The following is a 111,449-nucleotide window of genomic DNA, read 5'->3' as shown; positions in this document are numbered from 1 at the left end:
CGACGAGCACCTGCAGCCGGTGCCGCTGGGCGCGCCCGGCGAGATCGTGTTCTCCGGCGTGTGCGTGGGCCGCGGGTACGTGAACGACCTCGCGCGCACCCGCGCGGCGTTCCTGCCCGATCCGCACCGGGCGGGCGAGCGGCTCTACCGCAGCGGGGACCGTGGCCGCTGGCTGCCCGGGGGCCGGCTGGAGTTCCTGGGCCGCCGCGACAGCCAGGTGAAGATCTCCGGCTTCCGGATCGAGATCGGCGAGGTCGAGAACGCGCTGCTGCGCGTGCCCGGGGTCGGCGACGGCGCCGTGGTGGTCGCCGAGCGGGACGGCCAGGGCAAGCACCTGGTGGCGTTCTATTCCGCCGCCGAGGCGCTGCCCGACGAGACGCTGCGCGCCGAGCTGAGCCGCTCGCTGCCCGCTTACATGGTCCCGTCGGCGCTCCACCGGCGAGAGCAGCTTCCCTTGACCGCCAACGGCAAGATCGACAAGTTGGTGCTGACCGCGTTGGCGACGGAGCTCGAAGGGGCCGAAGAAGACCACGACGTTCCGGCGACACCCGCCGAGCAGCGGCTGGCGGCCGCGTGGGCCGGCGTGCTCGGCCTCGCGCCGGAGAAGATCGGCCGGCGCGACCACTTCTTCGACCGGGGCGGCACATCGCTTTCGGCGGTGAAGCTGGCCGTTGCGCTGGACCGCGCGGTGTCGCTCGCCGAGATCACCCGGCACCCGGTGCTCGCCGACCAGGCCGCGCTGCTCGAAGACCGGGCCGGCGACGAGGCCGGTGGGCTGCTGCAGCCGCTCACCGACCCGGTCGGAGCGCCGGACGCCGTGCTCGTCTGTTTCCCGCACGCCGGGGGCAACTCGGTGAACTTCCGGCCGCTGGCGTCGGCGCTGCGGGACAGCGGGCTCGCGGTGTACGCCGTGGAGCTGCCCGGACACGACCTGGCCGCCGACCGCGAGGCGTTCGCGCCGATGGTGCGGGTCATCGACCAGGTCGTGGCGGAAATCGAGCACCTCGCCCCGAAGCGTGTGCTGCTGTGGGGCCATTCCTCGGGGGCCGCGTTCGCCTTCGAGACGGCCCGGCGGCTCGCCGGGCGCGGGGTGGACGTGCGGCGGCTGTTCCTGGGCGCGCAGCTGCTCGGCGACGCCGACGAACGGCGCGCCTCGATCAGCGAGCTGGGCCGGTTGAGCGACTCCGCGATCGCCGCGGAGCTGGCCGCGGACAGCGGCGACCCCGCGCTCGGCGGGCTCGACGCGCAGCGGGCCGAGCAGGTCGGCGCGGCGTTCCGGCACGACTGCGTGTCCGCGCACAGCTACCTCGCCTCCGCGCTGGCGAACCCGCCGGCGGCGAAGCTGACCACGCCGGTCACCGTCGTCGCCGCGGACGACGACCCGATCACCGTGGACTTCCGCGACCGCCACCGCGAATGGCGGCTGCTGGCCGAGCACGTCGAGGTGCGGGCGATCGCCGGCGGCGGCCACTACTTCCCCCGCACCAACCCGGCCGAGACCGCGCGGATCGTGCTGCGCGCCGTCGAGCCGGTGCCTGTCACGTGACTTCAAGCCGAAAGGACAAGAGATGGTTTCCTCAACGTCGGCATCGCTCGCCGAAGTGCGGCTGAGCCCGGGTGGCGTGCCGTTGCTGCCGGCCGAACCGGGTGCCGGTGCGCCGGCCTGGGCGAGTGAACACCGCGACCCGCTGCGCGCTGCTGTCGCCGAACACGGCTGCGTGCTCGTGCGCGGCCTCGGGCTGAGCGGCCCCGCCGATGTCGCCGTCGTGTTCGAGCGGCTCGCCGGCGCCCTCATGAAGGATCGCGAGGCCTTCGCGGCGCGCGAGGTCTACCCGGCCGGGGTGTACTCGTCGTCGGCGTGGCCGGCGAACCAGCCGATGTGCATGCACCACGAGCTGAGCTACCGGCTCGAGTTCCCCGGCCTGCTGCTGTTCGCCTGCCTCGGCGCGCCCACCGAAGGCGGCGCCACGGCCGTGTCCGACTCGCCGACCGTGCTCGACGCGCTGCCCGCGGACCTCGTCCGCCGGTTCGAGCAGGAGGGCTGGCTGCTCACCCGCAGCTACAACAACGAGATCGGCGCGACGGTCGCCGAGTCGTTCGGCACCGACGACCGGGCGGAGATCGAGAACTACTGCCGCGCCCACGCGATCGAGTTCGAGTGGCAGCCCGACGGCGGTTTGCGGACCCGGCAGCGGCGCAGCGCGATCGTGCCCCACCCGGTCACCGGCCGGCGCTGCTGGTTCAACCAGGTCGCGTTCCTCAACGAGTGGACCATGGATCCCGAGATCCGCGAGTACCTGGTCGACGTCTACGGCGCCGACGCGCTGCCGTTCAACACCCGCTTCGGGGGCGGCGACCCGATCGGCGAGGACGTGGTGGCGCTGCTCAACCGTGTCTACGAGGCCAACACCGCGCGCGAGCCGTGGCAGGCCGGGGACCTGATGCTGGTGGACAACATCCGGACCGCGCACAGCCGCGAGCCCTTCGAAGGGCCCCGCGAGGTGCTCGTGGGGCTGGCCGATCCGGTGCGGCTTGCCGACCTGGTGCCGAGCGCGGACGCAGGTGCGAGATGACGGCGATCCGACCCACCCCGGCCCGCGCCGAAGCCGACGGGCCGGCCGCGGTGCCCCCGTTCGCCGTGATCGGCGGCGGTCAGGTCCGGCACACGCTCGCGGGGCGCGAGCAGGAGATCGTGGACCTGGTCGAGGCCACCTACCGGCTGCACAGCGCGGGCGACACGGTGAACCCGCCGTCGTACTTCCTGCGATTCCCCGACCGTCCGGCGTCCCGGATCATCGCGCTGCCGGCCTCGATCGGCGGACAGGTGCGCGTGGACGGTCTCAAGTGGATCTCGAGCTTCCCGGAGAACGTCGCTTCCGGCCTTCCCCGGGCGTCCGCGGTCCTGATCCTCAACGACCACGACACCGGATACCCGTTCGCGTGCCTGGAAAGCTCGATCATCAGCGCCACGCGCACCGCCGCGCTGGCCGCGTGCGCCGCGGCGGCGCTCAGCCGGGGCCGGGCGCGGCCGACCCGTGTCGGGTTCGTCGGGACCGGGCTCATCGCCCGCTACATCCACACCTTCCTGGCCGGCACCGGCTGGGAGTTCGCCGAAATCGGCGTGCACGACTTGTCGCCCGAGAGCGGCGCGGGGTTCCGCGGGTACCTCGAGCGGACGGGAACGGGCGGGCGGATCACGGTCCACGAGTCGGCGGAGTCGCTGATCTCCTCGAGCGACCTGGTCGTGTTCGCCACCGTCGCGGGCCGGCCGCACGTGTCCGAACGGTCGTGGTTCGACCACGATCCGGTGGTGCTGCACGTTTCCCTGCGCGACCTCGCGCCGGAGCTGCTGCTGAGCACGGCCAACTTCGTCGACGACGTCGAGCACTGCCTGAAGGCCGGCACGTCGCCGCACCTGGCCGAGCAGCTCACCGGCGGGCGCGAGTTCCTCGACGGCACGCTGGACGACGTCCTGGCCGGACGGGTCCCAGTGCCGACCGACCGGCCCGTGGTGTTCTCGCCGTTCGGGCTCGGGGTCCTCGACCTCGCGGTGGGCAAGTACGTCTACGACGAGGTGGTCCGGGCCGGCGAGCTGACCGTCATCCCGGACTTCTTCCACGAACTGCGCCGCTACGGCTGACGAGAAACCAGGGAGGGGGTCATCGTGACCGTGATATCCGATCCCACGGACTTCAACGAGGAAGAGCTCTACGTCGACCTCGAGTCGATCTTCGGGCACTCGCTGTTCCTCAAGTGCGAGGGGTTCAACTTCGCCGGGTCGATCAAGCTCAAGGCCGCGACCGAGATGGTCGAGGCCGCCGAGTGGCAGGGACTCCTGACGCGGGACTCGATCTTGGTCGAATCGTCGTCGGGCAACCTCGGGGTGGCGCTCAGCATGGTCGCCGCCAGCAAGGGCTACCGGTTCCTCTGCGTCACGGACTCGCGCTGCAACCTGGCCAGCAGGCGCCTGATGGAGGCGCTGGGCAGCCGGGTGCACATCATCGCGGAGCCCGCCGCCGACGGCGGTTTCCTGGGCGCGCGGCTCGCGCTGGTGCGTGAGCTGTGCGCCACCGACGAGCGTTACGTCTGGCTCAACCAGTACGCGAATCCGGGCAACTGGAAGGCGCACTACCGGACCACGGCGCCGGAGATCGCCCGCCAGTTCCCGAAACTCGACGTGCTGTTCGTCGGCGCAGGCACCACGGGCACGCTCATGGGTTGCGCCCGCTTCTTCCGCGAGTGGCCCAGGCCGGTCCACATCGTCGCGGTGGACAGCGCCGGCTCCGTGACCTTCGGCGGCGCGCCGCGCCGCCGGATGATCCCCGGCCTCGGCACGAGTGTCCGGCCGGCGCTGCTCGACGAGTCCTATGTCGACGAGGTGATCCTCGTCGAGGAGGCCGACACCATCCGCAGCTGCCACCGCCTGGCCCGCAGGGGGTTCCTCTTCGGCGGCTCCACCGGCACCGTCGTCAGCGGTGCCATGCGCTGGCTCCCCGAGCACGACGGGCACGACCTCACCGCCGTCGCCATCGCGCCGGACCTCGGCGAGCGCTACCTCGACACGATCTACCAGACGAACTGGCTCCAGGACCTCTACGGCGACGACGTGCTCGCCCACGACGATCTGATCGCGGGCTTCCTGCCGGACTGATCTTTCGCGGGGCCCGGCTTCCGGTGCGGGGGTGTGCGACAGTGACCGCATGCCCATCAGCGGAGCCCACGTGATCGTCTCCAGTCACGACGCCGAAGCGGACCGCGCCTTCCTCCGCGACGTGCTCGCCTTCCCCCACGTCGACGCCGGCGGCGGCTGGCTGATCTTCGCACTCCCGCCCGCCGAACTCGCCGTCCACCCTGCCGACGGCCCGCCATCCCACGAGCTGTACCTCATGTGTGACGACCTGGACGCGACGCTGGCCGAGCTGACCGCCGCCGACGTCGCGTGCGCGCCGGTCGAAGAAGAGCGGTGGGGCCGGTTGAGCGGCTTCCGGCTCCCGGGCGGCAGCCGGGTGGGGATCTACGAACCGCATCACCCGCGGGCCATCGACCGCTAGGCCCGGCCGCGCGCGAGCTTGTTCTGGGCGAGGATCACCGTTTCCCGCGTGGTGCGGTAGCCGAGGGCGAGGTTCACGTTGACCATGTACGGGTTCGCCGCCGCGGTCGAGGTGATGACCTCCTCGACTTCGGGGCGCTCGGCGACAAGTCGGCGCAGCATGGCCGCCTTCACGCAGAAGCCCAGTCCGCGCCCGCGGTGCGCGGCCAGCACCGCGGTGTCGCCCTGGTAGCCGAGGTCGTGGCGATGCGGGTACAGCTGCAGTTCCGTGAAGCCCACGACCCGCCCCGAATCCCGCTGTACGACCGCGACCACCCGGTGGTCGATCCCGCGCCGGCGGCGGTCGGCCTCGGACTCGCGGACGCGATCGGCGGTCCACCTCGGAAAGCGGTACGCCGAGCGGCCGAACGGGCTGTCCGCGATCGCGCGGCGCGCCTGGGCGTAGGAGGCCACCAGCTCCTCCGGGGCGCTGTCCTGCCAGGTGCGCAAGCGATATCCGGCCGCCGGCGAGACTTTCCACGCGGAGCGGTCGGCGGCACCGATCGACAACGCCTGGAACACCGTCTCGTCGACCACCTCGAAGCCGAGCGCCGTGCCGAAAGCGGCGCCGGCGCCGCCCTTGGTGACGTTCCAGCACTCCAGCACCGTGCGCTCATGCAGTTCCGGCGTGAGCGCACGCAGGACGGCGGTGCCGACGCGGTCACGACGGGCATCGGGGTGGACGGTCAGCTCCAGGATTGCGAGATGGCTGTTCTCGGCTTCCGGAAAATACAGCGCGGCCAGCCCGACGACGCGCCCGTCCCGGCGTGCCACCCAGCGCAGGACGCGGCCGAGGCTCGGCTGCGGGTTCTCGAGCCGGCCGATGGCCGTCTCGAACGTCACCGGTGGGGCGCCCGGCTTGTCGAGCCGGTCGGCGGCCGAGACGACCTCGTGGACGCCCTCGAGAACCGAGCGGCCGGCCGACGCCGGGTCGAGCGGTTCGATCTCCACGCGCGAGCCCTTCGTCAGTAGCTCGGCGGCGTCACACTCACCATGAACCGCGCGCTCGTCCGGCCCTGGTTGCGGAAGCGGTGGGGGATGTTCGAGTCGAAGTGGCAGCTGTCGCCCGTTTTCAGCTCGTGCACCTGGTCCCCGACCTCGACGGTCAGGCGGCCGGTGAGCACGACGACGCACTCTTCCGACGGGTGCGAGCGCAGCGTGTCCGCCGAGACCGAGCCCGGCTCCAGCAGGCCTTCGAGCACCTCGAGCTTCGCGCCGCCGGGGGAGGCGCGGGTGTAGGTGATCGCGTGGTGCGGCGAGGAGATGCGGTAGCGATTCTCGCGCCGGATGACGGCGACGGTATCGTGCTCGCCGTCCTGGAAGAGGCTGAACAGCGGCACCTCGAGCACCTCGGCGATCCGCCGCATGGTCTCCAGGCTCGGGTCGGTGACGCCGCGTTCGACCTGGCTGATCAGCCCGGTGGACACCGAGGCCCGGTCCGCCAGCTCGCGGACGGTCAAGCCCCGGAGGGTGCGGAACTCACGAATCCGAGTCATGGTCATCCGGCCATTATCGTCTGCCGGCCGGCCGGGCCGCGGTGTGTCCGGCCCCGGGCGTGTGCCCGGGGCCGGAAGGTGTCCGGAGCGTTCATCAGTGCAGCGCGGCCTCACCGACGGGCTCCCGGTCCTCGGCCGGAGCGCTGTCCCCGGTCCCGGCGTCGATCGCCGCCGCGGCCGGCGGTCGCGTCACCAGGCTGACCAGCACGGTCACGACGAGGTTTGGGCCGAGCACCAGGGAGATCTGCGGCACGACGCCGGACAGCCGCACGTTGCGCCGGAAGATCCCGCCGTAGAGCGCCTGCGCGACCACACCCTCCTGGATGCGCCCGCCCGCGCTGTCGTTGATCCCGATCACGGGCGCGCCCGCTTCGGCGGCCCAGTCCATCAGCCGCACGACCTTCTCGCAGACCGCCTCCCCGAGCGTCCCGCCGAACACCGGGAAGTCCTGCGCGAACACGCACACCTCACGCCCGTCGACGGTGCCGTGACCGGTGACCACCGCGTCACCCCAGGGCCGGTCCCCACCGACGCGTTGGCGCAGGAGTGAGCCGACTTCGGTGAAGGACCCCGGATCGAGCAGGGGGTGCACGCGCTCGCGGGCCGAGCGCTTGCCGGCCTGGTGCTGCTTGGTGGCGCCGTGCGGCTCGCGGGCCGCTTTCTCGGCCTGCCGGCGATGCAGCTCGCTCATGGACTCGGCGAACCACAGAGCGGTGTCCTTTTGGCGCGCACGGATTGCCTCTTCGTGCACTGTCACGTGATTTCTCCGGGTTGTCGGTCGACTGTTCTGCCGCAGAAGGAAAATCGCGGTGCCAATGCACGTAATGCGCGCCACGTGATGGTACCGCGCGAAAACCGGCCTGCCAGTATGGGTGAACGTGATGTAGGTCAAGCCGGTGCCGGAAATAAGTCTCGGTGCTGGTGAAATGCCGAAACTGTCTGGGCGAAGGCGGCTCAATGGGCTCGTGAGGTCATCAGTTGCACCACAAGACGGTCCCGGAAGGGTCGATCGGGCACTGTGGGAACCCTTTGCGACACGTTTGGCGAAATGAGTAGTCCGTCCTGGGTTCGCGACAGGATGGCCGATGCGTACGAGCTCACCCGTTCGACGATGTCAGCGAAGGATGCGAAACGCCATGTGGGAGCGACTCAATTTTCGCCGGAATCGATTCACTGGCGGCCCGTGAATCTGCTGTCGCGGCAATCTCGTGATCACGGCCACATTTGCGAAGTCGCCCTGACTGCGGGCTTCAGGCCGGCGCCGGAGATCGCGAGCGTGATCGACCGCGCGGCGATCGAGGCGATGAGCGTCGTCGAGACGGCGAGGACGATCCACGTGGTCGCGCCGCCGACGTGGGTGACGGTGAGCCAGTGGATGCCGTAGGTGCCGCCGGCCGCGATGGTGAAGGTCAGCGCCCAGAACCCGTGGGTGAACGGCAGCCGGGCGTAGCGGGGGAGCAACGTCAGCTGGGACAGGAAGAACAGCGCGAACACGCCGAGCAGCGCGTGTTCGAGCAGGTCGGGGACACCGCCGTTGAGGGTGAACCACGCGTTGCCCGCGACGGCCGGCGGGGCGGCGAAGATCGCGAGCGTGGGGACCAGCGCGTCGGGCAGCGGCGGCCGGAACGCGAGGCGCGCGAGGATCGCGGCGCCAAGGAGCACCCACATCAGCATGCCGACGGCGAAGGCCGCGAGGGCGGCGTCGTGGAGGCCGACGGTGGCGAGTGACTGGCCGCCGATCAGTCCGGCGGCGACGGTGGGGAGCAGGTGGCCGGCGTGCATGCTGTCGAGATCGTAACGGCCGGTCAGCGCTCTGGTCAGGTACCGGACGCCGATCGTGGTGGCGGCGGTGAACATGGCGAGCACCATCACGCGTCCGGCTTGCGGCGCGAACCGGGAAAGCTGGCTGCCGAGCAGCATTCCCGTGATGGGCACGAGCGCGGCGAAGGGGCCCAGTACGGGGTGGGCGTGGTCGTCGAGCATCCGACGCGCGGTCCGGGCGGCGAGGCCGTAGCGCAGCGCGCTGCCCAGCCAGACCGCGGCCGCGACCAGCCACCAGGCGGTGGTGATCGCGGCCGTGGTGCCGGCGGCGGCCGTCCAGGTTCCGGCCAGGCCCGACAGTCCGAAGGCGACACCGAACAGGTTGAGGGGAAAGGGTTTCCGCACCTCGCCGAGCGGATCGGACATCGGTTTCGACACCAGGCCTTCCTCGGAGCGACGCGGAGCGGGATCGTCTACATCGGACGGGTCAGAACGGCTTGGTCGGCAGGTACTTGCCGTTGAGCGTGATCACGGCCCGCTCGCCGCCCTCGGGGTCGGCTTCCTTGCGCACGTCGAGCTTGAAGTTGATCGCGCTGATGATGCCGTCGCCGAACTGTTCGTGGACGAGGGCTTTGAGGGTGGTGCCGTAGACCTGGATCATCTCGTAGAAGCGGTAGATCGTCGGGTCGGTGGGCACGCCGCCGGGGATCGAGCCGCGGGTGGGCACGGCTTGCAGGAGAGTCACGGCGTCGGCGTCGAGGTCCAGCAGTTCGGCGACCGCCCGGGCCGACGGCTCGGGCAGGGGGTGCTGGCCGAGCACGGCGGCAGTGACGAAGGCGACCGAAAGCCCGGCGGCGTCGGCGATCTGCTGCCAGGACAGGTCCTTGCGGGTCTTGGCCTCGACCGCGGCGACGGCGAGGGCTTCGCGGGCGGTCGGGTCGAGCTGGGTGTGCAGCATGGGACGGGTTTCCTTTCCGTGGTGGGGTTTCAGGCCGCGTCGAGGACGTCGACGCGGCCGGTGGCGATGTCGAAGACCCAGCCGTGGAGACTGAGCGTCCGCGTGGCGAGGCCGCGGGCGACCGAGGGGTGGGTCGCCAGCGTGGCCAGCTGGGCGAGCACGTTCTGGCGCACCAGTTCCGCTACGTCGCCCGGGGTTTTCACCCGGGCCTGGGAGGCATCGGCCTGTTCGAGCCAGCCGGCGACGGCGGGGGTGGCCGAGAGGTCGTGGTTCTCGGCCAGGGCCGTCATCGCCCCGCAGGCGCTGTGCCCGCAGACGATGACGTCGGTGACGCCCAGGGCGGCGACGGCGTACTCGATGCTGGCGGTGACCGGGTCCGCGCCGGGGTGGTAGGCGGGGACCAGGTTGCCGGCGGTGCGGATCACGAACAGCTCACCGGGCTCGCTGCTGGTGATGAGCTCCGGCACGACCCGCGCGTCGGAACAGCCGATGAACAGCGTGCCCGGCTCGTGGTGGGTGGCCAGGTGCTCGAACAATCGCGCTTTGCGCGGGTAGACGTCCTGCTGAAAGTGCCGGACGCCTTCGGTCGTGTCCTGCATTCGAATCACCTCCGTGGTGGGCTGCTTCGCTCCTTTCACGATGCCTGACGTGGCTGTATAGGCGCCAAGTCGCAGATCCGATGAGTCCTATTGCTCGCACCTATACTCGGTTTCATGGCACCGGAACTGCGTCACCTGCGCTACCTGCTCGCCGTGGTCGAGTGCGGCAGTTTCACCCGCGCCGCCGAGGAGCTGCACGTCTCGCAGCCGACGTTGTCGCAGCAGATCAAGCAGCTCGAACGTACGCTGGGGGTGCAGCTGCTGGACCGCACCGGCCGCGCGGTGCGGCCCACCGACGCCGGCGAGGCCTACGTGCGCCACGTCCGGGCGGCGTTGCGCGACCTGGACTCCGGCGAACGCGCCGTGCACGACGTGCAGGACCTCTCCCGCGGCCACCTGCGCCTGGCGACGACGCCGACGTTCACCAGCTACCTCGTCGGCCCGCTGGCGGCCGAGCTGCGCACGCGTCACCCGGGCGTGACCCTCACGATCGAAGAGCGCGCGCAGGACGAGATCGAGGCCCGCGTGCTCGCCGACGACCTCGACGCAGGCATCGGGTTCGGCGACAGCGCGACCCCGGGCATCGGTGCCACCGCGCTGTTCGAGGAGACGCTGAGCCTGGTTCGCGGCCGCGCGGTCACGGCCGCCGCGGTCGAAGACCGGGAACTCGCGCTGCTCACCCGCGACTTCGTCACCCGCACCCACATCGACGCGTACTTCGCGCAGCACGGCATCAATCCGCGGATCACCGTGGAAGCCCACTCGATCCAGGCACTGCTGGAAATCGTGCGGCGGACCCCGGTCGCGACGGTTCTGCCCGACGTCCTGGCCCACGACCACCCCGACCTCACGACAATCCCGCTCGACCCCGGCTTTCCCGCGCGGACCGTCGTCCTGCTCCGCCGCGCCGGCGCCTACGAGAGCGCGGCGGTGCGCGCGTTCCTCCGCCTGCTGCCCGACGTCGTCGCGAATCTGCTGTGACGGAGGACAACCCGCCTTTTCTTGGCTGGATCAAATTTAGGCGCGAGGCTGAAGGCACCTCACCACGGGAGTGAACCTCCGCCCCCTGCCCTCGGATGTCGAGACCGGCCGGGCCGCCCCGTGGCACCACTCTGGACCGGAGAAACCGCTGTGATCTGTATCGACTGCACCGAAAACGACGCGACCGCCCCGGCGATCGGCTGCTGTGTCCACTGTGGAGGCGCCACGTGCCGGTCCCACGCGGTGGTCGAGGAGTTCGAGGCTTCGGCGCCTGGCGTCCTGGTCGCCAGCCGGGCTCGGCGCGCGGTGATGTGCGCCCGATGCGGTGCGGCGCAGGTGGTTGCTTCGGGGCGGAAGCTCGCCCAAGTCTGATCTCGGCCCTCGGAGGGGGAGCGGGATGCGAGCTGCCCGGCACTCCGGAATGGACGACGGGAAGCAGTGGCGCATCGAGCCGCCGGCGACCCCGGGATGAGGGCACTGGCGTCGTTCGGGCTCGTGGTTATTGCGGCAGGCCTGCTCGATGGGTGCGGGCCGTCAACACCGAAACGAGTTCTCTTCCAGCCGCCGGCTGCGGCGCAAACCGGTGCGCCACTGCCGCTCGCCCAGGTCGACCGACCAGTCGACCTGGCCGGGTTCGACTCGGACCCGTGCAGCCTCCTCGGCAAGGATCAGGCTGCCGCTGTCGTGGCCGACCCGCCCAACGCCATCCGCGCGAACAGGCGAATCCATCGCAAAATAGTGTCAAGATTGTCGGACCGAGGGGTCAAGGAGATACCAGAGGACCCTTACGCACTCCTGGACCACGTCGCCGAGAGCGCACCGGCTGCTCACCGCCCCTCCGGCAGCCGAGCCGACGGCCACCGGCCACTGTGGACAGCCGCCCGCACCTGCTCCATCAGCTCCCGCGCGACCACCTCCACCGCCGCTGACGTGCGCCCGCTGCGCGGCACGCCCAGCACGACCGACCGCCACACCTCGGGCGTGCACAGCGGCGCCGCACTCAGCGTTCCCGCGTCCAGATCGCCGGCGATGCCGACGGCGGGCAGGATCGTCCAGCCGTGCCCGGCCCGCACGAGCTGCTTCTGCAGCGGCATCGAATTCGTCTGGATCGCGACGTCGAGCTCGACCTCCGCCCGCGACGCCGTGGTCGTGATCAGCGTGTGCAGACCGTGCCCGGGCGCCGGCATGACGAGTGGGTGCTCGGCCGCGACGGCGAGCGGCACGGGCCGGTCCGGGCGGAGCCCGGCTGCGGCCGGCGCCACGGCCCACAGCTGCTCGCGGGCCACCGGGGTGACGTTCAACGACGGCGTGCTGGTCAGGTTGTACAACAGGCTCAGGTCGAGGTCACCGTCGTCGAGCCACTGCTGCAGGTGCCCGGAGTAGGCGGCCAGCACGCGCAGCTCGATGCCCGGGTGCTCGCGCAGCACCGTCGACACCAAGGGCTCCGCCAGCAGCTCCGCGGCGCTCTCGAGCAGGCCCACCGTGACGATGCCGGTCACGGTCCCGCCCGCCGGCGCCAGTTCCGCGCGCGCCCGGTCGAGCTCGGTGAGCGCCCGCCGGGCCCGCTCGACGAGGCGCGCTCCGGCCTCGGTGGGCCGCATGCCCTGGCGCGTGCGCTCGAACAGCGTGGTGCCGAGCTCGTGTTCCAGCGTCCGGATCTGCCGGGTCACGGCCGGCTGGACCAGGTGCAGCAGCTCCGCGGCCCGCGTCACGCTGCCGACCTCGGCCACGGTGACGAGGGCTTTGAGCTGCTTGAGGTCCACGGCGCTCCCCGGGCATGCCGGCCACAGATGGTGGCATCACGAACTGCTATTTCCGTCCTGCGGATATTCTGTTCGATGATAGTCCGATGGACGGGCTGGCAGAGGACGAAGCCGCGATCGTCGCGGTGGTGGCGGAGTTCGTCCACAACGAGGTCCGGCCCGTCGCCCAGGAGCTGGAGCACGCCGACACCTACCCCGAGCGGCTCATCGAGCAGATGAAGGCGATGGGCGTGTTCGGCCTCGCGATCCCCGAGCCTTGGGGCGAGGCGCAGGTCTCCGCCCGGTGCTACGCGGCGATCACCGAAGAGCTGGCCCGCGGCTGGATGAGCCTCGCGGGCGCGATGGGCGGCCACACCGTGGTGGCGAAGCTGCTCGTCGCCTACGGCACGCGCGAGCAGCAGGACGCCTACCTGCCCCGGATGGCCACCGGCGAGCTGCGCGCCACCATGGCGCTCACCGAACCCGGCGGCGGCTCCGACCTGCAGGCTCTGCGCACGACTGCGCGCCGCGCCGGCGACGAGTACGTCGTCAACGGCTCGAAGACGTGGATCACCAACGCGCGCAAGTCCGGCCTTGTCGCGTTGCTGTGCAAAACCGACCCCGCCGCCGAGCCGGCGCACCGCGGCATCAGTATCCTGCTGGCCGAGCCCGGTGCCGGGTTCCACGTGTCGCGTGATCTGCCCAAGCTCGGTTACAAGGGTGTGGAGAGCTGCGAGCTGACGTTCGACGACTTCCGCGTGCCGGCGTCCCGGCTGCTGGGCGGCACCGAAGGCGCCGGTTTCTCGCAGATGATGCGAGGGCTGGAGATCGGCCGCATCCAGGTCGCCTGCCGGGCGCTCGGCGTCGGCCGCGCGGCGCTGGAGGATTCGCTGCGGTACGCGCAGGAGCGCGAAACCTTCGGCCGGCCGATCTGGCAGCACCAATCCATCGGCAACTACCTCGCCGACATGGCCACCAAGCTGGAAGCGGCGCGCCAGCTCGTGCACTTCGCCGCCCGCCGCTACGACTCGGGGGAGCGCGCCGACCTGGAAGCGGGGATGGCGAAGCTGTTCGCGTCGGAGACGGCCATGGAGGTCGCGCTCAACGCCGTGCGCATCCACGGCGGCTACGGTTACTCGACGGAGTTCGACGTCGAGCGCTACTTCCGTGACGCGCCGCTGATGATCGTCGGCGAAGGTACCAACGAGATCCAGCGGACGGTGATCGCCCGCCAGCTCGTCGCGCGGCACCGGATCCAGTCGAGGTGAGATGACCGAGCGAACCGAACTCCTGGTGCCCGGGCCGGCCGAGGCCCTGGGCGCGCTGCTGGACGTCCCCGTGCCCGATCTGGCCGGCGGCGCGGGACTTCCCTTCCTGTGGCACTGGCTCTACCTGCTGGACCACCCGGCCCAGGCTGATCTGGGGCTCGATGGGCACCCGGTCCGCAACACGGTCGTCGCCCCACCGGCCCCGGGCCGGCGCCGCATGTGGGCGGGCGGCCGCGTCCGCACGCGGGGCGTGTTGCGCTGCGGCGAGCCCGCGACCCGGCGCTCTTCCGTAGTGTCCACACAGGACAAGCGGGGGCGGTCCGGCCCGTTGACGTTCGTCGTCGTGGGCCACCAGATCGTGCAGGGCGGCCAGGTCGTGGTCGACGAGGAACAGGACATCGTCTACCGGCCGCTCGGCGGTCCGACGACGACCGCGGACGGCCCGGTCGTGCCGGCCGCGCAGGACGAGTGGTCGATCGACGTCACGCCGACCTTGCTGTTCCGCTTCTCGGCCTTGACGTTCAATGCCCACCGCATCCACTACGACCGCGACTACGCCCGCGACGTCGAGGGCTATCCCGGCCTGCTGACGCACGGGCCACTGCAGGTGCTCGCCATGGCCGAGGCGGCCCGGGCGCGCGGCGGCCACGGCGACGCGGTCTTCGACTACCGGCTGGTCGCCCCGCTGTTCGACCACCAGGGCCTGATCGTCCGGGCGGACTCCGGGGCCACGTCCGTGCGGGACGTGTTCGGCCGGCAGACCGCGACCGGCACGTTGCGGACCTCGCCGTGAACGAGCGCCTCGCGACCGCGCGGTCGTTCCTGTTCGTGCCGGGGCACCGCCCGGACCGCTTCGCCAAGGCCGAGGCCAGTGGCGCCGACGTCGTGGTGCTGGACCTGGAGGACGCCGTCGGCGCCGGCCACAAGGCCACGGCCCGGGGCCACGTGCGCGACTGGCTGGCGGCCGGTCACCCGGCCGTCGTGCGGATCAACGCGCCGGGCACGCCGTGGTTCGAAGCCGACATCGCCGCGGTCGGTGCGGCGGCCGTGATGGTCCCCAAAGCCGAGGACGCCCCCGGGCTCACCGAGGTCGCGCGCTCGCTCCCAGCGGGCACCGCGCTGATCCCGCTGCTCGAATCGGCGGCCGGGATCGTCGGCGCGGCGGCGGTCTGCGCCGTGCCCGGTGTGGTCCGGGCCGCCTTCGGCAGCGTCGACCTCGCCGCGCAGCTTGGCGTCGACCACGCCTCGCACACCGCGCTGCGCTACGCCCGCTCCGCGGTGGTCCTGGCCGCCGCGGCTACTGGCTGCCCGGCCCCGATCGACGGGGTGACGACCGCGCTCGACGACAGTGCGATCCTCGACGCGGATCTGGCGGAGGCGGTGACCCTCGGGTTCTCCGCGAAGCTGTGCCTGCACCCGCGTCAGATCGCCGCGGTGCACCAGGGTTTCTCTCCGTCCGAAGAGGACGTTCGCTGGGCCCGGGCGATCCTCGCCGCCGCGGGCGACGGTTCCGTGTCCGTCCACGAGGGACAGATGATCGACCGGCCGGTGGTCCTGCGCGCCCAGCGCCTCCTCGCGCGGGCGGGGGAGCACCAGCCGATCAGCGACGGAGACTGAGTGGCGGCACCGTCGCTCCGCGCAGGGTCGGCTCGTCGATCGTCTCCGGGCGGTACGGCAGGTTCGCCCAGCGGCGCACCATGGTGTCCACGGGCGCGTCGAGCCCGGTGCCGAAGAGGAACGCCCACTCGTGTTCGTCCGAGCCGAAGTAGACCGGTGCGGCGAAGGTCTCCGTGAACCGCTGCCAGCACTTCACGAGCGTCGAGTTGCGCCACAGCGTCGGGCAGCCACCCTGGTACGCCACCACCCCGCCGGGGGTGAGCAGATTCCGGCACAGCCGCAGGAAATCCGTGCCGTACAACCGGTTGTGCTGCGCGTCGGTGCCGTCCTGCTCGTCGGGCAGGTCGACCACCACGATGTCGTACTTCTCGGTCGCGGAGCGGATGAACTCCCAGCCGTCGGCGTAGTGCACTCGGATCGCGCCGTCGCCACGCTCGGCGGCGGCCAGTTCCTTGGCCGAGTAGCCGTAGGGCAGGTGGTGGGCGCACAGCCGCACCGCTTGGGCGTCGATGTCCACGTGGTCGACGACCGACGCCCCCGCCTGCACCGCGAGCTGACTCGCCACGCCTTCGCTCGACCCGACGACCAGCACGCGGTTCACCTCGGCGGCCAGCAGCAGCGCGGGCACGAGCAGGGCCTCGTGGTAGACGAGCTGGCTCAGCTCGGTGCTCTGCCGCTCGTCGTCGCAGAACAACGAGATGCCCTGCGCGGTCTTGCCGATCACCAAGTGCTGGTACTCGGTGCGGGTGTCGACGAGCACGTCCGAGACCTGCCAGACCCGCGTCAGGCCGGCGCCGACCGGTTCCGTGATGTTCACCGTGTGTCCTGTCCTCTGTGGATGGTGCTGGTCCGGGCCGCCGTCGCGCCGAGCATGTCCTGCAGCAGCTGCACGGCCAGTTCGGGGTCCGCGCGGCGCCCGCAGGTGAACACGTCGACGAACACCGACCCGCGCTCGGGGTAGGAGTGGATCGACGCGTGCGACTCCGACAGCAACGCGACCACGGTCACCCCCTGCGGGTCGAATCGCGTCGACGTCACCTCGCGCACGGTCGCACCGGCCTTGCGCAACGCGCGTTCCAAGCTCTCGCACAGGAATTCGACGTCGTCGAGCAGCTCGGCCGCCACGCCCGAGAACTCCGCGAGCACGTGCCGGCCGGCGAACTCGCCGATCTCCTCGGGCTCTCCGCCGACGAAGTACGTCTTCAACGGCGGGAACCCGTTGAACGACACCGACGAGTAGCTCTGCGTGTAGGCGCCGGCGCTCAGGATGTCGACGTGGTCACCGGCCGTCAACCCGAGTGGCAGGCGGTACGGCGTGCGTTGGTAGAGCACGTCGTCGCCGTCGCACGTGGGGCCGGCGACGATGACCGGGCCGTCGGGAGTTCCGTCGTACGCGGTCTCCAGGCGGTAGGCGATGGCCTCGTTCTCCGTCTCGGCCAGCCCGCCGTACCGGCCGATGTCCAGGTACACCCAGCGCTTCTCGTCGGTCGCGGACTTGCGCGACACCAGCACGACCTCGCTGCGGATCAGCCCGGCGTCGGCCACCACCGCCCGGCCGGGCTCGAACGCGAGGTCTGGCGCCACGGAGAAGTGCCGGGCGATCGACGCGCGGATGGCCGCCGCATAGTCGGCGAGCGGCGGGGGAGTGGTCGTGTACCGGCTCGGCAGCCCGCCGCCGATGTTCAAGCCGCGCAACGTGATACCGCGCGCCGCCACCTCACGCGTGACCCCCGCGGCGGTGGCGATCCCGGCCTCCCACGCCCGCGGGTCGAGGTGCTGGGAGCCGACGTGGAACGCGACGCCTTCCGGGTCCAGCCCGAGGGCGGCGGCGTGCGTGAGCAGGTCCACTGCCATCTCCGGGGCACAGCCGAACTTCTGGCCGAACGGGGTCTGCGAGCCGGAGCTGTCCACGAGCACCCGGCACGACACCGTCGACCCGGGTGCGTGCTCGGCGAGGTTGGCGAGGTCCTCGGCGCTGTCGAAGGTGAACCGGCGAACCCCGGCCCGGAACGCGAACGCGATGTCGCGCGCCTTTTTCACGGTGTTGCCGTACGAGATCAGCTCGGGGCGAGCGCCCTGGGCCAGGCAGAGCTCGATCTCCTCGCGGCCGGCGACGTCGAAGCCCGCGTCGGCCCGGACGAGCAATCGCACGATCTCCGGTGCTGGGTTCGCCTTCACCGCGTAGTACATCCGCGCTTCGGGCAGCGCCTCGCGCAGCCGGTCGTGGCTTTCCCGCACCGCGTCGAGGTCGATCACGAGGCAGGGCGTCGGGGGTCTCCGGTCGTCCAGGAACGCCCGAGCTCGTTCCGGCGCCGGGGTTCGGACGTCGATCACAGGCGCCGAGTATAGGGGTGTTTCCGCTGGTGCCGGACCGGATTCGGGGCGTCTCACAGGTGTTCGGCCGGCGGGTCGGGTTCGGTGGTCAGCACGGGGTCGGCGAACCCGGCGGCCAGGGCTTTCAGCGCGGCATCCAGGTACACCGTGAGGTCGGCGTCGGCGCGCGCGGACCAGCGCTCGTAGGCGGCACGGCAGGTGGCGAGCACCGAGCGGCCGACGGTGAGCGGGTAGAGCGAGTCCGTGGGCTGGCCCGTGCGCCGGGCGACGAAATCGGCGACGGCGCGTTCCCAGGCGTCGTAGTGGATGGTGGCGCTGGCGGCGAGGTCGGGGACGGTGCTGATCAGGCTCATGCGCTTGCGCAGCTCCGGCACGTCCTCGGCGCTGTAGTGGTTGGCCTGGAGCACGGCGCGGCGCACGGCCGCCATCACGGGCAGGTCTTCGGGCACCGCGGCGAGCAGCGAGCGGATCGTGGCCACCTCGTGGTCGAACTCGTTCCACAGCACGTCGGCTTTGGTGTCGTAGTAGCGGAAGAACGTGCGCTTGGTGACGCCGGCCGCGGACGCGATCTCCTCGACCGTGGTCCCGTGGAAACCCTGCTCGGTGAACAGCTTGAGGGCGATCACCTCCAGCTCGCGGGCGCTCGTGCCCGGCGGCCGGCCGCGACGGGAGGCGCGAGGGGCGGGGGCATCAGTGCTCATCGGGTGACCGTTCGTCGGGAGACTTGTCTTTCGTCACGCGGTGACGTTACTCTCCCCGATATTCGTCGCGAGGTGACGAAAATCGAAGGAGGCCCTGATGGACGACACCACCACCGAGGTGGAGGCCACGGACGTGGCCGAGGACCTGCTGGTCGAAGAGGTCTCGATCGACGGAATGTGCGGTGTCTACTGATCCCGCGCCGTTCGAGCTGGACGGCGCCTGGGAGCTCGACGCCCAGGTGTCCGTCCGGCCCGAGCGGTTCGGCGCGCTGCTGTACCACTTCGGCACGCGCCGCCTGTCCTTCCTGAAGAACCCGACGCTGCTGGCCGTCGTGCGAGCGCTGCCGGCCCACGCGACCGCCCGCGCGGCCTGCGCGGAAGCCGGCGTGGCCCCGGCCGAGCTGTCCCGTTACCGCGGTGCGCTGGCCACGCTGGCCGCGTCGCGGATGATCCGCCCGAGGAGTGTGTGATGTCGCTGGTGGAGGAGTTCCAATACGGGCTCGACGCGCCGATCTGCCTGACGTGGGAGCTCACCTACGCGTGCAACCTGTCGTGCGTGCACTGCCTGTCCTCGTCCGGGCGACGGGACCCGCGCGAGCTGACGACCGCCGAGTGCAAGGCGCTGATCGACGAGTTCGAGCGGATGCAGGTGTTCTACGTGAACATCGGCGGCGGCGAGCCGACGGTGCGCCCGGACTTCTGGGAGCTCGTCGACTACGCGACCGAGCACCACGTGGGCGTGAAGTTCTCCACCAACGGCATCAAGATCACCGACGAGGTGGCGGCCAAGCTCGCCGCGAGCGACTACGTCGACGTGCAGATCTCCCTCGACGGTGCCACCGAGGAAGTGAACGACGCCGTCCGCGGCCCCGGCTCGTACCGCACCGCGGTCCGGGCCATGGAACGCTTGCGGGACGCGGGTTTCGCGGACTTCAAGGTGTCCGTGGTGGTCACCCGGCAGAACGCCGGGCAGCTCGACGCGTTCAAGGCCATCGCCGATCGGTACGGCGCCCAGCTGCGCCTGACCCGGCTGCGTCCTTCGGGCCGTGGCGCGGACGTCTGGGACGAGCTGCACCCGACGGCCGCCCAGCAGCGCGAGCTCTACGACTGGCTCGTCGCGAACGGCGACAACGTGCTCACCGGCGACTCGTTCTTCCACCTCGCCGGTTACGGCGACGGCGGCCTGCCGGGGCTGAACCTGTGCGGCGCCGGGCGCGTGGTGTGCCTGGTCGACCCGGTCGGCGACGTCTACGCATGCCCGTTCGCCATCCACGACACGTTCCTCGCCGGCAACATCCGCTCCGACGGCGGGTTCGCCCCCGTGTGGCGGGATTCGGAGCTGTTCACCGAGCTGCGCAGCCCCCAGACCGGAGGCGCGTGCACGTCGTGCTCCGCGTACGACTCCTGCCGCGGCGGCTGCATGGCGGCGAAGTTCTTCACCGGCCTGCCGCTCGACGGCCCCGACCCGGAATGCGTGCGGGGGCAGGGGGAGCTGGCACTGGCCGGGGTCGCGCCGGGCAGCGCGCCGAAGCCGTCGCTGGATCACTCGCACCGCGGCGCCCCGGCTCCGCGCCGGAGCGGTCCGGTGCCCGTCACGATCGGCCTGCGCCGCCCGCCCGAGCGGGCCTGCGACGAGAGCCCGCTGGCCGGGTTCGGGCACTGAGATGCACCTGTCCGACTTGCCGTTCCCGGAGGTCGCGCGGCGGGCCGCGGCGGGCGCCGTCCTCGCGGTGCCGGTCGGTGCGACCGAGCAGCACGGTCCGCACCTGCCGCTGTCCACGGACACCGACATCGCACTCGCCCTGTGCGACGCGCTGGCGACTGCTTGGCCGGACGTGCTGGTCGCGCCCGCCGTTCCCTACGGTTCCAGCGGCGAACACGCCGGTTTCGCCGGCACGCTGTCCATCGGGCAGGCCGCGACCGAGCTGCTCCTGGTCGAACTGGGCCGCTCGGCCACGGGCACGTTCGGCCGGGTGCTGTTCGTGTCCGCGCACGGCGGTAACGCGGAACCGGTCGCCCGCGCCGTCGCCACACTGAGGTCGGAATCCCGCGAAGTCTCCGTCTTCCAGCCGCGCTGGAACGGCGAACCCCACGCGGGCGCGCCGGAGACCGCTCTGCAGCTCGTGTTGCGGCCGGCCGCGGTGCACATGGAGCGGGCGGTCGTGGGGGACCGGCGTCCGTTGCGCGAAGTGCTGCCACTGCTGCGATCCGGGGGCGTGCGGGCCGTGACCGACACCGGCGTCCTCGGCGACCCGACCGGCGCCACGGCGGCCGAAGGCCACACGCTGCTGGCTTCGCTGACCGCCCAGCTCCTCGCACACGTCTCGGCCTGGCTCCCGGCGGTGGCGCTGTGAGCCCCCGTGTCGCCCTCGTCACCGGCGCCGCACGCGGCATCGGCGCCGCGACCACTCGGAGGCTGGCCGACCTGGGGTGGGCGGTGCTGGCCGTCGACCTCGCCGCCGACGACCCGGCCCTGCCCTACGGGATGGGCACCCTCGCCGAACTGTCCACTGTGGCCGACCACCCGAACGTCGTCGCGCGCGTCCTGGACGTTCGGGACCGGGCCGCGCTGGCCTCCGCCGTCACCGAAGCCGAGGACCGCTGGGGCGGCCTCGACGCGGCCATCGCGGCGGCCGGGGTCATCGCCGGTGGCGTTCCGCTGTGGGAAGTGCCGGAGGCCCAGGAAGATGCCGTGCTCGACACCGACCTGCGCGGCGTCGTCAACCTCGCCCGCGCGGCGATCCCCGCGCTGCTCCGACGCCCCGCGCCCCGTTCCGGCCGATTCCTCGCCGTGGCCTCCGCCGCGGCGACGCGCGGGTTGCCCATGCTCGCCGCGTACTGCGCCGCCAAAGCCGGCGTCGCCGGCCTCGTGCGCGCGCTCGGCGTCGAACTGGGCGACTCCGGGGTGACCGCCAACGCCGTCAGCCCGGGCTCCACGGACACGCCGATCCTGGCCGAAAGCGCCCGGCTCTACGACCTGCCCGCGGCCGCCGCGTTCGCCCCGCAGCAACCGATGGCCCGGCTGCTGGACCCGACCGAGGTCGCCGCGGTCCTGGCGTTCCTCGCCGGCCCGGACAGCAGCGGGATGACGGGCTCGGTCGTGCCGGTGGACGGAGGTTTGGCCCTGTGACCATTGCGCTGCACGGCTTCCGCGCCACGCTCGACCCGGACACCAAACAACCCGCCGATTTCCGGCGGTTCGGTGGCTCCCCGGTTGCGGATGGAGGTTTGGCCCTGTGACCAAGCCTTTGCCACACGGCTTTCGTGTCGCCCTCGACCCCGGTACCAAGCAGCTCACCGACTCCCTCTGGTTCGGCGGCTCCCCAGCCCGGGTACTGCGCCTGACCGCCGCCGGCCAGAGAGCCTGGCGCACCCTCGAAAACGGGCCCGTCGACTCACCCGCGTCCGGTGCGCTCGCGCGCCGGTTCACCGATGCCGGCCTCGCCCATCCCGTGCCGCCGCCGGTGAGTGAGCCGGCGGATCTCACCGTCGTCGTCCCGGTGCACGACCGTGCTGCCGAGCTCGCGAGGTGCCTGGCCGGGCTCGACGGCGCCCACCCCGTGCTGGTCGTCGACGACGCTTCCGCCGACGCGGCCGCGATCGCCGCCGTGGCAGCCGCGCACGGCGCGAAGCTGGTGCGCCGCGACGTCAACGGTGGTCCCGCCGCCGCGCGCAACACCGCGCTCGGTCACGTCGCCACCGAGCTCGTCGCCTTCCTCGACAGCGACTGCGTTCCCGGTCCCGAATGGACAGACCGGCTCGCCGCCCACTTCGCGGACCCGCTGCTCGCCGCGGTGGCACCGCGGATCCGCCCGCTCGCGCCCGATACCACGGCCGGCCGCTACACCCGCGCCGCCGGCAGTCTCGATCTCGGCGAACAGCAAGCCCGCGTCGCGCCCGGGACTCGTGTGTCCTACGTTCCGACCGCCGCCCTCGTGGCCCGCCGCGCCGCCCTGGAGGCGGTGGCCCGGGGTGGAGCGGTGTTCGACCCGGCCATGCGGGTCGGGGAGGACGTCGACCTCGTCTGGCGGCTGCACGCGGCCGGCCTGCGGGTGCGCTACGACCCGTCCGTCCACATCGAGCACGAGGAACCCACCACCTGGCGCGGGCTGCTGTCCCGCCGCTTCCGCTACGGCACTTCCGCCGCGCCGTTGACCCAGCGGCATCCGGACGCGATGGCACCGCTGGTCCTGCACCCCTGGCCCACGCTCACCGTCGCGGGCCTGCTCGCCAGGAAACCACTCCTCGCCGCCGCCGGGTTCGCCGGAGCGGTGCTGAGCATGCGCAAAACCCTGCGGCAGGGCGACATTCCCGCCGATGGCGTCACCCGCGCCATGGCCACCGCCGTCCACCAGACCTGGCTCGGCGCCGGCCGCTACACCACGCAGTACGCCGCACCGGCCCTGGCGGCCGTGTTGCTCGCCGGCGGCCGGCATCGCCTCGCCGCCGCGTCGCTGCTCCTCGGCCCGCCGGTGGCGGGCTGGCTCACCCGCCGCCCCGACCTCGACCCGGTGCGCTACAGCGCCGCCGCGGTCGCCGACGACCTCGCCTACGGTGCCGGCGTCTGGGCCGGCTGCCTCACCCACCGCACGGCCGCGCCCCTGCGTCCCCGCGTCGCGTGGCGTCCGCTCCGCATCGACCGCAAGGAAAACCGATGAGCAACACGTGGTTCGAATCCGTCGCCGAAGCCCAGCGCAGGGCCAAAAAACGCCTGCCCGGTTCCGTCTACTCGGCCCTCATCGCCGGGTCCGAGAAGGGCCTCACCCTCCAGGACAACCTCGGCGCGTTCGACGAGCTGCGGTTCGCCCCGCGCACCGCCGGCCACTTCGCGCAGCGGGAGCTCGCCACGACCGTGCTCGGCCGGGAAGTGTCGCTGCCCGTGCTCATCTCCCCGACCGGTGTGCAGGCCGTGCACCCCGACGGTGAGGTCGCGGTGGCCCGCGCCGCGGCCGCGCGGGGGACGTCGGTGGGCCTGTCGTCGTTCGGCAGCAAGCCGATCGAGGAGGTTGTCGCCGCCAACCCGAACACCTACTTCCAGGTCTACTGGACCGGGACCCGCGACGACATCCTCCAGCGCCTCGACCGCGCCCGCACCGCCGGAGCCGTCGGCATCATCCTCACCCTCGACTGGTCCTTCTCCCACAGCCGCGACTGGGGCAGCCCGCACATCCCCGACAAGCTCACCCCGCGCGAGCTGCTCCGGTTCGCGCCGGAGAGCCTCAGGCACCCGCGCTGGCTCTACCGCTATGCCCGCACCCGCCGCCTGCCCGACCTGTCCGTGCCCAACATGACCCCGCCCGGCGGCATCGCGCCCACCTTCTTCGGCGCGTACGGCCAATGGATGCAGACCACGCCGCCCACGTGGGATGACGTGCGCTGGCTGCGCGAGCAGTGGGACGGGCCGTTCCTGCTCAAGGGCGTGATCCGCGTCGACGAGGCCCGCCGCGCCGTCGACGCCGGGGTCAGCGCCATCTCCGTGTCCAACCACGGCGGCAACAACCTCGACGGCACCCCCGCCACCATCCGCGCCCTGCCCGCGATCGCCGACGCCGTCGGTTCCGACGTGGAAGTCCTGCTCGACGGCGGCATCCGCCGCGGCAGCGACGTCGTCAAGGCGCTGGCGTTGGGCGCCCGCGCCGTGCTCATCGGCCGCGCCTACCTCTGGGGCCTCGCCGCCGGCGGCCAGGCCGGCGTTGAGAACGTCCTCGACGTCCTGCGCAACGGCATCGACTCCACCCTGCTCGCTCTCGGCCACCGTTCGGTCCACGACCTCAGCCGTGAGGACGTCGTGGTGCCGGAGGGGTTCGGCCACGCTCTGGGTTCCGATGTCCGCGTCACCGCTCGCTGACCGCGCGCCGGCGATCCGGCTGGGCAGGCACGAGTTCACGGGCGAGGAGTTCCTCACCATGGCGATCGTCAACCGCACCCCGGACTCCTTCTACGACAAGGGCGCCACCTGGGACGAGCAGGCCGCCTACGACCGGGTGCGGCAGGTCGTGGCCGAGGGCGCGGAGATCGTCGACATCGGCGGGGTGAAGGCGGCTCCCGGCGAAGAGGTCACCGTCGCCGAGGAGATCCGCCGGATCGTCGACTTCGTCGGCAACGTGCGCGCCGAGCACCCCGGCGTCGTGATCAGCGTGGACACCTGGCGCGCCGAGGTCGCACGTGAAGCCTGTGCTGCCGGGGCGGACCTCATCAACGACGCCTGGGGCGGCTACGACCCGGACTTGGCCGCGGTGGCTGCGCAGGCCGGCGTCGGCCTGGTCTGCACCCACACCGGCGGCGCCCGCCCCCGGACCCGCCCGCACCGCGTCGACTACCCGGACGTGATGGCCGACGTCGTCGAGTACACGACCGCGCTGGCCGACCGCGCGGAAAGACTCGGCGTCGACCCGGCGGGCATCCTGCTGGACCCCGCCCACGACTTCGGCAAGAACACCTGGCACTCGCTCGAAATCACCCGACGGCTCGGCGAACTGGCCGCGGTGGGCCGCCCGGTGCTGGTGTCGCTGTCCAACAAGGACTTCGTCGGCGAGACCCTCGACCTGCCCGTGGGGGAGCGCCTCACCGGCACCCTCGCCGCCACCGCCCTCTGCGCCTGGCTCGGCGCTCGCGTCTTCCGCGTCCACGAGGTCCCGGAAACCCGCGCGGTCCTCGACATGGTCGCGACGATCATGGGCCTGCGCGCCCCGAGCCGCACGGTGCGGGGGTTGGCGTGATGGGCACTTCGCTGGGCGTGGTCGCGGCGATCATGTCCCCGCCCAGCCGCACCGAGCGGGGGCCGGCCCGGTGAACACCTTCCTCGGCGCCGTCCTCTGCCCCCACCCGCCGCTGTTGCTGCGCGAGCTCTCCGGCCAGCAGGACCCGATCCCCGACCTGCGCGCCGCCTGCCACCAGGCCCTCGACACCCTCCTGTCTTGGCGCCCCGACCACCTCCACGTTGTCGGTCGCGGTGATCCGGCCGAGGAGGACCCGCCCTGGAGCCTTCGCGTCGCCCGGCGTCTCCTGGCCGAAGCCGGCCGGCGCGGCGACTTCGACTGGCACCCCGTCGCCGGCACCGCGACCGCCGCCGACTGCGACCGCCTCGCCGACGACCTCGCCCACCCCCGAAAACGCACCGCGCTGCTCGTCCTGGCCGACGGCAGCGCCAGCCGCACCCCCAAGGCTCCGGGTTACCTGGACGAGCGCGCCGTCCCCTTCGACGTCGCCATCACACACGCCCTCGAAACGAACGACCCCACCGCCCTGACCCACCTGGACCCCACCCTCTCCGACGCCCTGCGAGCCCAGGGCCGCCCCGCCCTCCACACCCTCGGCGCGGTCATGCAGCGCTTCCCGAACCGCGCGACCCCGCACCTGCACTACATCGACGACCCCTTCGGCGTCCTCTACCTCGTCGCGACCTGGCCATGCACGACCGACACACCGGGCTCGGCGACGCCCGGCCGCGCCGAGGTGCGATCATCCCTGGCGTTGAACCACCCGGCCCCCGCGGAGGACGTCGATGACCACCCCGACCCGTGACGCCCTCGCGGCGGTCGCCACCCTGCTGGCGCCGAGCGCTCCGCAAGTGACCGAGCGAGCGCTGGCCGCCCACGACGACCCCGAGGCCTACCTGCGGGACCACGCCGATCGCCTCGACGAGCGCGGCATCGACGAACCCTTCGCAGGCCTGCCGTGGATCGCCCTGGTCGACGCCCTCACCGACCACGGCCGGCTCGCCGAGGTCGACTGGAAGGAAGCGCCCGACGAGATCTCCGGCCGGTTGCTCGCACTGCGCTCCGCGCCGGCGGCCGACGAGCTCTGGAAGTCCCTCGCCGAGATCGACCTGCCCACCTACGAATTCCTCGAAACGGCCGGAAAGCAGCTGCTCACCACCGGCACGGCCCTGGCGGTCCTCGACATCGAGTCGGACTGCTACCCCCTCGTCCTCCTGCCCGCCACCCAAGCCGACGACCTCGTCACGCTCGCGGCAAAGGCCGGCTTCACCGCCGCGGTGTACGGGCGCTAGCCGAGCTGACACGGCCGGACCCGTGTGTAGCGATCTTGTAGCACGACCCACCAGGCTGCCCCCATCCGCAACGGACGGGGAGAAAGCTTGAACCGATCACCCTTACCACCGGTGCCCGTCGAACGGCAGGAGATCGACCTCGACGTCGACGTGCTGTTCGGCGTGGTGCCGAGCCGCCGCCTCGACGCGTCGCTGGAGGCGGTGGCCGAGCTCCACAAGAGACACCGGATCCGGCGCGGCCTGGTCTGTTCGTTGCGGAGCGCTTTGTTCGACGCCTGCACCGGCAACGACGAGATGCGCAAGGCCCGGGAACGAGCGGGGTTCGTCCCGGTCGGCGCCGTCGACGTGCGGGACGCGCTGACCGCGGAGGCGGAGATCGAGCGGCTTGTCGCGTCGGGGGTGCGGCTGCTGCGGCTCTTCCCGCCCGAGCAGTGGGTCGAGGCGGATTCGCCGGGGCTGGCGCACCTCGTGGACGTCGCGGTCGGCCACGGGATGGTGCTGCTCACGAGCGGGGACCTCAGCAGCTTCTGGCGGCCGTTCGCCGGCCGGGGCGCGCGGGTGTGTTTCCTCGACGTGCACGCCTATCGGGTGGCGGATTTCGTGGTGCTCGCGCGCCGTGAGCCGGGGTTCGTGGCCTCGACGCGGATGCTGTGCGGCCCCGACTCCATCGAGCGGATCGCGGGGGAGGTGGGCGCGCACCACCTGGCCTACGGGTCGCGTGCTCCGCTGCACGACGTCCTGCCTTCGGCCCTGCGACTGCGCACGGCCGGGCTCGACGACCGGGAATGGCGGCAGGTGGCCGGCGGCACCGCGGCGGCGTGGCTGGCGGACCCGGCATGATCATCGATGTCCACGGTCACGCCGGGCCCTGGTTCTTCAGCACGGAAGTGGGGAGCGTCGAGCTGAACCTCGCGTTGATGGACCGCTACGGCATCGACCGGCAGATCGTCTCGGCCTCGGAGGCGGTCACCTACGACATGGTCTCCGGCAACAGCTGGCTGGCGGAGGTCCTCGAAACGCAGCCGCGCCTGCTCGGCTACGTCGTGGTGAACCCCAACGACCTCGCCGCCGCGGCGCGAGAGCTCGAGAAGTACCGGGCCACGGGCCGGTTCGTCGGGGTCAAGGTGCACACGACCTACCCGGGCCAGCCGCTGATGTCGGCGGCGGTCCGCGACGCGCTGGGGCTGGCCGCCGAGGCGGGACTGCCGGTGCTGGTCCACACGTGGGACGAGACCGTGCTGGGACTGGTGGACGTGCTGGAGCGCTACCCGGACCTGCGCGTGATCGCCGGGCACATGGGCGGCCCGGCGTGGCGCACGGCCGTCGAGGCGGCCCGCCGCAGTGACCGGCTCTACCTCGAACCGTGCTGCTCGATCACCGACCGCGGCCGGTTCCGCTACGCGCTGGACCGCGTTCCGCTCGCGCAGATGCTGTTCGGCACCGACAGCACGTTGGTCGATCCCGCCGTCGCGATGGGCGTGGTGCTGGAGGCCGACCTCACCGACGACGAGTACGACCACGTGATGGGGCGCAACGCCGCTGGTCTCTTCGGCCTCGAAGCCGAGACGGACCCGACCGCATGAGACCCGGCCCCACGAAGGCGGCGGCGGTACTGGTGCTGACCGCCGCTTCCCTTGTGGCGTGCGGGAAAGGCAGCGGCGACGCGGTGACGTTGTGGATGTACCCGGTCATCGAGGACCAGGCGCAGAGCCGGGCTTTCTGGCAGAAGGTCGAGACCGGCTTCGAACGCGACTACGGCGTCGACCTCGACATCGAGCTGCAGCCCTGGGCAGGCCGGGAGGAGAAGCTCGGCGCCGCGCTCATGGCGGGCGACGGCCCGGACGTCGTCCTGCTGCAATCGGACATGATTCCCCAGTACGTCGCCGAAAAGGCGCTGCAACCGGTCGACGACGTACTCGTCGGCGGCGCATCCGCGTACTCGCCTCAGGCGCTCGACGCGCTTCGCGTGGACGGGCAGTCCTACGGTGTGCCGCTGTACCGGACCGTGACGACCACCGTGTACAACCGGAAGCTCTTCGCCGACGCCGGAATCACCGAGCTTCCGCGGACGTGGGACGAGGTCGAGGCGGACGCGCCGAAGCTCGCCGCGCGGGGCGTCCCGATCGTCGACTACTCAGGTTCCACCGAGGAGCCGCTCAACCTCACCTTCTACCCGCTGCTGTGGCAGGCCGGCGGCCACGTGTTCACCGCCGACGGCACGAAAAGCGCGTTCGCGGGTGCGGAAGGCGTGTCGGCACTGAAGTTCCTGGTCGGCCTCGAAGCCGTCCACGGCCTGCCGGACGACGTGGCGACCAAGCGCAGCGGGATGGCCGACGACGCCGTGGCCACGGGCCGGGCCGCGATGTCGCCCGCCATGACCGAGGCCGCGGCCCGCAACGTCATCGCCGCGATCGGTGCCCGGAACACCGCGATCGGCGCACCGCTGCGGAACCGGAGCCGGGTGACGTTCGGGACGCCCGGCGCGTTGTCGTTGCTGCGGGGCACGAAGAAGCCGGCCGAAGCACGGGAACTGCTCGCCTACCTGACGTCTCCGGCATTGGTGGGCGAACTCTGTGCCGGCTCCGGCTTCTTCACGCCCTGGCCCGACCCAGCGCCACCCGCGAGCGACAACGTGCACCAGAGCTTCGCCCAGGCACTGCCGTTCACTTCGGCCGGCGACGCCCATCCGCAGGCCCGCAAGGTGATGGGCCTGCTCGCACCCCACCTGCAGGCCGCGTTGCTCGGCGAGAAGACCCCGGAGGCGGCGCTCGCCGACGCCGCCGAGGAGGTCGACGCGTTGCTCGGCAGCAGCTGATGGCGCGGCGGCGGGAGTCGTTGACGGTGCTCGTCTTCCTGCTCCCCGTGCTGGTGCTGTTCGCCCTGTTCCGGTTCCTGCCGATGCTGGGCGCGGTGGGCCTGAGCGTGTCCGACTACCACCCCGGCGGCGGCTCACGGTTCGTGGGCGCGGCGAACTTCCGGAGCCTCGCCCACGACGAGATCTTCCTGAGCAGCCTGAGCACCACGCTCGGCTACGTCGCCGTCTACGTGCCGCTCACGGTCGCGGTGGCGCTGAGCACCGCGGTGCTGCTGCACGCGGTGCCCTGGGGCCGCGGCCTGTTCCGCGCGGCGTTGTTCGCGCCGTACGCCACCAGCCTGGTGTTGAGCGGCGTCGTCTGGCGCTGGGTGCTCGAACCCACCGGGTTCCTGCAGCACCCGTCGCTGGTGCTGCCGACATTGGCCGTGGTCGGCGTCTGGAAAGGCTTCGGCTACGCGATGCTGGTTCTGTTCGCGGGCATCAGGAACGTCCCCGCCGACTGCCTGGAGGCGGCGAAGGTGGACGGCGCGAGCGCGTGGCAACGCTTCCGCCACGTGCTGCTGCCCGCGCTGCGCCCGGCGGTGTTCTTCGTCGTCGTGGTGGAGACCATGGCCGCCTTCCAGGTCTTCGACACCGTGTACGTGATGACGGGCGGCGGCCCGGTGCGAGCCAGCTACACGCTGGCGTACGCGGTGTACGACTACGGTTTCCGATACTTCGACGTCGGTGGCGCCGCCGCGATCGGGGTGGCGCTGTGGGCCATCGTGCTGCTGGTGTCGCTCACTCAGCGCCGGGCGTTCGAGCGGAACCCGTGATGCGCCGCGGTGCCTGGCCGGCCGTCCTGCTGACCTTGTCCTCGCTCGTGGCGATCGGCCCGTTCGTGGTGATGCTGGTCGTCGCCCTTTCCCCGGGCAACGCGCCGACGATCCCGTACCGGCTGCCCACCTCGCTCACCCTGGACAACCTCGCCGAGGTGCTTTCGACCGGGAGCTTCCTGCGCTGGACGGCCAATACGGTGATCTACTCGGTGGTGTCCGTGGTGGCCGTGCTGCTCTCGTCGTCGATGGCCGCGTACGTCTTGGCCAGGAAACGGTTCGCCGGCCGCGAGGTGCTGCTGTGGTCGATGCTGTCCACGATGATGGTGCCGTTCCAGGCCCTGCTGATGCCGTCGCTGGTGGTGATCGCCTACCTCGGCTGGTCCGACACCTACTGGGGCCTGATCGTCCCGACACTGGCCAACGCCCAGGCCGTGCTGTTGCTGCGGCAGTTCATCCGCGCTCTGCCCGACGAGGTCTTCGACGCCGCGCGGGTCGACGGCGCGGGGGACTGGCGGGTGTACCTGAGCATCGTGCTGCCGCTGTGCCGTCCGGTGCTGGCCACGCTCGCCGTGTTCGTGTTCCTGTGGCACTGGAACGACTTCCTGTGGCCGCTGGTGGTCGGGCACTCCGACTCGATGCGTACCCTGACGGTCGGACTGTCCACTTTGGAGTCCGGGAACCTGACCGCCGCCGAGCTGATGTCCGCCGCCACGATCACCGGCCTGCCGTGCCTGCTCGTCTTCGTGGTGCTGCAGCGGCACCTGACGAAGACGATCAGCTTCACCGGCGCGGGAGGCTGAGCCCAAGGTCGTTCAGCGCGGAGAGGGCCCGGGCGTTGTGCAGCGGCATGCGGAGCCGTTCGAACAGCCGGGAGGCCTCGTCGAAACAGGCGGCGGCCTCGTCAAGGCGCTGGTTGCGGTGCGCCACCCAGCCGAGGCTGTAGAGCGCACAGGCCTTGCCGACGCTCTCGTCCTCGGGGGAGAAGACCGTCAGCGACTGGGCCATGAGCTGCGACGCCCGATCCGCGTCGCCGTGCGCGGCGCAGGTGGCGGCCAGCACGTGCAGCGCCAGCGCTTCGTCCCGCGGGCAGGAGGCCGCGCGGAACAGCTCGACGGCTTCGACCAGCGCGCGCTCGGTCGCCTCGCGGTCGCCGCGGGCCTGGTGGTGCAGACCGAGGCTGAACAACGCACAGGCCTGGCCGTAGCGGCTGCCCAGGCCGCGGAAGGTCGTCAGCGCGCGGTCGAGGCACCCCGCGGCCTCCTCGAGGTTTCCGCGGTTGCGGTGGACGATGCTCAGCGCCTGCAAGGCGAAGGCCTCGCCGCTGGCGTCCGCGCACCGGTCGAAGGCGGCTCGCGCCTGTCCCAGCTCGGCCGCCGCCTCGCCGTGTTTGCCGAGGTAGAGGTGCACGCTGCCGAGGCCGAGGTTCGAGTAGGCGTGGCCCCGGATCTCGCCGATCTCGGCGAAGATTCCCTGTGCCTGCTCGAAGTGCTCGCTCGCCTCGCCGTAGCGATCCCGGTAGAACGCCAGTGCGCCGAGGCCTTGGTGCAGGATCGCCCGGCTGCGCCGCGCCCCGGTGGCGACGGCCGCCGTCAGCGCGAGCTCGTGGGTGTGCCGCCACAGGTCGTAGTGGCTGCGCAGGTCGAACAAGGTGGTCAGCGCGCAGGCGAGGTCGCACCCCAGCGCCGTCAGCTCCAGCGCGAGGGCTTGCCCGACCACGGCGACGAGCGCGTCCCGCTCGGCGTCCAGCCAGGTGAGGGGATCGGCCGGCAGCTCCTCGGCGGCGGCCGGTCGCCCGGCGGTGAGCCGCACCTTGAGAAACCGGCACGGCAGACCCGCCTCCGCGCGCACGGCCCGCTCCAGCCAGGCGCCGAACGCACGGCGAAGCGCCGCGGTCCGGTCGGCGGGCGAGTCGACGGCATTCGCGCGTTCGCGGGCGAACACCCGCAGCAGATCGTGGAAGCGGTAGCGGCCCTGTCCGGCCGGGTCGGTGCCGGCGAGCTCCACCAGGTGCACGTCAGCGAGGCTGTCGACGATGTCCTCGGCCGCCGCCAGGTCCACCTCCAGCAGCGCGGCGACCACCCAGGCGGGGAAGTCGGGCACCTCGAGCAGGCCCAGCAACCGGAACGCCCGCTGCTGCACCTCGTCCAGCCCCTCGTAGCTCCACGCCAGGCTGGCGCGCGCTTCGAGATCGTCGATGCGCAGCTCGTTGAGCCGGGTGCCCTCGTCGGCCAGCCGGTCCGCCAGCCGTCCGACGGTCCACTGGCCGCGGCGGGCCAGGCGCGACGCGGCGATGCGCAGGGCCAGCGGGAGGTTGCCGCAGTAGCGGGCGACCGCGGCGGCGGCGTCCGGCTCCGCGGTCATCCGCGCCGGGCCGGCGATCGACGACAGCAGCCGCACCGAGTCGTCCGGGCCGAGCACGTCGAGGTGCACTGTCCGCGCGCCCACCAGCTGCACGCGGCTCGTGACGAGCACGGCGGACCCGGCCGAACCCGGCAGCAGCGGGCGGACCTGGGCCATGCTCGTGACGTCGTCGAGCACGATCAGCACCTGCCGGGCGGCCAGCTGGGACCGGAACAGCGCGGCGCGGGCCTCGAAGTCCTCCGGCACCGCGTGCGGGTGCACGCCGAACGCCACGAGCAGGTTCGCGAGCACGGTCGCCGGTTCCTGCGGCGACGATCCGGCACCGCCCAGCCGGACGTAGAGCTGACCGCCGGCGAAGTGCTCGCCGACCTCGTGCGCCACCCGGATCGCCAGCGCCGTCTTGCCGACTCCCGCCTTGCCGGTGATGGCGGCGACCACCGACCTCGACGGCCGGGTCAGCAGGCCGCGCAGCTCGGCCGTTTCGACCGCCCGCCCGGTGAAATCGTCGATGTCGGGTGGCAGCTGCATGGGCCGCACGGTGCGGTCGGCCTCGGCCGGCTCGCCGCTGAGGATCACCTGGTGCAGCTCCTGCACCGGGCCGCACGGCTCGACGCCGAGCGCTTCGACGAGCACTCCGCGCAGCGCGTGATACGTCTCCAGGGCTTCGGCACGCCGGCCCGCCCGGTGCTGGGCGAGCATCAACCGCTGCCACAAGCCCTCCCGCAACGGCAGCTGCCGCACCAGCGCCGCCAGCTCGGGGATGAGCGTGCTGTACTGGCCGGCCGCCAGGCGAGCGTCGGCGAAGTCCTCGCGGGCCGCCGCGGCCGTCTGCTCGAGCCGTACCTTCTCGGCTTCCAGCCACCCGGCGCAGGGGACGTCCTCCAGCGGGTCGCCGCGCCACGCCGTCCACGCGTCCTCCCACACGGCCACTGCCTTGACGGTGTCGCCGGAGGCCAGCGCCGTGCGCGCTTCCTCGGCCGCGGTCTGGAACAGGTGGCTGTCCAGCTGATCGGGTTCGACGAGCAGCCGGTACCCGCCACCGTCGGTGACCAGCAGGTCCCGGAGACCGATCTCGGCGAGGTCGCGCCGCAGCCGGCTCACGTAGGTGTGCACGTTCGCGACGGCCGAGTTCGGCGGACACTCGCCCCACATCGCCTCGACGAGACCGGTGAGACCGACCGGTTGACGGGTACGCACCAGCAGCGCGGCGAGCAGTGCCCGCTGCCGCGGCCCCGCGGACTTCAACGGCCGGCCGGCGTTCGTCACGCGCAGCGGGCCCAAGATCCCGAACCTCGCGGTGTCCCCCACAGCTCCCCGCCCAAGCTGAGCAAACGACAACGCAGCGTAGCAGAAAATGCACCGGCAGCGCTCGTCCTCGCGGGCCGCGCTGTAGGTGACGTGTAGGGACTGTGTAGGGGCGGCTGCCTAGATTCTTCCGGGCTCACGAACGCGGCCAATTCGCGTCGGCCGTTCGTGACCCAGTGGTTCCGGTGCGGGTGGTGGGCCGTCGACGAGGGGGACGGTCCGCCGCCCGGCCGCGTCGAGCAACCGGGAAGGCCACGGCCTTGGCCTCGGAGGAACACATGAGAAACCGCGCACAGCGGGCCCGGTACGCCGCCGCTGTCCTGGCCGTGGCCCTGACCGGGCTCGGTGCCGCCCCGGCGGTCGCCGCTCCGGCCGCGACCAGCCAGGACTTCGGCCCGACCGTCATCACCGGCGTGCCCCACGCGCCCGACCTGCAAGCGACCCCGCCCGAGAAGCCGACCCAGAAGGTCGTGCCGCTGGCCACCATCAGCACGCAGATCGACGCCGGCGCGACCGCCTACGTGTACTCGGAGCTGCGCGCCTGGAACGCCGACCAGGCGAACCTCATCGACAACGAGATCCGCTGCTCCGGCGCGGGCGCGTCGAACGTCGTGATGGGGGAGAACGTCCTCCCGTCCACCAACCCCAACCCGGCGCTGCGCGACATCACGATCGTCAACCGGTTCCTCGTCACCGCTTCGAAGACCGGCGCGCTGAACTGCACGCTGTACCTGCGGACAGCCTCGACTTCGCCGTCGGTGGCCCAGGAGACCGTGGCGGGGACCCTGCGGTTCGCCTCGACCGCGGTCGGCGGCGACGTGAACGGCACGGCCATGCAACGGTCACTGCCGGTGGGGAACCTGCCCGTCACCACGAGCACCGTCGCCCCGATCGTCAACGCGACGATGCCCGCGGGCTACAAGAACCTCGCCGTGATCGCGGACGTCGAGTACCACCGCGGCCCCGAAGCGAGCCCGGACAGCACGATCCACTACTCCACCGCCCGCTTCACGCTCACCGTCACCACCTCCGGCGGCCCGAACTGCGCGAGCGCACCCGTGGCCCAGACCGAGGAAACCGTGGTGCGGGGCGTCAACCACGCCGCCATCCCGCTGTACACCAAGGTGCCCGTCAACCCCGGCTGCACGCAGCTCAGCGCCAAGGTGACGACCACCCACCTGGGCGGCAACCCCGGCACCGTCGGCGGCGCGGCCCCGGGCCTCACCGACGAAACCGGTGTGAACGGATCGCTGCCCAACCACACCTCGGCGATGACCCACCTGTTCGTGGTGCCGAGCTGACCCGAGCCGGAAGGCCTGTGGGGCCCGAGGGTTTCCTCGGGCCCCACAGTCGTTTTCGTGCATTTCTTGGGGAAATTGCCCTGTAGAACGTGTGTAGTGGGTTTGTAGAACGGCTCGATAAATTGCTTTTGAGGCCGGAAAACAAAACTCGACACGGCAAGGGGAGTTACCATGGAATTCAGGGGAAACCGCACGCGAATCGCCGCCGCGGGTGCCGCCGTCGCCTTCGGCTCCGCCCTCCTGGTCGCCGGGGCGACCTCCGCCCAGGCCGCGGGCAACTACCAGGTGATCAACGGAAACAGCAGCAACTCCTGCCTGCAGGTGAACATCTCCGGCGGCAAGGGCAACCTCGTCCTCGGCACCTGCGACCGCAGCGCGAAACAGGTGTGGCGCATCGCCGGCGGAATCTTCACCAACCCGGCCTCGGGCCAGTGCCTCGACGGAAACGGCACCGACGTCTACACCTACCCGTGCAACGGTGGCGCCTACCAGAAATGGACCACCACCGGCAGCAGCCCGACCTCCATCCGGCACACGCAAAGCGGCAAATACCTGGACGCCAGCGGAAAGGTCGGCGCACAGGTCGTTTTCCAGTCCACCATCGGTTTGGCGTCCCGCTGGGTGATCGACGCGGTGTGACGCCTGACTGACCCCGGCCCTGCGACCCACCGGTCGCGGGGCCGGACCTTTTCGGGACAGGCGAAGGGCATGCGGAAACGGGAATGCACTCCGTTGCACCCCAAGAAGGTGGGTGGCCCAGCTAGAGTTCGACGCTCTCCGCGACGCGGACCAGTTCGCTCACCGGGAGCGCGGTCTGGGTCAGCGTGTTGCCGGCCTCGGAATACACCGCGAACTCGAACCCGCCGGCCGTCCACGCCAGCCCGACCGCGGACCCGCCGCGTCGCACCTGGGCGCCCATACGCCCGACCCCGCTCGTCCCGTCCGCGGGCCAGTCGAGAACTCCGCTGCCGGGCAGGGCTTGGGTCACGACCAGGTCGCCGACACCGTCGTGGGTGTAGACGCGGCTCCACGCAACGGGGGTTTGCGGGCCCATGGGCGCCGCGGAGCTTTGCGTGTCGAACTGGTCGCGGTCGAATCGGAAACCCGCGAGAAGGTAGGCGATCGCCGCGAGCGCGGCGCCGTCGAAGTACTGGATCGGCGCTCCCGTCGAGCGATCCGTCAACGCGCGGCCGTCGAGCGGCCGCGTGAGCGTCGCGGTCTCGGTGACCGCGGCCAAGATCTGAGCGCAGGGCAGCGCCGCGCTGTCGCGGTTCTTGGCCGCGCTCAACGACACCGTGTCCTTGTTTTCCTGCGCCTCCAGGCGAATCGACCCGCAACCTCCGCCGGCGAGGCTCGCCATGACCACGACGGCACCCCCGAGCAGCGGCGCGACACGACCCCTGCGGACACCGTTACGCATCGAGAACCTCCGCGAGAATCGGGCCGGCCACTGCGTTTCCGGTGTCGACCGGGCGCGGTCACTCTAACTCGGCGGCACGTGGTCATTTTCGGCAAACCGCACAGATCTGTCGCGGCTTCTGGTTACCCTGGCGCGGACACAATCCGCAGGGGGAGAGGGATATGACGAAAACACTGTCGGTGAAGCTCGGAGTCGCGGTCCTGGCGACCGGGACGCTCTGTGTGGCCGGTGCGACGGCGGCCTCGGCGGCGCCGGCGTCCGCGGCCGCTCCGCGGACGGCGTTGAGCTGTGAGTTCTATCTGGCGGGGGCCGGATACATCGTCGGCCCGAAGTCGACGAGCGCCTGCAACACCGCTGCCCACGGTTTCCCGACCGTCTGCGAAGTCGGCCTGGAAGTCCTCGGGGTGTCCGCCACCGACGCGCGGCATGCTTGCGCTCTGGGCGCGCAGTGAACCGAGTCGTGCGGCCGGGAACCCACCGTTCCCGGCCGCACGACTGCGAATTCCTCGCCGCTGTCCCGGTGGCCACCGGTACACGACGTGCACCGCCTTGGTTTCGGTGAAGCTCAGCAGTTCTTCCACGCATTCCTCGGGCCGATGCCGGAGGACTTGAACCCGCCGAACGGGGTGCCGACGTAGTGGCGGGAGGAGCCGTTGATCCAGACGGCGGCGGTCAGGCCGTATTCGACGCCGTTGGCGATCGCCACGGCCTCGTCCTCGGTGTCGAACTCGAGGACGGACAGCAGCGGACCGAAGACCGCGGAGCCGCCCACGTCGTCGAGACGACAGGTGTGGTGCCGGTGCGGGACGAACGCCTCGGGGCCCTCGCTGTCGGCGGCTGCTGCGCCGTCGTCGGCGCACCCCGAACCGGCAGCCGCGGCAGCTTCGACGTCCCGAGGCTGCTGCCGGGACGGACGATCCGCGGCGTGACCCTCGGCGACAGCGAGCCGGAGACGTTCGTCTCCTTCCTCGTGGACGCCTACCGCCGCGGCGCGCTGCCACTGGAGCGCATCCAGGGCCGCTACCGTTTCGAGGAGATCAACCAGGCCGCCGCCGACGCCGCGTCCGGGAAGACGGTCAAACCGGTTCTGGTGTTCTGACCGTGCGGCCGCGGGGTCACCTGGTCCGCTGTGCGAAATGGGCCTTTTCGCCCGCTCCGGCCGGATAGGGTGTGGCCATGACTGAGTCGAGACGGGCCGGCGAGACGGCGGAAGAGCTGGCCCGCACGTTGCGCGCCCGCGTTAGGAACGCCGCGGTCGCCGTGTTGCGTGAAGGGCTGGAAGAGGTCGACGAGCGGTACGGCCGGGGCGTCGCCGACGAGGTCGCCGGGCTGATCGACGCCGCCGAGGTGTTCGCCGGTCTCGCCGACCGCGAGGTTCCGGCGCGGGGGAGCCGCGAAGGCCGTGTGAGTCGTGAAGGTCGGGGGAGGCGCGAAGACGACGACGAGCCGTGGGAGTTCAAGCCGCTGACCTCGTTGTGACCCCGCGGTTCACTTCTGCCAGTCGTAGCTGAGCACGGGCGGGTGGTCGGACACCTTCGTGACGCTGAGGTTCTCTTCGGGGTGCGCGGCGGCGTAGCGCGTCATCTCGTTGTAGATCCGGTCGCGCATGTCGGTGTCGCGCACCTCGATGGTGGCTCGCTGGCCCAGCTGGTCGGGGTGCACGCCCGGCTCGGAGCGGATCGCCAGGTTCCAGAAGTGCCGCTTGTCGGTGCCGTCGGCGCCCTGGCCGTCGTTGGTGAAGTAGACCTTGCCGCTCTGCTTGTCGTAGATCTGCTGGGTCACCTTGATCTGGTCGTCGCCCTGGGCGGCGGAGAAGTAGCCGGACGGATCCTGGGACCCCGAGTCGCGGGTGTAGAACCCGACTTCGCCGCCGAACGCGCCGCCGAACCCGTAGCTGCCCTTCCACAGTTCCAGCCGGTACTGCTTCCCGGTCTTGGGGTCGGTGAACTCCATGTTGTCGCCCTGGGCGCTGGTGCGGTCGAGGTCCGCGCCGATGAGCTTCTCCATCTTGTCGTAGATGTCGTGCCAGCCGAGGTAGCTCTGCACCGAGTGCTCGCCGGTGGTGTAGAAGTCGCCGCTTTCGACGTACTTGAAGCCGAAGTAGTCGTAGATCTTCTGCGCGACCTCGGGGTCGCGCATGATCGTGTCCCAATCTCCTTTGAGCAGCGCGAGATCGAGCTTCGGGTTCTTCGCGACGAGGGCGGCGAGGCCGGGGATCTCCCGCAGGATGATCGCCGCGATCTCGGCCGGGTTCCGTTTCTCGGAGCCGGCGAGCTCCCACACCTGGCCCGTTCTGTTGCGGAGCTTGAATCCTTCGGCGAGCAGGACCGCGTCGTAGGTGGTGACCACCCGCTGCAGATCGGCGAGCAGGACGAGGGCCTCGGCCTTGATGAACTTGTCCTGAGCCCAGGCCAACACGATGTTGCCCTTGCCGTGGGAGAGGTCGTTCCACACGTTGTCGAGCTTCGCCTGCAGTTTCTCGGCGTCCTCGCGGTGGCTCCTCGCGTCGGACTGCGCCTTGGCCAGCGCGTCGCGCGCGACTTCGAACGACTTCGCCGACTCCTCGAGGTCCTCGACCTGGTCCTCGCGGTTCTTCTTGAAGGCGTCCAGCGACGAAAGGGCCGACTCTCCGGCCCCGCCGTGCCAGCTCTCGCTCAGCTGGGTGCGGACGCTCTCCAGCAGCGCCTTGGCGTCCTTCACCGATTCCTTGGTGGCTCTGCACGCGCGGGCCCGATCGTCCAGCTCGGTCGTGCTGCCCTTTTCCACTTTGCCAGCGAGCTCACGGATCTTGTCGAACACCGCCGTCACCGGTCGATCCGTTCGAAACCGCTGTCCAGTGCCTTCAGGAAGACGCCGCGTGCTTCGTCGTCGCTGCTGTCATAACTCTTCGCCGCGTTGCCGATGGTTTCGACGAGACTTTCGACCTGCTGGCGCGCCGCGTCCAGATCTTCCTGCCGGGTCAGCAGCCAGACCTCGTAGTCGCCCGCGAAGCCACCGGCCCGATCGGTGCCGCCCACGTTCGGTGACCCCGGCGCGGAGAGCGCCGGTGGCGTCCCCTGGCCGAGCTTGGCCGCGGCGTTGCTGATGTTCTCGACATCGACCTCGAACCCCACAGAGCTTCCTTCCGCGCAGTCCCGCTCGCCAGGCGGAGGTCACCGGCGAGGCCGAGTGACATTCCGTGCCGGTAATGTAACACTCGTCCGGTCTGAGACGTCGGGATTCCGTTGTCGGTTCCCTGAGGGGCCAGGCGATACGGCTCACTCGATCACCAGGCGCCCCTCGTGGACCCGCGTGCTCGACTGCTTGAGCCGGCGCAGCACCGGCACCACCTCGACCTGCCGCACGGCCGGGAGCACGCCGACCTTGGTCGTCACGAAGGTGTAGAGCGCCTCACCGTCGCGGCACGTGACGGTGATCAGCAGGTTGGCCGCGCCGGTGACGGCGGCGGAGAACGTCGTTTCCGGGTGCAGCGACAACGCGCGGCCGGTGGCCTCGAGGTCGCCGGGGGTGACGGTGAGACACAGGTGGGCCGTGGCGTGGAAACCGAACAGCGGCGGCGCGAGATCGACCGCGACGTGCACCGCGCCGGACGTCAGCAGCTCCGCCAGCCGCGCCGACACCCGTGACTGCGGCCAGGCGGTCGCCCGCGCCCTCGTCGCCGATCGGCGCGCCCGGCCGATCGCACGCGGCGGGGTCCAGCACCGCGAGCCGGCCGGGGGTGAGCGGATCGTCGTAGGCCAGCCATTCGGCGTCGCTGCCGACATACATGTGCATCACCGCGAACGTGACGAAGCTCAGCACCTGGCTGTTCTCGCGGTCCGCGGCGGCGTCGCGCTGGGCGAACCGGCGGTGGGCGAAGTTGTCCATTGGCCTGCCCGCGTCCGGCAGGAGGCCGCCAGGCTCTTGGCGTCTTGCGCACCCGAAGCTAACCGGTATATTGGTAAGTCCATTAGTCAGCGGCTAGGAGTGGACATGCCGAAGGTCGTGTACGTCGACGACGCCGGCGAGGAGCGGGCGGTCGACGCCTCCGTGGGGGAGAGCGTCATGAGCGCGGCCGTGCGCGCGGGGGTGCCGGGGATCATCGGCGAGTGCGGGGGCTGCCTTTCGTGTGGCACCTGCCATGTGTGGGTGCGGGAGGAGTACCGGGATCAGGTCGGCGAAGTCGGCGACATGGAGGACGACCTCCTTGATCTCGCGGTCGGCGACCGGCGGGCCGGGAGCCGCCTCTCGTGTCAGATCGAGGTGACGCCGCAGCTCGACGGGCTCACCGTGGACGTGCCCGGGGAGCAGGTCGTCTGACCTCGGCGCGGGGAACTCGTCATTGCCAGTGGTTCAATGGTCTGATATTCAATCCTATAACGGCTTCGCGATCGCCGGCGTGAAAGGACTTCAGCGTGCTCCGAACAGAGATCAACGAACTGCTGACGCAAACCGGGCCGGGCACCAAGATGGGCGCTCTGTTCCGGCGCTTCTGGCAGCCTGTTCTGCTGGCCGAGGAGCTGCCCGCCAACGATTGCCCGCCGGTGCGGGTCAAGATCCTCTCGGAGCGGCTGATCGCCTTCCGCGATTCGGAGGGCCGGTACGGTCTGATGGACGAGTTCTGCGCGCACCGCGGCGTCTCGCTCTGGTTCGGCCGCAACGAGGCCGGCGGCCTGCGCTGCCCGTACCACGGCTGGAAGTACGACTACACCGGCCAGGCGATCGAGGTCCCGAGCGAGCCCGAGACCAGCAACTTCTGCGCCAACGTCAAGCTCAAGTCCTATCCGATGATCAAGCGCGGCGACGTGCTGTGGGCCTACTTCGGTGACCCCGAGGCGCAGCCGCCGCTGCCGGAGTGGGAGTTCGTGACCGTTCCGGAGGGGCAGGCGTTCACGTCGAAGCGCTTCCAGGAGTGCAACTGGCTGCAGGCACTCGAAGGCGGCATCGACTCCAGCCACGTCACCTTCCTGCACTCGGGCAGCCTCGACAGCGACCCGCTGTTCAAGGGCTCGAGGGGCAACGCCTACAACCGCGCGGACCTGAAGCCGTTCTTCGAGGTCGTCGACTACGAGGGCGGCTTGCTCATCGGCGCCCGCCGCAGCGCGGAGGAGGGGCACTACTACTGGCGGGTGACGCCGTGGGTGCTGCCGAACTTCACCATGGTCCCGCCGCGTGCCGACCACCCGATGCACGGCCACTTCTGGGTGCCGATCGACGACGAGAACTGCTGGGCCTGGAGCTTCGACTACCACCCGACCCGCCAGCTCGACAGCGAAGAGGTCGCGGCCATGCGGGCCGGCCTGGGCGTGCACAGCGCGAACGACGAGAACTACCGGCCGCTCGCGAACAAGGACAACGACTACCTCATGGACCGCGACGCGCAGCGGCGCGGCGAGACCTACTCCGGCATCAAGGGCATCGCGCTGCAGGACTCGTCGCTGCAGGAGTCGATGGGGCCGATCGTCGACCGGACCAAGGAGCGTCTCGTTGCCACCGACGCGGGCATCATCAAGGCGCGCCAGAAGCTCCGCAAGGCGGCGCTCGCGCTGGCCGAGGACGGGGTCGAGCCGGCGGGCAACCGGGCCCGGCACCAGAAGGTGCGCTCGGTCGCCGTCGTGCTGCCGGCCGACCAGTCCTTTGTGGACGGGATCGGTGAGGCGATGGTCGCCAAGCCGGGCGTGCGGCAGACCACGGTCTGAGACGGCGAGGAACGCGGTGTTGTCACGTGGTTTGGTCAGCAGTTGTGCCCGCGCGGCGACGGCCGAGGAAGCGGGATTCCGGATCGATTACCCGTTGTCAGCCGCCCGCAACACGCGGGTGGTGGCGCTCGACGACGCGGCGAAAGACATCGTCGAGCGAACCGCCGCCGAGGAGTGGGCGCAGGCGCGGTTCTACTCGGTTTCCGGCACCGGCGACGAGCTGGTCACCATGACCGGCGACCGGGTGGCGCTCGCCGATGAGCTCAGGGACAGCAACACGGTCGTGCTGGTGTCGACCACCGGCGAGAACGCCGAGGCGGCGGCCACCATCGGTGCGGCCTGCACGGTGCGCGGGATCATGACGGCCGGCCTGGTCGTGACCTCGGACGGGGTTGCGAACGAGGCGCTGTTCTCGCTGCGCCCGCACGCCCGGATCCTCTTGGTGCCCGCCGAGGAGGACGACCTGTTCGAACTGCTGAAAGCGACGCGCGCATGAGTCCACAGAGCGATCCGGCCGGCAAGGTCACCATCCCGGCTCTGCAGGCGATGAAGACGCGCGGCGAGAAGAGCGTCTGCATCGTCGCCTGGGACTACCAGATGGCGCGCATCGCCGACCGGGTCGGCGTGGACATCGTCTCGGTCGGCGACACCGTCGGGGTCAACCTCTGGGGGCAGCCGCATCCGCTCGAGATCACCTTCGACGAGGTGCTCGTGGTCGCGAAGGCGGCCCGGCGGGGAGTCCGGCGAGCGCTGCTCAGCTGCGACTTCCCGTTCGGCCCGCTGCAGCAGGGCACGGCCAGCGCCGTCGACGCGGCGATCAGGCTGGTCAAGAAGGCGGGCGTCGACCTGGTGAAACTCGACGGGGCCGCGGACTTCCCGGACGCGGTCGAGGCAGTCACCAGGGCGGGCATCCCGGTCTTCGCGCAGTTCGGGATCACGCCGCAGACCGCCCTGAAGTACGGCATCGAGTACTCCGCGGCCAGCGTCGCCCAGGTGCCCGACGAGATGCTGGACGAGCTGGTGGCGGAAGCCAAGCTGCTCGAATCGGCCGGCGCGGTCGCGCTCAACTTCACCAACTCCGGCCCGATGGTGGGGCCGGCGGTGGTCGACGCCGTGTCGATCCCGGTGCTCGGCGGGTTCGGGGGCGGTCCGTGGCTCGACGGGCGGATCCGCATGGCGACCGCGGCCATCGGCTACAACGCGGCCAACGTGGACAAGGACGTCGACACCTACGCCAACGTCGCGCGGATCGCGTTCGACGCGCTGACCGACTGCGCCGCGGACATCCGCGGGGGCAGGCAGATCCGTGGTGGCATCAAGGTGCCGCAGAGCTGAGGAGAAGTTCGCATGCCCGTGGTCGTGCTGGACGGGATCGCCACGCGTTACGAGACCGTCGGTGCCGGCCCGCCGCTGCTGATGTTCAGCCCGGGCGGCTTCGATTCCACTTTGGACAACTGGAGCGGCTTCGGGCGTTACCGCGATCTCGGCTTCCTCGACGCCTTCGCCGCCGACTACACCTGCGTGGTCTTCGACCGGCGTGAATCGGGGCGCTCGGGTGGCCGGGTCGAGCGGCTGGAGTGGCCGGCGTACACGCGCCAAGCACTGGGCCTGCTCGATCACCTCGGCATCGACGCGGCGCACACCATGGGCGGCTGCGTCGGCTGCTCGAGCGCGGCGGCGCTCGCCGTCGCGGCACCGGAGCGGGTGCGCAGCATGGTGCTGTTCTCGCCGGCCGGCGGGCCTCGCTACCGGATGGCGCAGCACCGCCGGTTCGTGCGCCACCTCGCCTACGTCGCCGAGCACGGGCTGCCCGCCGTCGTCGGCCTGGCCCGCTCGACGACCGCCGGCTTCAGCGCCGACCCGCGGGTGGGTCCGTGGGCCGCGCCGCTGCGCAGCGACGAGACCTTCGCGAAGGCCTACGCGGCCTTCGACCCGGCTCGCTACGACCTGCTCGTGACCGCCTCCGTGCGCGGCCTCTTCGATCGCGACACCGTCCCGGGCGTGGAGCCCGAGGACCTGATGACCTGCGACGTGCCCGCGTTGATCGTGCCCGGGCAGGACAGCTCGCACGCCCCTTCGGCCGCTCGTTACCTCCAGGAGTGCCTGCCGGTGCACGAATACTGGGATGTTCCGGTGGCCGAGCAGACCGCGAACACCGCGCCGGCGCGAGTCCTGGAATTCCTCCGCGGGCACGAGCGGTGACCTCGCTCGTCCTGCTTCGCCACGGTGAGAGCACCGCCAACGCCGGGGACCTGTTCGCCGGGCACCTCGACGTCCCGCTGACGCCGGCCGGTGTCGTCGAAGCGGGTGCCGCGGCGGAAGAACTCGCCGGCTGGTGTCCGGACGTCGTCCACTCCTCGCCGTTGGTCCGTGCCGCCGAAACCGCCGCGATCGTCGGGAGCCGGCTCACGCCGGACGTCGTGGTGGAGTACCAGGCGGCGCTCGTCGAGCGGCATTACGGTGCACTGCAAGGACTTCGGCGGGCCGACGCGCGGGCGCGGTTCGGCGCCGAGGCGGTGGAACGCTGGCGGCGCTCGCCGGCCGGGGTGCCGCCCGGCGGCGAGAGCCTGGAGATGCTGCACGAGCGGTTGCGGCCGTATTGGCGGGAGGTGTTGCTGCCACTGCTGGAATCGGGCCGTCGGGTGCTTGTGGTCGCGCACGGCAACTCGCTGCGCATGCTGCTGGCCCACGTGAGCGGCCTGGAGATACGGGAGGCGATCGGCGCCGAGGTGCCGACCGCCGTCCCGCTCCGCCCGGCGGTCAGGCTTCCAGCGCGGTGATCTGGTCGATGCGGTCCTGGTGCCGGCCGCCCTTGAACGGAGTCGACAACCACAACGCCAGCAGCCTTTCCGCTTCGTCGTCCGTGATGACCTTCGTGCCGATCACGAGCACGTTGGCGTTGTTGTTGCCGCGCGAGATCTCCACCATGAACGTGCTGTGCCCGAGTCCCGCGCGCACGCCCCGGATCTTGTTGCAGGCGATGACTTCGCCCTGCCCGCTGCCGCCGAGTACGAGCCCGGCGTCCGCGCGGCCGTCGGCGACCCGCCGGCTCACGTCGGCGCACAGCGGCGGGTAGTCGACGGTGTCCGTCGCGCTGTGCGAGCCGCGGTCGGACACCTCGTGACCGTGGGCGGTGAGCCAGGCGGTGAGGCGCTGCTTGAGGTTCACGCCGTGGTGGTCGGCGGCGATCGCGATCCGCACGGCCTCAGCCCACCAGTTGACGGGTCGCGGGCGCGAACATCGAGTCGACATCCACCGGTTTCGTCAGGATGTGTTGCGCCGCAGCCTGTTCGACGAGGAGGTCGAGGATCGCGCGGTTGGGTTCGATGCCGTAGGGGAGGGGGTCGGTGGTGGCGGTCTCGGCCATCACCCGGGCGTACATCCGGTCGTCGGCGGTGTCGACGACCCCGGTGCGCAACTGCTCGACGTAGCGGCGCTTGGACTCGGCGAACGCGTCGAACACGGCCTTCGCGGCGCCCGGGTGGGCGTCGAGTACCTCGTCCTTGACGACGACGAGGTGGTTGATCGGGTAGAAACCGCGTTCGCGCAGCGCGGCGAACCCTGCCTCGACGGGTTCGGCGATGAGGGGCACGACCTCGGGTGAGTCCACTTTGGCGTTGACGACCGCGTCCAGCTCGCCCGCCAGCAACAGGTCCCCGAGCTTCTTGCCGGAGCCGGCCGGCTCGACGTTCGCGGGCGGGCGGTAGGACTCCACGTGCTCGTCGCCGCTCAGGACCCAGGTGACCGAATCGAGGTCGAGGCCGTGCTCAAGCGCCATGATCGCGCGGGCCCAGACCCCGGTCGTGACCGTGTAGCCACGGTTCACGCCGACCCGCTTCCCCGCGAGGTGGCCCGGCTCGGTGATGCCGGAGTCCTTCCGCACGAGGATCGCACCGTGGTGGAACCCGCGGACCAGGAAGACGGGCAGCGCCGTGAAGCGCACGCCGTGCTCGCGCGCGGTGAGGTAGGTCGTGAGCGCCATCTCGCAGACGTCGTAGGCGAGCTCGCGGACCATCCGCCGGAACCCGTCGACGAGGACCGGTTCTTCCTTGAACGCCAAGGGAAATCCGGCCGGAACGACTTCTCCGGACGTCAGCGCGCGGTTGTTGCCCTGGGTGCGGGTCACGGTCAGCAGGTGCTCGGCCATCGGTCCTCGCCTCGTCATCGTGGAGTTACACCGTGGAGTGCGGTCTCGATGGTATATTGGGCTGTCCATTCTGCCAAAGAGGGAGATTCGATGGTCCAGACTGTGCAGGCGGCCGTCCGCGTCGCGCCGGGCACGACGGAGATGCAGGAGTTCGAACTTCCGTCGATCGACGACGACTCCGCTCTGCTGCAGGTGGAGGTCGCGGGGATCTGCGGGACGGACGTGAAGATGTACGCCGATCCGCCCGCGGTGATCCAGGGCCGGGTGATCATGGGCCACGAGAACGTCGGTGTCATCGCGCAGGCCGGGCCGCGGTTCAAGCGACGCCACGGGCTCGCCGAGGGCGATCGGGTTTTCGTCGAGCACTACGTCGGCTGCTTCAACTGCGAGTGGTGCCGGCTCGGCGAGTACCGGCACTGCGAGGCGACGGACTGGCGGACCAACCCCGACGGGCGGCGGTTCGGCTACACCTCCGCGGAAAACCCGGGCACGCTGTGGGGCGGGTTCTCCGAATACATGTACCTGCCGTGGAACTCCGTGCTGCACAAGATCCCCGACACGGTCACGCCCGAGCTCGCCGGCATGGTCATGCCGCTGTCCAACGGCATCGAGTGGGCGCTGCTCACCGCCGGGGTCGGATACGCCGACACCGTGCTGATCCAGGGTCCGGGCCAGCAGGGCCTGGCGCAGCTGGTCGCGGCCAAGACCGCGGGTGCCGCCAAGATCCTGGTTTCCGGGACCACGCGCGACAAGCACCGCTTCGACCTCGCGAAGGAACTCGGTGCCGACGAGGTCATCGACGTGCTCACCGAGGACCCGCGCGAGAAGGTCATGGACCTCACCGGCGGCCGCGGCGTCGACATCGTGCTCGACTGCACTTCACGCGCCGGCACGGCGCCGGTGCTGCTCGGCGTCGACGTGCTCAAGCGCCGTGAAGGCACGCTCCTCATGCAGGGTGAGCTGGCCGCGTTCCCGGACTTCCCGGTCAAGAAGGTCACCGAGAAGGCGATCACGATCAAGTCCGCGCGCGGGCACTCGTTCCGCGCCTGTGAGCTCGCCGTGGACCAGCTCGCCTCGCGCCGTTTCCCGCTGGAGAAGCTGGCGACCCACCGTTACGGCATCGACCAGGTCGACCACGCCATCCGCGTGCTCGCCGGCGAGACCGACGAGGACGCGATCCACATTTCCCTGATGCCCTCGCTGGTCGGCCAGGCCGGTGGGGCGGTCGTGCGATGAGCGGGGTCGTCGTCACGAATCCGCCCCGGACCGGTCCGGAGACGCGCGACGGCCTGGGTCGGTTCGGGGTCGCCACTCTGCACGAGGCGCAGGGCCGCACCGGGCTGATGGCGTCGTCGCTGAACCCGATCTGCCCGGGTGCGCACGTGTCGGGCACGGCCGTGACGGTGAGCGTGGCGCCGGGCGACAACTGGATGATCCACGTGGCCGTGGAGCAGTGTCAGGCCGGCGACGTGGTGGTGGTCGCGCCGACGTCGCCGTCGGACGCGGGCTACTTCGGTGAGCTGCTGGCGACCTCGCTCAAGGCGCGGGGCGTCCGGGGCCTGGTCATCGACGCCGGCTGCCGCGACATCGCCGAGCTGCGCGCGCTGCCGTTCCCCGTCTGGTCCCGGGCCGTGTCGGCCGAGGGCACGGTCAAGGAAACCCTCGGCTCGGTGAACACCCCCGTCGTCTGCGGCGGCCGGCTGGTCGAGCCGGGTGACGTGATCGTCGCCGACGACGACGGGGTGGTCGTCGTGCGCCGGGCCGACGCGGACGAGGTCCTCGCGGCCGCCACGGCGCGGGAGGACAAGGAAGCGCGCCTGCGGGCCCGCTACGCCGAGGGCGAGCTCGGCCTGGACGTCAACTCGATGCGCGAGCGACTCGCGCGCAAAGGCCTGCGGTACGTGGAGCACGACGAGTACCTCAGGCAGGTGCGCGCGAAGTGATCATCGACATCCACGGCCACTACACGACCGCTCCGCCGGCGTTGAAAAGGTTCCGTGACGCCCAGCTGGACGGTGAGCGGGCGGCACTGGCGCCGGTGTCCGACGACGAGCTGCGCGAAAGCGTCGAGGGTCACCAGCTCCGGGTTCTGCGGGACCGCGGTGGCGACCTGATGCTGTTCTCTCCCAAGGCATCCGGCATGGAGCACCACGTGCCCGACGTCGGCGTGGCGAACGCCTGGGCCCGCGCGTCCAACGACCTCGTGCACCGCGTCGCGGAGCTGTACCCCGAGCACTTCGCCCCGGTCGCGCAGCTTCCGCAGACCCCGGAGGGCAACCTCGGCGGCGTCACGGCCGAGATCCGCCGCACCGTGGAAGAACTCGGTTTCGTGGGTGTCAATCTCAACCCGGACCCGTCCGGCACCTGGGCGGGCAAACCGCTGACCGACGAGTCGTGGTTCCCGGTGTACGAGGTCCTGGCCGAGCTCGACGTGCCGGCCATGGTGCACGTCTCGACGGCGTGCAACCCGAACCACCACACCCTCGGCGCGCACTACCTCAACGCCGACACCAGCGTGTTCATGCAGCTGCTGCAGTCGAAGCTGTTCGACCGCTTTCCCGGTCTGCGACTGGTGATCCCCCACGGTGGGGGAGCGGTGCCCTACCACTGGGGCCGCTACCGGGGCCTGGCGATACGCAACGGCTGGCCCGACCCGGCCGAGCTGCTGCGCAACGTCTTCTTCGACACCTGCGTGTACCACCAGCCCGGGGTCGATCTCCTGCTGAAGGTGCTGCCCACGCCGAACCTGCTCTTCGCCTCGGAGATGCTCGGCGCGGTCCGCGGCGCCGACCCCGAAACCGGCATCGAATGGGATGACACGAAGCAGTACGTCGACCGCGCCGGCCTTACCGCCGAGGACTTGGCGGCCGTGTACGAAGACAACGCCCGCCGGGTCTACCCCCGGCTCGACCGGCGGCTCGCCGCCGCAGGAAGGTGATCCGATGAGCCGGCTGAACCTCACGTTCGCCTGCGGCGACTACGACCGCACGCGCGCCCTCGAGGACGGGTCGATCCGGCCCGACGGCATCGACCTGACGTACCTGCGGCTCCCGGTCGAGGAGACGTTCTTCCGCATGCTGCGCCACGGCGAGTTCGACGCGTCGGAGATGTCGCTGTCGACCTACGTCGCCTCGCTCGACCGCGACCCGGCGCCGTTCGTCGCGCTGCCGGTGTTCACGTCACGGATGTTCCGCCACGGCGGTATTTTCATCAACACCGCGGCGGGCATCGAGAAACCGGCCGACCTCGTCGGCAAGCGCATCGGCACGCCCGAGTTCCAGCTGACCGCGGGTGTCTGGATCCGCGGCATCCTCGCCGACGCGTACGACGTTCCGCTCGACTCGGTCACCTACCTCACCGGTGGCCAGGAAACTCCCGGGCGGATCGAAAAGGGTGCGGTCTCGACGCGCTTCGACGTCCAGCCGATCCCAGCGGACCGGACGTTGTCGGACCTGCTGGCCACCGGCGAGATCGACGCGCTGCAGAGCCCGCGGATCCCGAGCTCGTACGTCGCGGGCGACGGTCGCGTCGCCCGGCTCTTCCCCGACACCGTCGCGGCGGAGAAGGAGTACTACGCGGAGACCGGGATCTTCCCGATCATGCACGTGGTAGCCCTGCGGCGCGAGGTCTACGAGCGGCACCCGTGGGTCGCGCAGTCACTGACAAAAGCGTTCACGGCGGCCAAGAAGGAGGCGTACGCCCGGATCTACGACGCCTCGGCGCTGCGGTTCATGGAGCCGTGGCTCAACCAGCACCTGGAGGACGCGCGGAGCCTGCTCGGCCCCGACTACTGGTCCTACGGGCTGAACGCCAACCGGCACGTGCTCGACGTGTTCCTCCGCTACCACCACGAGCAGGGTCTCTCGGCTCGCCTGCGCACGGCGGAAGAACTGTTCGCGCCCGAGTCGACGGAGTCCTTCGTCATCTGACTTCAGGCCGCGCGCAGGAGCTCCTTCAGCGCCACCTCGGTGTCGGCCGCGACGTGGGGCGGGACGGTGCGGCCGGCCTCGAGCAGCTTGCGCACCGCCATGTAGTCGCGGGGCGCGTTGACGGCGTCGATCGCGACGAGCCGGCCGCCGCGGTAGTAGAAGAGCGAGAACCGTTCGGTGCCGGGGTCGCCCCGCAGCACGGTCTCGTCGTAGCCGCTGCTGATCCCGGCGATCTGGAGTTTCAGATCGGCCTGGTCGGACCAGAACCACGGGATGCCGGTCGCGGGAGCGGCCAGGCCGAGCAGGCTCGCGGCCGCCGTCTTCGCCTGCGCGATGGCGTTGGGTACGGACTCGAGGCGGAGGGTGCCGTGGTCGGGGTGCGCGACGATCGTGCAGTCGCCCGCGGCGACCACGCTGGGGGTGCTGGTGCGGGCGGACTCGTCGACCAGGATCCCGCCGGCGCACGCGAGCCCGAGCTGTTCCGCGAGCTCGGTGTGGGGGACCAGGCCGATCCCGACGACCACGACGTCGGCGGGGAGGGTGCGGCCGTCGGAGAGCCCGACGCCGGTCACTCGGTCGTGGCCGAGGAGCTCGGTCACCCCGGTGGACAGCACGACTTCGGTGCCGCGGCGCCGGTGGGCGGCGAGGTAGAAGCCCGACATCTGCGGCGCGACAGCGCGGGCGAGCAACCGGTCGGCCGCCTCGACCACGGTGACGTTGCGGCCGGCGGCGGTGGCGGCCGCGGCGGCTTCGAGTCCCACGAAGCCCCCGCCGACGACAACGACGTCGCGGGCCGACGCGAGGTCGTGCCGCAGCGCCATCGCGTCGTCGACATCGCGCAGGTAGTGGACGCCGGCGAGCTCACTCCCCGGGATCCGCAGGCGGCGTGGGGTGCCCCCGGTGGCCAGGGCGAGCCGATCGAAATCCACCGTCCGCCCGGACCGTGTGGCCGCGAAGCCGCCACCGAGCTCGGGATCGGTGAGGGTGATCGCGTCGATCCACTCACCTCGGACGAGCTCGATCCGCTGCGCCTCGTAGAAGTCCGGGCCCCGCAGCGCCAGCCGCTCCTCGGGCAGTTCGCCCTTGAGAAATGCCTTGGAGAGCGGAGGCCGCTGGTAGGGCAGCCGGTTTTCCCCGCCGAGCAAGGTGATCGGTCCCGAAGCACCCAGCTTGCGCAGCGAGGCGGCCAGCTCCACGCCCGCCTGGCTCGCGCCCACCACCAGGGTGCTGCTTCCCTTCACCGCCATGCCTTCACCACCCTGACCTCTGTTGGCTAGTCCATTAGACCTTAGCGGAAGGCAGCGTTCAGTGCGAGAGGCGTTCGGCGACGGTGGTGCGGGGTTTCCCGGTGCTACTCGACCTCGTGCGACACGCGTTGCGCGGTCCGGGCGATGTGTTCGCTCATGACCCGCTGGGCGGCCGCGAGATCACGGCTGCGGATGGCCTCGGCGAGCTCGCGGTGTTCGCCGGTCCCGCGCTTCCCCATGATGGGGGCCTGTTCGCGGGCCTCCCGCAGGGACATCAGGAGCGGGCCGTGGAAGCTCTGGATCAGCATCGTCAGCGCGGTGTTGTGGGCGCATTCGGCGAGCCGGATGTGGAACCGGGCCGAGATGTCCACTGTGTACTCGCCCTCGTCGACGGCGTGCTGCCCCTCCTCGACGAGCTTGAACAGTGCGTCGATGTCCTCTTCGGTCGCCCGCTCGACGATCAGGGGGAGGGCCCCGATCTCGACGATCTTGCGCGCCTCGGTCACCTCGCCGGCCGTGAGCACCGACATCGACAGGAGATCGGCGAGGCCCTCGCCGACGCGGTCCGTGCTCGGCGCGGTCAGGAAGGCGCCGCCGTGGGCGCCGACCCGGATGGTGACGAGTCCGGTGGCCTCCAGTACGCGAAGCGCCTCACGCACGGTCACCCGGCTCACGCCGAAGCGCTGGCACAGATCGCGCTCGCTCGGCAGTCGGTCGCCGGGGGTGAGGGAACCGTCGCGGATGAGTACCTTGATCTGGTCCACGATGACCTGGGACACCCGCGAGGTGCTCACGCGGCTGAAGAGGTCGTCCTTCTCGCCGCGCCCTGTTGCAGCCATGTCTCCACCTCGTCATGGTCGATGCCGGAAATGCACCGTAGTTTAACAGTTAATGGTCTGACCTTACGGTACCCGGCCTGGTCAGGGGCGGCCGCGCCGCTCCGGCCGGTCACGACCTGGCCAGAAAACTCAGTTGGACCATTGCTTTGGACTGACAATTAGTCCTACGCTCCCCTCCATGCTGAGCCGAGACAAGCCGGCACTGTCCAGAACGGCAGGCCGTGATGCTGCGCACATCGATGTGGGGGCCACGGGCAGGATCGCACACCTCGAGGCCCGAGGTGTCGCCATCGACTACGCCAAGCCTGGGTCGAAAGAGGTGACGACGGCCGTCGAGCAGTGTGACCTGAGCCTGGAACGGGGCGATTTCGTCTGCCTCGTGGGGCCTTCCGGCTGCGGCAAGACCACGTTGCTCAACGCGGTCGCCGGGTTCGTCGAGCTCGCCGAGGGCGATCTGGAGCTCGACGGGCGGCCGATCCCCGGTCCGGGACCCGACCGGGCGATGGTGTTCCAGCACGCCAACCTGCTGCCGTGGCGGACCGTCCAGGCGAACGTCAGCTACGGCCTCGAGCTCACGAAAAAGGTCAAGAAGCCGGCGGCCAAACAGCGCGCCGACGAGCTGCTGGAGCTGGTCGGACTGGCCGGCGTGGGGCAGCAGTACCCGGCGCAGCTCTCCGGTGGCATGCAGGCCAGGGTCAACCTCGCCCGCGCGCTCGCGGTCGAGCCGGAGATCCTCCTGCTCGACGAGCCGTTCGCCGCGATCGACGCGCAGACCCGTGAGGTACTCCAGGTCGAACTGCTCCGGGTGTGCGCCGCCCGCGACGTGACGGCTCTGTTCGTCACCCACGACATCACCGAAGCCGCGTTCCTCGCGGACCGGGTGTGCGTGTTCAGCCCGCGCCCCGGTCGCATCGTCAAGGAGATCACGGTCCCGTGGCCGCGTCCGCGTTCGCACGAGATCCGGCGGACGCGGGAGTTCTCGCAGCTGCGGGACGAGATCGCCGATGTGCTCTACGGCGCCAAAGCCGGCGCCGGGGAGGGAACCCGATGAGCGTCACCTCTTCGCCAAGGCCGACCTCGCGGACCGAATCCCGCCCGGCCCGGAGCCCTCGCGCGGGCCAGGCGGCCCGCCGCCGGCTGCCGTCCTGGCTCAGCGAGCAGCGCTTGTTCGGCATCGGCGCCGTCGTCGTCGTGCTGGTCGCGTGGGAGGTCGTCGCGCTGCTGCGGATCCAGCCGCAGCTGATCCTGCCCGGGCCGGTCGACGTCATCAACGCCTTCGGGGCGATGATCCAAGGCGGCCAGATCTGGATCGACCTGTGGACCAGCGCTCAGGAACTGCTCGCCGGCCTCGCGCTGGCGGTGGTGATCGGGCTGCCGGTGGGGCTGTTGATCGGCTGGTACAAGCGCATCGCCTGGGCGCTCAACCCCTTCGTCAACTTTCTCTACGCCACGCCGCGCATCGCGCTGACGCCCCTGCTGATCATCTGGCTCGGCATCGGTAGTTCCTCGAAGATCGCGATCGTCTTCCTGATGGCGCTGTTCCCGGTGCTCATCAACACCGCGCAGGGCGTCCAGTCGCTCGAACAGGGCACCGTGCGCGTCGCGCGGTGTTTCGGGGCGAGCGACCTCCAGCTGTTCCGCACCGTCGCCCTGCCCGGCACCGTCCCCTTCATCGCCAGCGGGATGCGGCTCGCGGTGGGCCAGGCGCTGATCGGTGTTTTCGTGGCCGAGCTCAGCGGCGCGCAGCACGGTGTCGGGATGACGATGAACACCGCCGGCCAGCAGTTCCAGACCGCCACGGTCTTCGCCGGCCTGGTCATCTTCGCCGCGGCCGGAGTGATTCTCACGGCCCTGCTGCGCCGGGTGGAGAACCACTACGCGGCCTGGCGCCTGAGCGACTGACGTTTCCCGTCCCCGCCCATTCCCAGAAGGACAGAACAATGAAGTTCAAGTCTGGCGCCTTCGGCGTCGCCCTTTCCGTGGCGCTCGCGGCCTCGACGCTGACCGCCTGCGGTGGTTCGTCGGACGCCGGAGCCGGTGGTGTCATCACGGTCAGCTACAGCGAAGAGGTCGCCGACGAGCTGCCCCTGTGGATCGCTTCGGAAGCCGGCTACTTCAAAGAGCAAGGGCTCGACGTCAAGCTCATCAAGCTCGACAGCAACCAGGGGTACCCGGCGCTCATCGCCGGCCAGACGCAGCTCGCCTCGATGGGCGGTTCCCAGATCGTGGCCGGCACCGCGGCGGGCGGTGACGTGAAGGTGCTGGCCGCGCTCACCCCGGTGCTCCCGTACCAGATCTACGCCAACGTGCCGACCGCCGCTCAGCTCAGGGGCAAGAAGATCGGCTACACCACGAAGAGCGGATCCCAGTACATCGGCACCCTGCAGGCGCTGAAGAGGCTGGGCATCAACCCCGGTGACGTGAACCTGGTGCCGCTGGGCTCGGTGACGAACGTCAACAACGCGCTGCTGGCCAAGACCATCGACGCCTCCGCGACGCACCCGCCGGCCAGCCTCAAGTTCGAAGACGCCGGTCTGCACATGGTGATCGACATGGCCAAGGAGAAGATCCCCAACATCAACGTGGGCATCTCCAGCACGTCCGAGTACCTCAAGGACCACCCGGACGTCGTGGGGAAGTTCATGGCCGGCCTCAAGAAGGGGTTCGACCGCGAGCGCTCCGACGAGGCGTATTCGACGAAGATCCTGGGCGCCCACCTCGGGGTCACCGACCAGCGCGCGCTCGACGCGACCTGGAAGTACTACGCGGGCGAGGTCCTCACCGACCCGCCGGTGGCGACGGTGGACCAGCTCAAGTCCTCCCAGCAGTCCCTGGAGGGCTCGGTGAACGGGGTCGACAACGTCGATCTCGCGTCGCTCATCGACTCGTCCTTTGTGGACAAGGCGTTCGGGACCAAGTAGGCCGTGGAAACGCGCGGTGCCGGGTCGATCGCCGACCCGGCACCGCGCGTCCGTCGTTGGGCCTCAGCCGTCGAATTGCGACGCGCGGCGCAGGTCGTCGGCCGTGAGCCGCTCGGGGTCCAGGGCGACCTCGGTGCGCAGCGTCAGCGCCGCGAGGATCGACTTGCGGACCCGCCGGCCGTCGAGGCCCCGCAGGCCTTTGGCCAGCTCCGCGCGGAGATCGGCGTCGCGGGCAAGCGGCGCCAGGCCGGGCCACTGCTCGGCCAGCTCGGTCAGGGAGGACGCGACGATCCGCTCGATGACCTCGTCGTCGGGCAGCGTGGTGTTCATGACCAGGTCGGCCCGCGAGAGCACGGCCTCGTCGACCGCGTCGACGAAGTTGGTCGTAGCCACGACAACCAGGTGCGGGCATTGCGCGCGAAGCTGGTCGAGACCGGACAGCACGGCGTCCGTCGCGCGGTGCACGTCGACCGGGTTGGTCTCGAACGACGCCGAACTCCGGCGCACGGCGAGCGCTTCGACCTCGTCGATCACCACCACGGTGTGCGGCCGCCGCGCGGCGATCTCGGGCAGGGTGTCGAGGAACAGGCGTGAGACGGCCCGCTGGCTTTCGCCGAGCATGTCGCTCGGGAACGCGTGCGGGTCGACCTCGACCAGCGTGGTGGCGCCGCGCGGGGCCATTTTCCGCGCGGCGGCCTGCGCGAGCCCCTGCGCGAGGGTCGTCTTGCCCGTACCCGGGGGACCGGCCAGCACGATCAGGCCGTGCGGCGCGCCGGAGAGCCCGCTCAGCAACCGGCCTTGCCGCAGGACGAGCAGCGCGGTGCCGAGCAGCCGCTCCTTGGTGCCCGCCGGCACGATCATCGAGTCCCACGGCCCGTCGTGGTGGTCCGAGGGGAGCGCGTGCAGTCCGACGACTCCGGGCGGGAGCGTCCGCTCGCTCACGGCCAGGACGGCCGGTCGAGGGCGGGCCACACGATCGTGGTGACGTCGCCGGCCTGGGCGTCGCGGATGTGGTCCGGCGGCTCTTCGAAGAGCACCGCGGGATCCATCAGCGCCCGCATCGTCTCGAGCAGGCTGTCGAACATGTGGATGCGGACGACTCGCGCGGTGTTTTCCTTCGAGTCGTTGAAGTGCTGGTGCCACAGGAAGTGGTCGACCACGATCAGGTCGCCCTTCTTCCACGGGTGGTTCTCCCCGCCCTCCGGCTCGGTGCCGAGGTAGGAGTGACCGTCGCCTTCGACCACGTACAGCCAGGCCTCGCCGGCGTGGCGGTGCATCGACTGCTGCCGGCCCTGGCCGATCTCGAACATCGCCATCGTGATGCCGGAAGCCTGGTAGCCGATGGCGCGGTCGAGGAGGAAGGTCGTGCGGGTGCCGCGCGGGGTGTTGAGCATTTCGAGTTCGTCCCAGTCGGTGTGGAGCCGGCCGCTGCGGCGCTTCTGCTGCTCCTTGCCGAGGCGGCGCAGGCGACGGGCGTATGCGTCGTCACCCTGCACGTCGGGCGCGCTGAACTCGGGCCGGCCGGGGAGGTTCTCGACCGGCTCGTGCCCGCGGTCGTCGAGGATCGACATGCCCATGGTGGCGAGCAGCGGTTCGCTGGAGAACGTGAGGTAGCGGAACGTCTCGTCCTGGTCGTTGCCCGAGCGGTGCCACGCCCACGCGGGGATGTGGGCCGAGTCTCCGGGGGCGACGTGCACCCGCTCGCCGTCGATCTCGAGCCAGCCCCGGCCGCCGACGCCGAGCACCATCGCGTCCCAGGAGTGCCGGTGGATCGTGGTGACGACGCCGTGGTCGACCTCGTGCACGAGGGCGTCGATGGAGCGGGTCGGGTTGTCGCCGTCCTCACCCATGTAGACGCCGGTGCGCATGCCCCGCGCGGTCTGCTCCACTTTGACGTCGTCGCCGCGGATGACCGTGCGGTGGTTGTCGCGCCAGTCCTCCAGGAACTTCGCCCGCCGGGCTTTCTGCTGGTGGTAGTGGGTGGTCTTCGTCGTGGTCTTCGTCGACACCGAGCCTCCTGATTGGGCGGACCATTTTACCTTTCGCATTGTGGTCCGCCGGGCGCCCGGCGGCAAGCATGGACTTTTGGTCATACCATCAGGCAATATGACGACCATGAAGGTCGCCGAGGTCCTGCGCAACCGCGACTTCGACTTCTACTGGGGCGGCGTCGTCCTCTCGCAGATCGGCAGCCGGGGCACGATCGCGGCCAACCTCTACCAGGTCTACGAGCTCTCCGGTTCGGTGGCGCAGACCGGGCTGGTGGGAGCCGCGCAGGTCGTGGCGCTGGTGGTGCTCAGTCCGTTGGCCGGCGTCTACGCGGACCGGGTGGACCGGCGCAAGCTCCTCCAGTGGTCGCAAGCCGTGGCCATGGTCGTGGCGCTCGCGCTCGCGGCGACGAGCTTCACCGGTCACGTCGACGTCGTGCAGGTGGTCGGCTCGGTCGTACTCACCACCGCGGCGGCCAGTTTCGACCAGCCCGCCCGCCAAGCCCTGATCCCCGCCCTGGTCCCGCGTGCCCAACTGCCGCAGGCCTTCGCGTTGCTCAACCCATCTCGGGAGCTCGCCGTGCTCCTCGGCCCCGCGCTCTCCGGTGTGCTCATCGCCGTCAGCGGGCCGGGCCTGATGTACGCCGTCGACGCGGTGACCTACCTCCTGCTGATGCTCACCTTGGCGCTCCTGCGGATTCCGCACCTGCCCGGGGCGGGCGAGCACATCACGCTGCGGGAGCAGCTCGCGGAGGGGGTCCGGTTCGTCCTGGGGAGACGGATCGTGTGGCAGATGGTGCTGCTCGACCTGGTGGCGACCGTCTTCGCGGGCTACCGGGTCCTCCTGCCCTCCCTGGCGATCGACCGGTTCCACCTCGGCGCCACGGCCTACGGGCTGCTCTCGGCGGCACCGTCAGCAGGCGCTCTCGTCGCGACGTACACGGTCTTCCGGGTGGTCGACCGCAGCAAACGGCTCGGCAAGGTCCTCCTCGCTTCGACGATCGCGTACGGCCTGAGTGCCGTCCTGCTCGCCTGGGCCGCCGGGCTCCTGATCGCGCTGGTCGCGTGCCTGTTGCTCGGTGCGTTCGACGCGATGGCCACGACGATCCGGCAGGCGGCGGTGCAGCTCGAGACGCCGGATTCGCTGCGCGGGCGGGTTTCCGCGATCTACCAGATGGCCTCGCGCGGCGGCCCCGCCCTGGGCGACACCGTGATCGGTGGCGTCGCCGCGGCGATCGGTCCGGTGCTCGCGCTGATGATCGGCGGGCTCGCGACCGCCGCCTTCGCCGTGGGCCACTTCGGCCGGGCGAACCCGGTGCGCAAGTACGCCGCGGCGCGGGCCGAGGAGCCGACGCAGGCCTGATCACCGGCCGCGGCTTCGAGCGCGGCGCCCCACAAGTGTGACGACTTCGCACAAAATGCCACATTCCGGTAGTGCGGATCCCCCGGCCGTGGTCTGATGTCCTCCGCGATTCGCGCGGGCGGGGGGAAGGTCGTGACCGTGAGGGGAAACGGGCGGGGATGAGCGACACCTGGCGTGTGCCCGGGTTCACCGAGGTGGACGTGCTCGGCATCGGCGGCTTCGGCCGGGTCGTGCTGGCCAAGCACGAGGCCTCGGGGCGGATGGCGGCGATCAAGTACCTGCGGGCGGAGTACCTCGCCGACGCGGGGATCGCGGACGGGTTCCGGCGCGAGGCGTGGCTGTTGTCCGGCGTCCGGAGCCCGCACGTCGTCCGGCTCTTCGACTTCGTGGAGACGCCGGACGGCGCCGCGCTGGTCATGGAGGCGGTGCCCGGGGTGTCGCTGCGCGCGCTGCTGGCGGCCGAGAACGTGCTCGTCCCCGAATCGGCCCTGGCCATTCTGAAGGGCTCGCTGCTCGGCCTCGCCGACGCCCACGCGGCCGGGGTGGTCCACCGGGACTACAAACCGGGAAACGTGCTGGTGTCCCGGGAAGGCGAGTCGAAGCTGGTCGACTTCGGACTCGCCACTTTGGACGGTCACAATGGGCTGACGGCCGGTTCACCGTCGTACATGGCGCCGGAGCAGTGGTCCGGGCAGCCCGGGGTGCCCGCCACCGACGTGTACGCGGCGACCTGCGTGTTCTACCAGTGCGTCACGGGGCAGATGCCGTTCCGGGCGGACACGACCGAAGGGCTGCGCTCGCTGCACCAAGCGGCGCCGGTGCCCGTGGACGCGGTGCCCGAGGCGTTGCGCCCCTTGATCGCGCGAGGGATGGCGAAGGACCCGGCGTGGCGACCGGCCACCGCGGACGCTTTCGTGACCGAGCTGGAAGCCGTCGCCCGCAAGGCCTACGGGAAGAACTGGGAGAAGCGCGGCTGGAAGCGGCTGGCCACCTCGGCCGCCGCGCTGACGGCGCTGACGCCCTTGGCGCTCCTGGCCACCGCCGGGACGGCGGCCGCCCCGATCGGCGCCGGCGCCGGTGCTGTGGCCGGCGGGGTCGGGGGCGGGGTGCCGGCCACGGGCACCGGGGCGGGCGCGACCGCGGTGATCGCCGGCAAGATCGCCGCCGCGGTGCTGATCGTCGGCGCGCTCGTCGCCGGGGGAATGGCGATCTTCGGCAACCACGACGATCCGCCCGCGCAAGCGGCGGCGCTCACCGTCAGCCTGCAGACCACGTCCGGACGGGACCAGGCGCTGCCGGTCACCTACGACCTTCAGTTCCCGCAGGTGTCCGGCGGACCGGATCCCGCGGTCCGGCAACGGATCAACGACGCGTTGCGGGCACCGGTCGACAAGCGGCTCAAGGCGATCCGCGACGGGGTGTCCGACTATCGCGACCGGTTCCAGGAAGCGGGCGACACGGCCGCGGCGCACACGACGGCCCGGATCCTGCTGCAGACGCCGAGGCTGCTTTCCGTGCGGTACCAACACGATCTCGACTCGTCCGTGCTGTCGCACCCGACCTGGCGGTTCCCCGAAACGACGACCGTCGACCTCGGCACCGGGCAGACCCTCGGACCCCGCGAGGTTTTCCGGCCCGAAGTGCTGACCGCGGCCGGGATGCAGACGCTCACCCAACGGCTCGAACCGCACACGAAGTACGGGTTCCGCCGCGAGCCGGCGGTCGGCGAGGAAGGCCGCAAGGTGGACATCGACGCCGCGAACAGCACCGCGGGCGGCGACCACGTGCCGGGCGCCGACTTCGGGTTCACCGAGACCGGAGTCCAGTTCGAGATCCTGTGGTACGAGCTCGGCGCCACCACGGCGGACGGGCAGGAGACCGTGACCGTGCCGTACGGCGAAGTCGGCGATCTGATCCAGCCGAAGTTCCTGGCGACGCTCGGCAAGGCGGCGCCGGCCTCGCCGCCGCCTTCGACTTCGCTCTCCCCGACACCGTCGACGCCCACTGCGACCTCTACGCCCTCTGTGCCCTCTACAGGACAGTCCGCGGAGGGGCCCACGTACACGAACCCCCGGTTCGGTTTCACCGCGCTGATTTCCGAGAGTTACCTGGCGACCCCGTACACCCCGCCGAACGGGGACGGGATGACGTTCACCAACTCCGATGCCGACGCGACGCTGACGGTGTGGGGCGCCAACTCGAACCAGTCCGCGGCCCAGGCACTGGCCGGTGCGGTCGCCGCGGTGGAAGCGGGCGGCGGGCGAGTGACGTATCAGAAGGTCGAGGGCGACCGGTACTCGGTTTCCGGCTACGAGGACGACGGCAAGATCTTCTACGAACGCGGGTTCACGGGATCCGCGTCGATGGCCGCGTTGCGCTGGGTCTACCCGCGTGAGGACAAGGACCAGTTCGACGGGCTCGTCAGCTCGACGCTTGAAGGCTTCCGGCCCGGCGACCTCTCACGGCCGCACTGAGTCCGGGCTCTGCGTCGCGGGCCACGCCCGCCGGGCGGTGACGTACAGCCGGGCGAGAGCCACCGGCAGGTCACGGGGATCGGCGATCACGTGGTAGGTGTCCGGGTCGCACATCGTCCGCAGGTAATCGCCGCCCGCCGGGTCGACGGTGATGAGGTAGGGGCGGACACCGGCGCGCCGGGCTTCGGCGAGCGCGCGGGTGGTGTCGGCGAGCGCGTAGTCCAGCACGGCGTCCTCGCCGTACTGCTGTCCGTAGTCGAGGTCGAACGGACGACCGTCGGAAACCAGCACGAGCAGCTTCGAGGGCGCGCCGTGCGTGGCGAGCCGGCGGGTGAGGTGGCGGATGGCCGGGCCCATCCGGGTCGTGTGCTGCGGCACGAGCCCGTCGAGCCGCCGCAGGGTCGCCGGGGTGCGCCGCTCGTCGAGGGACTTCACGACCGAAACCACGACGTCCTCGCGGCCGGTGCCGGAGAAGCCGTAGATGCCGTAGCTGTCGCCGACCCGCTCCACCGCTTCGAGGAGCAACGCGACCGACTCCCGTTCCAGGTCGAGGATCCGGCGGATCCCGTCGTCGCGCTCGGGCAGGCGTTCGGCCGTCGACGAGCTCAGGTCCAGCGCGAACGCCACGGCCACCTCGCGGGCCACCGGTTCGAGCGCGCTGTACACGGCTTCCCCCGGCGTCCGTCCGGTCCGCAGGTCGGCCATGGCCTCCACGCAGGCATCGAGGTCGAGGTCGTCGCCGTGGCGTAGCCGCGTGCGCCGGCGGCGACCGAGCGGAGCCATGCGTTCCAGCTGCGCGGTCAGCGCGGGCAGCAGCGCGCGGTTGCGCCCGAGTGCGTCGCGGTGCGCGCGGCCGCTGCGCCCCGACCGGGGCCGCTTCTCCCGGACCAGGCACCAGTCGGCCAGGTACCGGCCGGCGCGGTGGTCCCACTCGGGGTAGGCGAACTCGTGCCGTCCGTTCGCCTGCACGGGCCCGGTTTCCCCGTGGTGGTGGTTTTCCAGGTCCGGGCCGTGGTCGTGCGGCAGTGGCTCGGGCGGGCGCTCGACCGTCGTGACGTCGACCTGCCCGCTCTCGGCCGCCAGCGAGCGTTCGGTGAACTCGTCGGCCGCCTGCGCTTCCTCGCCGGTCATCCGCAGGATCGCTTCGGTGAGCGGCATGCCGGAGGCCGACAAGCCGAGGTACCGGGGACCGGGCACGTCGCGGTAGCGCACGGGCGCGAACCGGACGTCGAACACCTCGTCCCCTTCGAGCCGGAACTCGCTCCCCGGCAGCGTGAACCCGTCGTCCACCTCGGATTCTGTGAAGGCGACCTCTTCGCCCACGCCGGCCGCCGGGGCGAGGTTGGGCAGCCGCGCCAATATGCCGTAGCACCGGAGCGTTGCCTCGGCCGTCGATTCCACAGTGGACTCCCGGTCGGTGAGGACCCGGGCCACGGCGGCCATCCGGGCGAGCGCCGGATGCAGTGCCGGCGGCAGCCGGATCGAGGTGGCGCCGAGGCTCAGCCGGACGAGCGCCTCGGCCGCCGCGGAGCGGGCCGGCAGCTCGGCGAGATCCGGCCTCGTCGCCAGCTCGTCGGCGCGCACCCGCTCGTAGACCGGGGCCAGACCGGGGAACAGCCGCAGCGCCGCGGTGTCCACGCGCAGGTCTTCGAGCACGGTGAACACCTCGACCGCGAGCGCCGTGCGGCCGAACAGGCCGGCGAAGCGGTCGAGCCTGCCGCTGAGGCCGGCCGGGCGCAGCCGCCGGAAGAAGGGCTCCGGCCGCTCGAGGTCGAGGTCGAACGTGCCGAGTTCGTGGTGCAGCGCCCGGTGCGTCAGCGCCACCTGGTACCACGACGGTCCCGCGTGCACGTGCGGCGGGAGCCGCACGGTCGTCGCGGTGTCGGGCCGCTGGCGAAGTTCGGCCTCGTCGTCGTAGGGCACCAGTTCGCAGCCCCGCCCGCACAACGCCCGGTAGTACAGCGAGAGCGAGCCGGTCAGCTCGTCCAGGTGCGCGGGCCCCGGTGTCGTCATGCCGCGAACACGGCGTGCGCCACCTGCCGGACGGCGTCCTGCACGTCCCGGTCGTCGCTGGTGGCCAGCACGAGCGCGAGATCGCACGCCCGCCGCGGCGCGACCCCGCGGCCGATGAGCGCGCCGGCGTGGACGAGCAGCCGCGTGCTCGGGCCGTCGAGGAGATCGGCGGCGTCGAGGTTGCGGATGCGGGCGCCGAGCGCGGCCAGTGCCTCGGCCACGTCCGCGGGCACGCCCGCTTCGTGCGCGATGATCTCGGCCTCCAGCTCGGGGTCCGGGTAGCCGAACTCGATGGCGAGGAAGCGCTGCCGGGTGCTCGGCTTGAGATCCTTGCTGGTGACCTGATACCCCGGGTTGTACGACACGACGAGCAGGAAGTCCGGGTGCGCCGCCACGGTGGTGCCGAGCCGTTCCAGCGGCAACGTCCGCCGGTGATCGGTCAGCGAGTGCAGCACCACGGTGGTGTCCTTGCGGGCCTCGACCACCTCGTCGAGGTAGCAGATCGCGCCCGTGCGCGCGGCTCGCGTCAGCGGCCCGTCGAGCCAGGTCGTGCCCTCGGCCGAGAGCAGATACCGGCCGACGAGGTCGGCCGCGGTGAGGTCGTCGTGACAGGTGATCGTCACCAGTGGCTCGTCCGGCGGCGTCCCGGTGCGCTGTTTCGCGATCTCCCATGCCATGTACTCGACGAACCGGGTCTTGCCGCACCCGGTGGGTCCCTTGAGCAGCACCGGGATGCGCTGGTCGTAGGCCGCGCGGAAGAGGTCGACCTCGTCGCCGGCCGGCAGGTAGAAGGGCGCGGTCACCGGGCGAACTCCCCGTTCTGCTCGCGGCGGATCCACGACACCGGGTCGGGCGCGTAGTCCCGGTGGTAGTCCCCGGGGTAGTTGATGCCCGGCACCGCGGGAATCCAGTCGTACTCCAGGTGGTGCGTGCCGCCGAGGCTGCTGGCGAGCCGCACCACGCGCTTGGAGTCGAGCGCCGTGATCCGGCCCTTGTCGATCAGCTTGACCCACTCGCCGGTGCTGCGGCGGCGGATCTCGTAGGTGGCGAACAGGTTGTGCACGTGCGGGAAGTGCATCGTCGGCAACTTGTTCTCCTTGGCGTAGGAGAGGAACGTCTGGTCCCAGTGCTCGGCGCCGAAGCCGAAGTGGATCACGCCGGCCTGCGCGCGTTCGGGCAGGTTCGTCCAGGAGTCGTTGTAGTTCCACAGGGTCTCGATCTGGCGGTAGCTCTTGGGATTGGTGCCGATCGACGCGTCGTTGAAGTACGCCCAGCCGGGATAGGGGAAGCCGGGGTAGTGCGTGTCCCGGTAGCGTTCCACGACCTCGCGCCACAGCTCGCCGTAGCGGCCGCCGCCCTCGATCTTCGTGATCATCCCCGACTCGATGGTCACCGACGCGTGCGGGAAGTACCCGGTGTGGTTGCTCGTCCCGCCGATCACGCCGTTGAGGGTGGGCATCAACGTCTTCGCTTCGCGCAGGAACGTCTCCGCCGGGTGGCCGAACCGGATGCCCTGGATCGTCGAGCCGAGGATGTGCCCCGAGATGTAGGCGCCCTTGGGCCACAGTTCCGCCTGCTGCGGCGTCACCTGCCAGCCGAGGTCCGTCCCTTCCGGACTCGTGATGCGGACCTCGGCGGCGTCGCGGAACGCGTCGACCACCATGAGGTCCACCGTCCGCCAGATCTCGTCGGGGATCCCGTTGGCGCGGGAGATGAAGTCCTCGTAGGTCGAGTACACCCAGTTGTTCCGGATCCGCTTGCCGGCGGCGCGTTTCCAGTGCGAGCGACCGGCTTCGCCCGCGTAGACGCCGGTGTAGCCGGGGCGGTCGTCGAGGAACCGCTTCAGCGCCGCCGCGGCGACGTTGAACTCGATGCCCTCTTCGATCATCGGCGGCAGCCGGTCGGTGATCTCCCGCCAGCCCTCGGCCGCGCTGTAGGACTTCACCTCCATGCCGAGGTCGGTCACGTCGATGCGGTCGACCTTCGCGACGCCGATCTCCAGCAGGGCCTGGCGGATGGCCTGGAACACGAGCTCGTGCTGGTGCGGGAACGTGACGATCAGCAGCTCGTCGCCGGGCCGCACGTCGCCGAGCGCGGATCGGCCGTAGCGGCGCCGCACGTGCGCCCGCGCGAGCGGCATCAGCTCCTCGAGATCGTCGGTGCGTTCCTGCAGCAGGTAGCCCGGGAACCGCGGCGCCGGGTAGTCGAACCCGGGCAGCGGAGCGGGGACACCGGGGGCTTGCTCGGACAGGGGGTACGGAGCGCTCATCGGCGGCCGTGCTCCTCTCGGGTCAGTGCGCGGGCAGGACGATCGCGTCCTCGGGCTCGGGCTGCAGGAAGATCGGGTCGCCGTGGGCGAGACCGACCTTTTCCTTGTAAACGCGGACCTTCAGCACGTCGTCGCCGAGCCGGACGTAGTAGTCCCAGCAGTCGCCGTGGTAGATGCTGAACTCCACGGTGCCCTTCCAGGCTTCGGCGTCGTGCTGCTTGCGGGAGAACCCGAAGCTCTCAGGGCGCATGAACACGCTGACGGTGTCGCCCGCGCTCAGCCCGGAGCCGGCGCGGCAGACCAGCCGGCCGGGGCCGACCTGCACGCACACCCCGGCGTCCGACACCTCGGTGACCACGCCGGTGAGCGTGTTGGACACCCCGAGGAAGCGCGCGGTGAACTCCTGCTGCGGCCGGGTGTAGATCTCCTGCGGCCGGCCGCGTTCGACGATCGAGCCGCTGTTCATCACCACCACGTCGTCGGAGACCGCGAGGGCCTCGTCCTGGTCGTGCGTGACGAACACCGTGGTGATGCCGAGCCGTTGCTGCACGGCGCGGATCTCGTCGCGCATCCGGTCCCGCAGGCCGGCGTCGAGGTTGCTCAGCGGCTCGTCGAGCAGCAGCACCTTCGGCTCGCGCACCAGGGCGCGGGCCAGCGCGACCCGCTGCTGCTGGCCACCGGATAACGCCGGGGCCGGGCGTTCGGCGAAGTCGGCCAAGCCCACGAGGTCGAGCGCGTCCAGCGCCTTCTTGCGCGCCGCGGCGGCGCGGACCCGGGGTTTGTTGACCCGCAAGGGAAACATCACGTTCTGCACCACCGACATGTGCGGCCAGATCGCGTACGACTGGAACACGATCCCGATGGGCCGGCGGTGCGCGCCGGCGAACACCCCGTTGCGCGGGTCGGAGACGACCTTGCCGTCGAGCTCGATCGCGCCGGCGTCGGCGCGTTCCAGCCCGGCGATGAGCCGCAGTGTGGTGGTTTTCCCGCAGCCGCTGGGGCCCAGCAGGGTCACCAGCTTGCCCTCGGCGATCTCCAGGTCGATCCCGTCGACAGCGTTCGCGGCCACGGTCCGGCCCGGGAATCGTTTCGTCAGTCCGGTCAGCCTGATCATCTTCGGATCCCCTTCTCCTACGGTGGTTGTCGGGTCTGCTCAGCTCTGATTCGCGCCCTGGATCCCGAAGCGGCGCCCGAGCAGGCGGACACCGGCGACGAGGATGGTCAGGAACACCACCATCACCACGCCGAGCGCGGCGACCACCGGGTACGACCCGTTGGAGTAGAGGTCGTAGATGCTCACGGACACGACCTCCGACCCCGAGGAGTACAGGAAGATCGCCGCGGAGATCTCGCGGAACGCGACGATCATCGTGTACAGGAACGCGGCCAGCAGCGAGGGCATGAGAAGCGGGATGAACACCCGCCGGAAGGTCTGGAGCCAGGAGGCCCCGCTCGCGGTCGCCGCCTCTTCGAGCTCGTCCTTGATCTGCGACATGCCGGGCACGAGGTAGCGCATCGCATACGGCAGGCTGATCGTCACGAAAGCGACGACCAGGATGACCAGGGTGCCGTAGAGGTGCACGGGCAGCGGCGCGGCGAGGTACCAGTAGAGGATGCCGACACCCATCACGATGCTGGGCACGGCGATCGGCACCGTCGCGAGCCCGTCGAGCAGCCCGCGGCCGAACATCTTCGTCTTCACCGTGAGGTAGGCGACCACGGCACTCAGCGCGGTGACGATCACCGCCGAGCTCACCGCCGTGACGACGCTGTTGCGCACCGACTCGATCAGGGCCGGCTGCCGGAAGATCTGGGCGTAGTTGCCGAACCCCAGGTCTCCCAACGCCTTCAGCGAAGGCGGCTCGTAACCGGGCAGCAGCGACGACCAGATCAGCATCGCCAGCGGCAGCACGACCGCGATGACGAAGAACAGGATGAACACGGCCAGCCCCGCCCACCGCCAGCGGCCCAGGTCCTGCACCGTCGAGCGGAAACCCTTGCCGGTGATCGTCTGCGTGGCCGAGCGCCGGCTCAGCCGTTGCGACAGGGCCAGCCCGATCGACGCGATCACCAGCACGAACACCCCGATCACCCCGACCGTGCCGTAGTCGGCCGGGAACGCCTGTAGCGCGCTGTAGATCCGGCTGACGAACACGTACGTGTGGCCCGGGACGCCGATCAGCTGCGGCACCTCGAACGTCGAGATGGTCTGGATGAACATCAGCAGCGCGGCCGAAAGGATGGCCGGCCGGGCCATCCGCAGGGTGATCACCCGGAAGGTGCGCACGGGCGAGGCGCCCGACGCGAGCGCGGCTTCCTCCAGCGAGGAGTCCATCGAGCTGAACGCCGCCGTGCCCATGAGGAACGCGACCGGCGCGACGTGGATGGACTGCACGAACACCATGCCGGCGATCGAGTAGATGTTGAACGCGGGCAGTCCCAGCGACCGCAGGACACCGTTGAGCGGCCCGCGTTCGGGGGAGAGCAGCAGCGCCCACGCCACCGTGTTGAGGATCCCCGGCACGATCAGCGGAACGAGCGCCGCCAGCTGCGCGAACGTCTTGCACGGCGTGTTGGTCCGGCTGACCAGCCACGCGAGCCCGAACCCGATCACCGTGCAGACGATCGCCGTGAGCCCGGCGTAGAGGAACGAGTTCAGCACCAGCGTGCCGAACCCGTCGGACGCGAAGGTCGTGGCGTAGTTGTGCAGGGTCCACGCCGAAGCGCCGGTGCCGAGGAACGACGTCTGCAGGCTGGCGTAGATCATCGTGCCGACCGGCACGAGCGCGAGGTAGGCCACCGCGATCGCCGCGACGGCGAGCGTGAGGTAACGCGGCTGCAGCAGGGAGCGCCAGGACCGCGGGCGCGAGGTCTTCGCGGCCCGGCCGGTCTCGGGGGGTGCCGGATCTGGGGGTCGGGTGTCCAGCAGGGTCATCGTGGGTCCTTTCGCCGGCGGGGTCCGCCACGGCCGTCGGGGGTCACGGCGCTTTCAGTGCCGACTTCATTTCCGCGAGCTCGTTGTTGTAGTCCGCCTGTGAGAGGTTCGGGTGCCCCCACGCGGCCGGCCACTTCACCTCGTCCCACACGTTCGTGTCGTTGGTGACGTCCGGGCGGACCGACGTGTGGTTGGTGACGTCGACGATCTCCTGCTGCCCGGCCTTCGACACCATCCAGTCGTCGAAGAGGCGGGCGGCGTTGGGGTGCGGCGAGTTCTTCACGACGTCGATGAGGTTCAGCGACGCCGGCAGCGGGGTGCCGTTGACGAAGTCCAGGGTGTTCGGCGTCTTCTTCTTCAGGCTGGAGGCTTTGTAGCCGTACGCGGTCGCGGCGGCGAGCGGCTCGCCGGCTTGCACGTTGGTCAGCGACTGGGTGTGGCTCTCGACGAACACCGGCGCGTTGTCGCCGAGTCCCTTCAGCAGCGCCAGCGCCTTGTCGTGGCCCATCGCGGTGATCATGCTGTCGTACCAGTTGACCGCGCCCGGGTCGATCGAGAACTGCCCACGCCACTGGGGCTTGGTGAGATCCTCCCAGGATTTCGGTGCGGTCAGGCCCTTCTGGCTGAGCACCTGCGGATTCCAGGAGAGCACGGTGGTGACGGCGTACACGACACCCTGGTAGCCGTCGGGCAGGCTGAGCCCGGCGGGCAGCGGCGCGGCGTCGACCGGCTTGTAGGGCTGCAGCGCGCCCGCCTGCAGGAGCTGGGCGATCTGCGGGGAGTCACCGGAGACCACGTCGGCGTTGTACTTCCCGCCGCGCTGCTCGGTGATCACGCGGGGCGGGATCTTGTCGGCACTCAGCCGCAGCGCGTTGACCTTGACCTTCGGGTAGATCTTGTTGAACGACGCGATGATCGGCGCGACGTCGGCGTCGGCGAAGGTGGTGTACCAGACCACCTCGCCTTCCCTCGCCGCGACCTCGGCGAGCTGCTGCGGGTTGCGTTGGTCGGCCGTCGTCTGGGCCGCGTCGGAAGAACTGGCCGCGCCGGAGCCGCACGCGGCGGCCATCGTCAACGCCAGGCCACCGGCGAGGACGGCCGAGACGGTCCGGCGGGTGCTTCGCCTCTTGTGCATTGCGGTTCCCTCCGGTGAGCGGACCGCCGCCGGGAACAAGGCGGGCTCACCACGATGTGAGTGCGGAACTGTCGCGGAGCTTCGGGTGCCGACGGGCCCGGTGCCTGAGGCCACGGGCCGTTCGGTTTGAGCAGTATGGACCTATGGTATGACCATTTGTCAACCGTTGACGCCGATGCTGGTCCGGATCGAAATCCTGGGCCCACGGATCCATTTCGGACGGTGAGCGCAGGGCGGGACGGCCCGTGCGCGGTGGGTGCCGGCGGGCGCGTCCCTGCGGTGAAGTTCAGTCATTCTGCCAAAATCCGGCGGAAACCGTAGGGCCGAATGGCGGATTACCTCAGCGGGTTCACACCACCACCTCGGTCATGATCCCGGCCGGGAAGATCTCGTCGGCGGTGGCGAGCCGGTGCGCGATGCCCTGCTGGGCTGCGTAGGTGAGCAGCTGTTCCCAGGTGGCGCGGTTGGGTTCGATGCCGAACGGGAACGGGTCTCCGCCGAAGAGGTCACGCATCTCGCGGCCGTAGGTGGCGAGCCAGGGGAGCGGGTAGCGCGAGACGGCGGGGTCGAGCAGTCGTTCGACGCTGCGTTGTTTCGACTCCAGGAAGGCGTTGTAGAGGTTGCGGGCCACCCACGGGTGCTCCTCGATGATCCGCCGGCGCATCGCGATCAAGTGCATGATCGGCCAGATCCCGGCGTCGCGGAAGTAGTCCTGTTCTTTGTCGCGGTAGTCCGGGAAAAGGCGCACCACGTCGGGGTGGCCTTCGAGGAAGCACGTCGGCGGCCGGGCGATGATCGCGCAGTCGAGGTCGCCCGCGGCGAGCAGGTCCGACAGGGACCGGTCGGCCACGCGGGTGAGCCGCACGCCGGGCGGCAGGTTCAGCTCCACCTTCTCGACGCGGCCCGGGGCGTTCGCGCCGGCCTGGTACCACTCGATCTCGTCGAGTTTGACGCCCATGTCGTTGTGCAGCCAGCCCCGCATGTACACCGCCGCCGAGTGGGCCCACTCGGGCGAGCCGACCTTCTTGCCGCGCAGGTCTTCCACGGAGCGGATACCGCTGTTGCGGTTGACGTAGAACGAGCCGAACCGGAACAGCCGCGAGCAGACGACCGGCAGCCCGACGATGTCCGGCTCGTCGCGGGTGATCTGGGTGCTGAACTTGGCGAAGGACAGCTCGGCCACGTCCCACTCACGGTTCGCGGTGAACCGCGCGAAGATCTCGTGGTGGCTCAGCGTCGACCAGGTGTGGTCGATGCCCTGGGCGCGCACGGCGCCGGTGCGGAAGTCGCGGAAATGGTCGTAGTCGGTGGTCGCGATGCTGAGGTGGACGTCGCTCAAGGAAGCCTCCCGGAAGGTCGCGCTCTGGATTGGTAGGACAGTTAGGCCTATACTTCGGAGCGTACCCGGGCCGGGCGTCCGGGAGGAACATGTTCTGCCTCCGTCGAAAAGCGCCAAGGCGCGGGAAAGCGAGGAACGCATGGGCAAGAAGGGACGCGTGTTCGTACGTGGCTTGACTTCTGAGACCTACGGGCTCGGTCAGTTCCGTCAGGCCCAGCTGGCCGCCGAACGGGTCCGCGACGACTCGGTGGTGGTCGACGACGCGAAGGTCGGCCACTCCGGCGACTCTGAGAAGTCCCGCACGTGGTGGCGGATCGGGCCGGGAGACGAGGACTTCCTGACCCAGACGCTGCAGGTGCATTTCGTCGAACTGCCGCCGCACAGCTCCAACCGGGGACACGGACACCAGAACGAGGCGTCCTTCTACATCCTCGAAGGGGCAGGGTACGAGATCCACGACGACCAGCGGTACGACTGGAAGGCCGGGGAGCTGGTCTTCGTGCACACCGATTCGGTGCACCGCCACTACAACCCCTATGACGAAAAAGCCGTCGCGCTGGTGATGAAGGCCAAGTGCACGTGGATGTTCCTGGGCCTGTTGCAGCAGGGCCGCGGCGGTCCGATCGAGCGGCCGGACGAGTTCGGTGAGCGCGAGGACTGGTCGAGGATCTGGACCGACGGTGTGCTGGAGCGCAAGAAGGTGGTGCGCCAGGAGGACACGGTCTGGGAAACGACCCCGATGGGCCGCGTCCGTGTGCTCAACAGTCCCGAGCGGACGGACCTGCGCCAGTTCTCCGTCGACGTCTTCGAGCTGGACATCCCGGCCGGCAGCCACTCGGGCAAGCACTGGAAAATGGCCGACGAGGTCCTCTACGTGCTCGACGGCTCCGGCTATTCGCTGCACTGGGAGGTCCAGGAGGAGATCGCGGAGAAGTACTACGCGCGGGTCGCGAAGACGCCGACCCGGCACGAGATCACGAAGGGCGACACGCTCTACGTTCCGCAGAACACGATCGCCGTGCACTACGCCGCCGACGGTACCCCGCTGCGGTTGCTGTCCGCGCAGAACCGCATGTTCAAGCACCTCGGCTACGACAAGGTGCACTACTTCGAAAACGCTCCGGAGTACACCGGCGAACTGGCCGAAGCCGCCAGCGCCGTCTGATCATCCGTCGAAGGGGCCTGTCTCGTGAATTCACCGCGAGGCGGGCCCCTTTCGTTTCGACTGCCTGGGGGCGCGGCCCAGCGGCGGGGAGGAAGGTGCTGATGTCGGACCACGGAATCGGAAGTGTCGGCATGGCGGGGCTGGGGGCGATGGGCGCGCCGATCGCCCGGCACCTCGTCGGCGCCGGCCGGGACACGATGGTGTTCGACCGCAATCGCTCCACAGTGGACGAACTGGTCGGCGCGGGCGCGCGGGCGGCCGGGTCCACGGCGGAGCTCGGCGGGTGCGACGTGGTGCTCGTGATCGTTCCGTCCGATGAGGACGTGCTCGAGGTGTCGGCGGCCGTGCTGGCCGCGGCCGAGCCCGGATCCGCGTTGCTGATCTGCAGTTCGGTGACCCCCGAGACGTGCCACCGCGTCGAGGCCGAGGCCGGGGGAACCGGCGTGGCGGTGTTGGACGCGGCCCTCACCGGTGGCGTCCGCGGAGCGGAGAACGGCGAGGTCGTCCTGCTGGTCGGCGGCGAGGAAGCCGTGCTGGACCGCGTGCGCCCGGCGCTGGTGCCGTGGACGAAGGCGGTGCACCACCTCGGTCCGCTGGGCTCCGGCCAGGTCGGCAAGACGGTGAACAACCTGTGCCACTGGGGCCAGATCACGGCGATCGTCGAGGCGATGCGGCTCGGTCGCGACCTCGGCGTCGAGCCGGCGAAGCTGCGCCGGGCCCTGCTCGACGGGGTGGCCGCGAGCGCCACGCTCGCCCAGCTCGAACTGATGCGCTTCACCTGGTACCGCAAGGATCTGGCCAACGCGTTCCGCATGGCCGACGGTGTGGGCCAGGACCTGCCGGTGGCGCACACCGCCCGCGAGGTGATGGAGGGCATCACCGTCGCGGGCGTGGCGGAGCTGTTCGGCGGGCCGGTCGCCTAACGGTCGGGGTCGAGGGAGAGGTGGGCCGACCACTTCTCCTCGATCCGGCCGATCCGCCAGACCAGGACGGCGACGAGCCAGGTCGCGACGAACAGCCCGGCGATCGCGAAGCCGACGTTGTTCAGATCGAGGTCGGCGATCGCGGCCAGCGGGCCCGAGACGATCCCGAGCCGGTCGGCGAGGATCGACAGCAGTTCGATCGTCCCGATCACCAGCGCGACAGCCACGGAAAGCGCGGTCACGGTGAGGTTGTAGAAGACCTTGCGCACCGGCTTCGCGAACGCCCACCCGTAGGCGAAGTTCATGAAGCAGCCGTCGGCGGTGTCGAACAGCGTCATCCCCGCCGCGAACAGCACGGGCAGCACGAGGATTGCGTACCAGGGCAGGGCGAACGTGGCCGCGCCGGCCGCCAGCACGAGCAGGCCCACCTCGGTCGCGGTGTCGAACCCGAGTCCGAAGAGGACCCCCACCGGATAGATGTGCCAGGGCTTGCGGACCGCCTTCGTCAGGCCGGACAGCAGGCGGTTCAGCACTCCGCGCCGCGCCAGGTGCTCCTCGAGCTCGGCTTCGCTGAACCGCCCGTGGCGCATCTCGCGGAACACCCGCAGGATGCCGAACAGCACCACCAGGTTGACGATCCCGATGATGTAGAGGAACACCCCGGACACCGACGTGCCGATCAGGCCGGTCACCCGGTGCAGCGCCGACGAGTCGTCCGTGACCGATCCGGCGAGCGCGCGCACGCCGATCGAGAGCAGCAGGCACAGTCCGAACACGACGGTCGAATGACCGAGTGAGAACCAGAACCCGACCGAGAGCGGCCGTCCGCCCTCGGCCATCAGCTTGCGGGTGGTGTTGTCGATGGCGGCGATGTGGTCGGCGTCGAACGCGTGGCGCAGTCCCAGCGTGAACGCCGTGACGCCCAGCCCGACGCCGAAGAACCCGCCGCCGGCCAGCGCGTGGTGCTCCGGGGCCACGACGAGGCCGAGCACGCCCCAGCCGACGAGGTTCAGCAGCAGGACGACCGTGGCCATGCCGCCCAGCGACGCCCACTCGCGGCCGCTGAGCGCGACGCGGAGGCGCGCGAGCCGGTGGGATCCGTCAGCCGTCACGACGAGCCGCCAGCAGGCAGGTGTACAGGCCGCGCCAGGGCATTTCGACGTCGCTGAACCCGGCTTTCGCGAGGCCGTCGAGGTGGTCGGCCACCGACGGCAGGGCGTCGTTGTGCTTGTGGGCACCGGCTTTGTCGGAAGGCGGGATGAGCTGCTTGCGAACCGCGCGCAGCCGCGCGTCCCACACCGGGGCAGGCCCGATGTGGTCGAGGTTGAGCAACCAGCCGCCGGGCGCCAGGTGCTCGGCCGCCTCGTTGTAGAAGCGCGCCAGCCGCGCCGGGTCGAGGTGGTGGCTGGCCCTCGACGTCATCACCACGTCGAGGTCGCCGGGCAGCTGCGCGAGGTCCGTCATGTCGGTGAGCCGGTAGGAAACGCGGTCGGAGAACCGGGCGAGCCGCGCGCGGGCGGCGTCTTCCATCACGGTGGAGACGTCGGTCCAGATGCCGTGCGCGCCGGGGAAGAGATCGAGCAGGACCTCCAGGAAGTCACCGGGGCCGCTGCCGATGTCGGCCACCAGTTTCGTCCGCGGCCGGTCGCCCGCCACCAGCGTGGCGGCGATCCGCCGGGGCAGCACGAGGAATCCGACGAGGCTGTCCTGTTCCAGCCACGACGTCGCGACGGTCGGGTCGAGCCATTCGGACACGGGTGTTCCTTCGGGCACGGGCACTCCTCACAGGTCGGATGGGTTCGTGACTCGGCCGTGCTCCCGCCTGGAGTGCGGGAACACGGCCGAGGGGCCGGCTACTTGCGCGCGCCGTGCGTGGTGCCGGACTCGACGGCGGCGTCGAGGAGCTGCTTGCCCTCCTCGGGGGAGAGCTGCACGCCGTGGCGCTCGATGTTGTGCAGGCGCATGGTGCGCAGCAGTCCCGTGTCCTGGATCGCGAGGTAGCGCGCGGTGTCGTTCCCGTCGAGGTTGAAGTGCTGGTGCCACGCCCACCGCGGCGGCGCGAACAGCGTGCCCTCCTGCCATTCGACGACCTCGATCGGCTCGTCGTCGTAGTTGATGAGCGAGAAACCGTGTCCCTTGACCACGTAGAGGTAGGCCTCGGTGGTGTGGCGGTGGCGCACGGAGTTGTTGCCGGGCTTGAGCTCCGAGATGTGTGCGCTCAGCACCTCGTAGTCGGCGAGGTCGAAGTAGTGGCCGCGGTTGTTGCGCCACGGCCGGGCCGGCAGCTCCATCTTGCGCAGGTCGTCCTCCACGACCAGGCCCTTGTTGGGCGGGTGCTGCCGGTTGAACTCGTCGCGGGCCGCGATCTCGGAGGAATCGAGGTTCTTCTTCTCGCTGGCCAGGACACCTTTCAGGTACTCGTCACGCACTGCTGCTCTCCTTGTCGTACTCGCGGGGACTTCAGGGGTTTTCGGTGCGCCGCACCACGTGCCGCCACAGGGTCGCGACGTTGAACGCCCCGCCCAGATCGGGCAGGAGCGCCAGGTCCTCGTCGGGGATCGCCACCGGCTTCCCCCGGCCTGGGCGACGGCGAGGGTGTGCCGGGCGAGGGTGTCGACGGCGATGGCCTGCAGCACGGCCCGGGCCACCGCCGTTTCCGGGTCGCCGCCGGCGACGCTGACGAGCCCGTGTCCACTGAGGACCAGGACCGGTCGGTCGCCCATCGCGTCGGCCATCTGCCCGGCCAGGTCGTGGTCGTTCACCAGCACCGAGCGCGGCCACACGGGAATTCCGTCGGCGGCGAGCCGCGCAGCCGGGATGTCGTAGGCGCCGAACAGCGGCAGCCAGGGCAGCCCGGCGAGCGCCATGGTGACCACGGCGGGCGGGTGCGCGTGGACCACGGCTGTCGCCTCGGGGTGGCGCCGCAGCACCTCGGTGTGGATCGGCAGCTCGTTGGGCACGCTCCAGTCGCCGGTCTCAGGCGTGCCGTGCAGCGGCACCGGCCGGATGTCCTCCGCCGTCGTGTACCGGAGGCCGGACTCCCGGGGGCCGCGGCAGCGCACCAGCAGTTCGTCCGGCGATGTGCGGACGCTGATGTGGCCGAGCACGTGCTCGACGAGGCCGGTCGCGGCGAGCACCCGGCAGGCAAGCGCGACGGACTCCCTCACGGTGCCTCCTGACTGTTCCGAAGGTCTGGTCTATTGGTTAGTCCGAACGACGATATGACCATAAGGCGCTCTCCAGCTGCGGGTCAACCCTTCGGCGGGCGCTGCGACCGCGGGCGGTTCGGTGTTCCTGTGAGAGGATCGGAGCATGGAACCAGCAGGGCGGGGTGGATCCGCGGCGGCTCCGCGGGCGGACAGCGGGCTGTTCGACGTCGTGTCGTCGAGCCGGATGTCGGAGGTCATCGTCGAGCAGATCCGCTCGCTCATCCGCGCCGACAAACTGCGTTCCGGCGACCGGCTGCCGAGCGAGCGCGCCCTGTGCGAGCAGATGGGCGTCAGCCGCGTCACCGTCCGCGAGGCCCTGCGCGTCCTGGAGGCCGCCGGTCTCGTCGCGATCCGCGTCGGCGCCCGCGGCGGCGCCTTCGTCACGACCCCCTCGTCGACGACGCTCGGCGCGAACCTGGCCGACCTCGTGAACCTCTCGCCGATGACCGCGCCGGAGGTCATCGAGGCCCGGCAGGTGGTGGAGCTCGGCATCGTCGACATCGTGATCGAGCGCGCGACCGAGACCGACGTCGACGAACTGCGCGAGATGACCCGCGAGCACCAGGCGGCGCTCAAGCGCGGCGAGTACAGCATGGAGATGTCGGCCGCGTTCCACGTCCGCGTGGCGCAATGCACCCACAACGCCGCCATCGAGATGCTGGTGCACTCGTTCCACGGCCCGCTGCTCATGTCCCTGCGCGAGGCCCAGGTGGCCGCGCCGCTGATGGGCCACCGCGGCACCAGTGAGCACCGCGAGCTCGTGGAGGCCATCGCCGCCCGCGACGCCGAGAAGGCGCGCGAGATCATGGCCAAGCACCTCCGCCGGACCTCCCAGCGGATCGCCCGGGTGCAGGCGTCGCGGGAGAAGGGCAAGGACGCGTAGGGCGACCTACGCCGCGCTCTGTCCTCGGCGGGAGTTCCGCCGGATCACGGCGTGATTCCTCAGGGTCTGCAGTGGACGATCACCGCCTGTTCGGGACGATCGTCGGTTCCTGCACCCGCCCACGGGTCCGCTCCGGTCCGGGTTCTCTTGCCTACCATCCGTGATACTCGCAGGTAAAAGGTAGTGAACACGGCCTCGGCGGACCGTTGAGGCGACCCTTGTGCGTCCCGGGGCACTGGTCTAACCTCTGCTGATGCAGTCTTCAGACCAGTCCGAGCGGACCTCCTTGCCGCAGCGGCGGTACCTGCGCGTGGCTCAGGCGCTGCTGAGCGAGATACAGCAGGGGGGCTGGACTGCCGGGGCCCGACTTCCGTCGGACCGCGACCTCGCCGCGAAGTTCGAGGTGTCGAGGGCGAGCGTGCGTGAGGCGCTGTTCGCGCTGGAGCTGAGCGGTGCCATCGTGGTGCGGCACGGCGACGGTACCTACGTGGCCGACCTGAGCCGGGGGCTGTTCAAACGCTCCGGAAACGAGATCGGCTCGACGCCCGAGCACGTCATCGCCGCTCGGCTGGTGGTCGAGCCACCTCTGTCCCGCCTCCTCGCGGCGAGTCCGGGTGATCTCGACCTGGACAAGGTGCAGCACGAGCTCGACCTGGCCGCCCGCTTGATCGACGAGCCGGCGCAGCTACCCGACTTCGTCAACCACTCGATGGCGTTCCACGCCGACTTGGCCGCGATGTGCCCCAACCACATCCTCAGCCACTTCGCGCTGGAGCTGGTCGAGATCGACCGGCAGCCCCTGTGGGTCCTGATCAACCAGATCGTGCTGCAGGACCGCGAAAATCGCCTCAAGCTGGTCAACGATCACCAGCGCATCCTCGACGCCATTCGCAGTGCTGGTCCTCGCGGTGCCGAGGATGCCATGAGGGATCACTTGCGGCTGAACAAGGAACAGCTCTTCCCCGGGCACGAGGGGGTCGAGTGGCCAGGTCTCTGACCGAATCCGGAAGAGGAATCAATGACTGACAGCGTCACGGGAAAGTACGTCCAGGTCACCTACGATCCCGCGAACCCGCCGGCGGACGGCCTGTTGCTGAGTGCGGCCGACGTCCCCGAGATCCAGAACTGCCTCGGAGTGGTGACGATCCCCGCGGGATCACCCAGGACGGACACGATCGCGCACGCCACTTCCGAGGTCATGTACGTCGCCCAAGGGACCGGGCAATTGCATACCGACCAAGGAGTTCTGGACTTCGAGCGAGGCCAGGCGATCTTCATCCCGGCGGCTTCGTGGCACGCGCTCGAGAACACCGGCAGCGAGGACCTCGTTTCCGTGTTTTCCTTCCCCTCTCCTTCGCGGCCGTCAACGCGCGCCAAAAGGGTTTCTTGAGGATCTGATCGACAAAACTCGAACGTAGGAAGTGGAATCATGGCATTCGATGCGAAAGCCGCCATGGGCAGAAAACCCAGGTCACTTGGTGACATCATCGATGACATGGGGCTCACCCGAACCCATTACCTGGCGCTCACTCTGGTGGTGCTGGGCGGCCTCTTCGAGGTTTTCGAGCAGCTCATTCTCTCCGCGCTCGGGCCCTCTCTCCAAAAAGATCTCGGCATCGATGCTTCCGCCTTGGCGTTGCTCTCCACGGTGAGTCTCATCGCGATCGTGATCGGCGGAATCACCGGCGGAGTGATCGCGGACCTGCTGGGCCGCAGGAGCCTGCTGGCCGTGAGCCTGGGAATCTACTGTCTGGGCTCGGTGCTGTCGGCCCTGGCGCCGAACTCGACCGTGCTCGGGGTCACCCGGGTCGTGACCGGCCTGGGAGTCGGCGGCGAGATCGCCGTCGGGCTCACCTACCTGTCCGAGCTGACGCCGACCAAGGTCCGGGGCGTGTTCGTGTCCCTGTTCAACACGATCTCCGCGGGCGTCGGCTTGTTTCTGGCCTACGCCTACACGTTGCTCGTGATCGGCCCGATCGCCTCAGCGGTCGGCGCGGGCGACAACGACTGGCGGTGGGCCTTCGGCCTGCTGGGCCTTCCGGCTGTCTTGATCTTCTTCTTCAGGCGGTATCTGCCCGAGACGCCCGCTTACCTCTTGAGCCGGGGCAAGATCCAGGAGACGAACGAGGCTCTCACGCGGCTGGCGACCGGACGGCTGCGCCTGCGAAGCGGCGAAGTCCGCCCTTACGTCGACAGCCAGACCGCTGCCGTCTCGGAGAGCGCGCAGGGCGACGGGCCTCCGGCTCAGGCGTTGAAGAGCGTGCTCACCAAGCCACTTCGCCGGCGCACCATCGCCTTGGGGGTCGCGGCCTTCCTGGCGTGGGGCGCGGAGTTCAGTGTGGTGCTGCTGATGCCCATCATGCTGGTCGACCGAGGTTATTCGGTGCAGGGCAGCGTGACGTTCACGATGCTGCAGAACCTGGGCGGTCTCCTCGGCTGCGCGATCGCGTCGTACGGCGGGTTCGCCATTTCACGCCGGACCGTGGTCTGCGTGGGCGCGGTGTGCGCAGCCGTCGCCGTGCTCGCCTTCGCCGTTTTCGCTCAAGGTGATGGGCTCATCCTGACCCTGGGGTTCGTGTTCCAGATCTTCGTGCTCCTGGTCAACACCACCATCTGGACGTGGGCGCCGGAGCTCTTCCCGACCCGGGTCCGCAGTTTCGGCACGGCTGTCGTCGTCAACACCGGATTCGTCGGCGGGGCGCTGCTGCCGTTGATCGCCAGCTCTCTGCTGCAGGGTGTCGGCGAGTTCTGGGTGTTCGCGATCGTGGCGGTGATGTATCTGGGGTTGGGGCTGGCGGCGCTGTTCGTCCCGGAAACCCATCGGGTTCCCCTCGAGGTTCTTCACGGATCCGGCAAGTAAACGAAAACTTCGTGAGTGAGGATTTGGTTCGATGCAAGATCTTCCGAGCAACCTCAGCCGAGACCTGGTCGGCTACGGCAAGGACGTTCCGGTTGTCCGGTGGCCGGACGACGCCAAGGTGGCCGTCAATCTCGTCGTGAACTACGAGGAGGGCTCCGAGTACTCCCACGAGATGGGCGACGGTGCGAACGACAGCCTCGCCGAAGTGGAGTACGCGTTTCCGGCTGATTTGCGGGATCTGGCCAAGGAATCGATGTACGAGTACGGCAGCCGGGTCGGCGTGTGGCGACTGCTTCGCCTCTTCGACGAGTACGACGTCAAAGCCACCTTTTTCGGCTGCGCGGTGGCCTTCGAACGCAATCCGGAGGTCGCGACGGCGGCCCGGGAAGCCGGGCACGACCTGCTCGGGCACGGGTGGCGCTGGGAAGAGCACTGGCGCCTGTCGCGCGAGGAAGAGGCGGACCGGATCAAGAAAGCCGTCGCGTCCTTCAAGCAGACGTGGGGCGAAGCGCCCAGCGGCTGGTACTGCCGCTACGGCCCCTCGATCAACACGCGAGAACTGGTCGTGGAGCACGGCGGATTCCTCTACGACTCGGACGCCTACAACGACGACCTGCCCTACTACGTCGACGTGAAGGGAGTCCGGCAGCTCGTCGTCCCTTACTCGCTGACCTACAACGATATTCAGGGAACCCGCTCACCGAGCCTGTTTCTCGACTACCTGAAGCGCGGCTTCGACGAACTGTGGCTCGAAGGCTCGCGGGGCCGGCCCAAGATGATGTCCATCGGCCTGCACCCCCGGCTCGTGGGGCAGGCGGCGCGGACGGGTGCGCTGCGGGAGTTCATCGAATACGCCCAGGCCAAGGGTGGAGCCTGGTTCGCCCGGCGGGCCGACATCGCCCACTGGTGGAATGAGCACTCGGCGGAGTTCGCGTCTGGGCAAGCCTAGGTACGCACCCGGAGCCGAGGCTGAGGCCTGAGGACGGGTCTTTCGGTGGCAGGATGGGAAGTTCGGTCAACTCGTCCGGCGAATCGGAAGTCCCGTCCTGGGACGCCGCCCGACGTCGACGTCATCCCCGTTGGCGGAACCTTGATCCCAGTCAGGCCGATCTGCCAGACGGTGACGATCCGGGCCGAGGACGCGCAGGAGTTCGCCCGGGTCGCGGTCGACCCGCGCCGCAGGCCGGGATCGTCGGAGGCGATCGCGGGGGAGCGCCGCGCTGTCGACCGGAGCTCGACGCGAGCGGCAGTGGTGTCCGCTTCACGGTGCTGATCACCCGTTTGCGTGAAATGGGGCCCGTTGCGCGGAGCTGTGTCGGCGGGGCTGGCCGCGCTGCTGGGTGTGGTCGGCGCGCAGCCGGCCGGCGCGGCTGGTTCGGCGTACGCCGCCTGGGACTTGCGGTCCGGCGAGGGTTCAGTGACGGTGCCGGTGGCGGGGTTCCCGGCCGGTGCCTTCTCGACCGACACGACCTCAGCGGTCGCGACGAGCGGCGGGACCCGTACCTCGCGGCGGACACGCCGTTCGGACGCGTCTTCGGCAGCTCGCGCGGCCGGCCCTACGTGGTGATCCGGCCGGCTGTGGGCAGCGCGCCGTCGACGACCACGATCGGCTTCGCCCGCCCGACTCCGGCGTCGAGCTGGGGTTCGCGCTCGGTGACGTGGACGCCGACACCGTGCAGGTCGGCGCCACCAGTGCGGATGGCGGCCGCGTCGACGTCGCCGCACTCGGTTATCAGGGTGCCTTCAACTACTGCGGCGGCACGCCCAAACCGGCGTCGTGTGGCAGCGGGAGCGCCGGCGACCTGCCGGCGTGGGACCCGGGCACCGCGACGTTGCGCGGCAACGGGCCCGACACCGAAGGCGCGAGCGCTGGTTCCGGCCGACCGCGGCGATCTCCTCGCTGACCCTGCGGATGACGGTGCTGACCGGGCGGCCCGTCTACCAGCTCTGGATCGCCGCTCTCACGCGGACGGTGCGCGGCGCGCTGACCGGCGGGTGCGCCGGCCGGCCGCGGGCACGGTGCAACTGCTGAACGACAGCGGCGCGGTGCTCGCCGAAACCACCTCCGAGCCCGACGGCAGCTACGCCTTCACGTCCGTCGCACCGGACGACTACCAGGTCCGCGTCGTGCCGGCGGAAAGCTTCACTGTGGACGGTCGCGCCACCATTCCGGCCGACACGACGAACGCCGACGTCCCCGACATCGACATCACCCTCACCTGCGGGACGAAGCCACCCACGACCGCGCCGCCACCCACGACGCCCCACCCACGACGATGCCACTCACGACCGCGCCGCCACCCACGACCGGCGTGCCCACCACGACCACCACCGGCGAGCCGACTTCCACCGAGACCACGACAACGACCAGCGGCATCGTCGGCCCGACCAGGACCCGCACCACCCCGAGCGGACCACTCGCCGCCACCGGCACCTCGGCCGGTCCTTGGCTCGGCGCGGTTTTCTGCTCGTAGCCGTGGGGACGGGCCTGCTCGCCCTCACGGCTCGCCGGCGCCGCGCCCGCTGATCTCTCTGCGCCGGGCCACGCCCGGCCCGTGCCGGACGGCACGACATGATCTGCGCCGTCGCCGAACACCGTAACGTCCACATCGGACAGACGGCGGGGAGGTTCTGTGCCCGCCGGGACGGTGCGTCAGAGCACGGCGAGCCGGTCCACCAGCAGCTCCACTCGCTGTTCGGTGTGCTCCGGCGGCAGCCGTCCCGCCCGGGTCAGGGTGGCCAGCCCGTGCAGGGCCGCCCAGAACACCTCGGTGAACAGTCCCGGGTGGACGCCGTCGCCCGCGACCTCTCCGAGGCTCTCCAGCAGGGCCGCGAAGGCGTCTTTCAGTGGCTCCGGGCTGTCCTCGTTCGCGAACGCCAGGCCGCCGTCGAGCTGGAACATGGCGTCGTAGACCGCCGGGTTGCGCCCAGCGAAGTCGAGGTAGGCGCGCGCGAGGGCGGTGACCCGGGCGCGCGGGCCGGCCACGGCGGAGGTCGCGGCCCGGAGTGTCGCGGCCATCTCGGTGGCACCTTCAAGGGCGACGGCGCCGATGATCTCGCGCTTGCCGCGGAAATGGCTGTAGAGGACCGGCTGGCTGTACTCGATGCGCTCGGCGAGCAGGCGGGTGGTGACCGCGTCCCAGCCCTGCTGCTCGGCGAGTTCGCGGGCCGTCGCCACGATGAGGCGCTCGCGGTCCGCCCGTTCGCGCTGCTTGCGTTCCTGTACCGACATGAAGTGATGCTAGCACCGCTAGACAATCGAGCGGCAGTAGTACTAGCGTCGATCAGTCATCTAGCAACACTAGATTCCGGGAAGGTCACCATGCTCAGTGCACTCGAGGTGTTCACCACCGTGGTCGTCGGCCTGATGGTGGGGGTGGAGTTCTCCGTCGCCTTCGTCATCAACCGGATCCTCGACGGGCTCCCTGGCGACAGCGGCCAGCTCGGCCGCGCCCACGGCGGCCGGATGCTCGGCGCCCTCATGCCGTTCTGGTACATCGGCTCGGTGGTCCTGAGCGCGGTCTGGGCCATCGCCGGATGGCGGCACCCTGGCACCGGCCTCGTCGTCATCGGTGCCGCGTTGCTGATCGTGAGCGTGATCATGTCGCTCCTGCTGCTCGTCCCGATCAACAACCGGGGCAAGACGTGGACCCCCGAGAACCGGCCCGAGGACTGGAGGGAGCAGATGAACCGCTGGGACCGCTTCCACTACGTCCGCGTCGCCGTCCTCATCGCCGCCTTCGCCCTGCTGGTCGCCGCCCTCACCTGAGCCACGAGCTCTGACCACGCGATCGCCTGCACGGCGCGATGATCCACCGCAGCGCCGCCGAGCACCGCCGGTCGCCGCAAGGGCGGCTGCTGAGCAGATACGGGTTCGAGCACGTCCTGGCCGTGCCGTTGATCCGGGACGGCCGGATGTTCGGGATGATCACCCTGTCCGGGCGGACCGGGCGGCCGGTGTTCGGCGGGCCGGAGCAGCAGGTCGCGGATCGGCTGGCGCGGTTCGTGGCGGTCGCGCTGACCAACGCGGGAGCGTACGAGGCCACCGCGGGCCTGGCCGGTTTCGAGGAGAAGGTGGCGCTGAAGACGGCGTCGCGGGTGGCCGAGATGCGCACCACGCGGCTCGGCGACGACGTGACGATTCAGGTGCCGGGATCGCGCTAAACACTGTGAAGCAGCACCTGAAGCACGTCTACCGCAAGCTCGGCGCCCGGTCCCGCCTCGAGGCGATGTGCCGCACCGAACGTCTGGTCCGGCCCGGCTGCCCGGAATACCACCTGAGGGTTATGGCCACGGCCGCTCTCGCGGAACAAGGTGGGGCCGGGGTCTCGAAACCGGCCCCGCCCATTTCGCGAGAGGACGATTCGAGTGACGCACGACGTCGGTGGGGCAGTGCAAACGGACCTGGTGATCACGGCGGGCGCGATCGCGACGATGGACGCGACCCGCCGGATCATCCGCCACGGCGCGGTCGCCATCGCCGGCAGCCGGATCGTCGCGGTCGGCAAACGCGACGAGATCCTCGCGGCCTACGCGCCCGCGAAGCTGATCGACCGGCCGGGCGGTCTGCTCACGCCCGGCCTGATCGACTGCCACCACCATCCGGCGGGCGCGTTCCTGATCAGCGGTGTCGTCGACGAGCAGCTGCAAGTGAACCGCCTGAAAGAACGCGTCATCCCGCACGAAGACCAGCTGACCGAAGACGAGGCCTACATCGCGGCCTCGGCGAGCTTCGCCGAGCTGATCCGCCACGGCACCACCTGCTTCGCCGACGGTGCCGGGCCGCGCACCGCCGCCACGGCGCGGGCCGCGCTCGACATCGGCATCCGCGGTGTGCTCGCGGCGAAGTCCGGTGACCAGGCCGGGCCGTTCGGCGGCAGTGTCCCGACCGCCGAGGAATGCCTGGCCGAGGCCGACGACATCCACGACCGGTTCCATGGCGCCGGCGACGGCCGCCTGAAGGTCTGGTACGACCTCGACATCCCGCCGGCCGTCAGCGATCGGTTGCTCGAGGGCGTCGTCAAGCGGGCGGCCGAACGCGACACCGGCATCCTCGGCCACTTCATCGGAGCCCGGACGGACGCGCGCCGCAACCCGGACCTCGAGCGCTACCAACGATTCGGCGCGCTCGACCAGCGGCTGCTCCTCGCCCACATCGCCTGGTTGCCCGAAAGCGACATCGAATTGCTGAGCACCTCGGATGTGTCGGTCGCCCACTCGCCATCCGCCAGTCTCACCGGCGGCAACGGCTGGGTCGCCCACGGCGTGATCCCGGAGCTCGTGGCCGCCGGCGTGAACGTCACGCTCGGCACGGACGGCGCGGCGATCAGCCGTTTCCTGGACCTGGTGCGGGTGATGTACGTCGCGGCCGCCGCGCACAAGGACGTGCGCCGCGACCCCCTGATCATGGGTGCGCACTCGGTGTTCGAAATGGCGACGGTCAACGCCGCCGACGCGCTCGGCTGGTCCGCCGAGATCGGCTCGATCCAGCCCGGCCGCGCCGCCGACCTGGTGGTCTTCGACGCGACCGGCCTGTCCTGGTTCCCGAACCGGCTGGCCAACCCGATCGCCGACCTCGTCTACTCCGGCAGCGGCACCGACGCCGAGACGGTCGTGATCGACGGCCGCGTGGTGCTGGAGGACAAGCAGCTCAAGACAGTCGACGTCGAACAGCTCACTCGCGAAGTGGACCGCGCCGCGGACACGGCGCTGGGCCGCCTCGGCCTCCGGTCGGCGCCCCGGTGGCCGGTGGAATGACGGGCTGCGGATAAATAACACCTGAAGGGTATGGCGAGTCGGCATTTCCCGGCGCGAAAATATCCGGGAACTGACTTGGTTTCATACCAGCCGTGTTCACTATGAGGAATGAGTTCTTCCGTGGACGAAAACGTCGTCAAGCCCAATCCCATTCGGGACTCGGCCAACAAGCTCAAGCTGAGCATCTTCGGCATGAACGGCGGGGGTGCTTCCTTCACCTTTCACCCGGACCGGTTCTCCGGCGACTGCGAAGCCACCGCACGATTGGCGAAACGGGCGGACGAGCTCGGCATCGAAGGGTTCGTCTCCGCGTCGCGCTGGCACCCCTTCGGTGGCGACGGGCACTACTCCGGTGACGTCATGGAGACCCTCAGCTGGGCCGGTGCCGTCGCCTCGATCACCGAGCGGATCAGCGTCATCAGCACCGTGCCGATCACACTCGTCAACCCGGCGTTCGTCGGTGTTCGACAAACTGTGGTCCTCGACCGAGAGCTTCGATCTCGAGAACGAATCCTTCACGGTCAAAAACGCGATTTCACAACCGCGTCCCCTGCAGTCCCGGCCGGTCCTGCTGAACGCGGGCGGCTCACCACGCGGCCGCCACTTCGCGGCCCAGCACGCCGAAGTCGCCTTCACCATCCCGGACGACCCGGATCCCCGCGCGGTCAAGGCCGGGCTACGGCGCCTACCCCCTCGTCGGCACGGCGACCGACATCGCGACGCGCATGGGCGAACTGTCGGACGCCGGCGTCGACGGCCTGATGCTGCTGTGCTTGGCGTCGGTCAGTCGCAGTAAGATCAACTGGGCACGTTCCGTCACTTGATGGAACCCAGAGTAGGGGGAGCTGGATGCTCGAGGCCGTGATGCGGTCATGACTGCGCCGCGCCGCGATCTGCGGTTGATGCAGCAACAGGCCGGAGAGGTGGACGGCCGGCTCGCGGCCCCCAGGCGCACCGCGAGGTCGGCCGATCAGCTGGTGCCGCAGTTCCTCGACTTCTGCAAGCAACTGCGCCGCCGCTTCCCGACCGGGAAGCTCTACCTGGTCAGCGACAACTACGGACCACACGGCAAGGCCGAGGTCCGGGACTGGTGCGCGGCCAACGACATCGAACTGATCTACACACCCACCAACGCGTCCTGGCTGAACTGGATCGAGTGCGAGTTCACCGCGGTCCGCTACTTCACCCTCGACGGCAGCGACTACCCCAGCCACGCCGCCCAGGAAGCCGCCATCACCGGCTACCTCCGCTGGCGCAACCGCCACAGCCACCCCAAACGCCACTTCGCCATCAACTCCAAAATCCGCCGCCCCGATTACCTACCCAACGTTGCTTGATACGGCACTAGGACACTCGCCGAACTGTCGGTGGACGGCCTGAAGAAGGACGGCAAGCTGGATCCATGGACCGAAACGTCGATCGCCGGCCTCCCCGCAGTCGTCTACCACGTGTTCCGGCACATGTACGAGTGCTCCGTCTCCGTCCAGGTCACCCATGACCAGATGCTCACCTTCGACATCCAAGGCAAGGACCTACCCGGCAGCTACTGGAACAACGACCGCTGCGGCGGACTCTCGAAAATGGCCGAATTCGTGATCGGCAACCTCCGGCAAAACTGAAACACCCGGCACCGAGACATCGCCCTGCCGAATGCGAAACGACGTCGTACGCGGACTGCGCTCCGCCTTCTGCGGCCGGGATGTCGACGACCGTATTCCAAGATCACGACACCTCGCTGCGTCGGCAGCGTGAAGTGTCCGAAGAGACGAACCCGATGCCCCGGCCGGGGTCGTTCATGCGGGAAGGGTGTCTCCGGGAAATCCGTGGCACGGGTGAACCTCGCAGCGCATCATCCCGGCTCGCACGCAGGGGTCCTCGGCCATGATCTTCGTGGCTTCTTCGGCCGGCACGGTCATGATCGCGACGCCGGCCATGGTGTCGGAGGCGACCGGGCACAGGATCGCGATCACCCCCTCGGCGCGCAGCGACACCATCCGTCGCTGGTGTTCGAGTTCGATCGCGTCCGCACCGTCGATGGTCCGCGCCGGCGTCCACTGAAGGAGCGCCAAGCTGTAGGGCTTCGCGGTCGCGGCCAGGGCCCGGATCTGGTCGTCGGTCACGGTCGTGGTCACGATGTCTCCTTACTTGTCGAGGCGTTCGGCCAGCGAGACGATGATTCCTTCGGGCCCGCGGATGTAGGCCATCCGCCACACGCCCTCGTAGTCGGCGATGTCTCCCACCAGGCCGTAGCCGTCGGCTGCGGCGTGGTCGACGGCGGCGTGCAGGTCGTGCACCTCGAAGGCGACGTTGCGCAGGCCCAGCTCGTTGGCCTGCGCGGCCGGCGAACCCGGCAGATGGTCCGGGCGCGTGAAGCTCGAGAGTTCCAAGGTCGTTCCTCCGCCGGGCGGTCGCAGCATGACGATCTCGGTGCGGGCGCCGGTCATGCCGATCACCGTGTCCAGGAACTCGCCTTCGACGGCCATCTTCGGGTCGGCCTCCAGCCCGAGGCTGACGAAGAACGCGGTCACGGCGTCGAGGTCGGCGACGGTGATGCCGACATGGTCGAAGCGCCTTACGAAGGTCATCTGATCCGATCGGGACGTCATGGCGGTCACCCTAACGAGGATCGAGGGCTGGTGAGGGAGCTTTCCGCAGGAACCACGTTCACCGAGACCGGGACAGAGCCGGCGGCTTCACCGGGCGGCTTGGACTGCAAGTCGATGCGGTCGCGGCGTTACCGCCGAGGAGGTGGCGACGATGTCGTCCGTCGTGGGCGAGTTCGTCACCGAGACGTTCGAGAGCTGGCTCTTGCCCTGGGGCTTCGGTATCCGGACGTTTAGGGTGCGGTCTTCTGCGCCTCTCCCTGCGCTGGTTTCCGGCGGCCCGTCGTGATGCCGAGTTCGCTTCCGCGCGCGTACTTCGTCGCGGGCACGCTGGAGCCGTTCTTCCACGAGAACGCGACTCGTTGGGCGGCAGCATTGCGCGAAGCAGGCGCGGACGTCGTCATGACGGAACGGGTCGGATCGCACGGCGACGTGTTCTGGCGACAGGAGTTCCCGCTGATGGTGGCCTGGGCGTTCGGGCGATGAGGCGTGCGATGCTCAGTCCGACGTGCCCTCGGGGCTGATTCAGCTCGTGTGAGCGGCGGGGTCAGTCCGTGAGCTCGGCGGGTTCCGCGATCACGTCGACGAGGGCGCTGTTGCGGAGGACGGTGACTTCCATCTGCCGGCCGATGGCTTCGGAGAACAGACGTTTCTGGAGTGACTGGGCGTCGGGGAGCTGGTCGCCGTCGACGGCGAGGACCAGGTCGGCCGGCTTCAGTCCGCTGCGGGCGGCGGGGCTGTCGTCCACCACCTCGACGATGCGCAACGCGGTGCGCTGCCCGAATCGTTCGGCTTGGACCGGGGTCAGGGGCGCCGGCGTGGTCACCAGGCCGAGGTAGGCGCGGCGGACTCGGCCGTCGTGCATCAGTGCGTGGACGATGCGGTGGGTGGTGGTGTTGATGGGGACGGCCAGCCCGAGGCCGAAGCCGGCGACGGCGGTGCTGATGCCGATGATCCGGGCGTGGCTGTCGGCCAGCGCGCCGCCGGAGTTGCCGGGGTTGAGCGCGGCGTCGGTCTGGATGACGTTCTCGATCAGCCGCGCGGCGGTGCGGGTGCGGGCCGGAATGCTGCGGCCGAGGGCGCTGACCACTCCGGCGGTGACGGTGCCGGCCAGGCCGAGCGGGTTGCCGACGGCGACGACGAGGGAGCCGACGAGAAGGGTGTCGGCGTCGCCGTATTCCGGTGGGGCGGGGATTTCCCTGTCGGCGCGGATGACGGCGATGTCGGAGAGGGGATCGCTGCCGACGACGTCGAAGCGCGCGACGGTGCCGTCGGCGAACTCCGCGGTGCCGTGGTCGCCACCGGAAATGACGTGTGAGTTGGTAATCAGATGGGATTCGGCGGTCAGGACGACGGCCGACCCGGCGGATTCCCCGTTGCGGGAGCGGACGGCCAACGCCGCCACGCGGGGTGTGAGCTGCGCGGCGACGGAGGTGACGATTGCCGAGTAGGCGTCCAGCGGGTCCGGCTCCGCGTTGTCGTTGTTCATATCGTGCAAACGCATCGCGGCGGGCGCCTGATTCCGTGGTTCACCGTCAGCGAACGGCCCGGTCGTCCCGCCCGTCGGCGTTCCGTAGCGGGCTTGAAGACCGGGCCGGCGTGAGTGAAGATCGAGGCATGCTCGGTGACCGATGGGGTGTCAGCGACAGCGAGATCGTGCGCTCCTACCCATGCGACGACTTCGTCACCTCACCCGCGCTGCAGGCCTGGCGGGGCGTGGGTGTGCGGGCGCCTTCGGAAGCGGTGTGGCCCTGGGTCACACAGGTGCGGCTTGCCCCCTACTCATACGACTGGATCGACAACCTGGGCCGCCGCTCACCTCGCGAGCTGGTGGATCTCCCCGAGCCGCACGTCGGTGAAAAGTTCACGACCGCCGGCGGGCGCAGACTGGGCCGGATCGTCTCGGTCGATCCCGGGGAACAGCTGACCAGCGTCATCATGGGCGCCTACATGTCCTACGTCCTCGTGCCACAGGATCCCGACAGGACGCGCCTGCTGTTCAAGCTTGTCATGCAAACCAACCGCTGGGTGGCTCGCGGGCTGTCCGTCGGCGACCTGATCATGGCCCGACGGCAGTTGCTCAACCTGAAGCTCCTCGCGGAGCGGCACCGCGCCGAAGTGTGAATGCAGCGAGGAGGGCTCCGGGAGTTCGGCGCGCAACCGGCTGGCTGGGCTGGTCACCGCGATCGTCGCCGACCAGGTGATGGCGCAAGTCGAGTTCCAGTGCGGCCGCGACGGCGTGGTGTCCCTGATGAGCACCGAGGCGGTGCGGGAACTCCGCCTCGAGCCCGGTTCGCCGGCCGTCGCGGTGATGTGTCGTGATTGCGGCGCGCGGGCTGTTCGGGGCTGTCGTCCGTACCACTCGGTCGGTAGTCTTGCTCCCTCGGCGACGCGGCGGGAGGAGGCGCGATGCGACGTGGCTTCGGGCTCAGGTTCCTGGTAATCGGTGCGGTGGCTGTGGTGGCCGCGTGCGGGTCGTCGCCGCCGGCGCCGTCGGCTCCGGCGAGTGGTTCCGCCGTCCCGGTTGCCGGCACCTTGATCGTGAACGGGGCGGGCACGTTGGCCAAGCCGTTCACGGCGATGATCGCGGCGTTCAAGGCGCAGAACCCGGGCGTGGCGGTGCAGTCGCGCTTCGCCGGGAGCGTCGAGGTGATGCGGGGCATCGCCGAGCTGCACAACCCGGTCGACGTGCTGGGTGTAGCGGACTACTCGCTGATCCCGTCGAAGATGTACGGCGCGAACGGCGGCACGCAGTTCGCGAACTGGTACGTCGGGTTCGCCTCGAACCGCATCACCTTCGCCTACACCGACCAGAGCAAGGGCGCGGCCGGCCTCACGGCGGACAACTGGCACCAGGTGCTGGCACAGCCGGGGGTGAAGGTCGGACGGTCCAATCCGGACACCGACCCGTCGGGGTATCAGACACTGCAGATGCTCGCGCTGGCGCAGAACTACTACCACCAGCCGAACCTGTCGGCCGGGGTGCTGGCGAATTCGCCGCCCGAGACGATGGTCGGCACCGAGACACAGCTGTTGCCCGCGGTGTCCACCGGGCAGATCGACTACCTGGGGATCTACCGATCCGACGCGTTGCAACACCACCTGAAATTCCTCGACCTGCCGAGCCGGATCGACTTGTCCGACCCGGCGCAAGCCGCGACGTACGCGACGGTCAGCGTGCCGACGTCCTCAGGTGCCCGGACGGGCAAGCCGATCGTGTACGCGCTGACCGTGCCGACCAACGCGCCCAACGCGGAGGCGGGCCTGAGGTTCGTCGAGTTCGTGCTCTCCCCGGCGGGGCAGAAGATCATGCGCGACAACGGGTTCACCGTGGTCAGCCCGGCGGTCGCCGGTGCCGCCAACGGCGCGCAGGTGCCTGCCTCGGTGCGGCCGCAGACCGTGCCGGCCGAACTGCCTGAGGGCTGAATGAACGACACGGCCTCCCGCGAACGAGGACGGTGGAGTGCGATCCGGGTGACGCGGGGGCTGTTCCCGGCGCTGTTGTGGGTTGCCAGCGGGGTGCTGCTCGGGTTCATCCTGCTGCCCGTGCTCGGACTGGTGACGGCGACGTCGCCCGGCGGCCTCCGCGACGCCGCGGTCAACGAGGAGATCCGGGACGCGGTGCTGCTGAGCGTGCAGGACGCCGCTATCACCGCGGTGATAGCGACCGTGCTCGGTGTTCCGCTGGCCTGCTTGCTCGCCCGGCGGCGGTTTCCCGGGCATGCCCTGGTGCAGGCGATCGTGGATCTGCCGCTGGCGATTCCGCACACGGTCGCCGGGATAGCCCTGCTGTTCGTGTTCGGTCGCACCGGCTGGCTCGGCGCTCCACTGCAACCCGTGGGGTTGTCGTTCTACGGGACGCAGGCCGGGATCATCGTGGCGATGCTGTTCGTCAGCGCGCCGTTCGCCGTCAACAGTGCCCGGGTCGCGTTCGAAGCCCTGGACCCCAACGTGGAACGCGCCGCCCGGAGCCTGGGCGCCTCTCCGGGGCAGACGTTCCGGCGGGTCAGCCTCCCGCTGGCCTGGCGCGGAATCCTGACCGGCGCAGTGCTCGTGTACGCCCGCTCGATCAGCGAGTTCGGTGCCGTCGTCATCCTCGCCTACTACCCGGCCACCGCGCCGGTCGCGATCTACAACCTGTTCTTGTCCGCGGGGCTCGCCGAATCCGCATCGGCGGCGGTGCTGCTCCTGCTCGTCGCCCTGGCCACGTTTCTCGTGCTGCGCACGCTCGCCTCCGGGTGGCTCGTCGCCGGCACCACCCGGCCCAGGCGGTGACGCGTGCTTACCGTGTCCGACCTGCTCACCCGCGCGGGCTCCTTCCAGCTCGGGCCGCTGGACCTCACCGTTCGAGCCGGCAGCGTCCTGGTCGTGCTCGGGCCCTCCGGCGCGGGCAAGAGCGTGCTGCTCGACACCATCGCCGGGTTCCGCACCCCTCGACGCGGCCGGGTGCGCCTCGACGGCGAGGACATCACCGGCCGGCCCGCCGACCTTCGCGGGATCGGCGTGGTGTTCCAGGACGCCGCCCTGTTTCCCCATCTGTCCGTTCGCGACAATGTCGGCTTCGCACCCGCGTTGCGGGGACAGCGGCGCAGCCCGGAAATCGACGAACTGCTCGCCAGGTTCGGCATCGCGCACCTCGCCCGCCGCGCGCCACGCTCGCTCAGCGGCGGGGAACGGCAACGAGTCGCGTTGGCCCGAGCCCTCGCCGCCCGGCCGGCCGCGCTCCTGCTGGACGAACCCCTCTCGGCACTCGACCAGCCCGTCCGGGAGGAGCTGCGCGAGGTGCTGCGCGCGACGCTGCGCGACCTCGCCGTGCCCGCCATCCACGTCACGCACGACCGCGACGAAGCGCTCCGCCTCGCCGACGACCTGGCCATCCTCGACGCCGGCACCCTCCGCCAGACCGGGCCCGCGGACGAGCTCACGCGCCATCCCACCGACGCGGTCACCGCACGCCTGCTCGGCTGGGCCGCGCTCGGCCCCGCCCGCGAGGACACCGACTGCGTCCACGTCGGTGACCTGCCGATCGACCCCACGGTTCTCGGCAACGGCGCGGTTCTCGGCAACGGCGCGACACGGGGAACGGTGTACTACCGGCCGGAGGAAGTCCGCATCGGTGGTCGGGATCGCCTCTCGTACCACGCGCTTCGGGCGCGCGCTCAGGTCGTCGAGGTGGTCCGGACCGTGCCGCTCGCCCGGGTCTTGCTCGGAACCACACCACCGTTGACCGCGCTCGTGCTGCATCGTGACCTCGACGACCTCGACGACCTCGACGACCTCAGCGGCGAGGTGGAAGTCACCGTGCCCGGCCATGCGCTGCGCATCATCGAGGCCGGCACACCTCCGCCTCCGGCGTGACGTGTGCTGGGACGTCAGTAGCAGTGGGTGTCGAGCCGCGTTCGACACCGCCGGCCGACCCTCGTCCGAAGTGGACCGGCGGTGGAAAGCGGATCAACGGCGAGCGTCGTCCAGCGGAGTGAAGTCCCGTTCTGCCACGTAGTCCGGGCGGCGGGCCGGGGCGGCGAACGGTTCGACGGGCGTGTTCTCGACGCTGTTGAACACCACGAAGACGTTGGAGCGCGGGAACGGCGTGATGTTGTTGCCCGAGCCGTGCAGGACGTTCGAGTCGAACCACAGGGCGCTGCCGGCCGGGCCGGTGAACTGGTCGATGCCGTGGGGGCGGGCCAGCTGTTCGATGTCGTGGCGGGCGGGGACGCCGATTTCCTGCTCGCGCAACGAGGCCTGGTAGTGGTCGGCCGGGGTTTCGCCGATGCAGGGGACAAATGTGCGGTGCGACCCCGGGATCACCATCAACCCGCCGTTGTAGGGGAAGTTCGTCGACAGGGCCAGGGACATGCTGACCGCGCGGGGCGCCGGCAAACCGTCTTCGGCGTGCCATGTCTCGAAGTCAGAGTGCCAGTAGAAGCCCTCGCCGGTGAAGCCGGGCATGAAGTTGATCCGGCTCTGGTGGACGTACACTTCGGACCCGAGAATCTGTCGCGCGCGATCCAGGACGGCGGGGTTCCGGACAAGCGCGCTGATGACCGTGCTGGTCCGGTGCACCTGGAAAACCGAGCGGACGGCGCCGGAGCGCTTTTCGCGGATCACTCGCGGGTCGTCGGCGGAGGAGTCGTCGGCGAGCCGGGCCGCCTCCGTTTGCAAGGAAGTCACCTCATCGGTGCCCAGCAGGTTTTTCACGACCAGGTAGCCGTGACGGTCGAAGCCGGCAAGGTCGTCCACAGTGAACGGTCCGGGTATTCGGCCCGGCCACACCGTGGGATCGGCGCGTGCCACCAGGTCGGCGGCATGCGGGAGCCTGGTGGGGTAGCGGTCTTCGGTCGTGCGTTCGGTCACCGTCATGGGCTGTCTCCTCGTCTCTCGGCCCCGAGTCTGCCCGGCCTCACGCACGGCAAAACCGCTTTGCCGCAGGGTATTTTTCACCGAGGCGGTCGACGAGAGCCCAGGCCGCGAGGAGGCCTGCCTGATGGCCGCACCACCACGCTTGCGGTCGCCGCTGCGACACTCAGGGGTGACCCCGGCCCTGCTCGATCACCCGCCGAAGGTCTTCGCCGGGGGATGGGTGGACAGCGCGGTCTGGTTGAAGGTGACGGCCACGCCGTGGCCCCGCAGGCGGGAGGCGTGCTGGTCGAGCTTCCAGCCGTCGATCCGCACGCCGAGGTCGGGGTGGCGCCGGGCCTGCTCGTCGGTCAGCTGCACGCGGACGGTGCTCGACTCGCCGCCGGCCAGGTTCAGGTAGTTGTCGCTGAACGTGGCCGGCAGGACGCGTTCGCCGGTCCGGGTGTCGTAGACCTGCAGGTGCAGCATCAGTGCCACGGCGTGGCCGATGTTCTCGACCTTCACGGTCAGGTCGAGCTCGTCCCGCCCGCGTCGCGCGTCGGCCACGACGGAGACGGCGGGCGCGGGCGCGGCGTCCAGGCTCGCGAATCCCGTGGGCCGCACCGGGTTCTCGACCCAGGAGAAGGTGCGGACCAGTTCCGTACCGTGCGAGTCCTTGAGGGACAGCCGGACGAAGGCGACGTCGTCGGGCGCGGTGTTGAGCTGTGGCGCGATGGTCCCGATCATGGTGTGGTCGGACGCGCCCGCCCCGGGAATGCGCAGGGAGGCGCGAGCGAACGCGGCCCCGTTCAGGGCGTAGAGAGTGACGTCGACGGTGCCCCGCACGGCCGCTCGGGTGTGATTGGCCACCACCACGTCGAGGGTCTGGCGGTCGAGGATCACGTTGACGCGCCGGCACGCGTGCTGGACCGCGTAGAACGCCGAATGCGCCTCGAGGTCGTGGGTGTACATCTGCCAGACGAAACTGGGCTGCGCGGGATTGGTCATCCACATGATGACTCCGGTGCGCGGGTAGGGCTTGCCCGGCGCGGCACTGAGCATGTTCGCAGCGTGCGCCTCGTAGATCGCCTTGATGCACTCGTAGTTCATCAGCTGCGACTTGCGGGCGAAGTCCGGGAGGTTCAGCACTTCGCCGTAGCGCTGCGCGGTGAGCTCGAGGTACCCGGCGCCGCCGCCGTTGCCCCCGTTTCCGTTGACATCGCGGTCGGCCCAGAAGTCGTCCGGATGCTCCCACGACGCCTCGGGGAGCATCTTCCGGATGAACTCCAGCGTCGGGATCGAGTACGAGCCGACCTCGTTGTGGAAGGGGGGCCATTTCGTGCCGTCGTTCAACGAAAAGTGGGTGCTGGGGGTGACCCAGTGGTACGGCCCGCCGGAGCTGTACCCGCCGATGGGGTCCTTGCCGGTGTCCCCGGCCGAGCTGGTCAGCGCCGCGCGTTTCGGGTCGAGCTCGGCCACCAGCGCGTCCAGGCCGTCGATGAGCGGCTGCGGCGGCGGGCCTTCGTTGCCACCGCACCAGAGCAGGATCGACGGGTGGTTGCGGAACCGCACGATGCAGTCGCGGATGTTGTCCAGGTCGCGGGCGACGTCCGCCGGCGGCGGGCCTTCGGTCGAGCAGAAGAAGTCCTGCCACACGAGAATGCCGTACTCGTCGCACGCCTCGAAGAAGTCTTCGGTGCTGCTTTGCCCGTTCCAGTTCCGGATCAGGTTGAGGTTGGCGTCGCGGTGCAGCCGCACCTGGTCGCGCAGCCGTTGGCGCGGAATGCGTTTGAGCGCCTCGTCCAAGCCCCAGTTGCCGCCCATCACGAGGATCGGCTGGTTGTTGACGGTGATCGCCAGGCCGTCGACGGTCGCGCCCGACGGTGACGTGACCGGCTTGGTGTACTCGATCCGCCGCACACCGAAGTCCACCGTCCGCTCGTCGCAGACCTGCCGGCCGGACTCCACCGCGATCGTGAACCGATAGCGGTAGGGGTCGCCGTATCCGTTGGGCCACCACAGCTTCGGGCGGTCCAGACGCAGGCAGGCGAGGTCTTTCGGCGTCAGCGTGACCGTGGACGTCCCGGCCGGCACGGTGACGGTCCGCTCGAAGTCGTGACCGTCGAGGGATCCCTTCAGCACCACCGCTTTCGCAGTGTCGAACGCGCTGTCGAGAGCGAGGTCGACCGTGACGTCGGCCGTGCGCAGATCGGCCGACAGCGTCGGATCGACGCGCACGTCGGTCAACCGGACCGGGCCGGTGGTGGACCAGGTGACCGGCTGCCAGATGCCCAGGTCCCGATCGGGGATGGTCGGCAGCCAGTCCCAGCCTGCCGTGCAGAAGAACGTCGGCCCGTTCTGCAAGGTGATCCCGGTCTTGCCACCGTTGCGCCCGCCGCGCGTCACCCCGCTGGCGTAGCTCGGCGCCGACGGAGGGTCGGCGTAGTCCAGCTTGCCGACCAGCACCGCCAGGTACGCCGTGCCGCCGGCGTTCGCGATGATGTCCGTGACGTCGAAGACACTCCGCTTGAACGCACCCGCGACGGTGCCGACTTCGGTGCCGTTGAGCCAGATGGTCCCCAGGTAGTTGATGCCGTCGAACCGAAGCCAGAACCGCTGGCCCGGGATCAGCCGCGGCACGGCGAACGCGACCCGGTACCAGTAGCCGGTGTCCTTGAGGGTGTCCGGGACCGTGTCGGTCACGATGTGGCCGTACAAGGGATCGGGGTACTCGCCGTTGGCGATCATGCTCGTGAGCGGCGTCCCCGGCACGACTGCCGGCTTCAGCCCCGTGAGGTGCTGGGCACTGGCGAACCGGTCCCCGGGCGTCGTCGTCGTGTCGGCCGCGGTGAAGGTCCAGCCACTGGTGATCTCGCGTCCGTCGAGGTGGAGGGGACGCGCGCCTGCCGTGCCGCCCGGCGCCGCGTCGGCCGTGCCCGACAGCCCGAGTGCGCCGAGAGCGCCACCACCGGCGATCGCGATCCCACCGGACAGAAACCGCCTGCGATTCAGCTGGGTCACGTCGCTCCGATCGCCCGTCTGACAACGTTGTCACACTCAGTGTGAGTTCTATGATCGGCGGGCTCGGATCCGCTTGTCAACCGGCCTTCGGGGGTTGTGCGAGCACGAACGACCATGATGGCGACGCTCTACCGCCCGGCGCGCCCGCTGCATCCTCGAGCTGACCAACGAGGTTGGTCAGCGCGAGGCGCAGATCACCGCCGGGGACAACACAATCGCCCGCCTACGCCGGGGACCAACGCGCCCAGCGCGACGTTTACCGGCGCGCGTCGACCAGGGCAAGATTCGGCGCGAAGCCATCCATTGCCCCTACGCGAGCAGCTTCCGCAGCCCGGTGATGCCGCTGCCGTACACGTCCTCGGCGAAGGTGCGGTTGAGCTCTTCCTCCTGGCCCGCGTCGGCGTCGTACTCGGCCCACCACTCGACGAAGGACTCGCCGGTGTCGGTGACCGGGCTGACCCGGACCGTCGAGACATAGCGGCGCACGCCGAACGGGTTCGCGCCGACGAACGAGTAGATGAGGGTGCGACCGGGGTCGTCCAAGGCCAACAGCCGTTCGTCGAAGGGGTCGCCGCCCGTGGCGAGGGTAAGCCGCCGGACGGCCCCGGCCTGCCCGTCGACGCCCTCGACGATCGCGCTGTGGCCGATCGCGGGCAGGAAGGCGGGCAAGTCTCCGAAGGCGCGGACCTGGGCCCAGACCTTGTCGACGGGCGCGGCGACGACTCCACTGGCGTACGGGCGCGGCATAGTCACTCCAAGGTGTCAGTCGAACGTTCTCGGTGCCGGTGAATCGTAGCGAAAAATGCGGCGGCCGCTCGAACGCTCGGAACGCGCATGACCCGGCCGCAGTGCCCGTCGGTCCGGACTCCGCCTCCGCGACCCGCGGCTGACCACCACGAGCAGCTCTCGCTTGCAGAGAAGCAAGTGACCTGCGCTTTTCTCCGCGCGGTCGGTCCATCGAGTCACCCTCTCGGCCGCGGGTTCCGCAGGGGAAAGTTGCCGGCCGCCACGGCACCCCATAACGAACATTCATGACCTGAAACACCGTGTACTGGAGCGGAGTTGAGGATCATGACCTCCGATGATGTGGCAGACGGACTCACCAATAGACAGCACAACGGCGTTGCGGGTCAGGCTGCCCCGGGCGCCACGCCCGGCCCCGCTGGGGCCGGACGCCACCGCCGGGGAGGCGCTGACGGCGTACCTGCGGTCCCAGCGGGAACGGCTCGCCCAGTCCGAGCGGGCGATCCGCCACGACGTGCCGGACGCCGCGTTCGATCTTCGCACCGCGGTCCGGCGCACCCGGGCGGCGCTGCGCACCTACCGGCCGCTCGTAGCGGATCAGCAGCTGGTGACCGAGCTGATCGACGAGCTGCGCTGGCTGGGCCGCGAGGTTTCCCTGGCCCGCGACGCCCAGGTCGCCCGGGAGCGGATCACCGCCGGGCTGGACGAGCTGGACGACGAACTGCACCGAGGCCCGGTCCGGACCCTGGTCTCCGAGCACTTCGCCCGGGTCGACGCGGCGGCCGGTGCCGCGTTGTCCGAGGCGCTGGACTCACCCCGCTGGCTGGCCGTGCGCGGCCGGCTCGAGCTGTTCGTCGACGACCCGGCACTCACCGCGCCGGCCGAGCGCCCGGCGGGCACCGAGCTGCTGGTGCACATCCGGTCCACGGCCGAGCTGCTGCTCGAGGCAGTGCGGCGGTGCGACCCTTCCGACGCCGGGCTGCACGCGGTGCGCAAGGTCGCCCGCCACCTGCGCGAATCGGCGCTGGTGGCCCGGCCGGTGGTGGGGCCATCAGCCAAACGCTTCGACCGCAGGCTGGAAAAGCTGCGGCGGCTGCTCGGCGAACACCAGGACAGCGTGGTCAGCGGCCGGGCACTCACCGAGCTGCTCGCCGGCGCGGAGGGGGCCGGGCAGAGCGGATTCACCTTCGCGTTGCTGTACGGCCAGGAGCGAGCCCGCGCCGAGGCGGTCCGCCACCGGCTGCCCCGCTGCTGGGACCGGACCTGGCGCCCGGCGTACGTGGACTGGCTGGACGCCCCCTGGTACTGACCTGAGCATTCGCCGATCCCGGGAAGACGGTGACCGACGTTGCGCGCGGGGGAGAAGCACCTGGGTGCGGATTCGGTCCCCGTGGTCGACGTTCGAGCCGGCAGGTCTCGCTGAATTTCAGCCCATCCATCGCCCACTCGTCGATTTCCGTTCACACCGGCTCGCCGTGGCTACACCTTTTTGTTTTCCGGGAAATGTGGGCACAATCGAGCGCATGGACTCCGAAGAGCTGCGCGCGACCCAGGCCCCGCTGAAGGACAAGTACCGCGACGAACCGGCGAGTGCGCTCGTCACGCTGCATGCCGACGCCGAACTGGACGGCCTCGGCATCTCCTGCAAGGTCGAAACCGGCCGCGCGATCGTCGAGGCCGGACTGCACCCGGCGACCGGCGGCGACGGCACCCTCGCCTGCTCCGGTGACATGCTGCTCGAAGCGCTCGTCGCCTGCGCCGGCGTGACGCTGCGAGCGGTGGCGACGTCGCTGGGCCTCGAAGTGCGCGGCGGCCGCGTCCGCGCCGAGGGCGACCTCGACTTCCGCGGCACGCTGGCCGTCGCGAAGGACGCCCCCGTGGGCTTCCGCGCGATCCGGCTGTCGTTCGACCTCGACACCGATGCCGACCCCGACCAGCTCGCGACGCTGAAGAAGTTGACCGAACGCTACTGCGTCGTCTTCCAATCGCTGCGGACACCGCCGGACTTCGCCGTGACGCTCGCGGCGAACTGAGCCGTCGCAGAACGACGGTACGCCACAGCTACTCTGCGCTCGTCGCGCTGAAACGATCAGTCGCTGCCCCTTCGCCGTAGCTGCACGCGAGGGCGACGTTGACCGAGCCGGTTGTCCGTACCTGTTCGAGCAATGACGAGGTCTGGCCACCCGCTTAGCGAGGATGGCTGTCCTGGACTGCTCCGCGGTCGTCCTTCAGCGCGCCGAGCCGGTCGTCAGTCGAGCGCGAGCGGGTGCCCGGCCAGCGGGTCGCCTTGCGTGCGTTGGTCGAAGAACAGCCCGGACGGCGGCTCCATGACGGGCAGCGGTTCATCGGAACGGTGCCCGCCGATGCATTTCGCGAATGGTCCGGTGGCGGGGTCGAGCAGGGCGCGCATCATCGGGTCGGCGTGGTGGATCCACCACGCCGACATGCCCAGCGCCGCGTCGAAGCGCAGGTTCTCCCAGGCGCGCCACACCGAGTCCAGGCGGGACAATGCCTGCGCATGCCTGTACCACTCGGCACACCACGCCCACCCGGATCCCGCGGGTGGCAGCGGGTACAGATAACGCAGGCGGTCGGTCACGAATTCGTTGACATTCCCATAAAATAGTCTGGCCGACCCGTCACGAGCTTTTTCTTCTTCGAGAATCTCGTTGGTCGACTTGTTCGCGTCGTCATCGGGTTGCGCGTTCACGGTATCCTTCCCCTCGTCGGTGTTCGACATCGGCTGCCTCCCAGTGGCTCCCCAGGCGTCTCAGAATTTCTGCGAGCATCGTGACGGATTTGTTCAAAGAGGCCTGGTCTTGGATAACTCCGGAGTCGTCGACCTGCTGCCGGTAGAGCGTTACCGCGCGTCCCGCGAACTGCTCGGCGAGCATCGACTTGCGCCGGGCCGACTCCGGCGAGTGCCGGTCGAAGCGGGCGCACAGGCTCAGTGCGCGGGCAACTCGATGAAACAAAAAGGCCTGGTCTTGCACGGCTTCATCGAGTACGGCTGCTGCTTGGCATCGTCGCTGCGCGTCGAGGACCGTATCCCAGGCATCGTCAACCATTCCTGTCATCGCCTGAGACTCGGCCAAGCGGAGCAGAGCGTGGCAGAGCCACAGGTTGGCGTGATCAGAGCCGGCGGCGAGCAATTGACGCCGCACCGACACCTCCCGCTCGGTGACCTGAACGGCGTCCGCGAACTGCCCGGTCATGGTCAACGCATGCGACAGGTCCACGCAAGTTTGAGCCAACGGGACCTTGTGCGCCGGGTTGTGCGACGCCAACGACGTCCACCGAAGGTACGCATCACGGAGTGGTGCCACGGCACGGTCCGCGGTGGTGACGCGGGACGTGTAGCTCGACCCGAGATCGAGAAGCGCCTCCGCCAGCGCTTCGGTCACCCATTCTTCGGGGTCGGTGATCTGGCGATAGTTCGCGATGGCCTGACGCCATCGGGTCCGTGCCTGTGCGGTCCGATCGTAGTCCGCCAGTACGGCCGCTTGATCGTGCAATGCGGCGGCGTAATATTGTGCGTAGACAGCCGGCGCATGTGCCGTCAGCCTGCGGAACTCGGCGATGGCCTGGTCCAGAGCCTTTACTGCGGCGGAGGGTTTCTGCTGTCCGAAATATGTCCAGCCGAGGTCAGCTGTGATGTCCGCGCGTACCCTGATCTCGCCGGGACTGAGCCCGCCAAGATGGTGGTCAGTGATGCGATGCGCCTCGACAAATGTGTCCAGTGCATCTTGAAAGCGCTCGGTGGCTCTGTAAATGCGGCCGCGAATTTGCAGAGAATGAGCGTGGTTGGCGATCGCTGTTCCCGTGGTCGCCGCGCGCTTGCGGAATTCGATCGCCCGGCCGATCGAGTCCAGTGCGTCGGCGAGCTCTTTTGAATCACGTTGGTCGCAAGCGAGGTTGTGCCAGAGTTGGGCCAGCGTGTGCTCGTGAACCGTGGGCAGGTCTTCGGCCAGGGGAGTGAGCAGGGCGATCGCCTCCACCGTCAACTCCATCCTTCGGGCTCGGTCCTCATTTTCCAAGGACACGGAAAGGCCCAGCAGCGCGTCGGCGAGGTCCGGGTCCCAGGCGTCCGGGTTTTGCGTGGCCAGGGTTCGCGCCGCCTCTTCCGCCTGCTTGCTCGGGTCCGCGATCTCCGCGAATTTGCGCAAACGCCACAAGTTCGAGCTGTGTGCGTCGAGTGCCTTCGCGAGCAGATCGGGAGCCAGTTCGGGATCCACGGCGACGACTTCCCGCGCGAGATTCACTGCCTCCGTGGTGTAACCCACCGACCGAGCGCGGTCATCGTATGCGATGTCGTGGATCCCGAGTTGCCACAGCACCGGTGACAGGGTGATGAGCGTTCGAGCCAAACCCACCTTGTACGGCAGGGAATCCACTCCACTGGAGAACGCGATCAGGGTGCGGGAAATACTCAGCGCCTCGCTGCCCGCTTCGTACGCCACATGCCGGTCCCCGGAAAGGCGCGCCGCTTCGGAGAGCGCGACCAACGATTCCGCGTGCGCGGCCCGATCGGCGATCGACCCCTCCGGCCCTGCCCACACCGCACGGATCTTCGCCGCCTCCTCGGACGCCTGCACGGCCGCCGCCCAGTTGCCGACGGCAGCGTGCCGTCGGCCCAGGTTCTGCACTGCCGCGGCGTAATCGCGGGAGGACGAGCCGTCCGCGGCCTCGGTCAAGTCGCGCAGCCGCACGGCGACGTCGAGGGCGTAGTCGCGCAGCACGTGCGACTTTTCCGGAAGGGCGTCCGAGTGCCCGCGCATCATCGCGACCGTCAACGGACGGTCCGGCGCCGGCTGACCGAGAACGTTGCCCAGCGCGACGACAAGGCGCGCCGCCTGGTCCTTCCGCCCGTCGTTCGCGTGGGCGACCGCCGCCCGCGCCAGCACCGTCAGCAGGTGCGTGCGCTGCTCGTCCGTCGCGCCACCGAACAGGCTCGGCAGGAACTCTTCGTCGGCCAGCACCTCGGTGCTCGCGTGGAATTCCGCGAGCCGATCCGGTTCCAGCTGGCCCCAGTAGCGCTCGGCCGGCGGCGGGTACAGATCCCGCACCACCCGTACGACCTCTTCGACGGTCGAACTCGGGTCCTGCGGCAACGCCCGCCCGATGGTCTGCTCGGATTCCTTCCGGGTGCGGGTGGGGCACAGCACCGCCGCCGCGACCGCCCGAGCAAGAATCCAGTCCGCCCGCTTTCCGAGGTCGGACTCGGCCGACCGCGCACGCCAATACCTTCTTTCGTGGAACAGCAACTCTTCCTCGACCGAGTCGCCGCTTGCCGGGCCACTGCCGTCCAGGCCTTGGCGCAACAGGGTGACGAGGGCGCCCATCTCGACCTTCAACGCGGTCTCACCACGCGTGGCCGTCGGCGGGACGACGAGGTCCGCCGCGATGCGCGACCACTCGACTCGGTCGTAACGGTCGACGGCGGGCAGATGCCGGGCGAGGCCCTGGGCCACCTCGCGAAACCAGCCCGCGTGGTCGCTGCCGTCATCGCTGAGAGCACGCAGCCGGGTCTCGGTCCGCACCCGGATTTCGGCGGTCCGCTCCCATTCACCGCGGGCGCGGGCGAGCAACAGCAGGCGCACCGGGTGCGTGGCCCCGCTCGCCCAGGCCGAAAGGTTCCGAAGCAGCTCCGGCTGGGTCTCGGCGTAGTCGACGATCAGCAAGACCGGTTCCTGAACTCCACCCGGGCTGTCCCGATCGACCTTCGCGTCGCGCTTGACCAGTCCGGCGACCCAACCCCGCCGGCGCAACCGCCTCGCCAACTCGCGGCCGAGCCGGGTCTTGCCTTGGCCGCCGGGGCCGGTGACGACGTGCACGCTGAAGCGGCTCCGGTCGAGGCACCAGTCCGTCAGTTCATCGAGTTCGGCGGCGCGGCCGTGGAAGGGCACGGCCTCGGCGTCCGGACGCAGCACCATACTCGGGGCGGCGAACTCGCGGCGCGGTGGCGCGGGCTCCACCAGGTGCCGGAACTCGACCGATTCGAGTTCGACCGGTTCACTCGACTCTCCCTCGACGATCTCGACGAACTCGGGATCCTGAAGGAGCTTGCGGGCCCGCGTCGCGTAGAGCCGCCGGTTTCCGTGGTGGTTGTCGTCCTGGACCACGATGCCGACGAGCAGTTCGGCGCAGAAGACCGCGGCGCCCGAAATGCCACTCCATTCGTGGCCCCCGCGGAGGTCGGGGGACGAACCCTGGTGCAGCACATAGGTGCCGTTCGGGCCCGACGACAGCGGGTCGAGCCTGCCCCCGAGCTGCTCAACGGAACGAACATTGTCGTCGTAGATCGCGAAGTCCGGATACCCGACACCGGAATACTCGCCGCTCGCGTTCGTGACCAGCGACCCCCAGCGAACACCGGGCCGGAAGGGCGCCGGCCTCGCCAGTCTTAACAAGGCGACATCGACGTCGGGGCGGTGCCAGCAGACGGTCGCATCGGACCGGTGGAGGGACGCCTCGTCGTCGACGTGTCCCACTCTGACCTTGATCGTGGGCGAGGCGCCATCCGCCGCCGGCTCGGGCCCACCGTCGATCTGCCGTTCGACGACAACGTGACGCGCCGTGATCACCAGGGTCGGGCTGATCAGGTACCCGGAGCCGACGCTCGTGCTGCGCCCGCCGGTGCCGACCCGGATGTCGACGAGGCTCGTCCGCTGCACCGGCTACTCCATGTCGAGATGCTTGCTGCTGGCGACTACCGCGCGTTCGCCGCCGAGCGCTGCGTCTTTGACGTTGAGCTTGAGCTTCACCTTGTGGCTGTTCGCGCTCGTGCCCTTCGCATCGCCGCCGACGACCTTGAAATCGACTTTTCCGGTCTTCTCCCGGCGCGCTTCGACGAGGAGCTCGACCTCGACTTCCAGCACCTCGAACCGAAGTTGGTGATTCAGCCCGGCATCCTGGGCCACCCCCAACTGGAAGCGCAGGTGGTCGATCGCCTCCGCCAACCCGATCTCGTCCAAGCCGTCCTCCCCCTCGGATCGCCTGCGCCCCAACAGTGTAACGCCGGCGTTCGTGCAGGGTGGTTATAGCAGACCAACCCCCCGCATGGCTCATCATCCCCGGTCTCGACTGCTACGGACAGTCACCCGAAGATCCCGGGAGATCACGAGTCGCACGGCGGCGATACTTCGATCAGAGCCCGGTGCGTCATGCCGCGAGGTGTGAGGTCAGGAAACAGCCAGCCCGGCCGTTTGTCCTTTTTGGATAGCCGGGCCGTGGTGCGGGGTGTGTCGGTGAGTTGTCGGCGGCGCTGATTTGATTGCACACGGCTGCGCAAGCTGCCGGTGCCGATCGTGTGCGAGCTCGGGCAAGAGGCCAGGCCTGCTTTCGGTCACCAGCGGGTGGGGCAGTCGGCGGCGGGCAGTCGGATTTCGACGATCAGGCCACCCGTGGGGGCCGGGCTCGCCAAGGCATCGCCCCCGTGGGCGCGGGCGATCGAGCGCACGATCGACAAGCCCAGGCCGGCGTTGCGGGAGTCGCCGATGCGATCTCCGGCGAGCCGGCGGAACGGTTCGAACACCGTGGCCGCGGCCTCCTCAGGGACCACCGGGCCCGAGTTGCCGACGGTCAGCGCGGGGTCGCCGCCGGTTTCGACGTGGACCCAGCCGCCGCGGGTGTTGTACGTGATCGCGTTGACCACCAGGTTCGTCACCAGCCGTTCGAGCAGCACCTGGTCGCCGGCGACGGTGCGCGCCCGCAGATTCGACTCGACCGTCACCCCGGCGGCCTCGGCCTGCGCGGCGGTCGAGGCGAGCACGGTACCCACCACCTCGTCCACCCGCACCGGCGAGTGCGTGGCCAGTCCGCGGTCACTGCGCGCCAGCACCAGCAGGCCTTCGATCATGCGCTCGCTGCGCTCGTTGGTCAGCAGCAAGTGTTCGCCGAGCTTGCGCAGCTGCGGACCCGCGTCGGGGTCGGCCAGCGCCACCTCGATCAGCGTCCGTTGCGGAACACGGCGGAGAAACTCGTGCAGGCCCCGGCCGGCTGACTGACTTCTACGCCCACGTCGACGCGTGCGAAGTGGCGCCGGTGCTCGAGGGATTCGCCGATGAGGCGACCATGACCTACGGGTCCAACGACCCGATGGCCGGCCGCGACGCGATCCGCGGCGGTCTCGAGTGGTTGTTCACCACCTACAGCAGGATGCGCCACGAGTTCCGCAATCTGTGGTCGTCCGGTGCGGTCCTGCTGCTCGAGGCCAACGTCACCTACGTCCGGCCCGACGGCCGCGAGGTCACGTTGCCGGTGGTGACGATCATCGAGCACCGAGACGGGATCATCGGCGGCCTGCGCATCTTCATCGATCCGACACCGACACAGGTCGGGTGAGCGATGACCCGATCTGACATCGCGATTATCGGCGCCGGAATCGGGGGACTGACTCTGGGGCTCGCGCTGCGCCGGCACGGAATCCGCTCGCGGATCTACGAGCAGGCACCGGAACTCGCCGAGGTCGGCGCCGCGGTCGCGCTCGCCGCCAACGGCATTCGCGTCCTGCGTGATCTCGGGATCGGATCGGCGCTCGAAGAGACCTCGGCCGTCCCGACGGAACTCGTCTACCGCCATTGGTCCCATGGTGACCGCTTGGCCGCCCACCCCGTCGGTGCGTGGTACGAGGACCGGTTCGGCGCCCCGTTCTGGGGCGTTCACCGGGCACACCTGCAGCGGGCTCTCGCGCAGGCGTGGGGCACCGCCGATCTGCATCTCGGCAAGGAACTGACCGGCCTGTGCCGGCAGGGCGACTCGACCGAACTCACCTTCGCCGACGGGTCGAGCACCACGGCCGGCCTGGTCGTCGGCGCCGACGGCATCCGCTCGCGCGTGCGCGTGTCGATCACCGACGTGGTCCCCGTGTACTCGGGAACCAGCGGCTTCCGGGGCCTGGTCACCCGCGACGACGTGCCCGATCTGCCAGACCCGGATGCCGTCCAGTTCTGGTTGGGACAGGGCGCCCATCTGCTGCACTACGCGACCGGCGAGTTCATCAACTTTCTCGCCGTGCTCGAAGGGCCGAAACGATGGACCGCGCCGGGCGGAGTGGCGAACACCGAGGACGGCCTGCTGGCCGCCGCGTTCCGAGGCTGGCACCCCGCGGTCAGGACGATGATCGACGCTGTTCCCCAAGGGCCGCAATGGGGTCTGTTCGCCCTGCCCCCGCTCGCCCGGTGGAGCAACGACGGCGCGGTGCTGCTCGGCGACGCCGCCCACGCCATGATGCCCCACCACGGCCAAGGAGCGAACCAGACGATCGAAGACGCCGCGGTCCTCGCCGATTGCCAGAACCGGTTCGAGGACGTCCACACGGCACTCGCCGGCTACGAGCGCTTGCGACGCTCGCGGACGTGCCAGGTCCAGCGCAGCTCCTGGGTCACCTCAGCGCTGCTGCACCTGCCCGACGGCGACGCCGCGGCCACGCGCGATCGCCGGCTGCTCGACCTCGTCGACGACTTCAGCTGGATCCACGAGTAAGACCACCGCGAGCTGCTGCTCCAAGCCTGAGCAAAGGAACGCACCACCATGACCACATCGGACATCGCCGGCGCTCGCTTCGAGCTGGCGCACATGGCGCACGCCGAGCTCTACACCCCGGACATCGAGGCAGGCTGTGGTTCTTCACCCAGCTGCTGGGCATGCGCGAGACCGCACGCCCCCGGGGCTCGGCGTACCTGAGCTGCTACGAAGACCCCTACCACCACAACCTCAAGCTGACCGAGCGCGATACGCCCGGGCTCGGCGCGCCCGGCGGAGCCGAAGCGAACCGTTTCACTGGACGAAACGCTCAGCCGGAATTCATTCCGGCGGGCACTTGTCTTCGGGGTCAGGGCGAGCGGGGGAGGGCTTGCGGTTCGATGCGCTCCTCGACGATTCCGCGGGGGCTTTGCCGAGGTACTGGCCGGTGAACGACGCGGACTGCGAGGCGCTCCGTATCTCAAGCACGCGTCGCGAGGTGCCGCCGTGGAGCGATTCGCGGTGTGAGCTCGAGTCACCGGTCACGTGCTGTCGGTGGTGCCGTGGGTTTCGCCGGGCTCAAACAGGCTTCCGGTGTGCACGAACCGCGGCACTGAGCTCACCTAGCCGGTCTGCGGGAAGCCGAGGTTGATGCCGCGGTGAGTGGGGTCCGCCCAGCGGGTGGTGACGACCTTGCCACGGGTGTAGAAGTGGACGCCTTCGGTGCCGTGGGCGTGCGTGTCGCCGAAGAGGGAGTTCTTCCAGCCGCCGAAGGAGTAGTACGCCATCGGGACCGGGACCGGGACGTTGATGCCGACCATGCCGACCTCGATCTCGGTGTGGAACCGGCGGGCCGCGCCGCCGTCGTTGGTGAAGAGGGCGACGCCGTTGCCGTAGGGGCTGGCGTTGACCAGCTCGATCGCCTGGTCGTAGGTGTCGACGCGCACGATCGACAGGACCGGCCCGAAGATCTCGTCGGTGTAGATCGACATGTCGGTGGCCACGTGGTCGAACAGCGTCGGTCCGACGAAGAAGCCGTCGCCGGCGAGGCCGCGGCCGTCGACGACGAGTGCGGCGCCGGCCTGTTCGCCGGCGGCGATGTAGCCGGTGACCCGTTCCTGCGCGGCTTTCGTGACCAGTGGCCCCATGTCGCAGCCGAGGCGGCCGTCGCCGGTGCGGAGTTTCGCGGCCCGGGTGGCGATCTTGTCCACCAGTTCGTCGGCGATGTCCCCGACGGTGACGACGACGGAGATCGCCATGCAGCGCTCCCCGGCCGAGCCGAACCCGGCGTTGACAGCTTGATCGGCGGCCAGGTCGAGGTCGGCGTCCGGCAGAACGACCATGTGGTTCTTCGCGCCGCCGAGTGCTTGGACCCGTTTGCCGTGCGCGGTACCGGTTTCGTACACATAGCGGGCGATCGGCGTGGAGCCGACGAAGGACACCGCCTTGATGCCGGGGTGCGCGAGCACTGTGTCGACCGCGGTCTTGTCGCCGTTGACCACGTTGAACACTCCGTCGGGAAGGCCCGCCTCGCGCCACAGCCGGGCCAGCCACAACGCGGCGCCGGGCACCTTCTCCGATGGCTTCAGGACGACCGTGTTGCCCGCGGCGATCGCGATGGGGAAGAACCACATCGGGACCATCGCCGGGAAGTTGAAGGGCGAGATGATCGCCACCGGTCCGAGCGGCTGCCGGATCGAGGCGACGTCCACGTTGGTCGACGCGTTGTGCGTCGCTTCGCCGTTGAGCAGATGTGGCATGCCGCAGGCGAATTCGACGACCTCCAGGCCCCGGGCGACCTCACCTGCGGCGTCGGAGAGCACCTTGCCGTGTTCGGCCGTGATGATGTCCGCGAGCTCGTGCGAGCGGGCGTTCAGCAGCTCGCGGAATGCGAACAGGATCCGGGTACGGCGGGCCAGCGAGGTGTCACGCCAGGCGGGGAACGCGGCGGCCGCGGCGTCGATCGCGGCGCCGGTTTCCGCCGCCGAGGCCAGCGGCACGTGAGCGGTGACCGCGCCGGTGGCGGGATCGGTGACGTCCGCGTGGGCGCCGGAGGTGCCGGGCACGGCCGCACCGGCGATCCAGTGGTTCAGCTGCACGGGGCTCACGGGTGGTCCTTTCTGACCGACGCGAAGGCGTCGTGCATGGTTCTGGCGAGCAGGGAAGCGTCGGATGCGATGGACAGGAACCGGAACCCGCGGTCCAGGTAGTCCGCCGCCGCGGCGGCTGAGGGCGCCATGATCCCCGCTGTCTTTCCGTGCCGTTTCGCGGCGGCGGCCACAGTGTCGAGGGCTTGCCGGAACGCCGGTGATGTGAACCCCAACGGCACGCCCAGCGCGTAGGAGAGGTCCACCGGGCCGATGAACAGCACGTCGACGCCGTCGGTCGCGGTGATCTCGTCGATGTCGCGAAGCGCGCCGACGGTCTCGACCTGGATGACGCTGACGACCTCGTCGTTGCGCGAGGCGAGCACTTCGGGCCGCAGCCCGAACCGGGCTTGGCGGTTGTAGGTCGCCACCCCGCGGTCGCCGTCCGGCGGGTATCGGAGGATCCGCAGGGCGTGCTGAGCGTCCCGGATTCCATCGATCCGGGGGATCATGATGCCGCTCGCCCCGCCGTCCAGCGCCCGCCCGGCCCGCGGCCGGTCACCACTTTCCGTCCGGACGATCAGCGGGACCCCGTAGGCTGCCGCCGAGGTCACCGACGGCCCGACCAGCTCCTCGGAACCCCCGCCGTGTTCCAGATCCAGCAGTACCCAGTCGGCGCCGGCCGCGGCCGCTATCTCCACCGCGACCGGGCTGCCGAGCCCCGCGAACGTGCCCAGCAGTGGCCCGTCGGCGGCAAGCTTTTCCTTGAATTGCACCGCGAAATGGGCGGTCATCGCGTCACCCCCGCACGGACCGCGTCCGCCGCCTTCGCGAAGTCGAAGGTCACGGTGGTCATTCCGCCGGTGACCTTGATGGTCTCGCCGGAGATGCTCCGCGCGCCCGGTCCGAGCAGGAACACCGTGAGCGCACCGATCTCGGCCGCGGTCTGTGCCCGGCCCAGCGGAATGGGCCGGACGTGTTCGGCGAAGATCTGTTCCGCCGGCAGTCCGGTCCGGTCGGCGTCCTCGTGCAGGATCCGGTCCCAGATCGGGGTCCGCACGATGCCGGGAGCGATGGTGTTGACGGTGATGTCGAGGGGGCCGAAGTCGAACGCCAGCCCGGTGCCGAACCCGATCAGCCCGGCCTTCGACGCCGCGTAGGCCGCCTGGCAAGCGGCCGGGACAACGCCGGAGATCGAGGCGATGTTCACCACGGCGCCGCCGCCGTTCTCGGTGAGGACCGTGCCGACGGCGTGGGTGGCCCGCATGGTGCCCTCCAGGTTCACCCGGAGGATGCGCGTCCACTCCTGTTCGCTGTTGTGGAGGAAGTGCTTGATCAGCGAGATCCCCGCGCAGTTGACCAGACCCCAGGTGCCGTGTGCTGCTCGGGCGGCCTCGGTGAGGCGCGTGGCCGAGGCGGGGTCGGTCAGGTCTGCGGTCAGCGTGGTGGCCTCGCCCAGTTCCGTCGCTACGCGCGCCAGCCCGGCTTCGTCGAGGTCGACCAGTACGAGGTCGTAGCCGGCCTCGTGCACGGACCGTGCGATGC

General features: G+C 70.1%; 116 protein-coding genes and 3 pseudogenes (2 of these 119 cut by a window edge). 70 read left to right on the top strand and 49 right to left on the bottom strand.

What is annotated here, in order from left to right; all coding sequences use genetic code 11:
- The 5 genes in view from QRX50_RS38070 to QRX50_RS38050 are tightly spaced (at most 49 nt apart) and all read left to right on the top strand, a layout consistent with a single transcriptional unit that may run on beyond the window.
- Positions 1–1,546 carry the final stretch of a non-ribosomal peptide synthetase gene (locus tag QRX50_RS38070; RefSeq protein ID WP_285967909.1) on the top strand. It extends 1,700 nt beyond the left edge of the window, so the window shows 1,546 of its 3,246 coding nt (coding positions 1,701–3,246); its start codon lies beyond the left edge, outside the window; the stop codon is at positions 1,544–1,546.
- A gap of 22 nt (positions 1,547–1,568) precedes the next feature.
- Positions 1,569–2,573 (top strand): TauD/TfdA family dioxygenase, encoded by a 1,005-nt coding sequence (locus QRX50_RS38065; RefSeq protein ID WP_285967908.1) that lies wholly within the window; start codon positions 1,569–1,571, stop codon positions 2,571–2,573.
- The gene (gene sbnB / locus QRX50_RS38060; protein WP_285967907.1) at positions 2,570–3,640 is read left to right on the top strand and encodes a 2,3-diaminopropionate biosynthesis protein SbnB; all 1,071 of its coding nucleotides are present in this window, start codon (positions 2,570–2,572) and stop codon (positions 3,638–3,640) included. The genes QRX50_RS38065 and sbnB overlap by 4 nt, the downstream gene beginning before the upstream one ends.
- Before the next feature lie 24 nt (positions 3,641–3,664).
- Positions 3,665–4,651, top strand: a complete 987-nt coding sequence (sbnA, locus tag QRX50_RS38055; RefSeq protein WP_285967906.1) for a 2,3-diaminopropionate biosynthesis protein SbnA — start codon at positions 3,665–3,667, stop codon at positions 4,649–4,651.
- 49 nt (positions 4,652–4,700) lie between these two features.
- The gene (locus tag QRX50_RS38050; protein ID WP_285967905.1) at positions 4,701–5,051 is read left to right on the top strand and encodes a VOC family protein; all 351 of its coding nucleotides are present in this window, start codon (positions 4,701–4,703) and stop codon (positions 5,049–5,051) included.
- Here the strand turns inward: QRX50_RS38050 and QRX50_RS38045 are convergent.
- From QRX50_RS38045 to QRX50_RS38020, 6 genes are all read right to left on the bottom strand, one after another.
- On the bottom strand, positions 5,048–6,040 hold the full coding sequence (locus QRX50_RS38045; protein WP_285967904.1) for a GNAT family N-acetyltransferase: 993 nt from the start codon (positions 6,038–6,040) through the stop codon (positions 5,048–5,050). The genes QRX50_RS38050 and QRX50_RS38045 overlap by 4 nt on opposite strands.
- 14 nt (positions 6,041–6,054) lie before the next feature.
- Positions 6,055–6,591 carry a helix-turn-helix domain-containing protein gene (locus QRX50_RS38040; protein WP_285967903.1) on the bottom strand — a complete coding sequence of 179 codons (537 nt, stop codon included), beginning with the start codon at positions 6,589–6,591 and terminating at the stop codon, positions 6,055–6,057.
- 88 nt (positions 6,592–6,679) lie between these two features.
- Complete coding sequence (locus QRX50_RS38035) at positions 6,680–7,276, bottom strand: carboxyl transferase domain-containing protein (RefSeq protein ID WP_434533182.1); 597 nt, start codon at positions 7,274–7,276, stop codon at positions 6,680–6,682.
- A gap of 521 nt (positions 7,277–7,797) precedes the next feature.
- A complete protein-coding gene (locus QRX50_RS38030) occupies positions 7,798–8,784 on the bottom strand; it encodes an SLAC1 family transporter (protein ID WP_285967902.1) in 987 nt (328 codons plus the stop codon).
- A 49-nt stretch (positions 8,785–8,833) separates the two neighbouring features.
- The gene (gene cynS / locus QRX50_RS38025) at positions 8,834–9,304 is read right to left on the bottom strand and encodes a cyanase (protein WP_285967901.1); all 471 of its coding nucleotides are present in this window, start codon (positions 9,302–9,304) and stop codon (positions 8,834–8,836) included.
- 29 nt (positions 9,305–9,333) lie between these two features.
- Positions 9,334–9,903 carry a carbonic anhydrase gene (locus QRX50_RS38020; protein ID WP_285967900.1) on the bottom strand — a complete coding sequence of 190 codons (570 nt, stop codon included), beginning with the start codon at positions 9,901–9,903 and terminating at the stop codon, positions 9,334–9,336.
- A gap of 114 nt (positions 9,904–10,017) precedes the next feature.
- On the opposite strand from QRX50_RS38020, the gene cynR reads away from it, so the two are divergent.
- Positions 10,018–10,884: a transcriptional regulator CynR gene (gene cynR, locus QRX50_RS38015; RefSeq protein WP_285967899.1), complete on the top strand. Its 867-nt coding sequence runs from the start codon at positions 10,018–10,020 to the stop codon at positions 10,882–10,884.
- Between the two features lie 534 nt (positions 10,885–11,418).
- On the opposite strand, the gene QRX50_RS38010 is transcribed toward cynR, so the two are convergent.
- Both QRX50_RS38010 and QRX50_RS38005 read right to left on the bottom strand, forming a co-directional pair.
- Entirely contained in the window at positions 11,419–11,613 is a 195-nt protein-coding gene (locus tag QRX50_RS38010; protein WP_285967898.1) for a hypothetical protein, read from the bottom strand.
- Between the two features lie 98 nt (positions 11,614–11,711).
- A complete protein-coding gene (locus QRX50_RS38005) occupies positions 11,712–12,647 on the bottom strand; it encodes a LysR family transcriptional regulator (protein ID WP_285967897.1) in 936 nt (311 codons plus the stop codon).
- A gap of 86 nt (positions 12,648–12,733) precedes the next feature.
- Between QRX50_RS38005 and QRX50_RS38000 the strand changes: the two genes are divergently transcribed.
- From QRX50_RS38000 to QRX50_RS37990, 3 genes are read left to right on the top strand one after another with little or no spacing between them, the layout of a single operon-like run.
- Positions 12,734–13,894: an acyl-CoA dehydrogenase family protein gene (locus tag QRX50_RS38000; protein WP_285967896.1), complete on the top strand. Its 1,161-nt coding sequence runs from the start codon at positions 12,734–12,736 to the stop codon at positions 13,892–13,894.
- A 1-nt stretch (position 13,895) separates the two neighbouring features.
- Entirely contained in the window at positions 13,896–14,687 is a 792-nt protein-coding gene (locus QRX50_RS37995; RefSeq protein WP_285967895.1) for an HTD2 family dehydratase, read from the top strand.
- Positions 14,684–15,511 carry an HpcH/HpaI aldolase/citrate lyase family protein gene (locus QRX50_RS37990; protein WP_285967894.1) on the top strand — a complete coding sequence of 276 codons (828 nt, stop codon included), beginning with the start codon at positions 14,684–14,686 and terminating at the stop codon, positions 15,509–15,511. The genes QRX50_RS37995 and QRX50_RS37990 overlap by 4 nt, the downstream gene beginning before the upstream one ends.
- Here QRX50_RS37990 and QRX50_RS37985 read toward each other — a convergent pair.
- From QRX50_RS37985 to mftR, 4 genes and pseudogenes are all read right to left on the bottom strand, one after another.
- Complete coding sequence (locus tag QRX50_RS37985; RefSeq protein ID WP_285967893.1) at positions 15,495–16,328, bottom strand: spermidine synthase; 834 nt, start codon at positions 16,326–16,328, stop codon at positions 15,495–15,497. The two genes, QRX50_RS37990 and QRX50_RS37985, sit on opposite strands and share 17 nt — an antisense overlap.
- A complete protein-coding gene (speD, locus tag QRX50_RS37980; protein ID WP_285974667.1) occupies positions 16,325–16,717 on the bottom strand; it encodes an adenosylmethionine decarboxylase in 393 nt (130 codons plus the stop codon). The genes QRX50_RS37985 and speD overlap by 4 nt, the downstream gene beginning before the upstream one ends.
- A gap of 108 nt (positions 16,718–16,825) precedes the next feature.
- Positions 16,826–17,749, bottom strand: a pseudogene (locus tag QRX50_RS37975) (type III PLP-dependent enzyme); the annotation flags it as partial.
- Positions 17,750–17,898: 149 nt separating this feature from the next.
- A complete protein-coding gene (gene mftR, locus QRX50_RS37970; protein WP_285967892.1) occupies positions 17,899–18,546 on the bottom strand; it encodes a mycofactocin system transcriptional regulator MftR in 648 nt (215 codons plus the stop codon).
- A 97-nt stretch (positions 18,547–18,643) separates the two neighbouring features.
- Here mftR and mftA point away from each other — a divergent pair, with 97 nt between their 5' ends.
- From mftA to QRX50_RS37895, 15 genes are all read left to right on the top strand, one after another.
- Complete coding sequence (gene mftA, locus QRX50_RS37965; RefSeq protein WP_285967891.1) at positions 18,644–18,739, top strand: mycofactocin precursor MftA; 96 nt, start codon at positions 18,644–18,646, stop codon at positions 18,737–18,739.
- On the top strand, positions 18,729–19,016 hold the full coding sequence (gene mftB, locus QRX50_RS37960; protein ID WP_285967890.1) for a mycofactocin biosynthesis chaperone MftB: 288 nt from the start codon (positions 18,729–18,731) through the stop codon (positions 19,014–19,016). The genes mftA and mftB overlap by 11 nt, the downstream gene beginning before the upstream one ends.
- On the top strand, positions 19,016–20,209 hold the full coding sequence (gene mftC / locus QRX50_RS37955; RefSeq protein ID WP_285967889.1) for a mycofactocin radical SAM maturase: 1,194 nt from the start codon (positions 19,016–19,018) through the stop codon (positions 20,207–20,209). The genes mftB and mftC overlap by 1 nt, the downstream gene beginning before the upstream one ends.
- Position 20,210: 1 nt before the next feature.
- Positions 20,211–20,900, top strand: coding sequence for a mycofactocin biosynthesis peptidyl-dipeptidase MftE (mftE, locus tag QRX50_RS37950; RefSeq protein ID WP_285967888.1), 690 nt, complete (start codon positions 20,211–20,213; stop codon positions 20,898–20,900).
- Positions 20,897–21,676: a mycofactocin-coupled SDR family oxidoreductase gene (locus QRX50_RS37945; RefSeq protein ID WP_285967887.1), complete on the top strand. Its 780-nt coding sequence runs from the start codon at positions 20,897–20,899 to the stop codon at positions 21,674–21,676. Before mftE ends, QRX50_RS37945 begins: the two co-directional genes overlap by 4 nt.
- 106 nt (positions 21,677–21,782) lie before the next feature.
- Positions 21,783–23,204: a mycofactocin biosynthesis glycosyltransferase MftF gene (mftF, locus tag QRX50_RS37940; protein ID WP_285967886.1), complete on the top strand. Its 1,422-nt coding sequence runs from the start codon at positions 21,783–21,785 to the stop codon at positions 23,202–23,204.
- Positions 23,201–24,394 carry a pre-mycofactocin synthase MftD gene (gene mftD / locus QRX50_RS37935; protein ID WP_285967885.1) on the top strand — a complete coding sequence of 398 codons (1,194 nt, stop codon included), beginning with the start codon at positions 23,201–23,203 and terminating at the stop codon, positions 24,392–24,394. The genes mftF and mftD overlap by 4 nt, the downstream gene beginning before the upstream one ends.
- Positions 24,395–24,452: 58 nt before the next feature.
- On the top strand, positions 24,453–25,265 hold the full coding sequence (gene folP, locus QRX50_RS37930; protein WP_285974666.1) for a dihydropteroate synthase: 813 nt from the start codon (positions 24,453–24,455) through the stop codon (positions 25,263–25,265).
- A gap of 70 nt (positions 25,266–25,335) precedes the next feature.
- Entirely contained in the window at positions 25,336–26,070 is a 735-nt protein-coding gene (locus QRX50_RS37925) for a class III extradiol ring-cleavage dioxygenase family protein (RefSeq protein ID WP_285967884.1), read from the top strand.
- Complete coding sequence (locus QRX50_RS37920; RefSeq protein ID WP_285967883.1) at positions 26,051–26,557, top strand: DUF6630 family protein; 507 nt, start codon at positions 26,051–26,053, stop codon at positions 26,555–26,557. The genes QRX50_RS37925 and QRX50_RS37920 overlap by 20 nt, the downstream gene beginning before the upstream one ends.
- A 111-nt stretch (positions 26,558–26,668) precedes the next feature.
- On the top strand, positions 26,669–27,397 hold the full coding sequence (locus tag QRX50_RS37915; protein WP_285967882.1) for an amidohydrolase family protein: 729 nt from the start codon (positions 26,669–26,671) through the stop codon (positions 27,395–27,397).
- On the top strand, positions 27,394–28,140 hold the full coding sequence (locus tag QRX50_RS37910) for an amidohydrolase family protein (protein WP_285967881.1): 747 nt from the start codon (positions 27,394–27,396) through the stop codon (positions 28,138–28,140). The genes QRX50_RS37915 and QRX50_RS37910 overlap by 4 nt, the downstream gene beginning before the upstream one ends.
- Positions 28,137–29,372: an ABC transporter substrate-binding protein gene (locus QRX50_RS37905; RefSeq protein ID WP_285967880.1), complete on the top strand. Its 1,236-nt coding sequence runs from the start codon at positions 28,137–28,139 to the stop codon at positions 29,370–29,372. The genes QRX50_RS37910 and QRX50_RS37905 overlap by 4 nt, the downstream gene beginning before the upstream one ends.
- The gene (locus QRX50_RS37900) at positions 29,372–30,187 is read left to right on the top strand and encodes a carbohydrate ABC transporter permease (protein ID WP_285967879.1); all 816 of its coding nucleotides are present in this window, start codon (positions 29,372–29,374) and stop codon (positions 30,185–30,187) included. The genes QRX50_RS37905 and QRX50_RS37900 overlap by 1 nt, the downstream gene beginning before the upstream one ends.
- Positions 30,187–30,990, top strand: a complete 804-nt coding sequence (locus QRX50_RS37895; protein WP_285967878.1) for a carbohydrate ABC transporter permease — start codon at positions 30,187–30,189, stop codon at positions 30,988–30,990. The genes QRX50_RS37900 and QRX50_RS37895 overlap by 1 nt, the downstream gene beginning before the upstream one ends.
- Here the strand turns inward: QRX50_RS37895 and QRX50_RS37890 are convergent.
- Entirely contained in the window at positions 30,971–33,832 is a 2,862-nt protein-coding gene (locus tag QRX50_RS37890) for an AfsR/SARP family transcriptional regulator (RefSeq protein WP_285967877.1), read from the bottom strand. The two genes, QRX50_RS37895 and QRX50_RS37890, sit on opposite strands and share 20 nt — an antisense overlap.
- A 302-nt stretch (positions 33,833–34,134) precedes the next feature.
- On the opposite strand from QRX50_RS37890, the gene QRX50_RS37885 reads away from it, so the two are divergent.
- Together QRX50_RS37885 and QRX50_RS37880 are read left to right on the top strand one after the other, a co-directional pair.
- On the top strand, positions 34,135–35,157 hold the full coding sequence (locus QRX50_RS37885; RefSeq protein WP_285967876.1) for a hypothetical protein: 1,023 nt from the start codon (positions 34,135–34,137) through the stop codon (positions 35,155–35,157).
- A gap of 171 nt (positions 35,158–35,328) precedes the next feature.
- Entirely contained in the window at positions 35,329–35,796 is a 468-nt protein-coding gene (locus QRX50_RS37880) for an RICIN domain-containing protein (protein ID WP_285967875.1), read from the top strand.
- A 121-nt stretch (positions 35,797–35,917) separates the two neighbouring features.
- Here the strand turns inward: QRX50_RS37880 and QRX50_RS37875 are convergent, their stop codons facing one another.
- Positions 35,918–36,577: a hypothetical protein gene (locus tag QRX50_RS37875; RefSeq protein WP_285967874.1), complete on the bottom strand. Its 660-nt coding sequence runs from the start codon at positions 36,575–36,577 to the stop codon at positions 35,918–35,920.
- Positions 36,578–36,738: 161 nt separating this feature from the next.
- Here QRX50_RS37875 and QRX50_RS37870 point away from each other — a divergent pair, with 161 nt between their 5' ends.
- Entirely contained in the window at positions 36,739–37,029 is a 291-nt protein-coding gene (locus QRX50_RS37870; protein WP_285967873.1) for a hypothetical protein, read from the top strand.
- Between the two features lie 113 nt (positions 37,030–37,142).
- Here QRX50_RS37870 and QRX50_RS37865 read toward each other — a convergent pair whose 3' ends face one another.
- Positions 37,143–37,349 carry an aldehyde dehydrogenase family protein gene (locus QRX50_RS37865; protein ID WP_285967872.1) on the bottom strand — a complete coding sequence of 69 codons (207 nt, stop codon included), beginning with the start codon at positions 37,347–37,349 and terminating at the stop codon, positions 37,143–37,145.
- Positions 37,350–37,376: 27 nt separating this feature from the next.
- Between QRX50_RS37865 and QRX50_RS37860 the strand changes: the two genes are divergently transcribed.
- The gene (locus tag QRX50_RS37860; protein ID WP_285967871.1) at positions 37,377–37,676 is read left to right on the top strand and encodes an MDR/zinc-dependent alcohol dehydrogenase-like family protein; all 300 of its coding nucleotides are present in this window, start codon (positions 37,377–37,379) and stop codon (positions 37,674–37,676) included.
- Between the two features lie 77 nt (positions 37,677–37,753).
- Entirely contained in the window at positions 37,754–38,056 is a 303-nt protein-coding gene (locus tag QRX50_RS37855; protein ID WP_285967870.1) for a hypothetical protein, read from the top strand.
- A 9-nt stretch (positions 38,057–38,065) separates the two neighbouring features.
- Here QRX50_RS37855 and QRX50_RS37850 read toward each other — a convergent pair whose 3' ends face one another.
- The 3 genes from QRX50_RS37850 to QRX50_RS37840 all read right to left on the bottom strand — a co-directional run bounded on the left by QRX50_RS37850 (position 38,066) and on the right by QRX50_RS37840 (position 40,197).
- Positions 38,066–39,385 carry a DUF4474 domain-containing protein gene (locus tag QRX50_RS37850; RefSeq protein WP_285967869.1) on the bottom strand — a complete coding sequence of 440 codons (1,320 nt, stop codon included), beginning with the start codon at positions 39,383–39,385 and terminating at the stop codon, positions 38,066–38,068.
- Positions 39,382–39,690: a hypothetical protein gene (locus QRX50_RS37845; RefSeq protein WP_285967868.1), complete on the bottom strand. Its 309-nt coding sequence runs from the start codon at positions 39,688–39,690 to the stop codon at positions 39,382–39,384. The genes QRX50_RS37850 and QRX50_RS37845 overlap by 4 nt, the downstream gene beginning before the upstream one ends.
- A 144-nt stretch (positions 39,691–39,834) precedes the next feature.
- A complete protein-coding gene (locus QRX50_RS37840) occupies positions 39,835–40,197 on the bottom strand; it encodes an Lrp/AsnC family transcriptional regulator (protein WP_285967867.1) in 363 nt (120 codons plus the stop codon).
- A 352-nt stretch (positions 40,198–40,549) separates the two neighbouring features.
- On the opposite strand from QRX50_RS37840, the gene QRX50_RS37835 reads away from it, so the two are divergent.
- The 6 genes from QRX50_RS37835 to QRX50_RS37810 all read left to right on the top strand — a co-directional run bounded on the left by QRX50_RS37835 (position 40,550) and on the right by QRX50_RS37810 (position 45,035).
- On the top strand, positions 40,550–40,876 hold the full coding sequence (locus tag QRX50_RS37835) for a 2Fe-2S iron-sulfur cluster-binding protein (RefSeq protein WP_285967866.1): 327 nt from the start codon (positions 40,550–40,552) through the stop codon (positions 40,874–40,876).
- Positions 40,877–40,971: 95 nt separating this feature from the next.
- A complete protein-coding gene (locus QRX50_RS37830) occupies positions 40,972–42,255 on the top strand; it encodes an aromatic ring-hydroxylating dioxygenase subunit alpha (protein WP_285967865.1) in 1,284 nt (427 codons plus the stop codon).
- 121 nt (positions 42,256–42,376) lie between these two features.
- Complete coding sequence (locus tag QRX50_RS37825; RefSeq protein ID WP_285967864.1) at positions 42,377–42,751, top strand: hypothetical protein; 375 nt, start codon at positions 42,377–42,379, stop codon at positions 42,749–42,751.
- Positions 42,748–43,590, top strand: a complete 843-nt coding sequence (locus QRX50_RS37820; RefSeq protein ID WP_285967863.1) for a 3-methyl-2-oxobutanoate hydroxymethyltransferase — start codon at positions 42,748–42,750, stop codon at positions 43,588–43,590. The genes QRX50_RS37825 and QRX50_RS37820 overlap by 4 nt, the downstream gene beginning before the upstream one ends.
- Positions 43,591–43,602: 12 nt before the next feature.
- Positions 43,603–44,457: an alpha/beta fold hydrolase gene (locus tag QRX50_RS37815; RefSeq protein ID WP_285967862.1), complete on the top strand. Its 855-nt coding sequence runs from the start codon at positions 43,603–43,605 to the stop codon at positions 44,455–44,457.
- Complete coding sequence (locus QRX50_RS37810) at positions 44,454–45,035, top strand: 2,3-bisphosphoglycerate-dependent phosphoglycerate mutase (protein ID WP_285967861.1); 582 nt, start codon at positions 44,454–44,456, stop codon at positions 45,033–45,035. Before QRX50_RS37815 ends, QRX50_RS37810 begins: the two co-directional genes overlap by 4 nt.
- On the opposite strand, the gene QRX50_RS37805 is transcribed toward QRX50_RS37810, so the two are convergent.
- Positions 45,016–45,456 (bottom strand): RpiB/LacA/LacB family sugar-phosphate isomerase, encoded by a 441-nt coding sequence (locus QRX50_RS37805; RefSeq protein WP_285967860.1) that lies wholly within the window; start codon positions 45,454–45,456, stop codon positions 45,016–45,018. The genes QRX50_RS37810 and QRX50_RS37805 overlap by 20 nt on opposite strands.
- Positions 45,457–45,460: 4 nt before the next feature.
- The gene (locus tag QRX50_RS37800; RefSeq protein WP_285967859.1) at positions 45,461–46,420 is read right to left on the bottom strand and encodes an ABC transporter substrate-binding protein; all 960 of its coding nucleotides are present in this window, start codon (positions 46,418–46,420) and stop codon (positions 45,461–45,463) included.
- Positions 46,421–46,492: 72 nt separating this feature from the next.
- Here QRX50_RS37800 and QRX50_RS37795 point away from each other — a divergent pair, with 72 nt between their 5' ends.
- From QRX50_RS37795 to QRX50_RS37780, 4 genes are read left to right on the top strand one after another with little or no spacing between them, the layout of a single operon-like run.
- Entirely contained in the window at positions 46,493–47,638 is a 1,146-nt protein-coding gene (locus QRX50_RS37795; protein ID WP_285967858.1) for a zinc-dependent alcohol dehydrogenase, read from the top strand.
- Positions 47,635–48,345 (top strand): 4-carboxy-4-hydroxy-2-oxoadipate aldolase/oxaloacetate decarboxylase, encoded by a 711-nt coding sequence (locus QRX50_RS37790; RefSeq protein WP_285967857.1) that lies wholly within the window; start codon positions 47,635–47,637, stop codon positions 48,343–48,345. The genes QRX50_RS37795 and QRX50_RS37790 overlap by 4 nt, the downstream gene beginning before the upstream one ends.
- A complete protein-coding gene (locus QRX50_RS37785) occupies positions 48,342–49,340 on the top strand; it encodes an amidohydrolase family protein (RefSeq protein ID WP_285967856.1) in 999 nt (332 codons plus the stop codon). Before QRX50_RS37790 ends, QRX50_RS37785 begins: the two co-directional genes overlap by 4 nt.
- Positions 49,341–49,344: 4 nt before the next feature.
- Positions 49,345–50,331, top strand: coding sequence for a substrate-binding domain-containing protein (locus QRX50_RS37780; protein ID WP_285967855.1), 987 nt, complete (start codon positions 49,345–49,347; stop codon positions 50,329–50,331).
- A gap of 2 nt (positions 50,332–50,333) precedes the next feature.
- Here QRX50_RS37780 and QRX50_RS37775 read toward each other — a convergent pair whose 3' ends face one another.
- Both QRX50_RS37775 and QRX50_RS37770 read right to left on the bottom strand, forming a co-directional pair.
- A complete protein-coding gene (locus QRX50_RS37775; RefSeq protein WP_285967854.1) occupies positions 50,334–51,578 on the bottom strand; it encodes an NAD(P)/FAD-dependent oxidoreductase in 1,245 nt (414 codons plus the stop codon).
- A 104-nt stretch (positions 51,579–51,682) separates the two neighbouring features.
- A complete protein-coding gene (locus QRX50_RS37770; protein ID WP_285967853.1) occupies positions 51,683–52,417 on the bottom strand; it encodes a FadR/GntR family transcriptional regulator in 735 nt (244 codons plus the stop codon).
- Between the two features lie 178 nt (positions 52,418–52,595).
- Here QRX50_RS37770 and QRX50_RS37765 point away from each other — a divergent pair, with 178 nt between their 5' ends.
- The 3 genes from QRX50_RS37765 to QRX50_RS37755 are packed head-to-tail and all read left to right on the top strand — an operon-like array spanning position 52,596 to position 55,338.
- The gene (locus QRX50_RS37765) at positions 52,596–53,468 is read left to right on the top strand and encodes an ABC transporter ATP-binding protein (protein ID WP_285967852.1); all 873 of its coding nucleotides are present in this window, start codon (positions 52,596–52,598) and stop codon (positions 53,466–53,468) included.
- Positions 53,465–54,319 carry an ABC transporter permease gene (locus QRX50_RS37760; RefSeq protein WP_285967851.1) on the top strand — a complete coding sequence of 285 codons (855 nt, stop codon included), beginning with the start codon at positions 53,465–53,467 and terminating at the stop codon, positions 54,317–54,319. Before QRX50_RS37765 ends, QRX50_RS37760 begins: the two co-directional genes overlap by 4 nt.
- Positions 54,320–54,357: 38 nt before the next feature.
- Complete coding sequence (locus QRX50_RS37755; RefSeq protein WP_285967850.1) at positions 54,358–55,338, top strand: ABC transporter substrate-binding protein; 981 nt, start codon at positions 54,358–54,360, stop codon at positions 55,336–55,338.
- A gap of 63 nt (positions 55,339–55,401) precedes the next feature.
- On the opposite strand, the gene QRX50_RS37750 is transcribed toward QRX50_RS37755, so the two are convergent.
- Both QRX50_RS37750 and QRX50_RS37745 read right to left on the bottom strand, forming a co-directional pair.
- Positions 55,402–56,280: an AAA family ATPase gene (locus QRX50_RS37750; protein ID WP_285967849.1), complete on the bottom strand. Its 879-nt coding sequence runs from the start codon at positions 56,278–56,280 to the stop codon at positions 55,402–55,404.
- Positions 56,277–57,347 carry a cupin domain-containing protein gene (locus tag QRX50_RS37745; RefSeq protein WP_285967848.1) on the bottom strand — a complete coding sequence of 357 codons (1,071 nt, stop codon included), beginning with the start codon at positions 57,345–57,347 and terminating at the stop codon, positions 56,277–56,279. Before QRX50_RS37745 ends, QRX50_RS37750 begins: the two co-directional genes overlap by 4 nt.
- Before the next feature lie 97 nt (positions 57,348–57,444).
- Here QRX50_RS37745 and QRX50_RS37740 point away from each other — a divergent pair, with 97 nt between their 5' ends.
- Both QRX50_RS37740 and QRX50_RS37735 read left to right on the top strand, forming a co-directional pair.
- Positions 57,445–58,689: an MFS transporter gene (locus QRX50_RS37740; protein WP_285967847.1), complete on the top strand. Its 1,245-nt coding sequence runs from the start codon at positions 57,445–57,447 to the stop codon at positions 58,687–58,689.
- Positions 58,690–58,847: 158 nt separating this feature from the next.
- Positions 58,848–61,163, top strand: a complete 2,316-nt coding sequence (locus QRX50_RS37735; RefSeq protein WP_285967846.1) for a protein kinase domain-containing protein — start codon at positions 58,848–58,850, stop codon at positions 61,161–61,163.
- Here the strand turns inward: QRX50_RS37735 and QRX50_RS37730 are convergent.
- From QRX50_RS37730 to QRX50_RS37700, 7 genes are all read right to left on the bottom strand, one after another.
- Entirely contained in the window at positions 61,149–63,176 is a 2,028-nt protein-coding gene (locus tag QRX50_RS37730; protein ID WP_285967845.1) for a nitric oxide reductase activation protein NorD, read from the bottom strand. The genes QRX50_RS37735 and QRX50_RS37730 overlap by 15 nt on opposite strands.
- Positions 63,173–63,979 (bottom strand): CbbQ/NirQ/NorQ/GpvN family protein, encoded by an 807-nt coding sequence (locus tag QRX50_RS37725; RefSeq protein WP_285967844.1) that lies wholly within the window; start codon positions 63,977–63,979, stop codon positions 63,173–63,175. The genes QRX50_RS37730 and QRX50_RS37725 overlap by 4 nt, the downstream gene beginning before the upstream one ends.
- A complete protein-coding gene (locus QRX50_RS37720) occupies positions 63,976–65,445 on the bottom strand; it encodes a M29 family metallopeptidase (RefSeq protein ID WP_285967843.1) in 1,470 nt (489 codons plus the stop codon). Before QRX50_RS37720 ends, QRX50_RS37725 begins: the two co-directional genes overlap by 4 nt.
- A 22-nt stretch (positions 65,446–65,467) precedes the next feature.
- Positions 65,468–66,559, bottom strand: a complete 1,092-nt coding sequence (locus QRX50_RS37715) for an ABC transporter ATP-binding protein (RefSeq protein ID WP_285967842.1) — start codon at positions 66,557–66,559, stop codon at positions 65,468–65,470.
- Between the two features lie 39 nt (positions 66,560–66,598).
- A complete protein-coding gene (locus QRX50_RS37710; protein ID WP_285967841.1) occupies positions 66,599–68,380 on the bottom strand; it encodes an ABC transporter permease in 1,782 nt (593 codons plus the stop codon).
- A gap of 43 nt (positions 68,381–68,423) precedes the next feature.
- The gene (locus tag QRX50_RS37705) at positions 68,424–69,515 is read right to left on the bottom strand and encodes an ABC transporter substrate-binding protein (RefSeq protein ID WP_285967840.1); all 1,092 of its coding nucleotides are present in this window, start codon (positions 69,513–69,515) and stop codon (positions 68,424–68,426) included.
- Between the two features lie 349 nt (positions 69,516–69,864).
- A complete protein-coding gene (locus QRX50_RS37700) occupies positions 69,865–70,854 on the bottom strand; it encodes a substrate-binding domain-containing protein (protein ID WP_285967839.1) in 990 nt (329 codons plus the stop codon).
- Between the two features lie 139 nt (positions 70,855–70,993).
- Between QRX50_RS37700 and QRX50_RS37695 the strand changes: the two genes are divergently transcribed.
- Together QRX50_RS37695 and QRX50_RS37690 are read left to right on the top strand one after the other, a co-directional pair.
- Positions 70,994–72,019 carry a cupin domain-containing protein gene (locus QRX50_RS37695; protein WP_285967838.1) on the top strand — a complete coding sequence of 342 codons (1,026 nt, stop codon included), beginning with the start codon at positions 70,994–70,996 and terminating at the stop codon, positions 72,017–72,019.
- A gap of 101 nt (positions 72,020–72,120) precedes the next feature.
- The gene (locus tag QRX50_RS37690) at positions 72,121–72,942 is read left to right on the top strand and encodes an NAD(P)-dependent oxidoreductase (RefSeq protein WP_285967837.1); all 822 of its coding nucleotides are present in this window, start codon (positions 72,121–72,123) and stop codon (positions 72,940–72,942) included.
- Here the strand turns inward: QRX50_RS37690 and nicT are convergent.
- From nicT to phtC, 3 genes are all read right to left on the bottom strand, one after another.
- Positions 72,939–73,976 carry a Nickel transporter NicT gene (gene nicT, locus QRX50_RS37685; RefSeq protein WP_285974665.1) on the bottom strand — a complete coding sequence of 346 codons (1,038 nt, stop codon included), beginning with the start codon at positions 73,974–73,976 and terminating at the stop codon, positions 72,939–72,941. The genes QRX50_RS37690 and nicT overlap by 4 nt on opposite strands.
- Positions 73,977–74,043: 67 nt before the next feature.
- Positions 74,044–74,715 carry a class I SAM-dependent methyltransferase gene (locus QRX50_RS37680; RefSeq protein WP_285967836.1) on the bottom strand — a complete coding sequence of 224 codons (672 nt, stop codon included), beginning with the start codon at positions 74,713–74,715 and terminating at the stop codon, positions 74,044–74,046.
- An 80-nt stretch (positions 74,716–74,795) separates the two neighbouring features.
- Entirely contained in the window at positions 74,796–76,109 is a 1,314-nt protein-coding gene (gene phtC / locus QRX50_RS37675) for a 3,4-dihydroxyphthalate decarboxylase (RefSeq protein ID WP_285967835.1), read from the bottom strand.
- A gap of 145 nt (positions 76,110–76,254) precedes the next feature.
- Here phtC and QRX50_RS37670 point away from each other — a divergent pair, with 145 nt between their 5' ends.
- The 7 genes from QRX50_RS37670 to QRX50_RS37640 all read left to right on the top strand — a co-directional run bounded on the left by QRX50_RS37670 (position 76,255) and on the right by QRX50_RS37640 (position 81,798).
- Complete coding sequence (locus tag QRX50_RS37670; RefSeq protein WP_285967834.1) at positions 76,255–77,034, top strand: FadR/GntR family transcriptional regulator; 780 nt, start codon at positions 76,255–76,257, stop codon at positions 77,032–77,034.
- Between the two features lie 253 nt (positions 77,035–77,287).
- Positions 77,288–78,031 carry a FadR/GntR family transcriptional regulator gene (locus QRX50_RS37665; protein ID WP_285967833.1) on the top strand — a complete coding sequence of 248 codons (744 nt, stop codon included), beginning with the start codon at positions 77,288–77,290 and terminating at the stop codon, positions 78,029–78,031.
- Positions 78,032–78,052: 21 nt separating this feature from the next.
- A complete protein-coding gene (locus tag QRX50_RS37660; RefSeq protein ID WP_285967832.1) occupies positions 78,053–78,424 on the top strand; it encodes a cupin domain-containing protein in 372 nt (123 codons plus the stop codon).
- Between the two features lie 39 nt (positions 78,425–78,463).
- On the top strand, positions 78,464–79,894 hold the full coding sequence (locus QRX50_RS37655; protein ID WP_285967831.1) for an MFS transporter: 1,431 nt from the start codon (positions 78,464–78,466) through the stop codon (positions 79,892–79,894).
- 31 nt (positions 79,895–79,925) lie between these two features.
- The gene (locus tag QRX50_RS37650) at positions 79,926–80,843 is read left to right on the top strand and encodes a polysaccharide deacetylase family protein (protein WP_285967830.1); all 918 of its coding nucleotides are present in this window, start codon (positions 79,926–79,928) and stop codon (positions 80,841–80,843) included.
- A gap of 351 nt (positions 80,844–81,194) precedes the next feature.
- A complete protein-coding gene (locus QRX50_RS37645) occupies positions 81,195–81,461 on the top strand; it encodes a hypothetical protein (protein WP_285967829.1) in 267 nt (88 codons plus the stop codon).
- Between the two features lie 91 nt (positions 81,462–81,552).
- Positions 81,553–81,798, top strand: a complete 246-nt coding sequence (locus QRX50_RS37640; RefSeq protein ID WP_285967828.1) for a hypothetical protein — start codon at positions 81,553–81,555, stop codon at positions 81,796–81,798.
- A 311-nt stretch (positions 81,799–82,109) separates the two neighbouring features.
- Here the strand turns inward: QRX50_RS37640 and QRX50_RS37635 are convergent, their stop codons facing one another.
- Both QRX50_RS37635 and QRX50_RS37630 read right to left on the bottom strand, forming a co-directional pair.
- A complete protein-coding gene (locus QRX50_RS37635; protein WP_285967827.1) occupies positions 82,110–82,502 on the bottom strand; it encodes a hypothetical protein in 393 nt (130 codons plus the stop codon).
- Positions 82,503–82,547: 45 nt separating this feature from the next.
- The gene (locus QRX50_RS37630; RefSeq protein WP_285967826.1) at positions 82,548–83,126 is read right to left on the bottom strand and encodes a TetR/AcrR family transcriptional regulator; all 579 of its coding nucleotides are present in this window, start codon (positions 83,124–83,126) and stop codon (positions 82,548–82,550) included.
- A 90-nt stretch (positions 83,127–83,216) separates the two neighbouring features.
- Between QRX50_RS37630 and QRX50_RS37625 the strand changes: the two genes are divergently transcribed.
- From QRX50_RS37625 to QRX50_RS37600, 6 genes are all read left to right on the top strand, one after another.
- Entirely contained in the window at positions 83,217–83,663 is a 447-nt protein-coding gene (locus QRX50_RS37625; RefSeq protein ID WP_285967825.1) for an anthrone oxygenase family protein, read from the top strand.
- Positions 83,664–83,701: 38 nt separating this feature from the next.
- A complete protein-coding gene (locus tag QRX50_RS37620; protein WP_285967824.1) occupies positions 83,702–84,058 on the top strand; it encodes a GAF domain-containing protein in 357 nt (118 codons plus the stop codon).
- Positions 84,059–84,262: 204 nt separating this feature from the next.
- Positions 84,263–85,651 (top strand): amidohydrolase family protein, encoded by a 1,389-nt coding sequence (locus tag QRX50_RS37615; RefSeq protein ID WP_285967823.1) that lies wholly within the window; start codon positions 84,263–84,265, stop codon positions 85,649–85,651.
- Between the two features lie 120 nt (positions 85,652–85,771).
- The gene (locus QRX50_RS37610; RefSeq protein WP_434533181.1) at positions 85,772–86,413 is read left to right on the top strand and encodes an LLM class flavin-dependent oxidoreductase; all 642 of its coding nucleotides are present in this window, start codon (positions 85,772–85,774) and stop codon (positions 86,411–86,413) included.
- 110 nt (positions 86,414–86,523) lie between these two features.
- Positions 86,524–86,988 carry a transposase gene (locus tag QRX50_RS37605; RefSeq protein WP_285967822.1) on the top strand — a complete coding sequence of 155 codons (465 nt, stop codon included), beginning with the start codon at positions 86,524–86,526 and terminating at the stop codon, positions 86,986–86,988.
- Positions 86,989–87,018: 30 nt separating this feature from the next.
- Entirely contained in the window at positions 87,019–87,270 is a 252-nt protein-coding gene (locus QRX50_RS37600; RefSeq protein WP_285967821.1) for a DUF3558 domain-containing protein, read from the top strand.
- Positions 87,271–87,444: 174 nt separating this feature from the next.
- Here the strand turns inward: QRX50_RS37600 and QRX50_RS37595 are convergent, their stop codons facing one another.
- On the bottom strand, positions 87,445–87,783 hold the full coding sequence (locus tag QRX50_RS37595; protein WP_285967820.1) for a YciI family protein: 339 nt from the start codon (positions 87,781–87,783) through the stop codon (positions 87,445–87,447).
- Positions 87,784–87,792: 9 nt separating this feature from the next.
- Positions 87,793–88,236, bottom strand: a complete 444-nt coding sequence (locus tag QRX50_RS37590) for a VOC family protein (RefSeq protein WP_285967819.1) — start codon at positions 88,234–88,236, stop codon at positions 87,793–87,795.
- A gap of 306 nt (positions 88,237–88,542) precedes the next feature.
- Between QRX50_RS37590 and QRX50_RS37585 the strand changes: the two genes are divergently transcribed.
- The gene (locus tag QRX50_RS37585) at positions 88,543–88,740 is read left to right on the top strand and encodes a hypothetical protein (RefSeq protein ID WP_285967818.1); all 198 of its coding nucleotides are present in this window, start codon (positions 88,543–88,545) and stop codon (positions 88,738–88,740) included.
- Positions 88,741–88,801: 61 nt separating this feature from the next.
- Here the strand turns inward: QRX50_RS37585 and QRX50_RS37580 are convergent, their stop codons facing one another.
- A complete protein-coding gene (locus QRX50_RS37580; protein ID WP_285967817.1) occupies positions 88,802–89,758 on the bottom strand; it encodes a S1C family serine protease in 957 nt (318 codons plus the stop codon).
- A gap of 113 nt (positions 89,759–89,871) precedes the next feature.
- Here QRX50_RS37580 and QRX50_RS37575 point away from each other — a divergent pair, with 113 nt between their 5' ends.
- The 5 genes and pseudogenes from QRX50_RS37575 (at position 89,872) to QRX50_RS37555 (ending at position 93,612) form a co-directional block, all read left to right on the top strand.
- A complete protein-coding gene (locus QRX50_RS37575) occupies positions 89,872–90,378 on the top strand; it encodes a polyketide cyclase (protein WP_285967816.1) in 507 nt (168 codons plus the stop codon).
- Positions 90,379–90,391: 13 nt separating this feature from the next.
- Positions 90,392–90,568, top strand: a pseudogene (locus tag QRX50_RS37570) (TOBE domain-containing protein); the annotation flags it as partial.
- A 95-nt stretch (positions 90,569–90,663) separates the two neighbouring features.
- Positions 90,664–91,680: an extracellular solute-binding protein gene (locus tag QRX50_RS37565; protein WP_285967815.1), complete on the top strand. Its 1,017-nt coding sequence runs from the start codon at positions 90,664–90,666 to the stop codon at positions 91,678–91,680.
- Positions 91,681–91,728: 48 nt separating this feature from the next.
- Entirely contained in the window at positions 91,729–92,529 is an 801-nt protein-coding gene (locus QRX50_RS37560) for an ABC transporter permease (protein ID WP_285967814.1), read from the top strand.
- Positions 92,530–92,532: 3 nt separating this feature from the next.
- A complete protein-coding gene (locus QRX50_RS37555) occupies positions 92,533–93,612 on the top strand; it encodes an ABC transporter ATP-binding protein (protein ID WP_285967813.1) in 1,080 nt (359 codons plus the stop codon).
- A gap of 93 nt (positions 93,613–93,705) precedes the next feature.
- Here the strand turns inward: QRX50_RS37555 and thpD are convergent, their stop codons facing one another.
- From thpD to QRX50_RS37540, 3 genes are all read right to left on the bottom strand, one after another.
- A complete protein-coding gene (thpD, locus tag QRX50_RS37550) occupies positions 93,706–94,614 on the bottom strand; it encodes an ectoine hydroxylase (protein WP_285967812.1) in 909 nt (302 codons plus the stop codon).
- Positions 94,615–94,803: 189 nt separating this feature from the next.
- Positions 94,804–97,611 carry a glycoside hydrolase family 2 protein gene (locus tag QRX50_RS37545; protein ID WP_285967811.1) on the bottom strand — a complete coding sequence of 936 codons (2,808 nt, stop codon included), beginning with the start codon at positions 97,609–97,611 and terminating at the stop codon, positions 94,804–94,806.
- A gap of 309 nt (positions 97,612–97,920) precedes the next feature.
- Positions 97,921–98,358 carry an SRPBCC family protein gene (locus QRX50_RS37540; protein WP_285967810.1) on the bottom strand — a complete coding sequence of 146 codons (438 nt, stop codon included), beginning with the start codon at positions 98,356–98,358 and terminating at the stop codon, positions 97,921–97,923.
- Between the two features lie 334 nt (positions 98,359–98,692).
- On the opposite strand from QRX50_RS37540, the gene QRX50_RS37535 reads away from it, so the two are divergent.
- Both QRX50_RS37535 and QRX50_RS37530 read left to right on the top strand, forming a co-directional pair.
- Positions 98,693–99,664, top strand: coding sequence for a CHAD domain-containing protein (locus QRX50_RS37535; RefSeq protein ID WP_285967809.1), 972 nt, complete (start codon positions 98,693–98,695; stop codon positions 99,662–99,664).
- 214 nt (positions 99,665–99,878) lie between these two features.
- A complete protein-coding gene (locus tag QRX50_RS37530; protein WP_285967808.1) occupies positions 99,879–100,388 on the top strand; it encodes an OsmC family protein in 510 nt (169 codons plus the stop codon).
- A 215-nt stretch (positions 100,389–100,603) separates the two neighbouring features.
- Here the strand turns inward: QRX50_RS37530 and QRX50_RS37525 are convergent, their stop codons facing one another.
- The 4 genes and pseudogenes from QRX50_RS37525 to QRX50_RS37510 all read right to left on the bottom strand — a co-directional run.
- Complete coding sequence (locus tag QRX50_RS37525) at positions 100,604–101,095, bottom strand: DUF4913 domain-containing protein (protein WP_285967807.1); 492 nt, start codon at positions 101,093–101,095, stop codon at positions 100,604–100,606.
- On the bottom strand, positions 101,046–105,029 hold the full coding sequence (locus QRX50_RS37520) for a trypsin-like serine protease (protein ID WP_285967806.1): 3,984 nt from the start codon (positions 105,027–105,029) through the stop codon (positions 101,046–101,048). Before QRX50_RS37520 ends, QRX50_RS37525 begins: the two co-directional genes overlap by 50 nt.
- A 3-nt stretch (positions 105,030–105,032) precedes the next feature.
- On the bottom strand, positions 105,033–105,329 hold the full coding sequence (locus QRX50_RS37515) for a trypco2 family protein (RefSeq protein WP_285967805.1): 297 nt from the start codon (positions 105,327–105,329) through the stop codon (positions 105,033–105,035).
- Between the two features lie 371 nt (positions 105,330–105,700).
- Positions 105,701–106,315: pseudogene (locus tag QRX50_RS37510) on the bottom strand (sensor histidine kinase); the annotation flags it as partial.
- An 83-nt stretch (positions 106,316–106,398) separates the two neighbouring features.
- Between QRX50_RS37510 and QRX50_RS37505 the strand changes: the two are divergent.
- From QRX50_RS37505 to QRX50_RS37495, 3 genes are read left to right on the top strand one after another with little or no spacing between them, the layout of a single operon-like run.
- The gene (locus QRX50_RS37505; RefSeq protein WP_285967804.1) at positions 106,399–106,698 is read left to right on the top strand and encodes a nuclear transport factor 2 family protein; all 300 of its coding nucleotides are present in this window, start codon (positions 106,399–106,401) and stop codon (positions 106,696–106,698) included.
- Between the two features lie 3 nt (positions 106,699–106,701).
- Positions 106,702–107,838: an FAD-dependent oxidoreductase gene (locus tag QRX50_RS37500; protein WP_285967803.1), complete on the top strand. Its 1,137-nt coding sequence runs from the start codon at positions 106,702–106,704 to the stop codon at positions 107,836–107,838.
- Between the two features lie 48 nt (positions 107,839–107,886).
- On the top strand, positions 107,887–108,039 hold the full coding sequence (locus QRX50_RS37495) for a hypothetical protein (protein WP_285967802.1): 153 nt from the start codon (positions 107,887–107,889) through the stop codon (positions 108,037–108,039).
- A 401-nt stretch (positions 108,040–108,440) separates the two neighbouring features.
- On the opposite strand, the gene QRX50_RS37490 is transcribed toward QRX50_RS37495, so the two are convergent.
- The 3 genes in view from QRX50_RS37490 to QRX50_RS37480 are tightly spaced (at most 5 nt apart) and all read right to left on the bottom strand, a layout consistent with a single transcriptional unit that may run on beyond the window.
- On the bottom strand, positions 108,441–109,916 hold the full coding sequence (locus tag QRX50_RS37490) for a CoA-acylating methylmalonate-semialdehyde dehydrogenase (protein WP_285974664.1): 1,476 nt from the start codon (positions 109,914–109,916) through the stop codon (positions 108,441–108,443).
- Positions 109,917–109,921: 5 nt separating this feature from the next.
- On the bottom strand, positions 109,922–110,698 hold the full coding sequence (locus tag QRX50_RS37485; RefSeq protein ID WP_285967801.1) for an HpcH/HpaI aldolase family protein: 777 nt from the start codon (positions 110,696–110,698) through the stop codon (positions 109,922–109,924).
- Positions 110,695–111,449, bottom strand: partial view of an SDR family NAD(P)-dependent oxidoreductase gene (locus tag QRX50_RS37480; protein WP_285967800.1) — the 3' portion only. The gene runs 55 nt beyond the window's last position; only the last 755 of its 810 coding nucleotides appear in the window; the start codon falls outside the window, past its right edge — the gene reads right to left on this strand; its stop codon occupies positions 110,695–110,697. The genes QRX50_RS37485 and QRX50_RS37480 overlap by 4 nt, the downstream gene beginning before the upstream one ends.

Source organism: Amycolatopsis sp. 2-15 (assembly GCF_030285625.1).
Lineage (GTDB): Bacteria > Actinomycetota > Actinomycetes > Mycobacteriales > Pseudonocardiaceae > Amycolatopsis > Amycolatopsis carbonis.
Note: the sequence above shows the minus strand (reverse complement) of the source record. Positions and strands in the feature narration are given on the sequence as shown.

Bases quoted from the DNA above. Each gene is read 5' to 3' on its own strand.
- sbnB (WP_285967907.1), top strand. From the start codon at position 2,570: ATGACGGCGATCCGACCCACCCCGGCCCGCGCCGAAGCCGACGGGCCG.
- QRX50_RS37655 (WP_285967831.1), top strand. From the start codon at position 78,464: ATGGCATTCGATGCGAAAGCCGCCATGGGCAGAAAACCCAGGTCACTT.
- folP (WP_285974666.1), top strand. From the start codon at position 24,453: ATGGCGATCGTCAACCGCACCCCGGACTCCTTCTACGACAAGGGCGCC.
- QRX50_RS37670 (WP_285967834.1), top strand. From the start codon at position 76,255: ATGGAACCAGCAGGGCGGGGTGGATCCGCGGCGGCTCCGCGGGCGGAC.
- QRX50_RS37525 (WP_285967807.1), bottom strand. From the start codon at position 101,095: ATGTCGAACACCGACGAGGGGAAGGATACCGTGAACGCGCAACCCGAT.
- QRX50_RS37905 (WP_285967880.1), top strand. From the start codon at position 28,137: ATGAGACCCGGCCCCACGAAGGCGGCGGCGGTACTGGTGCTGACCGCC.
- cynS (WP_285967901.1), bottom strand. From the start codon at position 9,304: ATGCTGCACACCCAGCTCGACCCGACCGCCCGCGAAGCCCTCGCCGTC.
- nicT (WP_285974665.1), bottom strand. From the start codon at position 73,976: ATGGCCACGGTCGTCCTGCTGCTGAACCTCGTCGGCTGGGGCGTGCTC.
- QRX50_RS38035 (WP_434533182.1), bottom strand. From the start codon at position 7,276: ATGAGCGAGCTGCATCGCCGGCAGGCCGAGAAAGCGGCCCGCGAGCCG.
- mftD (WP_285967885.1), top strand. From the start codon at position 23,201: ATGAGCAACACGTGGTTCGAATCCGTCGCCGAAGCCCAGCGCAGGGCC.
- QRX50_RS37800 (WP_285967859.1), bottom strand. From the start codon at position 46,420: ATGACGAGGCGAGGACCGATGGCCGAGCACCTGCTGACCGTGACCCGC.
- QRX50_RS37585 (WP_285967818.1), top strand. From the start codon at position 88,543: ATGCCGAGTTCGCTTCCGCGCGCGTACTTCGTCGCGGGCACGCTGGAG.
- QRX50_RS37665 (WP_285967833.1), top strand. From the start codon at position 77,288: ATGCAGTCTTCAGACCAGTCCGAGCGGACCTCCTTGCCGCAGCGGCGG.
- QRX50_RS37715 (WP_285967842.1), bottom strand. From the start codon at position 66,559: ATGATCAGGCTGACCGGACTGACGAAACGATTCCCGGGCCGGACCGTG.
- QRX50_RS37630 (WP_285967826.1), bottom strand. From the start codon at position 83,126: ATGTCGGTACAGGAACGCAAGCAGCGCGAACGGGCGGACCGCGAGCGC.
- QRX50_RS37580 (WP_285967817.1), bottom strand. From the start codon at position 89,758: ATGCGTTTGCACGATATGAACAACGACAACGCGGAGCCGGACCCGCTG.
- QRX50_RS37770 (WP_285967853.1), bottom strand. From the start codon at position 52,417: ATGGCTGCAACAGGGCGCGGCGAGAAGGACGACCTCTTCAGCCGCGTG.
- QRX50_RS37815 (WP_285967862.1), top strand. From the start codon at position 43,603: ATGCCCGTGGTCGTGCTGGACGGGATCGCCACGCGTTACGAGACCGTC.
- QRX50_RS37790 (WP_285967857.1), top strand. From the start codon at position 47,635: ATGAGCGGGGTCGTCGTCACGAATCCGCCCCGGACCGGTCCGGAGACG.
- QRX50_RS37575 (WP_285967816.1), top strand. From the start codon at position 89,872: ATGCTCGGTGACCGATGGGGTGTCAGCGACAGCGAGATCGTGCGCTCC.
- QRX50_RS37530 (WP_285967808.1), top strand. From the start codon at position 99,879: ATGGACTCCGAAGAGCTGCGCGCGACCCAGGCCCCGCTGAAGGACAAG.
- QRX50_RS37620 (WP_285967824.1), top strand. From the start codon at position 83,702: ATGATCCACCGCAGCGCCGCCGAGCACCGCCGGTCGCCGCAAGGGCGG.
- QRX50_RS37535 (WP_285967809.1), top strand. From the start codon at position 98,693: ATGATGTGGCAGACGGACTCACCAATAGACAGCACAACGGCGTTGCGG.
- QRX50_RS37875 (WP_285967874.1), bottom strand. From the start codon at position 36,577: ATGCGTAACGGTGTCCGCAGGGGTCGTGTCGCGCCGCTGCTCGGGGGT.
- QRX50_RS37995 (WP_285967895.1), top strand. From the start codon at position 13,896: ATGACCGAGCGAACCGAACTCCTGGTGCCCGGGCCGGCCGAGGCCCTG.
- cynR (WP_285967899.1), top strand. From the start codon at position 10,018: ATGGCACCGGAACTGCGTCACCTGCGCTACCTGCTCGCCGTGGTCGAG.
- QRX50_RS37735 (WP_285967846.1), top strand. From the start codon at position 58,848: ATGAGCGACACCTGGCGTGTGCCCGGGTTCACCGAGGTGGACGTGCTC.
- QRX50_RS38000 (WP_285967896.1), top strand. From the start codon at position 12,734: ATGGACGGGCTGGCAGAGGACGAAGCCGCGATCGTCGCGGTGGTGGCG.
- QRX50_RS37705 (WP_285967840.1), bottom strand. From the start codon at position 69,515: ATGCACAAGAGGCGAAGCACCCGCCGGACCGTCTCGGCCGTCCTCGCC.
- QRX50_RS37660 (WP_285967832.1), top strand. From the start codon at position 78,053: ATGACTGACAGCGTCACGGGAAAGTACGTCCAGGTCACCTACGATCCC.
- QRX50_RS37885 (WP_285967876.1), top strand. From the start codon at position 34,135: ATGAGAAACCGCGCACAGCGGGCCCGGTACGCCGCCGCTGTCCTGGCC.
- QRX50_RS38010 (WP_285967898.1), bottom strand. From the start codon at position 11,613: ATGGATTCGCCTGTTCGCGCGGATGGCGTTGGGCGGGTCGGCCACGAC.
- QRX50_RS37720 (WP_285967843.1), bottom strand. From the start codon at position 65,445: ATGAGCGCTCCGTACCCCCTGTCCGAGCAAGCCCCCGGTGTCCCCGCT.
- QRX50_RS37855 (WP_285967870.1), top strand. From the start codon at position 37,754: ATGACTGAGTCGAGACGGGCCGGCGAGACGGCGGAAGAGCTGGCCCGC.
- QRX50_RS38065 (WP_285967908.1), top strand. From the start codon at position 1,569: ATGGTTTCCTCAACGTCGGCATCGCTCGCCGAAGTGCGGCTGAGCCCG.
- QRX50_RS37625 (WP_285967825.1), top strand. From the start codon at position 83,217: ATGCTCAGTGCACTCGAGGTGTTCACCACCGTGGTCGTCGGCCTGATG.
- QRX50_RS37540 (WP_285967810.1), bottom strand. From the start codon at position 98,358: ATGCCGCGCCCGTACGCCAGTGGAGTCGTCGCCGCGCCCGTCGACAAG.
- QRX50_RS37870 (WP_285967873.1), top strand. From the start codon at position 36,739: ATGACGAAAACACTGTCGGTGAAGCTCGGAGTCGCGGTCCTGGCGACC.
- QRX50_RS37880 (WP_285967875.1), top strand. From the start codon at position 35,329: ATGGAATTCAGGGGAAACCGCACGCGAATCGCCGCCGCGGGTGCCGCC.
- QRX50_RS37590 (WP_285967819.1), bottom strand. From the start codon at position 88,236: ATGACCTTCGTAAGGCGCTTCGACCATGTCGGCATCACCGTCGCCGAC.
- QRX50_RS37765 (WP_285967852.1), top strand. From the start codon at position 52,596: ATGCTGAGCCGAGACAAGCCGGCACTGTCCAGAACGGCAGGCCGTGAT.
- QRX50_RS37740 (WP_285967847.1), top strand. From the start codon at position 57,445: ATGACGACCATGAAGGTCGCCGAGGTCCTGCGCAACCGCGACTTCGAC.
- QRX50_RS37755 (WP_285967850.1), top strand. From the start codon at position 54,358: ATGAAGTTCAAGTCTGGCGCCTTCGGCGTCGCCCTTTCCGTGGCGCTC.
- mftC (WP_285967889.1), top strand. From the start codon at position 19,016: ATGTCGCTGGTGGAGGAGTTCCAATACGGGCTCGACGCGCCGATCTGC.
- QRX50_RS37920 (WP_285967883.1), top strand. From the start codon at position 26,051: ATGACCACCCCGACCCGTGACGCCCTCGCGGCGGTCGCCACCCTGCTG.
- QRX50_RS37775 (WP_285967854.1), bottom strand. From the start codon at position 51,578: ATGGCGGTGAAGGGAAGCAGCACCCTGGTGGTGGGCGCGAGCCAGGCG.
- QRX50_RS37605 (WP_285967822.1), top strand. From the start codon at position 86,524: ATGACTGCGCCGCGCCGCGATCTGCGGTTGATGCAGCAACAGGCCGGA.
- mftE (WP_285967888.1), top strand. From the start codon at position 20,211: ATGCACCTGTCCGACTTGCCGTTCCCGGAGGTCGCGCGGCGGGCCGCG.
- QRX50_RS37895 (WP_285967878.1), top strand. From the start codon at position 30,187: ATGCGCCGCGGTGCCTGGCCGGCCGTCCTGCTGACCTTGTCCTCGCTC.
- QRX50_RS37500 (WP_285967803.1), top strand. From the start codon at position 106,702: ATGACCCGATCTGACATCGCGATTATCGGCGCCGGAATCGGGGGACTG.
- mftR (WP_285967892.1), bottom strand. From the start codon at position 18,546: ATGAGCACTGATGCCCCCGCCCCTCGCGCCTCCCGTCGCGGCCGGCCG.
- QRX50_RS38040 (WP_285967903.1), bottom strand. From the start codon at position 6,591: ATGACCATGACTCGGATTCGTGAGTTCCGCACCCTCCGGGGCTTGACC.
- QRX50_RS37900 (WP_285967879.1), top strand. From the start codon at position 29,372: ATGGCGCGGCGGCGGGAGTCGTTGACGGTGCTCGTCTTCCTGCTCCCC.
- QRX50_RS37820 (WP_285967863.1), top strand. From the start codon at position 42,748: ATGAGTCCACAGAGCGATCCGGCCGGCAAGGTCACCATCCCGGCTCTG.
- QRX50_RS37485 (WP_285967801.1), bottom strand. From the start codon at position 110,698: ATGACCGCCCATTTCGCGGTGCAATTCAAGGAAAAGCTTGCCGCCGAC.
- QRX50_RS37565 (WP_285967815.1), top strand. From the start codon at position 90,664: ATGCGACGTGGCTTCGGGCTCAGGTTCCTGGTAATCGGTGCGGTGGCT.
- QRX50_RS37710 (WP_285967841.1), bottom strand. From the start codon at position 68,380: ATGACCCTGCTGGACACCCGACCCCCAGATCCGGCACCCCCCGAGACC.
- QRX50_RS37780 (WP_285967855.1), top strand. From the start codon at position 49,345: ATGAGCCGGCTGAACCTCACGTTCGCCTGCGGCGACTACGACCGCACG.
- thpD (WP_285967812.1), bottom strand. From the start codon at position 94,614: ATGACGGTGACCGAACGCACGACCGAAGACCGCTACCCCACCAGGCTC.
- QRX50_RS37760 (WP_285967851.1), top strand. From the start codon at position 53,465: ATGAGCGTCACCTCTTCGCCAAGGCCGACCTCGCGGACCGAATCCCGC.
- QRX50_RS37495 (WP_285967802.1), top strand. From the start codon at position 107,887: ATGACCACATCGGACATCGCCGGCGCTCGCTTCGAGCTGGCGCACATG.
- QRX50_RS37835 (WP_285967866.1), top strand. From the start codon at position 40,550: ATGCCGAAGGTCGTGTACGTCGACGACGCCGGCGAGGAGCGGGCGGTC.
- QRX50_RS37910 (WP_285967881.1), top strand. From the start codon at position 27,394: ATGATCATCGATGTCCACGGTCACGCCGGGCCCTGGTTCTTCAGCACG.
- QRX50_RS38050 (WP_285967905.1), top strand. From the start codon at position 4,701: ATGCCCATCAGCGGAGCCCACGTGATCGTCTCCAGTCACGACGCCGAA.
- QRX50_RS37730 (WP_285967845.1), bottom strand. From the start codon at position 63,176: ATGACGACACCGGGGCCCGCGCACCTGGACGAGCTGACCGGCTCGCTC.
- QRX50_RS38020 (WP_285967900.1), bottom strand. From the start codon at position 9,903: ATGCAGGACACGACCGAAGGCGTCCGGCACTTTCAGCAGGACGTCTAC.
- QRX50_RS37650 (WP_285967830.1), top strand. From the start codon at position 79,926: ATGCAAGATCTTCCGAGCAACCTCAGCCGAGACCTGGTCGGCTACGGC.
- QRX50_RS37690 (WP_285967837.1), top strand. From the start codon at position 72,121: ATGTCGGACCACGGAATCGGAAGTGTCGGCATGGCGGGGCTGGGGGCG.
- QRX50_RS37695 (WP_285967838.1), top strand. From the start codon at position 70,994: ATGGGCAAGAAGGGACGCGTGTTCGTACGTGGCTTGACTTCTGAGACC.
- QRX50_RS37795 (WP_285967858.1), top strand. From the start codon at position 46,493: ATGGTCCAGACTGTGCAGGCGGCCGTCCGCGTCGCGCCGGGCACGACG.
- mftA (WP_285967891.1), top strand. From the start codon at position 18,644: ATGGACGACACCACCACCGAGGTGGAGGCCACGGACGTGGCCGAGGAC.